We start from the raw sequence: 114410 nt of genomic DNA on the forward strand, positions 1-114410 counted from the left end.
GAGGGGGGTAAGCCAAGCCCACTGTCGCCTACCAACTACCGGGCACCCACATGATCGCCCTCATCTCCAAACGCATCCTAACCCTTATCCTTACCCTGCTCGCCGTATCCTTCCTCATCTACACAGTTATGGGCCTACTCCCAGGCGACCCCGCCGCCATCATGCTCGGCACCTCGGCCAGTCCCGACACACTCGCAGCTTTGCAAAAACAAATGGGCCTCGATCAGCCTCTTTTGCTTCGCTACCTGCACTGGCTCGCGGCTATCGCACGGGGCGACCTTGGGCAATCCTACACCTACGGCGTTCCGGTGGCCGGGCTCATCCTCGAAAGGCTCACCGTCACCCTTCCGCTCGCCCTCATCGCCGTCGGCCTGTCCATCCTCATCGCCCTCCCGCTCGGTGTTCTCGCGGCGCGCTACAGAGGTGGCGTCATTGATTTTCTCTGCGGACTGTTTTCCCATGCGGGCATAGCCGTTCCCGGTTTCTGGGTCGCGCTGCTGCTGATCCTTCTCTTCTCCACCACGCTCGGCTGGATGCCCGCGGGCGGCTTTCCGGGCTGGCAGGCAGGTGTTGGCGCGGCATTGAAGGCGCTCGTGCTTCCGGCTGTGGCGCTAGCTTTTTCTCAAGCGGGTGTGCTGGTGCGAGTATGCCGCTCGGCCATGCTGGAGGTGATGGGCGAGGATTTCGTGCGGACTGTTCGTGCTAAGGGCATCGGTGAGACTGCCACCCTGTGGAAACACGTCCTGCCCAATGCGCTGATCCCCGTCATCACCATGATTGGCCTGCAATTCACATTCCTGATCGCAGGCACAGTGTTGGTGGAAAACGTCTTCAATCTGCCCGGGCTTGGGCGTCTCGCCTATCAGGCGCTGACCCAGCGCGATATCGTCGTCATGCAGTCGGTCGTGCTGTTTTTCTGCGCGCTGGTCATCACCATGAACTTCCTTGTCGATATGGCCTATCTGCTGATCGATCCGCGCTTGCGGGCGCGTGCCGCATGAGACGTTTCAATCGCCGCAGTGCCAACCTCCTGACGGGTGCCACCATCACCGGCGCTCTGCTGGCCATTGCGCTGCTGTCCCTCGTCTGGACGCCGCAGTTGCCGACGAAAATGAACATCGTCGCCAAGCTGAAACCGCCGCTAACCCAGGGCTTGCTGGGCACGGATCACTTTGGCCGTGATGTCATGTCCATGCTGATGGTAGGGGCATGGAATTCGCTGTCAACCGCCGTAGTTGCGGTCGCCATCGGGGCTACCGCCGGCACGCTGGTCGGCATATTTGCAGCGGCGCAACGGGGCGTCGTAGAGGCCTTGCTGATGCGTCTCTGCGACATCATTTTCGCGCTGCCACCCATCCTCTCGGCCATGATGCTCGGTGCTTTCATCGGCTCCGGCCGCTTTACCGCCATTGTCGCCATCGCCACCTTCATGGTGCCGGTGTTTGCCCGGTTGACCTGTGCTGCTGCATTACAATTATGGGCGCGGGATTTCGTGCTGGCGGCGGAAAGTCTGGGGCGGGGCAGGGGTGGCATAACCTTCAGCCACATTCTGCCGAACCTCACCAACCTCATCATCGTGCAGGTCAGCATCCAGCTGGGGCTCGCCATTCTGACCGAAGCGGGCCTCAGCTTCCTTGGTCTCGGCATGCCACCACCCGCACCCACATGGGGGCGGATGTTGTGGGAATCGCAGACCTATCTTGCCGCCGCACCCTGGCTTGCGATCCTCCCCGGGCTTGCCATTGCACTGGCGGTTCTCGGCTTCAATCTTCTAGGCGATGGTCTGCGCGATCTGCTTGACCCGAAGCTGCGGCGATAGGGGAGGATCGAGAATATAAGCATCCTGTCGTATTGCTGCCGCCATTCATCTGTTACAGCGGGACCACAATCCTGGAGTTGAAACCCTATGCTGCGCCTGTCGGATAATCCTGCTCTCTCCGGTCCGGTTGAAGAGACCGACCTGACATTGACGGAACCCGACGCTCCAAAAGTCGGTCTTGTCGATATTCTACAAGCGTTGGCCGGTGATGAAAGCCGCGCGCGCATCTCCGTCGGCGATCTTCTGTCTGCGATGGGAGACCGCGCCTTCGGGGCGTTGATGCTGGTCTTTGCGCTGCCCAACATCGTGCCCACACCGCCAGGCACATCGGCCATAACAGGCACCCCCCTGGTCTTTCTCGCTGCCCAACTTTTTGCGGGCAAAAGCCCGTGGCTTCCGCGCGTCATTGCAGATCGGTCGCTGGCGCGCGAAGATTTTGCCAAAGTCGTGCTAAAGATCGTCCCTGTCCTGCTGTGGGTTCAGAAACTACTACGCCCGCGCATGGAAGGTCTGCTGTCGCCGGTCTTCGAGCGACTGATCGGTCTCATCTGCCTGCTGCTCGCTGTCATTCTTGCCTTGCCGATTCCGCTCGGCAATATCCTGCCCGCCATCGCAATCTGTTGTTTTTCCTTCGCTCTTCTGGAACGCGATGGCCTGTTTGCTCTGCTAGGCGGTGTCCTTTCAGTCATCTCGGTGGCCATCGTCAGCGGCGTCATTTACGGCATCGCTAAAGCCGCGCTTTATTTCGTTATCGGGCCATTGTTGGGCTGAGCATGCCTTGCCGCGTTTGACACGGGCTCTAGAAAAATGTCAGCACAGTGGAAATGACGTAGGGGCAGGCATATGGCCAGACGATCCGAAACAGGTGGACGGCTAGACGACGCGGCGCGGGCTGGGTGGCTCTATTACGTCGCGGGCCGCACGCAGGATGAGATCGCCAGTGCCATGGGCATCTCCCGCCAGTCGGCGCAACGTCTCGTGTCACTGGCCGTTGCCGAACGTCTGATCAAGGTCCGGCTCGATCACCCTATTGCCGCTTGTCTGGAGAAAAGCGAGGCCTTGCGCGAGCGGTTTGCGCTGAACTATGTCGAGGTCGTGCCAAGCGACCCGGCGGGCGTGTCCTCCACCGTCGGCATTGCCGAGGCGGGCGCGGCGGAAATCGAACGCTGGCTGCGCAAGACGGACCCGATCGTGCTTGCCATCGGTACGGGCCGAACGTTGAAAGCCGCTGTCGATCAGTTACCGCCGATGGAATGCCCGCAACATCGCATCGTCTCGCTCACCGGGAATATCGGGCCGGATGGGTCTGCCGCCTATTACAACGTCATCTTCTCGATGGCCGATGCCATCAAGGCGCGGCACTTTCCCATGCCCTTGCCGGTTCTCTGTTCGTCTGCGGAAGAGCGGGAATTGCTGCATGAGCAGTCCATGGTGCGCTCCACGCTGGCGCTGGGTGCTGCCGCCAGTGTCACCTTCGTCGGCGTCGGTCAATTGGCAGAGGATGCACCACTCTGCGTCGATGGCTTCCTTGAGGTTCAGGAGATGCGCGACCTGATTGCCAAGGGCGGTGCGGGCGAGATCTGTGGCTGGTCTTTCGATCGCGACGGACAGTTTCTCGACACGCCGATCAATGATCGGGTCGCCTCCGTTCCCCTGCCGCCACGCGAGACAAGTACGGTCATCGGCATTGCCCAAGGCAAGCAAAAATCACCCGCAATTCTCGCTGCTCTGCGCGGTGGGCTCTTGAACGGTGTCATCACAGACGAGGCTTCAGCCGAATATTTGCTCAGAAACTGAGCAGAAATATCACTTTAAAACCAGCATGTTAGCTATTCCTTGTGCATCGCAGCGCAGGTAGGTGCTTGACTTTCATCTCCCATAAGTGAGTAATTGCCCTAGAGCAAAGCGAATGCTCACAAACTTCTTCTGGGAGGAAGATCATGACTTTGAAGACACTTCTGCTGGGCGCGTGCTCGGCTCTCGCCTTTTCGGGCCTCGCTTCCGCAGAAACGCTGACCATCGCCACCGTCAACAACGGCGATATGATCCGCATGCAGGGACTGACATCCGAATTCACCGCCAAAAACCCCGATATCAAGGTTGAGTGGGTCACGCTGGAAGAAAATGTCCTGCGCGAACGCGTCACCACCGATATCGCCACCAATGGCGGCCAATACGACATCATGACCATCGGCAACTATGAAGTTCCGATCTGGGCCAAGCAGGGCTGGCTTCTGCCGCTCGAAAAGCTCGGCGATAACTACGATGTTGCCGACATGCTGCCATCGATCAAGGGTGGTTTGACCGTCGACTCCAAGCTCTACGCTGCACCGTTCTACGGTGAATCCGCCATGATCATGTATCGCAAGGACCTGTTTGAAAAAGCAGGCCTGAAGATGCCGGAAAACCCGACATGGGAATTCATTGGCGATGCAGCCCGCAAGATCACCGACCGCAAGGCCGATATCAACGGCATGTGCCTTCGCGGCAAGGCCGGTTGGGGCGAAAACATGGCCTTCATCACGGCTCTCACCAATTCATTCGGTGGCCGCTGGTTCGATGAAAACTGGAAGCCACAGTTCGATCAGCCTGAGTGGAAGAACGCGCTTCAGTTCTACGTTGACCTCATGAAGGATGCCGGTCCGTCCGGCGCGTCCTCCAACGGTTTCAACGAAAACCTGACGCTGTTCCAGCAGGGCAAATGCGGCATGTGGATCGATGCCACGGTTGCGGCCTCCTTCGTATCGAACCCGAAGGACAGCAAGGTTGCCGATCAGGTCGGCTACGCGCTGTTCCCGACCCATGGCGAATTGAAGAACCACGGCAATTGGCTCTGGTCCTGGAATCTCGCCATTCCGAAGAGCTCGCAGAAGGCAGACGCTGCTGAAAAGTTCATCGCCTGGGCAACCAGCAAGGAATACACGCAGCTCGTCGCTTCCAAGGAAGGCTGGGCCAACGTTCCTCCGGGCACTCGTACGTCGCTCTACAAGAACGCGGATTACGAAAAGGCGGCTGGCTTTGCAGCGCCGACGCTCGCTGCCATGAACGCGGCAGATATCACCAAGCCAACGGTGAAGCCGGTGCCTTACACAGGCGGCCAGTTCGTGGCCATTCCTGAGTTCCAGTCGCTCGGCACCACGGTCGGTCAGCTGTTCTCGGCAGTCGTTGCTGGTCAGTCCAGCGTCGATGATGCGCTTGCCGGTGCTCAGTCCACAGCCACGCGTGAAATGACGCGCTCGGGATACATCAAGTAATCCTCCCGAAGAACCGCCGTCCGGCCCTGATGGCCGGGCGGCATCTTTGCCAAACAATTTGTTTCTTTAAGCGTCGTTACCCAATCAGAATAAGAAAATGCCAAGCGTTTCCGTGCCCTTGAGAGGCATGGTCCGGAATTGGGAGGGAGCCTCATGGCTACGCAAAATACCAAGAACCTGGCGCGGATCATGATGGCGCCATCGGTCATCCTGCTTCTGGTCTGGATGATCGTGCCACTGTCGATGACGCTGTGGTATTCGTTTCAGAATTACAATCTGCTGAACCCGGCCAATGTCAGCTTTGCTGGCCTGTTCAATTATCAGTATTTCTACACCGACCCGGCATTCTTCCAGTCCATCTGGAATACGCTCGTCATCGTCGGCGGTGTGCTGATGATTACGGTTATCGGCGGCATCGGCATTGCGCTGTTGCTGGACCAGCCCATTTTCGGGCAGGGCATCGTGCGCATTCTCGTCATCTCGCCCTTCTTCGTCATGCCGCCGGTCGCGGCCCTCGTCTGGAAGAACATGATCATGCATCCCGGCTATGGGGTGCTGGCGGACCTATCAAGGTTCTTCGGATTTCAACCGATCGACTGGTTCTCACAGTTCCCGCTGCTGTCCATCGTCATCATCGTCGCATGGCAGTGGTTGCCGTTTGCAACGCTCATCCTGCTGACAGCGCTTCAGTCGCTTGACGGAGAGCAGAAGGAAGCAGCCGAAATGGATGGCGCAAGCTTCTTCAGCCGCTTCATTTACCTCACGCTGCCGCACCTGGCGCGTGCCATTACCGTCGTCATCCTCATCCAGACGATCTTCCTGCTCGGCGTCTACGCGGAAATTCTGGTCACCACCAATGGTGGCCCGGGTTACGCCTCGACCAATCTCGCCTTCCTCATCTACCGCACGGCGTTGCTGGGCTATGATGTGGGTGGAGCGTCTGCCGGTGGCATCATCGCCGTCATCCTTGCAAACGTCGTCGCCATCTTCCTGATGCGCGCCGTCGGCAAGAACCTCGATCGATAGGAGACAGGATCATGGCTCGTAAAGTCTCGACACGCTCCAAAATCGGCTTCACCATTGCCGCCTGGGTCATTGCCCTCCTGCTGTTCTTCCCGATCCTCTATGCGTTTCTGACGTCGTTGAAAACGGAGCCGGAAGCCATTGCGGGCTTCAGCCTTTGGCCATCGGGCACGTTTGAAAACTACATCACTGTGAACACGCAGCGCGATTACTTCAAGCCGTTCATGAACTCGGTGATCCTCTCGGTCGGCTCCACCATCGTCGCCCTCATCATCGCAATCCCTGCGGCCTGGGCCATGGCGTTTTCGCCCACCAAGCGCACCAAGGATATTCTGATGTGGATGCTCTCCACCAAGATGATGCCTGCTGTGGCGGTGCTGGTGCCGATCTATCTCATCTTCCGCAATGCCGGCCTGCTCGATACGCGCATCGGTCTCACCATCATGCTCACCTTCATCAATCTGCCGATCGTGGTGTGGATGCTGTACACATACTTCCGGGAAATTCCGGGTGAAATTCTCGAAGCATCCCGCATGGATGGTGCGTCTCTCTGGAACGAGATCGTTTACGTGCTGACGCCGATGGCGATCCCCGGCATTGCCTCGACGCTTCTCCTCAACATCATTCTGGCGTGGAACGAATCCTTCTGGACCATTCGTCTCACCACCACCAATGCCGCACCGCTGACGGCCTTCATCGCCTCCTTCTCCAGTCCGCAAGGTCTGTTCTGGGCGAAGCTGTCTGCCGCTTCGATGATGGCAATTGCGCCGATCCTCGTGCTTGGCTGGTTCTCCCAGAAACAACTCGTTCGTGGCCTGACCTTCGGCGCGGTGAAATAAGGAATAAGAAAATGGGCAGCATTTCCCTTAGAAAAGTTTCCAAGGTCTTTGGTGAAGCCAAGGTCATTCCGTCCATCGATCTCGATATCGAAGACGGCGAGTTCGTGGTCTTCGTCGGTCCATCCGGCTGCGGCAAGTCCACGCTTCTGCGCCTTATCGCAGGTCTCGAGGACGTAACCGGGGGCCAGATCATCATCGATGGCAAGGATGTGAGCGAAAAGGCTCCGGCAGAACGCGGCCTTGCCATGGTGTTTCAGTCCTACGCGCTTTATCCGCATATGAGCGTGCGCAACAATATTGGCTTCCCGCTGAAAATGGCCAAGCTCGACAAGGCCGTCATCGACAAGAAGGTCAATGATGCCGCAAGCGTGCTGAACCTCACCGATTATCTCGACCGTCGTCCCTCGCAGCTTTCGGGCGGCCAGCGCCAGCGTGTTGCCATCGGTCGCGCCATCGTGCGTGAGCCCTCGGCGTTCCTGTTCGATGAGCCCTTGTCCAACCTCGATGCCTCCTTGCGCGGAACCATGCGGCTGGAAATTTCCGAGCTACACAACACGCTGAAAACGACGATGATCTATGTCACCCATGACCAGGTGGAAGCCATGACCATGGCCGACAAGATCGTCGTGCTCAATCGCGGCAATATCGAGCAGGTCGGCTCGCCAATGGAGCTTTACAAGACGCCGCGCAATCTCTTTGTCGCAGGCTTCATCGGCTCGCCGCGCATGAACTTCGTCAAGGGTGCTTACGCTCAAGGTAAGGGCGCCGACACGGTCGGCGTTCGCCCGGAACATCTTCTGCTGTCGAAGGACAGCGGTGTGTGGAAGGGGACGGTCGCGGTTGCCGAACATCTGGGCTCGGACACTTTCATCCACATCAATGTCGATGAAATCGGCATGATCACCGCCCGCGCTGGTGGCGAGTTTGCGTGTCAGCATGGCGATACCGTTTTTATCACGCCGGATGACAGCAAAATCCACAAGTTCGATAGCAAGGGTCTCGCCATCTAACGGCCAGACCGCCTCGCCGGATGGCTGGCCGTATCAGCGGCCAGAACCGGCGACTGCTCCATGACAGGAAATTCGAGGATCGTCTCATGACATCAAAACTCTCGCTCGCAACGCTCGATCAGGTCAAGGCAACGGCGTCCGTTCCGTCCTATTCGCGTGACGACCTTGTCCCCGGTATCGTGCATTTCGGCGTGGGAAATTTCCACCGCGCCCATCAGGCCATTTATCTGGACGATCTGTTCAACACCGGTGCCGACCATGATTGGGCGATTATCGGCGCGGGCGTTCTGCCATCGGACACCGTCATGCGCGAGAAGCTTGCGGCGCAGGATTTCCTGACAACGGTGGTGGAGCAGGACAACAATCGCACCGGCGCGCGCGTCACCGCCCCAATGATCGATATTCTGAAAATCGGTGATACCGCAGCCACCATCGAAACACTCGCCGATCCGAAAATCCGCATCGTCTCGATGACGATCACCGAAGGCGGCTATTTCATCGATGCGTCGGGCACGTTCAATCCGCAGCACCCGGCCATTGCCGAAGACGGAGAGAACCCTGCAGCTCCCAAGACGGTCTTCGGCCTCATCGTCGCTGGCCTGAAAGCCCGCAAGGACAAGGGCCTCCAGCCCTTCACTGTCATGTCCTGCGATAATATTCCGCACAACGGCAAGGTCACGAAAAACGCGGTCGTTGGGCTCGCAGCACTCTCCGATCCGGCCTTTGCCAACTGGATCAGCGATACCGTTTCGTTTCCCAATTCCATGGTGGACCGCATCACCCCTGCGACGGGTGATCGCGAACGCGATATCGCCCGCGACGATTTCGGCATCGATGACAATTGGCCGGTCTTCTGCGAAGAGTTCAAGCAGTGGGTGATGGAAGACAATTTCCCGGCGGGGCGTCCGGCGCTGGAAAAGGTCGGCGTGCAGTTCGTGCCGGAAGTTGCGCCCTATGAGCATATGAAAATCCGCATCCTCAACGGCGGCCATGCGGCGATTGCCTATCCGGCAGCCCTTCTCGACATCCACTTCGTTCATGAAGCGATGGAGCATCCGCTCATCCGCGCCTTCCTGGCCAAGCTGGAAAAGGAAGAGATCATCCCGATCATTCCGCCGGTGCCGAATACGGACCTCAACGAATATTTCGACCTGATCGAGCGGCGTTTCCTCAACCCCAAGATCGGCGACACCATTCCGCGTTTGGCGCAGGATGGCTCCAACCGCCAGCCGAAATTCATCCTGCCATCGACGGCAGATCGTCTTGAAAAGGGCGATGACATCGTCGGTCTCTCGCTGGTGTCCGCGCTCTGGTGCCGTTACTTCCATGGCACGTCCGATAGCGGCGTAAAAATCGTCTTCAACGATGCCAGCGCCGAGCGCCTTCAGGCCGCAGCCATCAAGGCCAAGGACGATCCGATGGCGTTTCTGGCGCTGGACGATATCTTTGGTGAGGTCGCCAAGTCGGACCTGTTCCGCAAACGCTTCGCCCATGCCTTGAAGACGTTGTGGGAGAAGGGTACGGCTGAGACGCTTGAACTTTATCTGCAAAACAAACTCGTCAGCTGACGAAAAGAGATGTGCCATGCAAACCGGGAACGCGCCTCTGCTGATCTTTGATTGCGACGGCGTTCTCGTGGATAGCGAGCCGGTCTCGATCGCGGTTCTGATTGACATGGTCGCCCATCAGGGCGTCCAGATCACCGAAGAGGAAGCCTATCAGCGCTTCCTCGGCCGCAGCGTTGCCAGCATGACGGCGACGCTCTGGGACGAATACGGCGTCGAAACCGACATCGATTTTCTCGAACATATGCGCAGCGAACTCTTCCAGCGTTTTCGCGATGAGCTGAAAGCCATAGACGGCATGGCCGAGACGCTGGATCGCCTGTCGTTGCCGCGCTGCGTCGCCTCCTCCAGCCAGCCGGAGCGAATCCGCTATTCGCTGGGCCTCACTGGCCTGCTCGACAAGCTCGAACCCCACATTTTCAGCGCAACGATGGTGAAAAACGGCAAACCTGCACCCGATCTCTTCCTGCATGCGGCAGGCCAGATGCAGGTTGATCCGAGAGACTGCATCGTCATCGAAGACAGTCCCGCCGGAATTGCCGCTGCCAAGGCGGCAGGCATGCGCGTATTTGCCTTTACCGGCGGCTCGCACGCCCGGTTCCCGGCATTTCGTGACCACATTGCCAGCCTGAAACCCGATCTGGTGTTTGACGCCATGCCGGATTTGGTCCAACTTGTGGCTGATCAAACTGCGCGGATTTAACGCTGCCGATGCTGTCGGCAGCCATGCGCAAGGGTCGCGATTGAGGGATGGGAATTTAGTTTGATGCGTCAACATCTTGTTGCTGTCGATGTCGGCACGGGCAGCGCCCGCGCTGGCGTTTTCGATGCGGGCGGCAAGTTGATGGCACGCGCTACCCACCCCATCCTCATGCAAAGGCCGAAGGAAAACCACGCCGAGCATGATTCCGCCGATATCTGGAACGCCGTCTGCGTCGCCGTGCGCAAGGCCATGGCGGATGCTGGCACAGCAGCATCTTCCGTTGCTGCCATCGGTTTCGATGCCACCTGTTCCCTCGTCTTGCGCGGTTCGCAGGGTGAGCAGGTCACGGTGTCCACCACAGGCGAAGAGCGTTTCGACACCATCGTCTGGCTCGATCATCGTGCCATTGCTGAAGCAGACTTTCTCAGTGCCTCCGGCCACCCCGTGCTGGATTTTGCAGGCGGCTCGATTTCGCCTGAGATGCAGATGCCCAAGCTGATGTGGCTGAAAAAACATCTACCGGAGAGCTGGGCCAAGGCCGGATATTTTTTTGATCTGGCAGACTTTCTCACATGGAAAGCCAGCGGCAGCGCGCAGCGCTCCAACTGCACCCTTACGGCCAAATGGAATTTTCTAGCCCATGAAGGGCAGGGCTGGCGCAAGGACTATCTTGAGTTCGCAGGCCTCGGCGATCTTCTCCAACGTGGCAACCTCCCTACGAAAACAGTCGCCCCTGGGCAAAGCGTTGGCAAGCTCTCAGCGCAAGCCGCCGAAGAGCTTGGCCTCGATATCGGCTGCGACGTTGCGGCGGGCATGATCGATGCTTACGCAGGCGCGCTGGGCGCTCTCGGCGGCAGTCTGCAATCGGATGTCGGCAGCAATGTCGCGCTGATTGCCGGGACATCCAGCTGCCTCGTGACGCTGACGCCAATGCGTATGCCCGGCCACAGCCTGTGGGGACCATATTGGCAGGCAGTCCTTCCCGGCCACTGGCTGGTGGAAGGTGGACAGTCGGCCACCGGCGCGCTTCTGGACCACGTCGTTCGCATGCATGCCGCAGGTGGAGAGCCAACCTCAGTGCTCCATGCCCGCATCGTGGAGCGCGTGCTGGAGCTGCGCCGCACGGAAGGCGAGGGCTTTGCCGATCACCTGCACGTCCTGCCGGATTTCCACGGCAACCGTTCGCCGCTCGCCGATCCGCATGCCCGTGGCGTCGTCAGCGGTCTCACTCTCGATACCTCCTTCGACAGCCTCTGCCGCCTCTATTGGCGCACGGCGGTGGCGATTGCGCTGGGTGCGCGGCATGTGCTGGATGCGATGGAAGGCTTCGGCTACTGCGTGGAAACGCTGCACGTCACCGGCGGCCATGTGCACAATCCGCTTCTCATGGAGCTTTACGCGGATGTGACGGGCAAAGGCATTGTCGTTCCGGCCACAGCAGACGCCGTTCTTCTCGGCACGGCAATGAATGCGGCTTCTGCGGGCGGTGTTCACCAGGGATTGGCGGCTGCCGGTGCGGCCATGTATTCTGGTGGGGAAAAGCAAATCTCAAGCTCGGCACGAAAGCAGCGCTATGAACGCGATTACCAGCGTTTTCTGGCAATGTACCGCCACCGCGCCGAGCTTGAGGCAATGTAGGACGATTGAGAGTGTTCTTCCTCCCTCCGTCACCCCGGACCAGATCCGGGGCCTAGCCAACCCAAGGACTTAGGTTGGAAGTTTCTTCTAAGCTGATATACAGCCTGTTTCGTTACCCGTGCAAAACGCGCTGCATATCACCGATGCGACGATAACGGTCCTTGCGGCCGGTGTCTGTCTTCTGCGGCAGGGAATGCAGCATGAATTCGGTAATGGCGACCAGTTGCAACATGCTGTGTCCGCCGCTTTGGCTCAGCGGGATGGTCAGGCAGATGTCGGCGCTGTCAGGGCCCCACTCGTAAAAGCGGGTGGTGATCAGCACGGTGCGGTAGCCGGCCTTCATGGCCATTTTTGCCAGACGCTGCAATCCGGCCAGATCGCCACCGCAATCCATCAGGATCAGCAGCGTGCCGTCGGCAGGCTCATCCATCAGCGCGATATAGGTGGCACCATCGCGTTGCAGGTAATGCACGTGTTCGCGACTTTCCAAGAGCTTGGTGTAGAAGTAGCGGCAGATGCCGAAGCTTTCGGCAGAGGACGCCACGAAAACCTGTCGGCTTTCGGCAATGTTGCTCAAAGCCGTCTTCCAAACGGGCTGTCCGGCCAGATCATACACGGCCTGAACCGCCTGAATCTGTTGCAACATGAGCGACGAGAGAGGTGTCTGCGGCGTTTCCTGCTTGGCTGCGGGTGCAGGCTCCTGAGCGCGTGGCTCTTCGCGCAGATGTTCGCGAATGTCGCTCAGTTGGCGGTAACCGAGCGAGCGTAAAAACCGACCGACAGTCATGGGACTGAGGTTGAGTTTTTCTGCCAGCGTTGCGGCTGTTTCAAACGGCAATTCTGCCAGATGTTCGATGAGATACTTCGCAATCCGTCGTTCCGACGGCGTTCCGGTTTTCAGCGAACGGGTAAGGTCAATCAGCAATTTTTCCAACGACGCCTCGTTTTTCTTGTCTTTAGCGGACGATGGTGATCTAGCGAGACATCTCGCTGCCAATCGTTTCGACTAGGTTGTACAAAAGGCCAATCGTTATCCCGCCGATCCCCACCCCTGCAAGAATATACGACTTTTTGCCTGTTTGTTTTTATAGTTTAGTGGTTGCTTTTCTTCAAGCGCAAAATAGTCGGTTGTGTTTTTTTCTTGTATTTAAGGGGGAGCGTTTCTTGTTAAGGTCGCAGAACGCCCTATTTGCCACGCGTTGGCGGATGATCTTTCGATCTACGGTAAATCCGCCTAAATGGAGGCAATATAATGATTTTTAGCGCTGCGCGGCATGCTTTCAGCAACCTTTTCGCCCCCGAAACACGTTCGGTGTTCTGGAAGTCGCTCGGACTGACGATTTTGGTGCTTGTGGGCCTCTGGTTTGCGATTCGCGGCGTTTTTATCTGGCTTGCGCTCCCGTGGATTGATTCGCTCCTTCCCGGCGTGCCGGAATGGGCCGGCTGGATGAGCTTCGTTTTTGCCATTCTTGCGGGTATCGGCTTGGCGCTTGCGCTGGCCCTTTTGATCTCGCCGGTCACCGCCATCATCGCCAGCCTGTTTCTTGATGATGTGGCCGAGGTGATCGAGAAGAAGGATTATCCGGCTGATCCGGCTGGCACGGCCATGCCGCTCACCGAGGCTATCCCATCGTCGCTCAAATTCTTCGGTGTGGTCATTTTCGGCAACCTCATCGCGCTGTTGTTGCTTCTCGTTCCCGGCGTCAACCTCATCGCGTTTTTTCTGGTCAACGGCTATCTGCTGGGCCGGGAATTCTTCGAGTTCGCCGCCATGCGCTTCCGCACGCCGGCCGATGCCCGCGCCTTCCGCTCGAAGCACAGCACGAAAGTCTTTATGGCCGGTCTGGTGATTGCCGCGTTTCTGGCCATCCCCTTCCTCAACCTGCTGACGCCGCTGTTTGCAGCCTCGATGATGGTGCATCTGCACAAGGCGATCAGCCGTCGCGACCCGTCATTCACCAACCAGCTGGGCCGGTAGCTCCACCAGAGGTGCGGGAATATCGCAGGTCTTTTCCGGCGCTTTGCAGATATCGGCAATCACGCAGCGCTCGCATTCCGGCTTGCGCGCCTTGCAGCAATAGCGCCCGTGCAGAATGAGCCAATGATGCGCGTGGAACAGATATTCGTCGGGAATGATCTTCACCAGCCGCTCTTCCACCTCGTCCGGGGTCTTGCCCGGCGCCAGACAGAGCCGGTTGGCGATGCGAAACACATGCGTATCGACGGCCAGCGTTGGCACCCCGAAAGCCATCGACATCACCACATTGGCGGTCTTGCGCCCCACGCCTGGCAGCATCACCAGCTCTTCGCGGGTGCGTGGAACCTCGCCACCAAACTGGTCGATCAGCATCTGCGACAGCGCAATGACGTTTTTGGCCTTGTTGCGGTAGAGCCCGATTGTCTTGATGTAGCCGATCAGCCGCTCCTCGCCCAATTCCAGCATCTTCTGGGGTGTATCGGCCACCGCAAACAGACCGCGCGTGGCCCGGTTGACGCCCACATCGGTCGCCTGCGCCGAAAGCGCCACGGCCACCACCAGCGTGAACGGGTTGGAGTGCTCCAGTTCGCCCTTGGGCTCGGGCCGCTGAATGGAAAAGCGGCGGAAAATCTCGACCAGTTCGTCATGCGAATAGAGCGTCTTGACCTTCGTGGGCTTGCGGCGTGCCGTGGAATTTGACTTTTTCGGCGTTTGGGTGCTGGATCGTTTCTTGGCTATTGTCATGTTGCGACTACAATTCGGGATCAGGCTTCGTTCAAACATCGGGTGAGGGCGGCAAGGTGGACGGCGTAAACGAGCAGCCGGTTTTTACAGCGGAACTTGTTCCTTATCGCTCCCTGGCACGCAAGGGTTTTCGCGTCCTTCTTTGCCTCACGGGTGCCGTCAGCCTCATCTACGGCGTCTTCTTCCTCGTCACCGGCGCGTGGCCCATCGGCCTTTTTCTGGGGCTGGATTTCCTGCTGCTCTATTTTGCCTTTCGGGCCAACTACCGGGCAGCCAAGGCGCGGGAGGAGGTCACGGTCTCGCGCACCAGCCTTTCCATCCGCAAGTTTTCACCCGCTGGCCGCATGGTCGAATACCGCTTCAATCCCTTCTGGGCACGTTTCCGGGTCAACCGCCACGAGGAAATCGGCATTCTCTCCATGCATGTCTCGGGCGAGGGGCGCACGACGGATATCGGCTCCTTTCTCAATCCCGATGATCGAGAGAGCTTTGCCAAGGCGTTTCGCGGCGCGTTGGCTACGGTGCGGCTCAGAATTTAGCGCGTGATCGCAAGAAACGGGTGGAGATACGCCCCGCTACGTGGTTTTGTCTGATGCCAAGGAGACACGCCATGAACGCTAATATCACCCTGAAGGATGACATTACCCCGGTCGGTTCGGATTACGAGACCGTGCGGCGGGTCATCGAAATCCTGACGGTGGAATACCGCGATCAGCCCTCACTCGAAACCATTGCCACGCAACTCGGACAATCGCCCACCCAGCTGCAAAAAACCTTCACGCGCTGGGCCGGGCTGTCCCCGAAGGCTTTTCTCCAAGCCGTGACGCTCGATCACGCCAAGCGTCTGCTGCGCGATGAAAGCCTGCCGCTTCTGGATGCCGCACTCGAAGTCGGCATGTCCGGCCCAAGCCGTCTGCACGATCTGTTCGTCACCCACGAGGCCATGTCGCCCGGCGAGTGGAAGGCCAAGGGTGGCGGCCTGCTCATCCGCTACGGCTTCCACCCATCGCCCTTCGGCCTGGCGCTGATCATGATCACCGACCGAGGGCTGGCCGGTTGCGCCTTTGCCGATCCGGGCGAGGAAAAAGCCTGCTTCGAAGACATGTCGCGCCGCTGGCCCAATGCCGACTATCTCGAAGACAGCGCCGCCACCGCGCCCTATGCCTCACGCATCTTCGATGCGGACAATTGGAAAAGCGAACAGCCTCTGCGCGTCGTCCTGCTCGGCACGGATTTTCAGGTCCGCGTCTGGCAGAGCCTGCTCAAAATCCCGCTCGGCAAAGCCGTCACCTATTCCCACGTCGCGCAAGACATCGGCCAACCCACCGCATCCCGCGCCGTTGGCGCCGCCATCGGCGCCAACCCCATCTCCTTCGTCGTCCCCTGCCACCGGGCCGTGGGCAAAAGCGGTGCGCTGACTGGGTATCACTGGGGGCTGACCCGCAAACGCGCGATGCTGGGCTGGGAAACGGGGAAGATTTGATCTCAAGACCGGGCATGTAGCCTGTGGTTATTTTGTGCGGGAGCGTTCCTCTACTCTCCGCCGGGGAGAAGAAACTAAACAGCAAAGTGGCGCCACATGAAATGTAAAACGGTGGAACGGACGAATGAAAAGCAAGATTGATCTGCCTGAGAATTCAAGACGGCGCTGTGATAGCCGGTCTGTCGCTTGGCGGAAGCAATGGACTGCGGGCATAAAAGCTGGAATCGAGGATGCCAACAGAGGTGATTTCGTCAGCGAAGAGGAGATCACGGGGGTGCTGATGCGTTATGATCAGGCGTAGACAGTCTTTTCCGTCATCCACACAAGTGCGGGGTGACGGAAGGTGCGGGGCCAAATCAGTCGCCAACTTCTTGATCAACTGTCTGATGCGGTGTGAATCTCCAGCAACGCCCGCGCTGCCGCCTCGTCCGTAATCAGCGTATTGCACCCAATGCGTTTTATCGTGGCACAAATGGCCGTGGCGCGGTGGGCGCCGCCGGAGGCGAGGACGATGTGTTTGGCCTTTTTCAGGGTATCAAGGCCAATGGCCATGGCGCGCTGGTTGATGGGATGATCGACGGAGCGGCCCTCTGCATCGATGAAGTTGAACATGGTGTCGCAGACGCAGCCTGCCGCCACCAGCTCGTCATGGGTCTGTTTGGAAATGAAGCCTTCCGACAGCGAAGTCGAATGCGGGCCGATATCGCCGCAGCTGACGATGGCGAGGTCGAGATTTTCGGCCAGTTCGAACAGGGTGTTCAACCCGCATTTTTCGATCAGCGCGCGGCGGGTTTCCTCTGAATCCACCAGCAGCGGTGCAAGGAACATGTAGCATTCCGCGCCCAGTGCGCTGGCCAGCCGCCACGTATAATCCAGCGGGTTGGTCTGGTGCACGGCGACGATGCCACCCAGAAGCGAAACGACCTTGCAGTTTTCCCGGCGCGGCGGGCGAAAGCTGGAGAGCGACGCCGTCATGGTGCGGCCCCAGCCGACGCCGATGGTGGCATTGTCGGGCACGGCCTCCGACAGAAACTGGCCGAGTGCAAGGCCGACGGCCTTGGCGATATCTTCCGCCTTCGATGATGCGGAGGGAATGATGATCGCCTCATCCAGCCCGTAAGCCGCTTCCAGCTTTATTGCCAATTCGACGTAGTCCTCGATGCCTTCATTGATCCAGATCTGCACCTCGGATCGCTTCATGGCCTCGTCCAGAAGGCGGATGACAGTGGAGCGGCTGATGCCCAGTTTTTCCGCCACATCCTTCTGCGTCATGCCCTGATTGTAATAGAGCCACGCGGCCCGCAGCCGCAGGGATGCAGCTTCGGAATAGGCCGTGTGGGTGTCTCTTCGCAGTTTTGCCACTGTTTTCGCCATGCTCTCGTTGAGAGGCGAGTATCGCTCTTGTGAAACTTATGTCAATTGCATTGCGCAAATGTCTTGACTTTGCGGTTTGTGCGGCGCGATACTCGAAACATAGAAAACAACCGGTTTCGGCATCGCGCCCCCGAGTGGAACGGAACCCGGCTGAAGCAGTTTTCCAGAGATCACGAGGATCAAACGGCATGACGTCCAAACTTGACCAGCTCCGCAAAATCACAACGGTTGTTGCCGATACCGGCGATATCGAGGCGGTCGCACGCCTGAAGCCGGTGGATTGCACCACCAACCCCTCTATCATTCTCAAAGCATTGGGCACGCCGATGTTTGCCGATACGGTGACGGAAGCCGTCGCCTGGGGTAAAAAACAGGGTGGTGATTCCGATGCCGTCGTTGGCGCCATTGCGGACCGTCTGGCAATTTCTGTCGGTGCCAAGCTGGTTGAACTCGTTCCCGGTCGCGTATCGACCGAAGTTGATGCCGACCTTTCCTTCGATACCAAGGCATCCGTTGCCAAGGCGCACCAGATCATCGCCGGTTACAAGGACCGCGGCATCGAGCGTGATCGCATCCTCATCAAGCTTGCCTCCACTTGGGAAGGCATCAAGGCTGCTGAAGTGCTTCAGGCAGAAGGCATCGATTGCAATCTGACGCTGCTCTTCTCGCAGGCGCAGGCCATTGCCTGTGCGGAAGCCAAAGCCTTCCTCATCTCGCCCTTTGTCGGTCGTATTCTCGATTGGTACAAGAAGTCCACGGGCGAAGACTACACGGCTGAGACCGATCCGGGTGTCGTGTCCGTTCGCAAAATCTACAATTACTACAAGGCCAACGGCATCTCCACCGTCGTCATGGGCGCGTCGTTCCGCAATGTCGGCGAAATCGAAGCGCTGGCCGGTTGCGATCGTCTCACCATCAGCCCAGCGCTGCTGGAAGAGCTGGACAAGGACACCGGCACGCTGGAGCGCAAGCTGTCGGCTGACGATGCCAAGGCCGAGCCTTTGCAGTCTCTCGATGAAAAGGCCTTCCGCTGGCACCTCAACGAAGACGCCATGGCAACGGAAAAGCTGTCGGAAGGTATTCGCCAGTTTGCCAAGGATTTGGAATCCCTGCGCGGTATCATTCGCAAGCAACTGGCCGCTTAAAGAATTCTGGAACCTTCGCGATAGTTGCTCGTTATTAAACTATAATACCTCCAGTCAAGAAGACGCGATCGGTCCCCTGCCGGTCGCGTTTTTTATTGTCCGGCGGCCACTTCCGAAATGGTGCGCGCCGCATCGCGAATGAGACCCACGCAGTCGTCCGCGCTCGGTGCATCGCTGTTCAAAGGTGTGATGTAAGGGCAGGTGATCGCAGCCAAGGCTGTGCCATCCAGCGTCAGAACCGGCGCGGAAATGTTTCTTATGCCAGCTGTCTGCAAACTGTTCATGCTCTCGAAACCGCTGGCCCTGATTTGCTCCAGGCGCTCCATCAGCCCGTCCGGCAGGGATAGCTCATCCCCACGAAGCTGCTCGGCAATCATGATCTCGCGCTGCGCGTTCGTCTGGAACGCCAGCAGCACGTGACCGGAGCCAGTGTTGAACAAGCTCATCTGCGCCCCGACGCGGATTGATAAGGCCCAGTAGGTGGAGGAATCCTGCTGGGCGATGACCACCACGGAGCCACGATCATAGACCGCCAGATGGCAGGCCTGTGCCGCCTTGTTGGAAAAGTCGCGCATGACGGGAGCCGCAAAGGAAACCAGCCTGCGCAGCGGCGCGTGAAAATGCGCAAGACCGAAGAGTTTGAGCGTCAGGAAAAACCGGTCGCCATCCTGCCGTTGCACGTAACCGCGCCGTACCAGCCGGTCCAGCATGCGATAGAACTCGTTTGGGCTTTTGCCGATGGCCTTGGCGATTTCCACCTGCGTCAGGCCGCCATCGGTGCTGGCCAGAAGCTCGATAATATCCAGCCCCTTGTCCAGCGCAGGCGCGCGGTAACGTTCACTGTCGTCTTCGATCATCCGTCCTCGGGTTGCTTGCGGCCTGCGGCATAGCCCCCGCATCGCCATGTTCACTTGACGTTATATGAATACACTGTTTACATATGAATTGTCGATCCATATTCGATTTAGGTTGCGGCCCTCATGGGGCGGGAGGAGCATAATATGGCGCAGGATTTCAGCGGCCAGACAGTCGTCATCACCGCCGCAGGGCAGGGCATTGGCCGCGCCACGGCGGAGCGTTTCATCAGCCTCGGCGCGCGTGTCATCGCCACGGATATCAATGAGGCAGCACTTTCGACGCTGACACAAGCCGAAACGCGGGTGCTGAACGTTCTGGATGGCGATGCCGTAAAAGCGCTGGCGGCAGATATCGGTCGCGCCGATATTCTCTTTAATTGCGCCGGCTTTGTCCATGCCGGCACCATTCTCGATTGCGAAGAGAAAGATTGGGACTTCTCCTTCGATCTCAACGCCAAAGCCATGTACCGCACCTGCCGCGCCTTCCTTCCCGCCATGTTGGAAAACGGCAAGGGCGCCATCGTCAATATGTCGTCGGTTGCTTCAAGCGTGAAGGGCGTGCCGAACCGCTTTGCCTATACGGCATCCAAGGCCGCCGTTATCGGCCTGACGAAATCCATCGCATCCGATTTCGTGACCAAGGGCATCCGCTGCAACGCCATCTGCCCTGGCACGGTCGACAGCCCATCCCTGCACGAGCGCCTGCGCGCCACCGGCGATTACGATCAGGCCCTGAAAGACTTCATCGCCCGCCAACCCATGGGCCGCATTGCCAAGCCTGAAGAGGTTGCAGCACTTGTGACCTATCTGGCGTCCGAAGAGGCGGGTTTCACCACAGGGCAGATCCATGTGATTGATGGTGGGTGGACGGCTTGATAACCTCCGTCATACCGGCCTTGAGCCGGTATCCAGTCAGCCCAAGTCCTTGGCCTGAAAAGAGTCTTTCGACCTTACCGACGTAAGGTCGCTAGACCCCGCATCAGGTGCGGGGTGACGGAAGAGCAAGCACAACAAAAAACGGCGGGCCTTGCGACCCGCCGTTCTCCTTAACAGTCGTTCTATCAGAGGATCGCCTGACCGGCCATCAGTGCAAGCACCAGGAAGATCAGGAACACGACCACGGCGATGAAGAACAGAATACGGGCAATGCCCGCCGTCGCCGCCGAGATTCCCGTAAAGCCGAAAACACCGGCAATCAGTGAGATAACGAAGAATATAAGAGCCCACTTCAACATGGTCGTACCTCTTTGCGTCAATTGATGCGGTCGAGCGCCCACGCTTCAACCTGTAGATATGACGCGAATCTACGGCAGGTAGTTCCGCAGATTCTGAAATAATCTTTTCAATTGCGGACAATTGTCTGTCACGCTGCCTTTTCAACCCGGTTGGTGGCACGCGCTTTCACGGTGGTGCGGATGAAGGCGAGGATAAAGAGACCGCTCATGATGAGCACGATGGTCGGGGCGGGGGCGCTGTCGATGAGGAAACTGGCCCATATTCCGGCCAGCGAAGAGCTGACGGCAACGCTGACGGCGACGATCAGCATGCTGGAGAAGCGCCGCGTCAGTAGAAAGGCGATGGCGCCGGGTGCCACCAGCATGGCAACGGAGAGAATAATGCCGATGGCCTGCAATGCGCCAACGACCGTCAGAGACAGCACCGCCAGCAATCCATAGTGCAGCAGGCGCACCGGCAGGCCGATGGCCTTGGCATGCTGCGCATCGAAGGCGTGGACCAGCAGGTCCTTGCGCAGCAGCACCAGAAACAGCGTGGCAGCCAGCGCAATCAGACCTGTCTCGATGATGTCGCTCACCGCAACGCCCAGCATGTCGCCGAAGAGGATATGGTCCAGATGCACATCGCTCTGCACTTTCACGTAGAGAACGAGCCCCAGCCCGAACATGCCGGAAAAGACGATGCCCAGCACCGTGTCTTCCTTGATGCGGCTGTTTTCCTTGAGGAACCCGGTGCCCAGCGCGCAGATCATACCCGCAACGAAAGCGCCAATCGAGAAGGGAATGCCGATGATATAGGCGATGACGACGCCCGGCAGCACGGCATGGGAGACGGCATCTCCCATTAGCGACCAGCCCTTCAGCACCAGAATGCAGGACAGCATCGCCATCGGCACGGCAATCATCAGCGTGATGACGAAGGCATATTGCATGAAGGGCAGTTGGAACGGCAGGATTGCCAGTTGCAGGTTTTCGCTCATGGCGTGGTTTCCAATGCTGCCTTGGCCTTGGCGCGGGAGGCGAGATAGCCGTGTTTGGGCGCAAAGACGAAGGCCGTCAGGAAGATCAGCGTCTGCAACACCACGATGATGCCGCCGGTGGCACCATCGAGGAAATAGCTGAGATAGGCGCCGACGAAACTGGTGCCAGCGCCGATGCCGAAGCTCATGCCGATCAGCCGCTCGAAACGGTCGGTCAGAAGATAGGCCGTGGCACCCGGCGTCACCACCATGGCAACCACCAGAAATGCGCCAACGGTCTGCAAGGCGGCAACGGTGGAGGCGGCCAGCAGGGTGAAGAAGATGATTTTCAGCAGGTCGGGGTTGAGGCCCACGGTGCGGGCGTGGTTCTCATCGAAAAACACCACCATGAAATCGCGCCACTTCACCGCCAGCACCAAAAGGCTGATACCGCCGATCAGCGCCAGTTGAAGCGTGTCTTCCGGGGTGATCGCCAGGATATTGCCGAGCACGATGGTCTGGATGTTGATGGACGTCGGCGACAGCGACACCATGAAGAGGCCAAGGCCGAAAAAGGAGGTGAAGATCAGGCCGATGATGGCATCTTCCTTCAGCCGGGTCTTCTGGTTGAGAAACAGCATCGACCCCGCCGCTAGCCCGCCGGAGATGAAGGCACCGAGAGAGAAAGGCATGCCCAGCATATAGGCACCCGCCACACCCGGCACGATGGCGTGGGACAGCGCGTCGCCAATCAGCGACCAGCCCTTCAGCATCAGATAGGACGACAGAAAACCGCAGACGCCGCCCACGAGAGCACTGACCCAGATGGCGTTCAGCATGTAGGAATAGGTGAATGGCTCGAGAAGAGTTTCAATCATGGCTCTTCGCTTTCGGTGTCGCGGTGGCCGTTCCATCCTTGCTATAGATCACGAAGGGACGCTCATCATCCGTGATGACCTTGAGGCGGCGCGTGTCGGCATCGTCATGCAGATCGGCACCGCCGAGAATGAAGTGGCGCAGGCTGCCGCCAAAGGCCTTTTGCAGGTTTTCTTCGGTAAACGTGTCTTCGGTCTTGCCGGAGGCAATCACAGTGCCCTTGACGAAAACCGCCCGGTCGCAAAAATCAGGCACGCTGCCAAGATTGTGGGTGGAGACCAGCATGATGCGGCCTTCGTCGCGCAGTGCCTTCAACAGCGTTATGATCTGTTCTTCGGTGTTGACATCGACGCCGGTAAAGGGCTCGTCCAGCAGAATGACCTGACCTTCCTGCGCCAGCGCACGGGCCAGAAACACCCGCTTCTTCTGCCCGCCGGAGAGTTCGCCGATCTGGCGTTTGCGGTAATCCACCATGTTGACGCGGGCGAGCGCCTCATCGACCATCTGGTGGTCGCGCTTGGAGGGAATGCGCAGAAAATTCATGTGGCCGTAACGGCCCATCATCACCACGTCTTCCACCAGAACCGGAAAGCTCCAGTCCACCTCTTCCGCCTGCGGCACGTAGGCAACGAGGTTCTTTTTCAGCGCATCGCGGGCTGGCACATCGAAGATGGAAACGGAGCCTGCGGCCAGCGGAACGAACCCCATGATGGCCTTGAAAATGGTGGATTTTCCCGCCCCGTTGACGCCGACAAGGGCGGTGATGGTGCCGCGGGGGATGGAAAAGCTGGCGCTGCGCAGTGCCGTGTGGCCATTGCGGTAGGTCACGGTCACATCATCGACAGAAAGTCCGGTTTCTGCGCCCTTGCGCTTTCCCATCATCATTTGGAGAGACCTTTCACAACAGTTTCCGTCGTTACCCGCAGCAGGTCGAGATAGGTCGGCACCGGGCCATCGGCTTCGCTCAGCGAATCCACATAGAGAACGCCGCCATAGGCAGCGCCGGTTTCCTTGGCCACCTGCTTGGCCGGGTCGGGAGACACTGTGCTTTCGCTGAAAATGACCTGAATATTATGTTCGCGCATGGCATCGATGACGCCGCGCACCTGCTGCGGTGTGCCCTGGCTGTCGGCATTGACCGGCCAGAGAAACAGTTCCTTCAGCCCGAAATCACGGGCGAGATAGGAGAATGCGCCTTCGCTCGTCACCAGCCAGCGCTTGTTCTCGGGCAGCGCTGCGATGGCATCGCGCATCGGCTGTATCTCGCGGCTGATCTTGTCGGAATAGGCTTTGGCATTGGCGGCATAAACGTCCGCATGGGCAGGGTCGATCTGCGTCAAAGCCTTGCGGATGTTCTCGACATAGATGAGCGCATTGTCCGGCGACATCCAGGCATGCGGGTTGGGCTTGCCCTGATAGGCGCCGCCGCTGATCGACATCGGCGTGATGCCGTCGCTCACCGTCACATTTGGCACATCGGCAAGGTTGGCCAGAAACTTCTGGAACCACAGTTCCAGATTGAGCCCGTTCCAAAGAACGAGATTGGCATTGCGGGCTTTGAGAATGTCGCGCGGCGTCGGCTGATAGTTGTGAATCTCCGCACCCGGCTTGGTGATGCTCTCCACCTCTGCCGCGTCACCCGCCACATTGCGCGCCATGTCGGCAATAATGGTGAAGGTGGTGACGACCTTCGGCTTGTCGGCGGCACCCGCCGCAAAGGGCAGGAAAAGCGTTGCTAGACAGAGAAAGAGACGAAGCGCGGACGATGTCATGAGCCTATAGAACTCCTAATGCGATTAATTCGCAATCTCAATCTTAGCCTTCAGACGAGGTTTGTCAACGCTATTGCAAATCATTCGCAATAATTCGATGCCGATGGGTTAGGTCGCATTTTTTCGCGGAGTCCAAAAATGGGTCAGCTTGCTGCCTGGATTCGCCGCCGAGTTAAGCCTTCTTCAACGAGAACACGTCAGAATTGATCCATGCACGGTCATTGGCGGACGCCGCCGTGCCTCTATCGTTTTGGCAGTGACACTGCTTGTGCATTCTGCGGACGATCAGCTTTGACGGGGTAATGCATGTCGGGACGCTCGACGTGAAGGCAGTGTTCAAGAGAATACGGTTTTCTCGCAAGTTCGTATTGTTGAGCGGCATCGTCCTCCTTCTCGGGGGTGCGTCCGGCCTTGCCGCCGTTTTTGTCGGCAAAGATGCCCTGTTTGGTCCCTCCAATGCCTCGGTCAACGGTCTCGATTGCGAGATGGTGCAGACCGTCAACATCAAGAAGGCTGGCAGCCTGTGGGTTCGCAAGTTTATCCGCACAGAAGGTGGCGATGGCACGGAGCGGGTGAAGACGGCATTGCGCGTGGCCAAATCCGTCTATGACAAGCAGAAGCCGGACCTCGTCCAGGTCTCCATTCTGGACCAGAACGGCCCAACCATGCGCTCGGACATGCGCGGGCGCGCCATCGCAGCCCAGGTGGTCTACATTCCAGATCTCACAAAAATACCGGCCGATGCAGACGCCAAACCCTATTCCGCTTTCTATTATGATGGCAGCCCGAGCGGCGACGGCGTGTTTTATGGCCTGCGGATTGATCTACCCCTGGAAGACACCGAGCATCTGGCCGCTGGTCTGAAAGAATTCACCGATTGCACCGACCCGACGGCCCAGGCGGCGGCGGGCGAAGGGCACGGCGAAGCCTCAACCGGTCACGACGCACCGGCTGAAGGTCACGGTGATCCCGGCGGCCACGGCGAAGCCGCACCTGCCGAGGGCCATGATGCGCCAGCACCGGAAGCCGCCCATGACGGCGCACCGGCTGCCGCTGCTGCTGACGATCCCGGACTCCTCACATCCACGCCGGAGCATGAGAGTGTCAGCATGTTCAGTCTGGCCTATCTGAAATCCCTGATTTTCGGTAAGGGTCCAACGGAAGCGGTCGCTGCCGAGCCTGCCCATGGCGCAACGCCCGTTCCCGAAGAGCCCGCCGCACATGGCGAGGCTGCACCTGCGGAAGAGCCGGTCAAACCGGAGCATTGATGATGATCATTTGGAGGGCGTAAATCTCGCCTTCCATCATCCTCGCCCGTGTCGCGAGAATCCCATAACCCACAACATTCGACGTAGCCATTCTCTGGCTTCACACGGGAACCCACCATCCGCACCGGCCAACAAAAAACCGAAGGCATTGCTGCCTCCGGCTTCTGAATTTCGGCGATAACTGCCCGCTATCAATCCGCCTTCTGGCGACGCGCCGGGAACAGAATAACGTCGCGGATCGACGGGGCGTTGGTCAGCAGCATGACCAGACGGTCGACACCGATGCCGAGGCCACCGGCGGGTGGCATGCCCTGGTCGATGGCGTCGAGGAACTCGTCGTCCAGCTGCTTGTCCTTTTCGCCACGCGCATGCGCCTGCTCCAGCTGTTCCACCATGCGGCGGCGCTGTTCTTCCGGGTCGTTGAGTTCGGAGAATGCATTGCCCACTTCCCATGCGTTGCAATAGCTCTCGAAACGCTCGACCAGACGCGGCTCGCCCGGCACTTCCTTGGCAAAGGGCGAGATGTCCTTGGGGAAATGCGTGACGTGGCTTGGCTGGATCAGCGTTCCTTCGACCTTTTCTTCAAAGATAAAGGCCAGGCATTCGCCCCAGGTCCAGTCCTTCTCGACTTCGAAACCGGCTGCCTCGGCGGCAGCGCGTGCTTCTTCATCGGTTTTGATGGCCAGGAAGTCGATGCCCGTGGCTTCCTTTACCGCATCGGGCATCGGCACGCGCTTGAACGGGCCCTTGAAGGAAATCGTCTTGCCCTGGAAGTCCAGTTCCGTCGTGCCGTGAATGGCAATGGCCAGCGTTTCGAACATGCGCTCGACCAGACCCATGATGTCTTCGTAGTCGGCATAGGCCCAATAGCATTCCAGCATGGTGAATTCCGGATTGTGCCGGGTGGAAACACCTTCATTGCGGAAGTTGCGGTTGATTTCGAACACCTTGTCGGACAGGCCAGACACCAGCGTACGCTTCAGGAACAGTTCCGGCGCAATGCGCAGATACATGTCCTGCTTCAGCGTGTTGTGGAAGGTCTTGAACGGATCAGCCGTGGCGCCGCCATAGACGGTCTGCAACATCGGTGTTTCCACTTCGAGGAAAGCTTCCTCTTCCATGAAGCGGCGAATGCCGGAAATGATCTTGGAACGCTGCTGGAAGCGGAGCTTGGATTCCTCGTTCGAGAGAATATCCAGATGGCGCTTGCGATACCGGATTTCGATGTCGGAAATCCCGCTCCACTTCTCCGGCATCGGCAGCAGAGACTTGGTCAGCATGGTGATCTCTTCGGCATTGATCGTCAGCTCGCCACGCTTGGTGCGACGCACCTTGCCGGTCACGCCGATGATGTCGCCAATATCGATCATCGGCAGAAGATCACGCGCTTCTTGCGGCGTCGTGTCCTTGTGCGAGAAGATTTGCACCTTGCCCGAGGCGTCATGGATATCCATGAACATACCGGAATTGCGGTTGGAATAGACGCGGCCTGCAACGGTGACGGTGTCGCCGGTCTCAACGTCGGGCTCGATGTCTGCGTATTTCTCGGCCAGCTCGGCATTGGTCAGCGTGCGGTGAAAATGGGCGGGATAGACGTCGCCAACCTTCTCGCGCAGCATCGCCAGCTTCTGGCGGCGCACTTCTGTCACGTCGGAGGAAAGGGCGGTGGTTTCGGTTGTCTTGTCGGTCATTTGCTATGCCTTTTTCGGGCTGTGTTCGTTGGGGTTACCCCCCTCTGTCCTGCCGGACATCTCCCCCTCAAGGGGGGAGATCGGATGGAGCCTGCTCATCGCCTTCCCTTTACCGTCCCATGCTGGGCACGCGACGCTCGTTGGGGCGCAAGGCAGAGCCTCTTGCTGATCTCCCCCCTTGAGGGGGAGATGCCCGGCAGGGCAGAGGGGGGTATCTCAAGTACCGACCTTCATGGGTGAAGGCCTTTTATTCTTAACTTCCAGCGCCAACCATCGTCGCCGCAACCGCAATCGCCACCTTCAACCGCTGGCGAACGACCGAGCGACCCAGCACGGCCATGCTATCAAACAGTGGCAGCGAGCGCGACGAGCCGGACATAGCCACAAACAGCGGCGGCGTCACCACGCGCAGCTTCTTGCCGGTACGTTCCGCCACATCGCGCAGTTCCTGTTCGATGGATTCCAGCGTCCAGTCCGGCATTTTCTCCAGATCGGCAGCAACCGTGGTCAGGATTTCGTGGATCTCCTCCGGCTTGCTCTTCAGGCCAGCGAAGGACGCTGGCGTCAGGCCCACATCGCTCGACAGCAGGAAACCTGCAAGATCAGGCAGATCGCCCAGCTTGGAAATGCGGCTCTGCGAAAGCTTCAGGCCTTCCGTCAGACGTGCATTCTCCATCGCCCATTCGAGCGTGCGGGCGATGAACTCGTCCTGGGTCAGCTTCTCACGCAGCCAGCGGCCGTTCAGCCAGTCCAGCTTCTGAATATCGAAGATGGCGCCAGCCTTGGACAGCGCTTCGGGATCGAACTTTTCAGCCAGCTCGTCCATGGTCAAAAGCTCTTCGCCTTCGCCAATCTGGATGAAAAACAGGCCGAGGAAGTTCATCAAGGCTTCCGGCAGATAGCCGAGTGCCGAGTAGTAGGAGATGGACGTCGGGTTCTTGCGTTTCGACAGTTTGGATTTGTCGGCATTGCGCATCAAGGACAGATGCATGAATGTCGGCTGGTCCCAACCGAAGTAGCGATAGAGCAGAATGTGCTTTGGCACCGACGCCAGCCATTCCTCGCCACGCGCGACATGGGTGATCTTCATCAGATGGTCGTCGATGACATTGGCCATGTGATAGGTCGGCATGCCATCGGCCTTCATCAGAACCTGCATGTCGACGCTGTCCCAAGGGATCGAAACATCGCCGTAAACGCCGTCGGTAAAGTCGCAGGACCCTTCTGTCGGAATTTTCATGCGCACGACGGAGGCTTCGCCCGCTTCCATTTTGGCAGTGACTTCTTCCGCCTTCAGATGCAGGCACAGACCATCGTACTTCGGCGGCTTGCCAGCGGCGCGCTGCGCCTCGCGCATCTCCGTCAGGCGCTCCGGCGTGCAGAAGCAGCGGAAGGCATGGCCCTTTTCCAAAAGCTCATCGGCAAACGGCTGGTACATGTCCTTGCGGTCGGACTGGCGGTAGGGGCCGTAGGGGCCGCCAACATCAGGACCTTCGGACCATGTCAGGCCGGTCCATTTCAGCGCCTCCAGCACCTTGTCTTCATATTCGCGCGTGGAGCGCGTGGCATCGGTATCTTCGATGCGCAGGATGAATTCACCACCATGTTTCTTGGCAAAGAGGTAGTTGAAAAGCGCGATATAGGCTGTGCCAACATGTGGCTCGCCGGTGGGGGAAGGTGCGATACGGACGCGGACGCCGGAACTGGTCATTGAAATTCACTCGTGCTGACGCAGGGTGATACGGGGCAAGCCACGTGTCACTGATGTGTTGTTGAATGCATGGAAAAAGCGGAAATACGGCTGAAGACGCTGCCATCCCACAGTTTCCTGTTGTCATGGCTTAGGCCACATTCAGCCGCATGCGTCAAGAAAATTAGGTTGTTTTGACCCGCCCTGGACTGATCCTTAGACGGGCCAGACATAGAGCAGCATGGGAATGGAAACCAGCACGATCATGATGGACAGCGGAGCCCCGAGGCGCGGATAGTCGCTGAACTTGTAACCGCCCGGGCCCATGACCAGCGTGTTGCACTGGTGGCCGATGGGGGTGAGAAAGTCGCAACCGGCGCCGATGGCAACCGCCATCAAGAAGGCCTCGGGGCGAAAACCCAGCGTCGTCGCAAAGCCCGCCGCAATCGGCCCCATCACCAGCACGGTCGCGGCATTGTTGAGGAACGGCGTCACAGCCATGGCCGTCAGCAGGATCATGCCGAGCGCGGCAAACGGCGGCAAGCCTTGGGCGGCATGGCCCAGCCACCCGGCAATCAGGTCGCTGGCGCCCGTCGATCGCAGCGAGTCGCTGACGGGAATGAGCGCCGCCAGCATGACGAGAATCGGCCCGTCGATGGATTTGTAGACTTCGGTCAGCGGGATCGCGCCGACAAGGATCATCGCGAAGGCGGCAGCGAAGAAGGCAACCGCCACCGGCGCAACGCCCGTCGCTGCAGCAAGCATGGCCGCCGCCAGAATGATGACAGGAATGAAGGCGCGTCGCTGCACGCCCAGCAGGATTTCGCGCTGCGCCAGCGGTAGCAGCGAAAACTCCCGCAGCACCACCGGCAGGTTCTTGCGCGATCCCTGCAACACGATCACATCGCCCGCCTTCAACGTCAGGTCGCTCAGCCGCTCATTGACCCGGTGGCCACGTCGGCTGACCGCGATGAGGTTGACGCCACGCGTGTAGGACAGCGCCAATTCCTTGGCAGAAAGGCCGCTCAGCAGGGATTCGTTGCTGATCACCGCCTCCATGGCGATGAGATCGACCGTTTTCTGGCCGTTTTCGGTAATCGGCTTGCCCGATAGTGTCAGCTTGGCGTTGGAAACGATCCGGTCCAGCCCCTCGGACGTCCCCTCCAGAAGAATGGTGTCGCCTGCCTTCAATTTTACATCAGGGAACGGCGAAACACGGCGGTGGCCGCGAATGATGGTGTTGGCGATAACGTCTCCATCAGCCTGCTTCAAAAGGTCGCTCAGCGGCTTGCCGATCATCAGGCTGTCGGCAGGCAGCGTGGCCTCGGCGGCGTAGCTTGCCTCTTCCATGATATCCTCGACCGAGGCGCCATCCTTGGCGCGGGCCGGAAGAAGCTTGTAGCCGAAGGTCAGAAAGGCGATGCCGACCACGGCGAGTGTTGCACCCACGGGCGTAAAATCGAACATCGAGAAGCTCTGCCCGGTCATCTCTTCCCGCAGACGGGAGACCACGATATTCGGTGACGTGCCGATCTGCGTCATCAACCCGCCCAGCAAAGCCGCAAATGCCATCGGCATCAGGTAGTAGGAGACCGGGCTGCCGGACTTGCGGGCGAACTGGAAGGCGACCGGGATCATGATCGCCAGCGCGCCGATGTTCTTTATGAAGGCCGACATCACGGCCACCACGATCATCAGGAAGGCCAACTGCAAATGTTTGGAGCGCATCTCCGGGAAGTATTTCTTGATCGTCGTATCGACGATGCCGGACCGCGCAACCGAGGTGCTGACGATCAGCGCGCTGGCGACGATGATGACGATATCGTCGGAAAAACCCGAAAACGCCTTGTCGAACGGCACGACGCCCAGCGCCACCGCAATCAGCAGCGCGCTGCACGCCACTACGTCATATCGAAACTTGTCGATGATGAAAGCGACCATCATTCCGGCGATCACGCTGAAGGCTAAGATCTGCTCGATGGTCATGAGATTGATTTACTTTCGGAATCTGGAAAACGAAGAATACGTTTTGCATGATGTGTGACCAACAACGCAAGCCCGCATCGGCAGTTCCTGCGCGCCTGCCGAAAACTCTGTCCGTTGTTACGTCACGCGACGTGCCCTTCCATAAAACCGGCTGTCGCCTCGGACGCAAAAAGGCCCGCATGACACGGGCCTTTCGTTTTTTTCAGATGGGCTCAGAGCAGTTAATGCAGAGTACCCTTTTTCTTCCGGCGCGCATTGCGCGACACCATGTTGAGCACTTCCACCAGCGCCGAAAACGCCATGGCGGCGTAGACGTAGCCCTTTGGAACGTGGAAGCCCATGCCCTCGGCAATCAGCGTCGTGCCGATCATCAGCAGGAACGCCAAGGCCAGCATGACGACGGTCGGGTTCTTTTCGATGAAGTTGGCCAGCGGGTTGGCGGCCAGCAGCATGACGGTGACGGCGAAGACGACGGCAACAACCATGATCGGCACATGCGGTGTCATGCCGACGGCGGTGATGATGCTGTCGAGCGAAAAGACGAGGTCGAGCAGCAGGATCTGCGCGATGGCAGATGAGAAGCTGGCAACGGCTGTGCCGACCATATCTTCCTTGTGGTCTTCCGGGTCAACATTGTGGTGAATTTCCTTGGTGGCTTTCCACACGAGGAAAAGACCACCACCGATCAGGATCATGTCTTTCCAAGAGAAGCCGTGACCGAAGAGTTCAAAGACGGGTTCGGTCAGCTGGACTATCCACGCGACGGTGCCGAGCAAGCCCAGACGCATGATGAGCGCTAAGCCGATACCGATCTTTCTGGCCTTTTCACGCTGATGTTCGGGCAGCTTGTTGGTCAGGATGGAAATGAAAATCAGGTTGTCGATGCCAAGCACGACCTCCATGACGATCAGAGTGACAAGGGCCACCCATGCGGCGGGGTCTGACAATAGCGGGACAATGGAGTCCATCGGGCCTGTTTTCCTTTCAGCTATCCGGCTTCGACAATTCGAATGACGCAGTTTTATATTCGAATGCGCGAGAAACAAGCGTATGACAGCTGTTCAGTGCCATATTTTTCCCGATTTTCACGCATTGCGAGAAACGCGGATGCTGAATGGGCCTAGACCTGCTTGGTTCCGTAGGCCGCCATAAAAACCTCTATAGCGCTGGAAAGGACACGGTTGGCGTCATCGGGTGGCGTATCGCCACGCAATTCGCCAAACAGCCGCATCTTGAAGAATGTGCCGGTGGCAAGCTCTATGAACTGGCGTGCGGCAAGGTCCACATCATCAGCCACCAGCGTTCCCTGATCGACATGATGCTGGAGGAAATCGCGCAGCACCACGCGCACATTGTTCGGGGCCGCCACGAAAAAACGCTGCGAGAGCTTGGGCATGCGATCGATCACGCCAAGCACTGAGCGCATGGCAGGTATCATGTCAGTGCATGTCACTTTATGAATAAACGCGTCGCCGAACTGCCAGAGACCATCACGCACCTCTTCGGTGCCCGCCAGAATATTGCGCATGGAATGGGCGAATTCCGCGCGGTGCCGGTCGATTAGGGCCGCGAAAAGCTCGTCCTTGTTCTCAAAGTAAACATAGATTGTTCCTTTGGAAACAGCAGCTTCGCGGGTGATGTCGTTCATGCTGGCGGCATCGAAGCCCTTTTGCTTGAACACGCGCCATGCACCGTCGAGAATTTGCTCGCGCTTTGCCGGGTCTTCGCCCGCTGCAAACCGGCCTGCAGGCGATGCGGTGGAGAGGTCCTCCATGGGTATCTCGTTGGTCACGCTGCGATCCGCCACTTGTTTTAGATTCCGTTCAATATATCGAACCAATCGGTTCGATACGACTTGATATGTGTCAGGAAAGAGATTAAGTCAATCGAACCGAACGGTTCAGTTCGAAATTCTTATCTCGTCTATAGTGAATGGTGTTTCCATGTCGGCCCAGAAGAATGGTGCAGTTCGCGCAGTCAATCCGTCAGATGAACCCGAGGCTCGGGTCGAAGAGGCAAAGCCTGCTGACGCTCAGGAGGCGCCAGCGCCTGCGCAAGCTGCGGAACCTGCGGAACCTGAAAAGAAGAAGCGCAAGTCCTTCGTCCTGCCCATCGTCGCGGTCGCCCTTCTGGCCGCTGGTGGCTGGTACGGCTATCAATACTGGACAGACGGTCGCTTCCTCATTTCCACCGACGATGCCTATGTGCAGGGCGATATCGCCGTCATCGCGCCAAAGGTTTCGGGCTATGTCGCCAAGGTCGATGTTGTCGATAACCAGACGGTGAAGGCTGGCGATACGCTGGTGACACTTGACGATGGCGATTACCGCAATGCTTTGGAGCAGGCTGAAGCCCAGCTTCAAACCCAGCAGCTGTCGCTCAACCGCATCGATGCGCAGATTGCCGGTGCGCAGGCCTCGCTTGCCCAGGCCATTGCCCAGAAGGGTTCTCTGGACGCCGCATTGCGGGGAGCCGATATCAACCTGAAGCGCGCCAGCGAACTTCAGGCCAAGGATGTCGGCACGGCTGCATCGTCGGATAACGCACAGATCGCCATGGAACAGGCCAAGGCCAATCTGGTTGCCGGTGAGGCAGGCGTCGTGTCCGCCCAGGCCAATATCGATCTCCTGAAGGCGCAACGCAAGGAAGCCGAGGGATCGGTCAAGTCGCTGGAGATTTCCCGCGACAAGGCTGCCCGTGATCTGTCCTTCACTGTTCTGCGCGCCCCTTATGATGGCGTTATCGGCAATCTTTCGGTCCAGACGGGTGATCTTCTGTCGGTCGGCAAGCGCTTGGCGTCTCTGGTGCCGATGGACAATCTCTATATCGACGCCAATTTCAAGGAAACGCAGCTCGCCGATATCGAGCCCGGCTCCAAGGTTCGCGTGCATGTGGATGCCTTCGGCAAACACGATATCGAAGCCACGGTTCAGTCGATTTCGCCCGCCTCCGGCTCGGTGTTCTCCATGCTGCCGCCGGAAAATGCCACAGGCAACTTCACCAAGGTCATCCAGCGCGTGCCGGTTCGTATCGTCTTTTCCAAGGAAGATCTGGCCAAGCACAAGCTGCGCGCCGGTTTGAGCGTGGTGGTAGATGTCGATACCCGCACGGCACCCGACAACACCCGCACCGCAGAAAATCAGTCGAAGTAATCTTCGATAAGGACCAAGATCATGGCGGCAACAGCCAGCATGGCGGTGGGTACGGCCCCCGCCGCCGATCCTCCGATGGATCGCAGACGACTCATCGCCTTCTTCGCGATGGTGTTCGGCATGTTCATGTCGATCCTCGACATTCAGATCGTGTCGGCGTCGCTGGCGGAAATTCAGGCTGGTCTCGGTGCCGGTTCCGATGAAATCGCCTGGGTGCAGACCTCCTATCTGATCGCGGAAGTCATCATGATTCCGCTGTCGGGAACGCTTGCGCGCATTCTCTCTACGCGCGTGCTGTTTGCCACCTGCGCCGCCGGCTTCACCATTTCCAGCGCCCTGTGCGCGACCGCAACGAACATCGACCAGATGATCGTCTATCGCTGCATTCAGGGCTTCATAGGCGGCGGCATGATCCCCTCCGTCTTTGCCGCCGCCTTCACCATTTTCCCTGCCTCAAAACGCTCGGTGGTGTCACCCATCATCGGGCTTGTGGCAACGCTGGCACCCACCATCGGCCCAACGGTCGGTGGCTATCTGTCCAATGCCTTTTCCTGGCACTGGCTGTTCCTCGTCAACATCATCCCCGGCATCATCGTCACTCTGGTCACGTGGAATTTCATCGATTTCGACAAGCCGGAACTGTCGCTGTGGAAGAGGTTCGATTGGTGGGGTCTGCTGTCCATGGGCGTCTTTCTGGGCTCCATGGAATATGTGCTGGAAGAGGGCAACAACAACGACTGGTTCAACGACACTCACATCGTCATCGGTGCCATCGCCATGACCATTGGCGGCGTCGTGTTCTTCTGGCGCGCTTTCAATGTGGATTTCCCGGTCGTTGACCTCAAAGCCTTTGCGGACCGAAATTTCTCCATCGGCTCGCTGTTTTCCTTCGTCATGGGCATCGGCCTGTACGGGCTGACCTATATGTATCCGCTTTATCTGGGGCGCGTGCGCGGCTACGATGCGCTGATGATCGGCGAGACGATGTTCGTCTCGGGCATGGCCATGTTCTTTACAGCACCTGTGGCAGGCAAGCTCTCCACCAAGCTCGATCCGCGCGTCATGATGGCGATCGGCTTCATCAGCTTTGGGTCCGGCACATGGATCATGACCCATGTCACCGCCGACTGGGATTTCTACGAGCTGCTGATCCCGCAGATCCTGCGCGGTTTCGGGCTGATGATGTGCATGGTGCCGATCAACAACATCGCGCTCGGAACGCTGCCGCCTGCGCGCATGAAGAACGCTTCCGGCCTCTTCAACCTCACCCGTAACCTTGGCGGCGCAGTCGGTCTTGCCATCATCAACACCCTGCTCAGCCAGCGCACCGACGATCACTATTTCCGCATCGCCGAACACGTGAACTACGGCAATCCGGCAGCCCTTGAATGGTTGAACAATGTCGGCGCCAACTACGATTCCTACGGCCTCGACGGCTCATCCGTCGCCATCAAGAAACTCGTCGGCGTCGTCTCGCAACAGGCCTGGCTTCAGGCTTTCGCCGATGTGTTTCTGGCACTGACGGTGCTCTTCAGCGGCCTGATCTTCCTGACGCTGCTCATCAAAAAACCCAAAGCCGCACCCCCACCCGGTGCCGGGCACTGATTTACCCCATCCACCGCAGCGCATGAGGGTCGCCAGAAATGGCGGCCCTTTTCGTTTGTTGGGTGGATTTCGAGGATTGGAGTGTGTGGCATACCCCCCTCTGCCTTGCCAGGCATCTCCCCTAAAGGGGGGAGATCGGCGAGACGCGCTCATCAACCATCCGCACCGCTAAAGGTGGCCAACAGATTGCCACGAGTCGATCTCCCCACCTGTGGGGGAGATGCCCGGCAGGGCAGAGGGGGGTAAGCCGCACACTCGACCTTCAAAGCGATACACCGACCCCATTTCTGAGGTACGTACATCATTTTCTGATTTACGTGTCTCAAAATCTCCTCTATGGAATCCAGCCGGGAGAAAACATGAAGCCGACAGTTCACGATATTGCCTCGAAAGCGGGCGTTAGCCTTGCGACCGTTGACCGGGTGATCAACCTGCGCCGGGGGGTGCATGCGGTGACGCGTGCCAAGGTCGAGACGGCGATTTTGGAGCTGGGTTATGTGCGCGATATGGCCGCTGCCAATCTGGCCAAGGGCCGCAGCTATGCGCTGGTCTTCATCCTGCCCAACAACGACAATTCCTTCATGGCCGGTCTTCGCGCCGAGGTGAGGGCGGCCGCCTCTCGGTCTTATGTCGAGCGCACCTCCATCCGCATCATCGAGGTGCCACCCTTCGATCCCGCAGCGCTCGCCCAGGCGCTGGATGTGGCGCGGCTGGAAAAGCCGTCCGGCGTCGCTTTCGTCGCTATCGATGCGCAGGATGTGGTGGAGGCGGTGGATCGGCTGACCGATAGCGGCGTTGCGGCGGTGACGCTCGTCTCCGATATCACCGGCTCCCGACGCGACCATTTCGCAGGCGTGGATAATGTTGCCGCAGGCCGCACCGCTGCCAGCCTGATGGGGCGTTTTCTGCCGAGAGACGGTGGCGATGTCGCCGTGCTGGCAGGCTCGATGCTGGTCAAGGACCACCGCGAACGCTTGGCCGGATTCCAGTCGGTGATCGCAGAAGAGTTCCCCGATCTCCACCTCCTGCCGGTTCTGGAGGGGCGCGATGACCCCGAAACTGTGGAGCAGTTGGTGGCGGAATGCCTTAATGCCAATCCTGACCTGCTCGGTCTTTACAGCCTGGGCGCGGGCAATCGCGGTCTCATCAAGGCACTGAAATCATCGCACCAGCCATCGTCCCCTTGCGTCATCGCCCACGAACTGACCGAAAACACCGCCAACGCCCTGCGCGAGGGCGTGCTGGATGCGGTGCTGAACCAGGATGCGGGCCACGAGGTGCGCAGCGCTATCAGGGTGCTGAAAGCCCGCGCCGATGGCCTCGCCGTCATCGAGGCGCAGGAGCGCATTCGTATCGACATATTCTTGCGGGATAATCTCCCCTGACACTGACATAGCACTGGAGGAAACATGTATCTCGGTCTCGATTTGGGAACATCCGGCGTCAAGGCGCTGCTGATCAATGGTGATCAAAACGTCATCGGTTCGGCCAATGGCGCGCTGGACGTTTCACGCCTCCACCATGGCTGGTCCGAACAGAGCCCGGCAGATTGGATCACCGCCACGCAAACGGCGATTGGCGGTCTGAAGGCGAAACACCCCAAGGAATTGGCCGCCGTCAAAGGCATCGGCCTATCAGGCCATATGCATGGCGCAACGCTGGTGGATGCGGCGGGTGATGTGCTGCGCCCCTGCATTCTGTGGAACGACACCCGCTCCTATGCCGAAGCGGCGAAACTGGATGCCGATCCGCGCTTCCGCAAGATCACCGGCAATATCGTGTTTCCCGGCTTTACCGCGCCGAAGCTGGTGTGGGTCGCCAACAACGAGCCGGAGATTTTTGCCAAGGTCGCCAAGGTTTTGCTGCCGAAGGATTATCTGCGGCTGTGGCTGACGGGTGAATACATGTCCGAAATGTCCGACTCCGCTGGCACTTCGTGGCTCGATACCGGCGCACGCAAATGGTCGCCGGAATTGCTGGAGGCCACCGGCCTCACCGAACAGCAGATGCCGTCGCTGGTGGAAGGCACGGACGAGGCCGGAACGCTGCGCTCCGAACTTGCCTCATCCTGGGGCATTTCCGGCAAGGTTGTCGTTGCCGGTGGCGCTGGCGATAATGCCGCGTCCGCCTGCGGCATGGGCACAGTCTCGGAAGGCCATGCCTTCGTATCGCTGGGCACCTCCGGCGTGCTGTTCGCCGCCAACGCCTCCTATCTGCCCAAGCCCGAAAGCGCCGTTCACGCCTTCTGCCACGCGCTGCCCAACACATGGCACCAGATGGGCGTCATTCTCTCTGCCACCGATGCGCTGAACTGGTATTCCGGCATAACCGGCAAATCCGCTGGCGATCTTTCCACGGAACTGGGCAACGAGCTGAAGGCCCCGACCGGCGTTACCTTCGCCCCCTATCTTTCAGGTGAACGCACGCCCCACAATGACGCGGCCATCCGTGGTTCCTTCGTCGGCCTGTCCCACGAAAGCAACCGCAAGGCGCTGACGCAGGCCGTGATGGAAGGCGTCACCTTCGCCATCAGAGACAATCTCGAAGCGCTGAAATCAGCCGGCACCTCGATTTCCCGCGTCACCGCCATCGGCGGCGGCTCGCGTTCCCGCTACTGGCTGGCCTCCATCGCCACATCGCTCGGTGTGTCAGTGGATATTCCGGCAGAGGGTGACTTCGGTGCGGCCTTTGGCGCGGCAAGGCTTGGGTTGATTGCGGCGACGGGGGCAGACCCGGTTGCCGTTTGCTCGCAGCCGGAAACGGAGGAGACGATCGAGCCGGTAGCTGCGCTTCGGGACGCCTATGAGGAGGCTTATGGGCGGTATCGGGCGCTCTATCCGGCGATCAGGACGCTTTCGCATTGATGGTCGGTGGTTGGTGTTTACCCCCCTCTGTCCTGCCAGACATCTCCCCCACAAGGAGGGAGATCGGCTAGACGCTAACTCCTCGCTTTATCCGCAGCCTTTGAGATGGGCGGGAGGTCTCCACGAGTCGATCTCCCCACCTGTGGGGGAGATGCCCGGCAGGGCAGAGGGGGGTGAACCCCAGCCACCAACACAAGCGAATATACCCAGGAACACTTTCACCATTTTACCACTATGCAAACTAGGGAGAGAACCATGACCACAGGCTTTTTCGGCGACATCCAGAAAATCAAATATGAAGGTCCAGACAGCACCAACCCGCTGGCCTTCCGCCATTACAATCCCGATGAAATCGTCGGTGGCAAGCGCATGGAAGATCACCTGCGCTTTGCGGTGGCCTACTGGCACACCTTCACATGGCCAGGCGGCGACCCCTTCGGTGGCCAGACCTTCGAGCGCCCGTGGTTCGAAGACACCATGCAGGCGGCCAAGCTGAAGGCCGATGTTGCCTTCGAATTCTTTTCGCTGCTGGGCTCGCCGTTTTATTGCTTCCACGATGCCGACGTGCGCCCAGAAGGCAAGACATTCGCGGAAAACACGAAGAACCTCAACGAGATCGTCGATTATTTTGGCCAGAAACAGGCAGACACAGGCGTCAAGCTTCTCTGGGGGACCGCCAACCTCTTCTCCAACCGCCGCTTCATGTCGGGTGCCGCCACCAACCCTGACCCTGACGTGTTTGCCTATTCGGCAGCGACGGTAAAGACCTGCCTCGATGCCACCAAGACACTAGGCGGCGCGAACTATGTTCTCTGGGGCGGTCGTGAGGGCTATGAAACCCTCCTCAACACCGATGTGAAGCGCGAACTCGATCAGCTTGGCCGCTTCCTCAATCTGGTGGTGGAATACAAGTACAAGATCGGCTTCGAAGGCACGATCCTGATCGAGCCGAAGCCGCAGGAACCCACCAAACACCAGTATGATTACGACGTCGCCACCGTCTATGCCTTCCTGCAAAAGCATGGGCTGGACAAGGAAGTGAAGGTCAATATCGAGCAGGGCCACGCCATTCTGGCCGGTCACTCCTTCGAACACGAATTGGCCATGGCCAACGCCTTCGGCATTTTCGGCTCCATCGATATGAACCGCAACGACTACCAGTCCGGCTGGGATACCGACCAGTTCCCCAACAACGTGCCGGAAATGGCGCTGGCCTATTACCACGTGCTGGAAGCCGGCGGCTTCAAGAACGGCGGCACCAACTTCGATTCGAAGCTGCGCCGTCAGTCGCTCGACCCGGCAGATCTGCTCATCGGTCACATCGGCGGCATGGATTGCTGCGCCCGTGGCCTAAAGGCTGCGGCCAAGATGGTCGAAGACAAGGCGCTGTCGCAGCCGCTGGCAGACCGTTACGCCAAGTGGGATTCGGCAGATGCGCAGAAGCTGCTGCGTGGTGAGCTGAAACTGGATGAGATCGCTGCGATGGTGGAGCGGGACAACATCAACCCCGAGCCGAAGTCCGGTCGTCAGGAATATCTGGAGAACGTTGTTAATCGCTACGTTTAAGGGTGTCGCCGGTCTTAATGGCGCTAAAATGCCGTCACCCCGGCCTTGAGCCGGGGTCCAGTGCGATCAAGTCTTTGATCGCGAAATACTTTTTCGCACCGCAGACGCGGTGCGGCTGGATGCCGGGTCAAGCCCGGCATGACGGAAAAAGCGGAGGCCTCTGCTCCAAGAGGCCTCCAATCCGGCCCCCACAAAAAATAAAAAAATTTCTCAATTTTTTTTCTCCATGGTCTCCAACCCTCCCGCATAATCCCCGTGCTTTCGAAACAAAGGGGTGCAACGCGCGGCATCCCGGCGGTTCGAAGGCCGGTATCGACAAGCGGTTGCTTAACAAAAGAGCCGTTTCCGTGGACCCACCTCTTGCCACTGGCCAGGCAAGGGACCGGGCGTTCCGATAGGTACCGTGACGTGCAGTTGTAATGGGTCCGGCAAATGCCAAGACCTAGACCATAATCCGCCAATGCTTCCCGCATTTGCCGGACATGCCTGATCCCCCGGCCCGCTGTCTTGAATGGAGCGGGCCGGTGAGGATTTTGCTTGGTTACTCGCCTGTGCCTTCTTGTGTGCACCGCAACATCACCTATGTGTGTTGGGTTTTACGGATAGCCCCGCCTGCACATGCGTGCCTGACCGGAGGCCGACCCCAAGGAGATTTTATGCTGATCGAGAAATTGAACTGGCGTTATGCCACCAAGAAGATGGACCCCTCCAAGTCGGTTTCGCAGGACAAGGTCGACCGCATCATCGAGGCCGCCCGTCTGGCGCCGACATCGAGCGGCTTGCAGCCTTTCGAAATCATCGTCGTCACCAACCCGGAGACACGCGCCAAGATTCAGGAGATATCCTGGAACCAGGCGCAGGTCACCGAAGGCTCGCACCTGCTGGTGTTTGCCGCCTGGGACAACTACACAGCAGACCGCATCAACCACATGTTCGATCTGACCAATGACGAGCGCGGTTTCAAGAACGAAGGCTGGGAAAATTACCGCCAGTCGCTGCTGTCGTCCTACCCGCAGCGTGATGCCGAGGTGAATTTCCAGCACGCCGCCCGTCAGGCCTATATCGCCTTCGGCATGGCCGTTGCGCAGGCTGCTTTCGAAGGCGTGGATTCCACCCCGATGGAAGGTTTTGATCCGGCCAAGCTGGACGAAATCCTTGGCCTTCGTGAAAAGGGCCTGCGCTCGGCAGTCATCCTGCCCTTGGGTTATCGTCAGGAAGAGGGCGACTGGCTGGTCAACCTCAAGAAGGTTCGCCGCCCGCTGGAAGAGTTCGTCTCCACCGTCGAGTGATCGTCCAGCCGCATATCGCGGTCGATTTTTCCGCTACCGGCGGATAATTGAAAAACCATACCTATAATTCTGTATCGCAGACAGGCATGTTTGCGATACAGAGATGCCGATCCCGGCTTCCATAAGGAAAGTTGAACGTAATGCTCCGGAGCGTCATGCGTTGTCGAATGTGCCAGATGGCAGCATGAGCGAAGCGGCTTTCCCTGCCGCCGGGTTTCGACCTTGGAAATACAGTCCGAAGAGCATTTTATGATATCTGACATTTCAGCGGCCAGTGCCGTGCCATCAGGTCAAGCGGCCAGCGATCCCATGGTCGCCTTTCAAGCCGTGACCAAGACCTTCGGTGACCCCGCCAGAAAAACCTCGTTTACGGCCCTTGCCGGTGTGGACTATGTGGTGCCACGCGGCTCGATCTCCGGCATTATAGGTCGTTCCGGCGCCGGCAAATCCACGCTCATCAGGCTCGTCAACGGGTTGGAACGGCCAAGCTCCGGCAAGGTCATCGTTGATGGTGTGGATGTCGGTGCGCTGGATGAGGCAGGGCTTCGGACCCTGCGCCGTTCCGTTGGCATGATCTTCCAGCACTTCAACCTTCTGTCGTCGCGCACTGCCTACGACAACGTCGCTCTGCCGCTTGAAATTGCAGGTGTTTCGAGCGCGGAGATCAAGAAGAAGGTCGGGCCGCTGCTCGATCTCGTCGGTCTGGGAGACAAGGCCAATCGCTATCCGGCAGAGCTATCCGGCGGACAGAAGCAGCGCGTCGGTATCGCCCGTGCGCTCGCGACCGAGCCGAAGCTGCTGCTGTCCGACGAAGCGACATCCGCGCTGGACCCCGAGACCACGCAATCGATCTTGGAACTGCTGAAGAAAATCAATGCCGAACTTGGCCTGACCGTGCTTCTCATCACGCATGAGATGGAAGTGGTGAAGACCATCGCCAGCCAAGTGTCGGTCATCGACAAGGGGCTGATCGTCGAGCAGGGCAGCACCTTCGACATCTTCACCAACTCGCGCCATGAAACGACCCGCAGCCTGCTGTCCTCTGCCGTCGGCGTGAAGCTGCCGCATTGGGTCACATCAGGTTTGAAAACCGATGCAGCGCCGGGCGACCGCGTGCTGGTGCGCCTCGTCTTCTTCGGCGACACCGCCTTCCAGCCGCTCACCGCACGTCTGGTCGCGGAAATCGGCCCGGATGTGAACATCCTCGCTGGCACCATCGAAGAAATCTCCGGCCAGCCCTTCGGCTCGCTGGTGGTCTCCTATCCGTCAACGCCTGACGTCACTGCCCGTGCCAACCAGTTCTATGCCGAAACCGGCCTGACAACGGAGGTCCTCGGTTATGTCGCCTGATATGATTTTTGCTGTTCTCTGGAAGGGTTTGATCCAGACGCTGCATATGGTGGCGGTCTCGGGGCTGGTCGGTTCACTGCTCGGTCTGCCTATCGGCATCTTCCTCGCCACCAGCGGCAAGGGTGAGCTGTTCGAGGCACCGATGATCAACCGTGTCATCGGCCTCATCGTCAACGCCGCCCGCTCCACGCCCTTCATCATTCTGGTCGTGGCCATCATTCCGTTCACGCGGCTTGTTGCCGGCACCTCCATCGGCACATCGGCTGCCATCGTGCCGCTCACGGTGGCGACCGTGCCTTTCGTTGCTCGTCTGGTGGAAGCCGCCATTCGCGAAGTCGACAAGGGTCTCATCGAAGCCGCGCGTGCCATGGGCGCAACGCCGCTCCAGATCGTCACCAAGGTTCTGCTGGCCGAAGCCAAGCCCGGCATTACGCTGGCGCTGACGCTGACGCTCGTCAGCCTCATCGGCTACTCGGCCATGGTCGGTGCCGTCGGTGGTGGCGGTCTGGGTGACCTTGGCATTCGCTACGGCTATCAGCGCTTCATGCCGGATGTGATGCTGGCCGTCGTCGTCGTTCTTATCGTGCTGGTCCAGATCGTGCAGAGCGCGGGCGACGCCCTTGCCCGCAGCTTCGACAAGCGCAACCGCAAAAACTAAAAACACAAAACAAAGGAGACACCCATGAAAAAACTCATCATCGCCGCCTCGCTGGCAGCCCTGTTTGCAGGCAGTGCATTGGCTGAAACCATCAAGATCGGCGTGACCCCTGCCGAACACGCGCAGATCATGGAGCAGGTCAAGAAGATTGCCGCCACCAAGGGTCTCGACCTCGAAATCCTCGAATTCTCCGACTATGTCGTGCCCAACCAGGCGCTGGCCGATGGCGAGTTGCAGGCCAATTCCTTCCAGCACCAGCCTTACCTCGACAATCAGGTCGCAGACCGCAAGTTCGATCTCGTCAGCGTCGGCACCACCATCACCACACCGATGGGCGTTTACTCCAAGAAGGTGAAGAGCCTGGACGAGCTGAAGGACGGCGCAACTGTCGGCATTCCGAACGACCCGACCAATGGCGGTCGCGCCATTCTGGTTCTGGCCTCCAAGGGTCTCATCAAGGTCAACCCGGACGCTGGCCTGAAGGTCACGCCTGCCGACATCACCGAGAACCCGAAGAACATCCAGATCGTCGAACTCGACGCTGCCCAGCTTCCGCGCTCGCTGGATGATACCGACGCCTCGGTCATCAACACCAACTATGCGACTGCCGGTGGCCTGAACCCGAAGAAGGACGCCATCGCCATCGAAAGCGAAAAGTCGCCTTACGCCAACGTCATTGCCGTGCGTTCGCAGGACAAGGACAAGCCATGGGTCAAGACGCTGGTCGAATCCTACCAGAGCCCGGAAGTGAAGAGCTTCATTCTCGAAAAGTACAACGGCACGGTCATCCCGTCCTGGTAAGCAGCTCTTTTTCTAAGCCTTTTTACAACCTCTCCCATTGTTACGGGGGAGGTTTTTTACGTATGGTTATCCCTAACAACAAACGTTCCGGCGTTTGTCTTCAGCATGTTGCGATTGGCAAGACGGCGGGGCGGTATTTTAATACCTTTTGAAGACTTGATGCGGAATATGCAGCCTTCAGGGGAAAAAAAGATGCTGTCAGATGCCGCATAAGCATGTCAGAACACTGTCGATCGGTCGGAGCACCGCCGTGGCAGGTGTTTTGTCTGCGCTTGCCGTCGTCGTGGTCATCGTTACCGTCCTCATTTTATCGGCGCTGGGCGATGTCGCCAAGAATACCAATGCGCTGGATGAACAGCGTTCGCTCGAAACCACATCCGGTGCTCTCTCCACTTTCCTCAACCAGCTGACCGCAACGCTCAACGACTACGCCGCCTGGGACGATGCCGCGCGGTTCGCCTATGCGCCCGATGGTCTGGAATGGCTGATCAGCAATTACGGCGACATGACTGTCAACAGCGAGCTGTTCGACACGGCTGTCCTCATCGATATGGACGGTCAGATTTTGATGTCCTATCGCCAGGGTGTACCAACGGACTGGTCGCTGTCGGATTATTTCGGCGATGGTCTGGCAGGGCTGATCCAGACGGTACGCTCTACTCCAATCGGGCAGGCCCCCGAAATTTCCGGCTTTCTGCGCACGAAGGACGGCATCGCCGCCGTGGGTGTCGCCCTGGTGCGCAACAAATCCGGCCTGCTGGACGTGGCCGAATCCAAAAGACGCTACCTGATCTTTGCGCGTCATCTGACAGCCCAGAAGGTCGAGCAGCTTGCCCATACCTATGTCGTCAACGGGCTGTCCTTGCAGCCTGCCGATGCGCGCCCGGATTATTTCGTCAGCATCGTCGATCCACGCGGGCAGGTGCTGGGCAATCTGGCCTGGCAGTCGCAAATGCCGGGTGACATCAGCATGCGCGAGGTCAGGCCACGCATCTTTGCGGCCAGCGCTGTCATGCTTCTGTTCTTTCTGGCGTTGATCGCCATTGGCAGTGCAGCACTGAAAAAGCTGAAAAGCGACGAGGCGTCTGCCCGTCGTGAATTGTTGAGCGATCGCCTGACGGGGCTTTACAACCGCACGGGCCTGTTTCAGGGATTGAAAAACCGGCTGTCGCGATCCGTCAACGACAATTCCTACGTCAATCTCATCTATCTCGATCTGGATGGGTTCAAGGAGATCAACGATTCCTTCGGCCACGGCGCTGGCGACCTGTTGATCAAGGGTGTCGCGGCGGCGTTGAAGGTGCTCGTGGCAGAGGGCACGCTGCTGGCACGGCTGGGTGGAGATGAGTTTGCCATCGTCCTGCAAGGGCCGTATGCCCCGCTTGAAGGCCGCAAACTGTGCGACGACATTCTCGTCCTGTTTTCGGAACCCTTCATGATCGGCGATCGCGTTGCCTCCATCGGTTGCAGCATCGGCACAGCGCTCACGAAGGGTGGCGAGATCGATGGTGAGGAATTGCTGCGCCGCGCCGATATGGCGATGTATGAGGCGAAAGAAAGCGGGCGTGGCCGTTACATGGCTTATGAACCGCATATGGACACGCGCCGCGAGGAGAAGAACCAGCTCGAGGCCGATCTGAAATATGCCATCGAGCAGGACGAGATCAAGGTCGTCTTCCAGCCGGTGATCAACACGCTCACCCGCCGCATCACCGGTGTTGAGGCGCTGGCGCGCTGGAACCGCGCCGGTCATGGCCCGGTGTCGCCGGACATTTTCATTGCAGCTGCCGAAAGCAGCGGGCTGATCGACCAGCTCGGCCTTGCCGTGCTGCGCAAGGCCTGCCAGGAGGCGGTCGCGTGGCCGGATGTGAAGCTTGCCGTCAACGTCTCGCCTGTTCAGTTCAGAAATCCGCTCTTTGCCGCCCAGGTGCTCTCCATTCTCGATGAACACCGCATAGCGCCGACGCGGGTGATGCTGGAAATGACGGAAGGGTATTTCATCCACCAGCCGGAGCGGGCCGGGACAGCCATCGACAAGCTCAAGCAGATCGGCGTCAGCATCGCGCTGGATGATTTCGGCTCCGGCTTTGCCAGCATCGGTTATCTGCGCCACTTCGGCTTCGACCGCATGAAGATCGACAAGTCGCTGGTGGTGGCGCTGGACGAAGGCGGCCGCTCGCTCGAAATGCTGACCGCCACGGTGGCGCTTGCCCGGTCGTTGGGCATTCCGGTCACCGCCGAAGGCATCGAAACGGAAGACCAGGCAGCGATCTTGCAGCTGTGTGGCTGTGACGAATTGCAGGGCTATCTGTTCTCACGGCCGGTTCCGGCCGAACAGATTTTGCCACTGCTGGAAGCGCAGAATGCGAAGTTGGAGCAGCGAAAGGTGTCGTGATGTGTGAGGCTGCGCGGCTGGTTACCTCTCCCACAAAGTGAGATACCCACCGCCGCCATCTCACCGTCCGATATGCTTCTCACCGCGCTGCTTCGCCAGATCGATCTGTCTCTGGCGGTTGCGGAAGCGGGTGCGGTCTTCTTCGGTGCGATCGTCGTAGCAGCTGGGGCAGGAGACGCCTTCCTCGAACTTCGGAGACAGGCGAACTTCCGGCGTAATCGGGTTGCGGCAGGCGTGGCAGAGTTTGTGGTCGCCTTCGGCCAGACCATGAACCACGGATACGCGCTCGTCGAACACGAAGCACGCGCCTTCCCACAGGCTGTCTTCTTCCGGCACCTCTTCCAGATATTTTAAAATGCCGCCCTTGAGGTGGTAGACCTCGTCAAAGCCCTGATCCTTCATGAAGGCGGTGGCCTTTTCGCAGCGAATGCCGCCGGTGCAGTACATGGCGATCTTCGGCTTGTTGTGCAGGCCGGGATTGTTTTTCACCCAGTCTGGAAACTCGCGGAACGTCTTGGTCTGCGGATCGACCGCGCCCTGAAAGATGCCGATGGCGGTTTCGTAATCGTTGCGGGTGTCGATGAGGATCGTGTCGGGATCGGAAATCAGCGCGTTCCAGTCCTTCGGGTCCACATAGGTGCCGACGATCTGGTTCGGATCAATATCCGGTACGCCCATGGTGACGATTTCCTGCTTCAGCTTCACCTTCATGCGCACGAAGGGCATCTTGGACGCGCGGCTTTCCTTGTGCTCGAGATTGGCGAATTCCGGCTGCGCACGCAGATAGGCCAGCACGTTGCCGACGCCCTCATCCGTTCCGGCGATGGTGCCGTTGATGCCTTCGGCGGCCAAAAGCAGCGTGCCTTTGACGCCATTTTGCTGGCACAGCGTAAACAGCGGTTCGCGCACGCTTTCGAACCGCGGGAAGCGGGCGAAATGATAAAGCGCTGCCACGAGAAATTCTCCGGCGGCTTCCGGGCGGGGTCGGGTAGAGGTGTCGGTCATGGCGGCTGAAATACAGCCAGATCGGCTTTTGCGCAATCATATTTCGCGTGTGGAACGCTTGGCCGCGACGTTTTGAGCGGCGTCAGAACCAACCGACATCGCTTAACTGGCAGCGTCTTCCCACAGGAGACCGACGATGCGGCTTTCGGCTTTCGCAGATTCGGCGAACACTTGCTCGGCAAGCTCCAGACACTCCTGACGCAGCGCCTGCTGGCGGTGGGTGATAGCCTCCACGAGAAAGGCGAGCGTGTCGCCATCCGCGAAACGTTCCGGTTCCTGATCGGCAAAGGTTTTCAGCATGGACAGGTCGTGCTCGTGCCCCAGCAGATCGACCAGCCGCTTGGCGTCGACCTTCTTGGCGCGCATGGCCGATGGCCAGAGCCTGCGCATCAGCGCCAGATGCATCCAGTAGATTTGTCCGCTCTTGCGCAGATCGTGGAAGTCCTCGTCGTGGCCCTGTTCGTGACATTGGCTGAGGGCATCGAGCGCCTTCTGGCGCTGCTTGCGCCATGTCTTGCTGATCAGCTTTGCAGCGGTCTTTTTGCCGGATGGCAAGGAGAGGTGCAGCAGGGCATGTTTGCCCTTTTCGCATTCCATTAGCGCATCGGTTATGCGGGCAGGCAAGTCGCCGTCATCGCCGGTCATCGCATCACGCCGTTCGACCAGCGCGTCATGGGCGGACGCCAGCGCCTTGCTCTCAGCTTTTGAGCGGCTGAATGGCTGGAGGTAAAGGATCGTTTCCACCAGGGCTGCGGCCTCGCGGGCCTGCGATAGGGAGCGGGCGATATCGCGGAAGCGGATATTTTCAGCCTTGCGGAATTTTGGCTCTTCAGATGCCGCGAAGCTGTAAAGGGCACGCAGGCGCTTGAACTTCTTGCGGGCATTGTGCACGGCGGCATGCGGGCCGTCGGGTTGTTGTGACAGGGCCGCGATGGCGTCGTCGATCAGCTCGACACCGGCCCGTTGCAACTCGTCGGCGAAGGGTTTTTTCGGATCAATCCTGAATGACATGGCATAGCTCGGTGCTGAGATCCTCTGTCGCCAGATGCTGGTTGGAATAACGGTGGTCGCCGGTCACTTCGTCGCCGATCCAGGCGGGCAGGGCGGGTTGGTCTGTCTCGGCATTCAGCTCCACCTCGGCAACGGTCAAGCCTCTGTAGAGGCCGTCGAATACATCGACCTCCCATACGAAGCCTTCATGCTCGACGGTATAGCGGATTTTTTCGATGATGACGCCGGGGGCGGAGCTTAGCAACTCCTCGGCGTCGGCAACCGGAATGTCATATTCATATTCGTCACGCACCAAAACACCGACGCCGACCTTGATGGTAAGCGTTGCGGCGTCCTCGCCCTTGATCCGCACCCGAACCGAGCGGTCTTCCAGCGATACGATATAGCCCTGACGAAACCGTGTGCGTGTCACGATTTCCTCGCGCCAGCTCTCGTCTGCCACCAGAAACTTGCGTTCGATTTCTTTTGCCATTCAACGCCCTGCCTGATTTTCAGGCACCCTAGCGCAAGCCACTGTCATGAAAAAGCAATGAAACTGAAATATTTCGTTTTGCCTCGACAGGTCAGGCTTTGCGCGGTAATTGAATGCGCAATTCAATCGATTCAAAAGAGGAGACACCGTCATGGCCCAGGATTCCGAAAAGCTGCTTTCCATCCTGAAACTCCAGCCGGTCGTGCCTGTTCTCATCGTCGAAGATGCAGCATCCGCTGTGCCTTTGGCCCGCGCGCTGGTTGAAGGTGGTCTGAAGGCCATCGAGATCACCATGCGCACACCCGCAGCACTCGATGCGATCCGCGCCGTGGCCGATGAGGTCGAAGGTGCGCATGTGGGTGCGGGCACCATTCTCAATGCCAAGGATTTCGACGCTGCCGTCAAGGCCGGCTCGACCTTCATCGTCAGCCCCGGCGTCAACAAGAGCGTCATGGAAGCGGCCAAGGGGTCCAAGGTTCCGCTGCTGCCCGGTGCGGCGACGGCCAGCGAAGTCATGCATCTGCGCGACAAGGGCTACAAGGTTCTGAAGTTCTTCCCCGCCGAACAGGCCGGTGGTGCGCCCTATCTCAAGGCCCTCTCGTCCCCGCTGGCCGATATCATGTTTTGCCCAACGGGCAGCGTGTCGCTGAAGAATGCCAAGGATTACCTCGCGTTGCCGAACGTCATCTGCATTGGCGGTTCCTGGGTTGCGCCGAAGGACCTCATCGCCGCTGGTGATTGGGCTGGCATCACCAAGCTGGCAGCAGAAGCGGCAGCACTTGCTGTCTAAGCTTGCCGCGTTCACGATGGCGTGAACGTCACGGCCATTTGTATTCCGGTCCCAACTTCCTATCTCCTGTTTATATTCAACAAACAGGAGATTTGAATGTTCGACGCGAAAAAGCTTCTAGACCAGTTTTTGGGCTCCAACGTGCCGGGCCTGTCGGGAAGCGTGCGGGACAGGGCCGGGCAGGCCACCCAGATCGCGAAGAACAACCCGATGAAGGCAGGCGCCATCGCCGCCGCCATCTTAGGCACCAAGACCGGCCGAAAGTTGGCGGGCAATGCCGCGGCTGTGGGCGGTATCGCCGCCATCGCAGGTCTCGGCTATCTCGCCTACAAGAACTACCAGTCCGGCCAGAAGCCGCAGGCGGTGCCGCAACCGCAGCCGACACAGGAACTCTTGCCACCACCGGTCGATTCGCCGTTTCACCCGCAGTCGCCGACGCTCTCCAACAATTTCGCGCTGACGCTGGTGCAGGCGATGATTGCCGCTGCCAAGGCCGATGGCCATATCGACGCTGCCGAACGCGCCCGCATCATGGAAAAGCTTCAGGTCTCCGAGCTGGATCGCGAGGCGGAAGCCTTCATCGAAAAGGAACTGGCCGACCCGCTGGATATCGACGCGCTGGTGGCGGCTGCTCAGACGGAAGAGCAGCGAGTCGAGATTTACACGGCATCGCGCCTCACCATCGAGCCGGACAGCCGAGCGGAGCGTGGATATCTGGACTTGTTGGCGGGCCGTCTTGGTTTGCCGGACGCTCTGGTGGAGCATATCGAGGCGACGGTTTCTGCTGCCAAGGTCTGATGGAGTAGGGGCGCGGCTGCTGTGGCGTATGCCGCTAGCCCCCCTCTGCCCTGCCGGGCATCTCCCCCACAGGTGCGGAGATCGGCTCGCTGAGATGCCTTATCCACATTGAACGTTTCGAATGCGGCAGCAACTACTCCGCAAACGGTTTTCACCTGACGCTATTGGTAAACCGATGAGCGCACGCCCAGCTGATCTCCCCACCTGTGGGGGAGATGCCCGGCAGGGTAGAGGGGGGCTAGCCCCGAATTCCGCCCCTCACTTCCAACGACGTAACCTGTCTCAGGACAGCTTGCGACCGCTCGCCACCAGCATACCGGCAGCGCCGTCAAGCCAGCCCTTTTTCAATTCCAGCGCCAGAAAGCGCGCGCGCTCGAAGGGGCCGGGCATGACGAGGTGTTGGGTGTGGCTGGCGAAGAAGCCGAAGCGTTCGTAGTAGGGGGCGTCGCCCACCAGCAGGATCGCGCCGTGCTCGCGCTTGGCAGCTTCGGTGATGGCCGTACGCATGAGCGCGGAGCCGATGCCCTTGCCTTCATGGGCGCAATCGACAGCCAGCGGTCCCAACAGAAGGGCTGATACGGGGCTACCTTCGCGCGTCACGCCCGCCTGCACATTCCACAGACGAACGGTGCCGATGACGTGGCCGTCGGCATCGCGTGCCACCAGCGCCAGACCGTCAGCCGGAACGCGACCGGCGCGCAGCTTTTCGGACGATTTGCGACGACGGCCAGAGCCCATGACGCGGTCCAGCAGGTTTTCGCGAGCAACGGTATCGCCCGGATTTTCAGCGTCGATATGAAACGTCTGTGGCGTGAAGAATGCACGAACAGAATTGAGAACAGCGGCCATCCCGGCCTCCCGTCACCAAGCCGCCCACATAGCGGCACCTGAATGAAAGCATGTCGCGCAAAAGCTCTGGGCTGTCTGCGATAACGCTATGCGATGAAAAGAAGAATTGAACCGTTCCGACCCGTTAAGCGCTTTTCCTCGGCTGGACAGAGGTGCGGCAAGCAGGGTTTGCGCCTAGGCGCGGTGGCAAAGCCGGAACGGGAGGACCCGAAAGAATGCTGCCTGCCCCCAGACGGGCAGCACCCACTCAGATCACATAGGACTTCAGCGGCTCGAAACCGTTGAAGGCGACCGCCGAATAGGTGGTCGTGTAGGCGCCCGTGCCTTCGATCAGAACGTCGTCGCCGATGGTCAGAGAGACCGGCAGCGGGTACATGTTCTTTTCATACATCACGTCGGCGCTGTCGCAGGTCGGGCCGGCCAGAACGCAAAGCTCCATCGCATCTTCGTCCCGCTCGGTGCGGATCGGATAGCGAATGGCCTCGTCCATGGTTTCGGCCAGACCACCGAACTTGCCGATGTCGAGGAACACCCAGCGGTGGTTGTCGTTGTCGGACTTGCGCGAAACAAGCACGACTTCCGCCTTGATGACACCCGCATTGCCGACCATGCCGCGACCCGGCTCGATGATGGTCTTCGGAATCTGATTGCCAAAGTGCTTGCGCAGCGCCGTGTCGATGGCTTGGCCGTATTCTTCGGCAGCAGGTACGTCGCGCAGGTACTTGGTCGGGAAACCACCGCCCATGTTGACCATCTGCAGGTGGATGCCCTGCTTGGCCAACGACGCGAAGACGCGCTTTGCATCGCCCAGCGCCGCATCCCATGCGTCGAGGTTCATCATCTGCGAACCGACGTGGAAGGATACGCCGTAGGATTCCAGACCCAGCTGATGGGCATAGACCAGAACGTCGACGGCCATCTGCGGCACGCAACCGAACTTGCGCGACAGTGGCCATTCGGCACCTTCGCCATCGGTCAGAACGCGGCAGAATACGCGCGCACCAGGTGCTGCACGGGCAACCTTTTCCACTTCTTCGTGGCTGTCCACGGCGAAGAGGTCGATGCCCAGAGCAAAGGCGCGCGCAATATCGCGTTCCTTCTTGATGGTGTTGCCGTAGGAAATACGGTCGGATGTCGCACCCGAATCGAGCGCCATCTGGATTTCAGCCACGGAGGCGCAATCGAAGTTGGAGCCCATGCCGGCCAGAACTTTGAGAATTTCTGGAGCTGGGTTTGCCTTCACGGCATAATAGATCGCACTGTTTGGCAGAGCATGCCGGAACGCGTGAAAATTATCGCGCACGACGTCAAGGTCGACCACAAGGCATGGGCCTTCTGGGCGGCGGGTCTTGATGAAGTCGAGGATGCGTGCAGTCGTCATTGTTGTATTCCCTCGAATGTTCCGGCTCTGGATGAAATCCAGAGGACAAAGGGCGCTCAAGATATGCGGAACGAAGCAGCCGGTGGAGACGCTGAATCCGTCGCATACGCTCAAGGCGCAATTGTGAACAACGCCCTGCCAAGAGCATTATTCGGCTTTGTCTGCCATGGGATTGGCGGGAATCATCCCCAACCGCACTTACGGCAATGATGGTGTGCCTCTTTAGTACCCCGGCTGATGGAAAGCCGGCAGAGAACCAGAAAGGCCCGCACCGTCGTTGCTTCGTATGTCCTCGCATTTCCCGGTTGGCCGGAATAGCGACTGGAGGGGTTAATTCCAGGTACCTTACCAAACTCCTCACCACATCGAGGGTCCGGCGGACACACATGGGCACGTGCGACTTTGGGCAACCGGGAGATAGGAATATTCGCAGTCATAATCAAGGGAATTTTTCATCATAATGCGGATTTTTTCAGCATCCCATTTTATTCTTGAACGCTGAGGCTCTCGCGTTCAATTATATGGAACAAACAGGAGCCTCCGATGGACACTCTCACCCGTATCAGGGCCTTTATCGATGTTGTCGAAGCGGAAGGCTTTTCCGCTGCCGCCCGCAAGACCGGGCGCTCTAAGGCGCTGTTATCGAAATATGTGCGCGAACTGGAGGACGATCTCGGCGCGCTGCTTTTGAACCGCACCACGCGGCAGTTTTCCATGACGGAAGCGGGCCATACCTATTACCGCACGGCTGCCGACATTTTGAAGGAAATCGACAATCTTGCCGACCTCGTGCGCGAGAACAATGCCCACCTGAAAGGCAAGTTGCGGATGTCGGTGCCGCGCAGTTTCATCGATGCCGATATTGGCCAGAGCCTTATCGATTTTGCCAAGGAGAACCCGGAACTATCGCTGGAAATCGTGGCGGAAGACCGGTTCGTCGACCTCATCGAGGAAAACTTCGATGTGGCCATCCGCATCACAAAGCTCGAAGATTCCGGCATGATTGCCAAGAAACTCTCGGAGTTTCGCGTCTACGCCGTCGCCACGCCCGCCTTCATTACCCAGCATGGCCCGCTCAATTCGCCGCAGGATCTGGGCAAGGTCCCTTGCATCGTGGACAGCAATTCCCGTTTTCACAATCACATCCGCTATTTCGAGCCCGGCGGCGGCACCAACTCCGTGGCGATCAACGGTCCCATCGAAGTCAACAGCCCGCAGGCCACGCTGCGCGCTGCCCGGTCGGGTCTTGGCGTGGCCATCGTGCCGGATTTCATCGCCGGGCCGCATATCCAGTCGGGCGAACTCGTGACCCTGTTCGATGACCATATATCGCGTGACCGCGGCATCTACGCCGTCTACCCGCACCGGCGATACCTGCCCGCCAAGGTGCGCAGTCTGGTGGACTATCTGACCATGTGGTTCAAAAAGAACGGGTGAGCCATTGCGACGGCTTCGGCGCGGGGGTCGAAATTCGGTCCCAATTTGCGCTAGAGTCAGGCAAGAGATTCTTTCATCCAGACAGACGGACATTTATGAAAAACGCGATTTTGCCACTGGCTGCATGCCTGGCCGCCTGTCTTGCCCCCATGACGGCCATGGCCCACCCGCATGTGTTTGCCGAAGCAAGGCTCGAAGTGATCGAGGGCACCGATGGGAAGGTGCAGGAAGTGCGCAACATCTGGCGCTTCGACGAGATGTTCTCGGCCAGCGTGGTGCTGGACTACGACAAGAACAGCGACGCCAAACTCGACAAGGAAGAGCTGGCCGAAATCGGCACGACGGTGGTCGAATCGCTGGCGGAGTTTTCCTATTACACCTTCATTTCCGCCGATGGAAAAACGGTCGATGTCGCCAAGCCCGATACCATCCATGTCGATTACAAGGACAATCAAATCCTGATGTTCTTTTCCGTGAAGCCGAAGACGCCCTTGCCGATCAAGGGCAAGCTGTCCTTCGGTGCCTGGGACCCGACCATGTACACGGCCATCGATTTTGCCAAGGACACCGATCTGGTGGTGAAGGGCACACATCTGGCCGCGTGCAAACATACGGTGGTGCGCCCCAACCCGGATGAAATCATCGCCCAGAACCAGAACAATCTGACGGATGCCTTTTTCAACGATCCCACGGGCACGGACATGACCAAACTCTTTGCAACCCGGCTGGAGCTGACATGCTGAACAGGCGCGACGGTTTCCTGATCGCATTCGGGCTTCTGGCTGTTACCGTCACCATGGCCCATGCGCAATCGCCATTGGGTATCGGTTCGGCCGAGCCCTCCATCTCGGTGGGTGGTCCGCTTGGCCCCTTCTTCCAGTGGATCAATGTCCACCAGCAATCCTTCTACCGGGCGCTGACAGGCGCGTTGAAAGCCATGCGGGAAGACCCCTGGGCGCTGACATCGCTGATCGGGCTGTCCTTTGCCTATGGCGTGTTTCATGCGGCAGGCCCCGGTCACGGCAAGGCGGTGATCTCGTCCTACATGATCGCCAACGAAATCCAGCTGAAGCGCGGCATCCTCATCTCCTTCATCTCGGCGCTGCTGCAAGGTGCCGTCGCGATCGCACTGGTGGGCGCGGCTTACCTCGTGTTGCGCGGCACCTCCATCACCATGACCAAGGCGACGCAGGCCATGGAGATCGCCAGCTTCGCCATGGTCGCGCTGTTTGGCGCTTGGCTGTTGTTTCGCAAGCTGCGCAGCTTCATGACACAGCGCGAGCCGGCGCCGACGCTTGCCGTTGAACCGGCCGGTCCAGCATCCGCGATGGCTTTCAACACCAGCCGTTTTTCTTCCATCGAGGAAGAAACCGGCTCGGTCAGAACCGGCCCTGTCAGAACCGGAATGGGCACGGGCCTGCGGTTCCAGGGCCGTCAGGTCTTTGCCGACCATGCCCCAAGCGGCAATGGCGAGGTCTGCACTACCTGCGGCAACGCGCATGCACCAGACCCGTCGCTGCTGCAGTCGCGTGATTTCAGCCTACAGGAAGCATGGTCGGCCATCATCGCTGTGGGTCTGCGCCCCTGTTCCGGCGCCATCATCGTCATGAGCTTTTCGATTTTGAACGGCTTGTTGCTGGGTGGCGTTCTCTCGGTGCTCGCCATGTCGCTGGGCACCGCCATCACCGTCACGCTGCTGGCAAGCCTTGCCGTTAAAGCCAAGGACATCGCCGTCCGCTACGCCGGTTCCGGCAGCACCAGAGCCATGCGTCTGGCCAACGGCATCGAGATTGCTGGCGCGCTGGTCGTTTTGCTGATGGGCTTGGCCCTGCTGGGCGCTTCGCTTCAGGTGTGACGTCTCATCTCTAAAATCAAATTGCGACTAGCGACCACGCCTTTGATACCGCGCCCGTAGCCAAAAAATTAGGAAAAATGCCAGCACTGCCACCGTGTCGAATATGGCGGCGACCCAGACGGAATAGTGTTCGGCCAGCCAGAGCGTGATGGTCGGCATGATGTAGAACAGCAGGCCGAAGCCCAGGATGATGGCGATGGCGGCAAGGGCGGCCGATGTGCTTTTGCCGGTCATGCGGGCAGGCCCGCGCGAATGTCTTCCAGCTTTTGTTTCTGAAGGCCCTCGGGGCCGAAGTTTTCTGGTGCCAGCCAGGTTTCGAAGGCCTGTTTCAGCACCGGCCATTCGCCGTCGATCATCGAAAACCAGGCTGTATCGCGATTGGCACCCTTGGCTACCATGTGCTGGCGAAAGACGCCTTCGAACATGAAGCCATAGCGTTTGGCGGTTGCCTTGGACGCTTCGTTTTCATTGTGGCACTTCCACTCGTAGCGGCGGTAGCCGAGATCATCGAAGACGTGGCGGGCCATCAGATAATGCGCCTCGGTCGCCAAAGCCGTGCGCTTCATCGCTGCGCCATGGGCCACGGAGCCGACTTCAACCACGCCGTTTTTCGGATCGGGCCGCATATAGCTTGCCATGCCCACGACATCGCCGGTGGCGTTTTCGATGAAGACAAGCGTCACCCAGCCGAAAGCGGTCTGTGCGCCCTCGATCCAGTCGCCGAAGGCCTGCGAGTTCAAAAAGCCGTCCTGCGGGAAATATTTCAGCAGATCGTTGATGCCAAGGCCACCCAGCGCCGTCCAGAGCTTGTCGAGATAGAGCGCCCGCTCAAACGGCGCAGCCGTGACGAGGCGCCCCTCCAGCGTGACGGGTTGCGGGGCCGGACATCCCTTGAACTGGCTGAGATCGCGCATTCTTTTCCTCATAAAATGAAGGAAAAGACTTACGGTAGGTGGGTGGTAAAGACAACAGGGGATTGGGTTTGGGGTGTCCCCTGTCGTCTGCGTGAACGGCATCAGGCGGCGCGGCGCGTGGCGTTGGCAGGCTCCAGCCTGAACTGGCCGACCATGGTCGAAAGCGAGGTTGTGGCGTCGGCGATCGTCTGGCTGACCGCGGTGGTTTCCTCCACCATTGCCGCGTTCTGCTGGGTCATCTGATCGAGCGAATTGACACTGCTGCTGATTTCCTGAAGGCCGACGGATTGCTCGCGGGCGGCCGTTGCGACACTGTCGATGTTGGTGTCGATGCGGGAGACGAAATCCTCGATCTGGGTCAGCGCGCTGCCGGTGGACTGGACGAGGGTGACGCCGCTTGCGACCTGTTCGCCCGACTTGCCGATGAGATCACGAATTTCCTTCGACGCCTTGGCCGACCGTTGCGCCAGTTCGCGCACTTCCTGGGCCACGACCGCAAAGCCCTTGCCGGCTTCACCGGCACGCGCGGCTTCCACACCGGCATTCAGCGCCAGAAGGTTGGTCTGGAACGCGATCTCATCGATGACGCTGATGATGGACTTGATTTCGCCCGACGCGCTTTCGATGCGCTGCATGGCGGAAATTGCCTCGGTCACGACGCTGGAGGACTGGGTGGCGGAGACGCGTGCCTGCTTGACCAGATCGCGCGTTTCGTTGACCCGTGCTGTCGACGTTTTGACGGTGGAGGCGACCTGCTCGAGTGCCGCGGCGGTTTCTTCCAGAGCTGATGCCTGCTGTTCGGTGCGCCGTGACAGATCACCGGCTGCGCCATTCATCTGATGGCCTTGGCTGCGCAGATGATCGGCTTCGGCGAGGATCTTTCCAAGCGTGGACTGAAGGGTGTGAACCGAGGCATTGAAGTCCTGACGCAGCGTTTCGAACTTGGCGTCGAAGCGGCGATCAAGCGTTTTACTCAGGTCGCAATTGGACAGGTTGTTGAGGCCGCTTCCCAGCTCTTCGATGGCAAAGCGAAGGGCGTTTGCTTCCGCCACGCGTTCTTTTTCGCGGTTCTCGCGTTCTTCGTTGGTGGCCAGCCGCGATTGCTCGGCTTCGCTCTCCAGCTGTCGTTTGGCAAGACCCGCATCCCGGAAGATCGCCAAGGCACGCGCCATGGCGCCGATTTCATCATGACGCTTGAGGTGCGGCGGCGCTTCGTCCAGATGGCCCTGTGCCATGTGGGTCATGGTTTCGGTGATCTGGCGGATCGGCGCGATGGCCCGGCGGCGCAGGAAGATGGTGGTGGCGATGGACAGGAAGATCAACAGGCCGCCGAGGACATAATTGGTGTTTTGCAGGAAGGCGGTTTGCGCAGCGGCCTCGGTTTCCTTTTCCTTGCCATAGACCGTGCCCATCTCCACCAGCTGGTTGACGGCATCTTCATGCGCGTGGAATGTCGCGCTCAACGCGTTGAGAGACGTGGTGATCTTTGCCGGGTCGGCGGCGGCGAGTGTGGGAAGGGTGTCGGTCTCCAGAAGGCTCCAGAACGCATCGCCCTTGATAAGCACGTCGTTTTGCAGCTTCTGTTTCAAGGTGTCTGGAAGGGTGGTCGTCTTCCAATATTCGCGCCGTTCCTGATACTGGCCTTTCAGCACCTTGATCCGCTCGACATTCTTCGCCATCCGGTCTGTATGAAGCGCTGCCTCGTTGGTGAGCGCATAGGTCTCGATCAGATAGAGCGGTGGCGGCAGGATATCGGCGATCAGATCCTTGCTGTCGACGATTTCCTGATAGATCGGGCCGTTGACCTTCAGCTTATCGAGCGCATATCCGCCGGTGAGAAGGGTGAGAATGACACCGGTGGCCAAGGCGACGCCGGTTGCAGTGACGAGAGCAGAAATCGACAGCTTCATTGCGAAAATTCCGGAGACGGGATGGGAAAATGGCTTGTCTTGCCGGAAACCGGCGGCATGAAATGATCTGGAGCAAAGCCGACGGCAAATAAGGCTGCGATGTTTCTCGATCATCAAAAGTTCAAAATGCGACAAAGCCTGAAAAGCATGTTCCACAAGCTTTGTTCGGTCATATTTTACAATGAGTCTTTTTATTTTCTCTTAAGAGAATCGGGTCTCTAAACACTTGTTTATGATCAATAATTCTAAAATATAAGTTTCTATTTTAGGTAACTTGCAGGCGATGTCCGATGGATGTCCGTCAGAAACTGCCACTGTAGCGGGAAGAGATGGCACTGCCGTGATAGGCGGCTGCCTCGTCATATTCGTCATGCAACAGGCGGGAAAATTCCAGCTCCAGCTTGCGGTCCTCGCCGGTATCGAGCGAAAGCGTTGCGACGAGACGTCGTTCGCTGCTGTCGTAATCGTAAAAAATCCAGTCCTTGTGGGTCCTTTCTACGGCAAGGTCGAAGCCAAGGGACTTCGTCAGCTTGGTTTTCATTACCGCTTTCCAGCGGCGTTGGAATTCGCCCAGCGGATCGTCCAGATCGTAAAGCGCATAATCCTGCGAGAAGCCCGCGCCGAGCGACAGGCGGTCGGTGAGCGCCAGTTCGGCTTCTGCGCGCAGATACGGCCTGACACGCCTGACCTTGTCGCTGACCTCATCCCCGGCGATTGTCGTGACGCCTGCTTCCATGAGGATGGCGAGTTTGTCACCGAATTTGCGGCCATAGGCCAGCGAACCGCGCAGGTTGGTGGCGGGAAAACGGTCATAGCGTTGTTGCTGACTGTCAGGAATCAGGCTGGTGTTATAGGCCATCGTCATACCGGCTTCGCCGCCGGCCAGCGCCCTGATGTGATCGGCTTTCAGGCCCAGCAGAGCCTCATTGGCTTCCAGCCGCGCTGGCAGGAAGTAGCCGGGGCGGAAGCGTGCCGTGCCCTTCATGAGGTTGGTGTAGCTGGCTGTGACCGTGTTCTTGCCACCGAAGGCGTCCAGCGTGGCTGTGGTGGACAGGTCGAGCTTATGGTCCAGACGACGATAGCCGACGACTTGACCCGGCAGCTTGAGAAAGATGTCGCCCGCATCGCTACGGGTGCCGCGCATCTGCGCGCTCCATTCCAGCCTGTCGGAAATTTTGCGCGAGAGGGAGACATTCACCCAGCTATTGTGCTCCTTTGCAAAGCCATAGCGCGGGACGCTGACTTCCTGATGATTAAGGGAATAGCCGAATTTCGTGCCGTCTCGTTCGACCTCGCCCTCCACACCGATGCTTGACCGCAGGCTGAGGATCGCGACCCTGTTGATGTCGCTGAAATAGTTGGTGTCGTAACTCGTTTCCGCCGTGTAGGTGACACGTGGCTCGGCGCTGGCGCCATGTGCGCAAGCACCTGATATGAGCAACGCGATCACGGCGCGAAAGACCATCAACATCTCCAATATCTAATTGAGTAATATCTTATTGATAGATGGTTAATAAGATATAGTGTCCCTTGTCATTCTGGTCGGCTCAGGCCGGGTTGGTCGGGCGAGGGGTGTTTGTGTGTATTTTAGTCAACTTGCACATGTTAATATTAACGGTTTATTATAACATTAGCATATGCTTGCATTAGTTTATCCTAATTGTACTGTTTGACCACGCCAAGCGGCGTTGTTTTACAGATCAGAGGAGAGAGAAATGCTTATGAAAATCGCATGTGCCACGATCGCTCTTACCGTTGCTTCCATGGCGCCTGCCCATGCGGGTGGACTGCTGGGCGGCCTTCTTTCCGGCAATAGCAACAAGGGCGGTCTCGTCACCGTATCGCCCAATGTCGACCTCGGTGTTGGCAACATCCTGTCCGGCAACGGTGTTTTGAACGGCAACAAGACCGGCCTGCTGAGCGGTATTCTCAACGGCAACAAGACATCGGTCGATGCCATCGGCAGCGATAATGACCGTGGCTATAACAAGAAGAAGCGTCGCCACTAGCGCACACCCCACGTGCGCTTGACCTTGCGCACGGCGCAAAGAGGCCAATTTGTTCTGCGCAACGCGTCGCGGAAGGGGAGCCGAAAAGCTCCCCTTTTTTCGTGGTCATTGGCAGGGACGCGATTATGCCGTGTTCGACAGCCTTAGATAATAGCCTTCCGGATCGATGATCCGAAAATCGGTCACACCCCAGGGATGCGTGGCAAGATCGCTCGAAATCGGCCATCCGCTTGCCTTCACCCTGTCGTAGAGGGATGGAAGATCATCGACCTCGATAACGATTTCCACGCCCCGACCGGCGCGTTCACCAGCGACCACTTTGGTTGGATGATCCGGTGGCAGGGCATCGTTCCTGTTCAGAGCCAGGCGAATGTCGCCCCTGAAAAGGGGCGTGTAGCCGCCATGGCCCTCTGGCCCGGCGGTGAAATCCAGCACGCTGGTGTAAAAGCTTTTGGAGCGGGCAATATCTGCCACGAAAAGCTCAACGCACAATCCCGGTTTCTTCATCTCCATCGACGTCCTCCAACATCGCAATGAGGCAACTGTGCCTATAGCGCTGAGACTATCGCCGATTTCAGCGACATTGCGATGGGATTTTACGCCGTGATGTCGATAATGCCGCAATCGCCTGCTTCGGACGCGAAAGCCAGGAGGTTGCCGGTGTTGCTCCAGTCCATGGAGGTGATGGCACCCTTGCCGGGGCGGCGCAGCAGCGCTTCTTTCTGATCGGCAAGGCGCACGCCAAGGATCATGCCGTCGGCAAAGCCGATGGCCAGCACTTCGTCCAGCGGGTGGAACGCGACATGGGTGACCATGATGTTGGCGCGGGTGCCGAGCTCCAGCGGTGCCTTGCCCATCGGGCCGTCCTTGCCGGCGAAAGGCCAGACGATGGCCGCCGGTGCGCCGGATGAGGCAAGCCATTTGCCCTTGTGCGACCAGGAGATGGATTTGACCTTGGCGGGATAACCGGTCATGCGCATATGGCGCGTTTCCATGCCGCCCTTGGTGGCTTCCATCTTCCAGCCGTGCAGGGCGTTTTCCTGCATGGTGGTGACGAGGAATTTGCCGTCTGCGGAGAAGGTGACGCCGGTATGGGCACCCTTCCAGTCGAGATCGATCGGATCACCAGCACTTGCCACCCAATGCAGGGTGACGCCATTGTAGCGGGCGGCGGCGATGCGCAGACCCTTGGGCGCAAAGGCGATGGCTTCGACCGTGCGCTCTTCCTTGAATTCCTTGACCGTACCATCCCCCAGACGCACGAAGCTGGACTTGCCGACGCCGTAAGCGATGGCGTTTTGCGGACCGCCTGCGACAACGCTGATCCATTTGCGCGGCACATGGGCAAGCTCGGTCACCGTGCCATCATGGCGGATGCGCAGCACCTTGCCATCCTCACCGCCGGTCAGCAGCGTGGCGCTGTGGGGATCGCGGATGCAGGTGAGCAGGCCCTGATGCGCCTCAATGACCTTCTCGCCGCCATCCAGCCGGTGAATGCTGCCAGCGGCTGTCGCAAACATGGGAATTTCGCCCAGAAAATGCGTCGCGACGACGTGGCCTTCAAGGTCAAGAGGGGCAACGGTGGGCATGGGTAAAGGGTCTTTCTGTCGTGAGGCAGGCGCGTTGGCCTTTGGTTTTTATCAGGTCTGGGTACGTCGTTCACTCTTCCGTCACCCCGGCCTTGAGCCGTGGTCCAGTTGCCGCGCGTCTGCGCGGCATAAAGAGTCTTTCGCGATCAAAGACTTGATCGCAATGGATACCGGATCAAGTCCGGTATGACGGAGAAAGGGAGCAATTAAGCAGCCGCGGCGGCACACGCGTTAAAGCTATTCTCCAGCTTTTCGCGATCCAGGTTGCGGCCGATGAAGACGAGGCGGGACTCGTGCTTCTCGCCGTCCTTCCAAGGGCGCTGGTGATCGCCTTCGATGATCATGTGGACACCCTGAACGACGTAGCGTTCCGCATCGTCCTTGAAGGCGATGATGCCCTTGAGGCGCAGAATGTTGGGGCCGTCGGTCTGCGTTACCTTCTGAATCCAAGGGAAGAAACGCTCCGGGTTCATCTCGCCGCCGCGCAACGAAACCGACTGTACCGTCACATCATGGATAGGCGAGGGGGCGTGGTGGTGTCCATGATCGTGATGATCGTGGCCATGGTGATCATGATCATGCCCGTGGCTATGGTCGTGATGGTGGTGATCGTGCCCGTGGTCATGGCTATGGTCGTGTCCGCAATCGGGGCCGCAGACGTGGTCGTCATGTTCCTGTTCGAGGAAGTGCGGATCGTTTTCCAGCGCCCGTTCCAGATTGAACGCGCCCTGATTGAGCACATGGGCGAGATCGACGCCGGAGCGGCTGGTCTTGTGAATGCGGGCGGATGGGTTGATGGCGCGCACCACATCTTCGATCACGGCCAGTTCCTGCGGCGTGACAAGATCGGTCTTGTTGATGATGACGACATCGGCAAAAGCGATCTGGTCTTCGGCTTCGCGGCTATCCTTCAGGCGAAGCGGCAGGTGCTTGGCATCCACCAGCGCGATGACGGCATCGAGCTCGGTCTTGGCACGCACATCGTCATCCATGAAAAAGGTCTGAGCGACAGGCACGGGATCGGCAAGGCCGGTGGTCTCGACGATGATGCCATCGAAACGGCCCGGACGGCGCATCAGGCCTTCGACCACGCGAATGAGATCGCCGCGCACGGTGCAGCAGACGCAGCCATTGTTCATTTCGTAGATTTCTTCGTCCGATTCGACGATCAGATCGTTATCGATGCCGATTTCGCCGAATTCATTGACGATGACGGCGTATTTCTTGCCGTGATTTTCCGACAGGATGCGGTTGAGAAGCGTGGTTTTGCCCGCGCCCAGATAGCCCGTCAACACGGTAACAGGGATCGGCTTGATGATTGCTGCTGCTTCGGTCATGAGAAACCTCTGAAGATGATGGGCCGCGACGCGGCTTTGAAAGCGTTGTCGTTCATATAGGCGTGTGGCAGAACGAGTTCAAAGAGAATCTGCCGAAGTTTTTTGAACCGAGCTTTCAAGCAAATTCATGTCGAAGGCAGACACGTCCTCCAAAAGCTCCAGCAATCCCGCCACCGCATGGGCGATGATCGCCTCGCCCTTTTCGGCAGTAGCAGCGGCGGCGTTGCCTGCTGCACCCTGTGTGTTCAGGTCCGACATGCGCCAGCCGAAAGCGTGCTGGCCATAGGCGCGCAGATGTTTGAAGCGTTGGGCGAACGCGGACTGTTTCGACGGAAAGTTTTCGGCCTTCTCCATCCTCACGAGCTGCGGGTGCAGCGCCAGCATGACGGAGGTTTCGATATCGCCGCCGTGAATATCGATGGCCTTATCTTCCGGGGTGATAACGCCTTGCGGCATGCCGAAACGGGTCCAGCTGGTGGCGACAGCCAGCATATCGAACCGCACCCGTGCTTCGGTGGCGACGATCGTCATCAGCGGGGAATTGCCGCCATGGGCATTCAGCATCACGAATTTGCGGATGCCCTTGTTGTGTTGTGCTTCTGCGATGCCCAGCCAGCGGTGCACGGCCTCATCGAAGGCAAGCGTCTTCGTGCCTGATACATCCATGTGCTCGATGGAATAGCCGACCGGTTCTGTGGGCAGGAAATGGATGGGCGCGGTGGGGGCGAGCGCCTGTTTCAACTGCTCCACGATGCCTTGTACGATCAGCGTATCGGTCTCGAACGGCAGGTGCGGGCCATGCTGCTCATGCGCCCCCAAGGGCAGCACGGCGATGATCTCGTTTGGCGCGTAAGGTGCGGCTGTTACGTTATTGTCGTGAATATGCGTATATGTGTCAGACATCTGGCGATCTGCGCCTGCATTCGTTAAGTGTTACAAGAACATATCGTCGTCCGGGGCTTCAGGAAAGGCATTTGCTGATGAGCAAGGATAAGCTGGCCAAAAAGAACAAATCCGAGAAGAAAGCCAAGTCCGGCAAAAAGAAGGACGTGACGTTCAACCCGGAAGAGCTGGCCCAGTCCATCACGCAGGCCGCCCGCTCCATGCGCACGGCGCTCAGCCACAACCTTGCGGCCAGCGGTCTTTATGCGGGCCAGGATGGTGTGATCCTGGCACTGGCGCAGGAAGGCAGCATGACGCCGGGGCAGATTGCTCAGAAGCTGGGCGTCAAGGCGCCGACCATGACCCGCACCATTGGACGCATGGAAGCGCAGGGCTTTGTCGAGCGCAGCGCTGGCGATGGCGACGGACGCCTGACCATGGTGAAGCTGACGGAAGCCGGTTTGAAAAGCGTCGAACACATCAACGCCTCGCTGGCCGATTGCAATGCGCGCGCCATCGAGGGCCTGTCTGCCAAGGACGTCAAAACGGTCGTCAAACTGCTGCGCAGCATCGACGCGAATTTGCAGCCTTTTGAATCAATCGATTAAAATTTTGAATTTCTATCCGTCGCTGCTTTGAATCCCTTAAAATCGTTGCGCGTTTTGTTTAAATTGTTTAGTCACAATTTAAAGGCTGCGGAGGCGGCTTGCGTGACTGTGGGAGGATGCTGTGGCGCAAAAAATTAAACTATCGACCATTGCCGAAAGCCTTGGGCTTTCAACGGCGACCATATCACTGGCGCTGCGCGACAGCCCGCTGGTGGCAGGCGATACGCGCGAAAAAATCAAGTTACAGGCCCGCGCGCTGGGTTACATCTATAACCGCCGGGCCGCCAGTCTGCGCACCTCGCGCTCCGGCATTATCGGTGTTGTCTTTCACGATGTGATGAACCCGTTCTACGGCGAAATTCTCAAGGCCATAGAAAGCGAGCTGGACCGCAGCCGCCAAACCTTCATTCTGTCCAACCACTACGATTCTGTCGAAAAACAGCGCACCTTTATCGAGACGCTGCTGCAGTTGGGCAGTGACGGTATCATCATGTCGCCCGCCATCGGCACCCCGCTGGAAGACATGACGCTGGCCGAGGAGAACGGCATGCCGGCCATTCTTGTAGCGCGTTCCATGGACGGCGTGGATATGCCGACGTTTCGGGGCGATGACAGCTATGGCATTTCACTCGTCACCAACCACTTGATCAGCCTTGGCCACCGCACCATTGCCATGGTGGGCGGAACGGACCAGACCTCGACCGGCCGCGACCGCTATCAGGGTTACGTCAACGCGCTGCGCAAGGCGGGTATAGAGGTGGATCCGAACCTGCGCATTCCCGGTGCGCGCTCCAAGCAAGGCGGCTTCGAGGCTGCGGTGAACTTTTTGTCGCTGCCGCAAAAGCCGACCGCTGCCGTGTGCTGGAACGACCTTGTCGCCATCGGTCTGATGAACGGCATTTCGCGTGCGGGCTTCGTGCCGGGCAAGGATATTTCGGTGACCGGCTATGACGATCTGGAAGAGGCCGCGATTGCCACGCCTGCGCTGACGACGGTGTCCAATGGTCAGGCGGAAGTGGGACGGCTCGCGGCGCGGGCGCTGCTGGACAGATTGGCGGGAAGCCATGAGCCTGACGGTATCCACCTGATCAAGCCGGAAATGCGCATTCGCCAATCCACCAGCCCGTGCGTTCCGCGCAAGTAGATATTTGACCCCATTGTCGTTTCGAATGCGGGTTCCGCTTTTGGAAATGATGGTCTAGCTTGGCCTCATGCATAGCAGGAGGCTACACAAGCATGTCAGATAGCAAGGCCGTCGTTCTCGTTTCGGGCAAAATCCATCCACGCGTTCTCGAGCGCTTCGAAGGCAAGGTGGAGGTCATCAAAGCGCCCGTGGGGCCTGAGCTATCGCTCTCTGCCGAGGATGCGCAGCGGATTACCGCCGTGGCGGTTGCCGGCGGCTTCAACGCCAAATGGATGGATGCGCTGCCCAATCTGGATGTCATCGCCAATTTCGGTGTTGGCTATGACGGTGTGGATGTGAAGCATGCCGCATCCCGCGGCATCATCGTCACCAACACGCCCGACGTTTTGAACGACGAGGTGGCCGACACGACCGTTGCGCTTCTCATCAACACCATCAGGCGCTTTTACGAGGCGGAAAAGCATCTCCGCGAAGGCAAATGGGTGTCGCAAGGGCCGTTCGCTCTCTCGCCCTTTTCGCTGCGCGGCCGCAAGGTCGGCCTGTTCGGCATGGGCCGCATCGGCCAGGAAATCGCCAAGCGGCTCGAGCCGTTCAAGGTGGAGATCGGCTACCATACGCGCAGCGCCAAGTCGGAGCTTTCCTACACCTATTACGGCTCGCTGAAGGACATGGCTGAGGCTGTCGACGTGCTGATCTGCATCGTGCCTGGCACGCCGGAAACGCACAAGGCGATCGATGCAGATATCCTCACGGCGCTCGGTTCCAACGGCGTGTTCATCAATGTCGGGCGTGGCTCCAGCGTGGATGAAGATGCGCTGCTGAAGGCGCTTCAGGATGGCACTTTGGGGGCGGCTGGTCTGGATGTGTTCTATGAAGAGCCGAAGGTGCCGGAAGGGTTTTTGTCGCTGCCGAACGTGACTCTATTGCCGCATGTGGCATCAGCTTCGGTGCCCACGCGCAATGCCATGGCCGATCTGGTGGCGGATAATGTGCTGGGGTGGTTGAGCGAGCGGAAGGTGGTGACGCCTGTGCCGGAGACGCCGGTTAAGGGGTGAGGGTTGGTTACCTCTCCCCAATCATCCTGAGCCTGTCGAAGGGGTGGGAGAGGAAGAAAAATCATGATCTTAGCTGAAAGCTAAGTCATAGATTTTTCAGGTGAGGGGTTGGCAGCTTGCGCCGAGAGAAGACCCCTCACTTGCGATTTCTAACACTTAGCCTTTGGCTAAGATGTTGAAATCGCTTTCTCTCCCACAAGGGGAGAGATAAGGCTGGCAGCCTTCAATCAAACCTTCCCATCCCGATACGCCCGCACCGCTCTCCCAAACGCCTCAAACAGCGCCCGTGATGGCGCATCGGTCTGCGCCCAATATTCCGGGTGCCATTGCACGCCAACGGCGAAGCCCTTGGCGTCGATGACCGACACCGCCTCGATGGTGTCATCTTCCGCCGTTGCTTCAACCTGAAGCAGCGGGGCGGTTTTTGCGATGGCCTGGCGGTGGAGGGAGTTGATCTGCACTTCGCCTGCAAGACCCAGGTGCTGAGCAATGCAGGAGCCTTCGCGGATGAAGACGGGCTGGCGGATGCCGAAGGCAGTGTCGCGGTCGACGTCTTCGGGTTTGCGGTGATCCCAATTACCGGGCTGTTCCTGGATTTCGCTGGCGAGCGTGCCGCCCAGAGCCACGTTGAGTTCCTGAATGCCACGGCAGATGGCAAGCATGGGAATGCCGCGCGCGATCGCCCGGCGGATGAGCGGCAGGCTGGTGGCATCGCGGGCGTGATCGAAGGGGCCGTCGCTGTCTTTGGCTTCGACGCCATAGAGCGAGGGATGAACGTTGGTGGCGGAGCCGGACACGAGGAGGCCATCGACGCGGTCCAGAATGGCATCGGTATCGTTGCCCTGCTCGAAGGCAGGCACGATGAAGGACATCACACCAGCGACATTCAAGGCCGCAGACAGATACTGCGTCTGGGCTGCGTGCCACTCTGCGCCAGCGAGAAATCTGATGTCGGCGGGAATGGCGATGATGGGTTTGGACATGATGGCTCCGAAGTCGATCTCATTTCTTGTGACGCTGGACAGGGGGATTCGTCAAGCTTTGCATTCGCCCTCAACGCGCATCTCTTTATTCTAAAGTATAAGGCGCAACGTATTCTTGGCCGACATGCTTGTCAGCGCCAAAGACCCGTGCTTTGCTTAGCCTATGCCTGATAGCGGAGGGGAATTCGGCTGAGGCACAAGGTTCGTATCTGGGAGGATATTTATGGATCGTCGTTCATTCATCAAAAAAGGTGCCGTTTCCGGTGCCGGGGCTGCCGCTGCAACCGTTCTGGCGGCACCCGCCATTGCGCAGCAAAATAGCAAGATCACTTGGCGGCTGACCTCTTCGTTTCCAAAATCGCTGGATACGATTTTCGGTGGTGCGCAGGATGTTGCCAACCACGTTTCGGCGGCAACCGACGGCAATTTCAACATCCAGATTTTTGCCGCCGGTGAAATCGTGCCGGGCTTGCAGGCCGCAGATGCGGTGTCGTCAGGCACGGTCGAAATGTGTCATACCTGCTCCTACTATTATGTCGGCAAGGACCCGACATTCGCGATCGGCACTGCCATTCCGTTCGGTCTCAATGCGCGCCTGACGAATTCGTGGTTCTATGAGGGCAATGGCAACACGTTGCTCAACGAATTCTACGCCAAGCACAATCTCTACGGCATGATTTCAGGCAACACGGGCGTGCAGATGGGTGGCTGGTTCCGCAAGGAGATCAACACCGTCGAAGACTTCAAGGGCGTGAAAATGCGCATCGCTGGCTTGGCTGGCAAGGTGGTCGAAAAGCTCGGCGTCGTGCCGCAGCAGATTGCCGGTGGCGACATCTATCCGGCGCTGGAAAAGGGCACCATCGACGCTGCGGAATGGGTGGGGCCCTATGACGACCACAAGCTGGGCTTCCAGAAGGTCGCAAAATACTACTATTACCCGGCCTTCTGGGAAGGTGGTCCCGTCATCCACTCCTTCGTCAATCTGGACAAGTGGAACAGCCTGCCGAAACAATATCAGGCCGTCTTGCAAGATGCCTGCTCCTTCGCCAACACCAATATGATGGCGAAATACGATGCCAAGAACCCGACGGCCATCAAGCAGATCGTCGCCGAAGGCGCAACGTTGCGGCCGTTCAGCCAGGATATTCTGGATGCCTGCTACAAGGCGGCGCTCGAAGTTTACGCTGAAATCTCCGCCGTCAATCCGGACTTCAAGAAGGTCTATGAAGATCAGGTGGCTTTCAAGCGCGAGGGGTATCTGTGGATGCAGCTTGCGGAATACACATTCGATACCTTCATGATGATCCAGCAGCGCAACGGCAAGCTCTGAGCGAAATCGATTGCAGATGAGATGCGAACCCGGATCGAAAGGTCCGGGTTTTTGCGCTTTATAGTTGAAATTCGCTCGACAAAGTCAGTGGGCAATTTATGATAACAGCGTTCAGAGCAAAAGCAGCTCACGTCCTACCAGCAGGACGTATCGGCGGAGACGGGCCCCGCCGACCGTGGTAACGGCCTTGCTCTCGAATCGTGGAGGTGATGCGATGTGGAAACCACTGAGCATTACGTTTTTGATTAGGAAAAACCGGACAGGCTGGTCATTGACTGTCCGGCTCAATTTCTAGCAAGAACAAACGGAAGGCGGGGGTGCAACCCTGCCTTCCACTTCACCAATATAATACATCAGTCCACACGCATCAAGTGTTTCCCTTAAGGACCGATCTTCGGCGGCTCGTTCAGGTTCGGCATGCCGGGCAGCCCGTTTCCACCCGGTTGGGCTGGTGCTCCATCCATCGAAGGCAGGCCGAAATTCGGCATCGTGTTGCCACCCCCGTTGCCGAAGGCAGGGACTTCGATCTTGATGGTGTTGAGGTCGACCTGTGGTGCCTTGTCCAGCCAGTAGGTAACGGATTCGGGCCAAAAGATGACGATGGCGACGAGGATAAGCTGCATGCCCAGCCACGGGATTGCGCCCATGTAGATGTCCGATGTCTTGACGCTACGCGGCGCAATCGAACGCAGGTAAAAGAGGGCGAAACCGAAGGGCGGGTGCATGAAGCTGGTCTGCATGTTGATGCAGATGAGCACGCCGAACCAGATGAGATCGATACCGAGCGATTGCGCAATCGGGGCCAGCATGGGCACGACGATGAAGGCGATCTCGAAGAAATCGAGGAAGAAGGCCAGGAAGAAGATGAAGATGTTGACGAAGATCAGAAAGCCGACGGGGCCGCCTGGAATGCCCGACAGCATATGCTCGATCCAGAGCGAGCCATCCATGCCCTGAAAGACGAGGCTGAAGCATGTGGCGCCGACCAGAATGAACACCACCATGGAGGTGATGTGCATGGTGGAATGCATGCCCTGCTTGACGAGATCCCAAGTGAGGCGGCGGTGGGCCGCGGCGAGCGCCATGGCACCGACGACGCCGAGCGCGCCTGCTTCCGTTGGCGTTGCAAGGCCCATGAAGATGGTGCCGAGCACGAGGAAGATCAGCACGATGGACGGCACCATGCCCGCCAGCACCCGGAAGACCAGGGCGCGGTTGAGCTCTCCACGCGCTTCCGGCGGCAGAGCGGGCAAATCCTTCGGGCGCAGCTTCGACATGACGAAGATGAACAGCAGGAAGATGGTCACCTGCAGGATTGATGGGCCGATGGCGCCGAGATACATATCGCCGACGGACTTGCCGAGCTGGTCTGCGAGAACGATGAGGACAAGCGAAGGCGGGATGACCTGCGTGATGGTGCCGGATGCGGCGATGACGCCGGTGGCGAGACGCGGATTGTAGCCATATTTCAGCATGATGGGCAGCGAGATGACGCCCATGGTGATGACGGAGGCCGCCACCGTGCCGGTGATGGCACCAAGGATGGCACCGACGAGAATGACGGCATAAGCGAGGCCGCCTGGAATGGCGCCGAACAGCTTGCCGGTGCCTTCCAGCAAATCTTCCGCAAGCCCGCATCGTTCCAGAATAGCACCCATGAAGGTGAAGAAGGGGATGGCCAGCAGCAGATCGTTGGAGATGATGCCGAAGATGCGCAGCGGCAGTGCTTGCAGGAAGGCGGGCGAAAAATGCTCTGTGAAAATGCCGATGACGCCGAACAGCAGACCGACGGAGGCCAGGGAAAACGCCACGGGAAAACCGTAGAGCATGAAGATGATCATGCCCAGGAACATCAGCGGCGGCAAAATACCGTATTCGAACATGGAAATATCCTTAGCGATCAGCGCCTGATTTACTGGAGCGGTTTTTCGTATTTGGTGTCGAGCTGATAGAGCCCGTTCAGCGCGCCGATGCGCTTCACCAGTTCGGATATTCCCTGAAGGACGAGCAGGGCAAAGCCTGCGAAGATGATGAGCTTCACCGGCCAGCGAATGAGGCCGCCCGCGTTGGAAGAGGTCTCGTTCTGCGCCCATGACAGAGCAAATTCCGGCCAGCTCAGCCACGCCAGATAGGCGCATGCAGGAAGCAGGAACAGCGCCAGCCCGATGATATCCACCCACAGCCGGGCGCGCGGCGAGATCGCGCCGTAGATGATGTCCACACGCACATGCTCATTCATGCGCAACGTATAGGATGCGCCGATGAGGACGATGAAGCCGAACATGTACCACTGGATTTCCAGCCAGCCATTCGAGCTGTAATTGAAGAGATAGCGCACAATGGCATTGCCGGCGCTGACAAGGCAGCAGATCAAAACCAGATAGCCTGCAAACTTGCCCAAGGCTTCACTGACCCAGTCAATCAGCGCGCTCAAATTCAAAAGAGCCTTCATTCGTTCCCCCTCTTCACCCCTTTGCGGGTTGGTGCGCAGGCGTGATCCCTCGTGTCTGCCGCAACCGCCAGCCGACACCTTGCCCCTCAGCAAGATCAGGACCTCCTCCACCCATTTTGTGTAGGAGGTGGTTTTGCGAAATGCAACGGCGATAGCGCTTTGTGCGGTATAAACAGCCGCGCACCAAGCATTACGACCAAAGCTGTTGCCTGCCTGCACAGTTTGGCGCCGATTATGCAGATGAGAGCTGCGGTCGGCTATTTTGTACTTGGGCGGTCCGACAGTCAGCCGGACGGATTGCGTTTTTCAACGAACCCATGTTAGGTCTTGGTATGGAGCTTTCTGCAATGACTTGCCACGTATAAGGGGTGCTGCCATCGGCGCACGGAGCAACGGGCAAGGACGTTGGGATTTACAGGGGAAATGGTATGAGCGAACACCACAATGGTCCACTCGAAGTCGGCGCGCCGATGAATTATTCCGAGCACGAAAAGACCTATAACGGTTTTCTGGCTGCCTCGAAATACGGCACGATGATGGTGTGCGTTCTCATGCTCGCCATGGCCGTCGGCTTCTTCACGACTGGCGGTTTTTTTGGCGGATTGCTGGTGTTTGTCATCCTTACCGTTGCCGGTTTCGTCCTGCTCCGCTAACCGATTTGTCGACTTTGCTTATCTGGCTGGTGAAAGAGATCGTTCTTTCGCCAGTTTTCGTGCGCGCTCATCGCTGAAGCATCGTATTAATTCTGCAATCTGCGATAAAATTTTGTGCGATGAGGCAATCCATGGTTAAATATTGGCGATTCTCGAAGATGTCGCCTTTTCTTTTCAGTCTTTCTGTTGAGTGCCATGGCTTTTTCAGACTTCGTCTACCGCCCATTCGAAGGGTTGATCCGCCCGCTTGAGATTCCCTACAAGCCTCTGCCTTCGCAGGGGCCGTTTCATCTGCTGATGCATTTCGTGCGGATGTTTCGCTGGCCTTTGATTATGGTCACTGTTGTCGTCGTTTGTTCGGAGCTCATCAACCTTGCCACGGTGTGGGGGCTTTCCGTCATCGTTGACGGGGTAAATGCGCAGGGCGCTGCTGCTTTCCTTCAGGATCGCTGGCCGCTTTTGACAGTTCTAGGTCTGCTGATTTTCCCTGTGCTACCGATCCTGATTTTCTGTGCAAATACGCTGTCGTCGCAAGTCGTGGCGGTTTGTCTGCCGGTCGCCATCCAGTGGCAGGGGCATAAGGCGGTCGAGAGGCAGGATCTGGCGTTCTTTCAGGACCTGTTTGCCGGTCAGGTCGCGTCGCGTCTGTCTCAGGTCGCATCTGCGGTGCAGCAGCAGGGTGCGGTCGCCTTTCGGGCCATACCCTATTATCTGGTCCAGTTCACCGGCACGCTCATTCTGTTAAGCGCCATTGCCTGGCCACTTGCCATTCCTGCGTTCGTCTGGATGGTTGCGGTCGTGACGATGTCCATCTTGGTCTCGCCGCGCTTCGCGAAGCTTTCCGCGAAATCAGCGCGCCGACGCAGTTTGCTGGTCGGAACGATGGCCGATCTGTACAGCAACATGCAGATGGTTAAGCAGTTCGCCGCTGAAGATAGCGAGGCGGGCGCTCTGCGGCGCACGTTCGCAGATGCGGTCAAGGCGCAGCATAGGGAGCGCCGCGTTTATCTGAGCGTGGACACCGCTGTCGTGACTCTGAATGTTGTGTTGCTCCTATCCATGATGGCCATCGGCTTCCGAGGTATGATAGGCAGCTTTGTTACGACGGGCGAGTTTTTTGCTGCTGTGTATCTGGCGCAACGCCTCGCGGCCAATGGTCGGGCCTTTGTGGAAATGGGCCAGCAAATCTTCCAAGCGGTCGGCACCATTCGCGATGCCATGCCGGTGATGACCACTCCACCCACCATCGTGGATGCGCCAAGTGCCGGGGAACTGATTGTCGAGCGCGGTGAGATCAATTTCGACGGTATTTCCTTCGGCTATCGCATGGATAAAAACGTTATCGAAATGCTGAGGTTGCGGGTCGCTGCCGGAGAAAAGGTCGGGCTGGTGGGTCTGTCGGGGGCGGGCAAGACGACGCTTGTGAATCTGCTGCTGCGGTTTTACGAATTGAACGAGGGCGATATTCTGATCGACGGTCAGAGCATCCGTTCTGTGACTCAAGCCAGCCTTCGCGAGAATATCGGCGTCATCTCGCAGGATGTGTCGCTGCTGCACCGGTCTGTCGGTGATAATATTCGCTATGGCAAGCCTGGCGCTTCTGACGATGCCATCGTGGCGGCTGCGCGGGCAGCGCAAGCGGATCAATTCATTGCAGATTTGACCGATGGCGAAGGCCGGTGCGGTTACAAGGCCTTTGTAGGTGACAGAGGCGTCAAGCTTTCAGGCGGACAGCGCCAGCGTGTGGCCATTGCGCGCGTGCTCTTGAAAGACGCCCCGATCCTCATTCTGGACGAGGCGACGTCGGCGCTCGACAGTGAATCTGAGGCGGCCATTCAGGAAAAGCTCGATGTGCTGATGGCCGGCAAAACCGTCATCGCCATCGCCCACCGCCTGTCCACCATCGCCCAGATGGACCGGATCATCGTGCTGGACAAAGGGCGGATCGTGGAGGAGGGCACGCCGACGGCTTTGCTGGAGCAGGGTGGGCTTTACGCACAGCTGTGGCACAGACAGACCGGTGGATATATTGCCGATAAAACCGAGTAAGAGGGTTCTTGATGAAGACGCTGATATGTTCACTGCTCCTGCTGGTCTTGGCCGGTTCTGCGATGGCACGGGATTTGAGCGAGGCGGAGCGCACGTCACTGCATGGTCAAATCGAGCGCTTCGACGCGGCGTTCAAGGCCAGTGATTTCGCCACCATAACCGGCACCGTTCCCCCAAAGATTTTTGAAGCTATTGCGACCAAATCCGGGGTCACGGCGGACCAGCTGCGCGGCGCTCTGGCGACGCAAATGCAGATGATTTTGGCGTCGGTGAAGTTTCTGAAGTTCGAAATGGATCAGAAGAATATTGACTATGAACAGACGGCAAGCGGCGAACCCTATGTGCTGATTCCCACCCTCACACTCATGGAAACCGAGGGAAAAAAGATCGAGGCGCGGTCTTATACCCTCGGGCTAATCGATGGCGGGCAATGGTATCTGTTGCGTGTCGATGACGGCAAGCAGATCGGCATTTTGCGAGAGGTCTATCCCGATTTCGCTGATGAGAAGCTTCCGGCCGGGTCTATGAAAGAGGTCGAGTGATCGATGATAGGAGCGGGATGGAAAGCATATGATCTAAGGCGCGGGGATCGGTTTGAAGGCTGCGACTGTTGTTAATCCTCGTCCAGCATGAGCGCCATGTTCACGGTGTCGATGGAGGCGCCGTCGATCAGGACGCTGCGTCGTTGAATGCCTTCCTTGATAAACCCGACCTTTTCGTAAAGGGCAATCGCAGGTGCATTATTCGCATGCACGGACAATTCGATGCGGATAAATCCGGCATCTCGTGCCTGCTTTAACGCCGCATCCATCAGCCGCATACCCAGCCCGCGGCCTCGGTAGCCAGAGATGATGCCCATGCCAAGGGTGCCGCGATGGGCATGTGTGGGAAAGACATGGCGTGAGATATCGCACCAGCCGACGACAGTATTTTCGCTGGTGGCAACGACGTGTGGATTGCCGCGCTCCATCATGCCGAGAACGAATTTTCGGGTCTCTGGAAGCGGAAAGGCTTCCAGAAGCGTCAGGTATTTTCTTTCTTTCGCCACCGTGTCGAGCGCCTGGTGAAAGCTCTCGATGTGGTCAGCCGTCGTTGCCGTTACGGTGATCTGCGGCATTTCTGTGAGCTTGGTGTCAGGCATCTGGCGTCTTATGGCTGGGAGGGCCGGGGTGTTGGCAGGGGCACCTCGTTTTTGGTTTCAGTCTGCCACGTTGTGATTGTGCGGACTTGTCCCGGAATTTGGTCTGTCAGGAAGGATTCATGGCCCGGAAGGCCCATGGGGTAGAGCGCCTCGCGTTCGGCTTCGTATGGGACGCTCTTGTCGGTACACAGCCGGATGCGCATGTCCTGCGGGGTGACATCCGTGCGGTTTTGAATGGCGTCGACTGGGCCGGACGGGGGCAATTGACCGGCGAAGGCCTGCGTCAGATATTGGGCGGCGCGTTCGTCGCGTTCGCGCTCGGTCGTTGCGCCCATCATCACCACCATGATGCGTTTGCCGTTGCGGGTGGCAAGGCCGACATAGTTGCGGCCTGAGGCGCACAGAAAGCCGGTTTTCATGCCAACCGTGCCGCTGAAGTGGGTCAGCAATGCATTGTTGGATTTGACCTCCTTGCCATCGATGATGACGGCGGAGCCTTGAAAGAAGCGGCTATATTCGGGATAGGTCCGATCGATTTCCATTCCAAGGATCGCGAGATCACGCGCGGTCGTATAATTGGCTTTGTCGAACAGGCCGTTGGGGCTGGCAAAATGCGTGCCCGTCATGCCGAGGCGCGCGGCCTGCGCATTCATGCGCTCGACGAATGCGGGTTCATTTGGCGCGACGGCTTCGGCCAGCGCAACCGCAACATCGTTGGCCGAGGCGGTGAGGGCTGCGAAAAGCGCGTCCTCCAGGGTCATCGTTCGACCCAAGGTCAGGCCCGACTCCAGAAACTTTTGTTTGGTGGCATTGCTGGTCATCACGACCGGCGTGGTCAGCGTTACCGCGCCGGAGCGAAGAGCTTCGAAAACGACCAGAGCGGTCATGAGCTTGGTGGTGGAGGCGGGATACCAGGGCACGCCAGCATCTTCCTGGTAGAGAACCTGGCGGTTTGCGGTATCGACAACCAGCACAGGCGTTGCATTGGCCACGCTGCTTGCCAACAGGGATGCCACCAATACCAAACGTCCCCAAAGCCGTCCGGCCACTATCGTCTTTATCATCGAGCACTCTCCACGGAATGGTATTCTCATGGCATGAGTGGGCTTGCGGGTACAAGGGTTTGATCGGGGCAAGGTGAACAGATGGGTGCGCGAAGGCAGGGCCACCACTGCAACACCGAAGTAGATCCGTTCTGCTCGGTTGGAGCAAAACGGATCCGTAGCAAAGTGCGGGCGTTATTTGGTGACGGTCAGCGCGGCGTGCATTCCGGCCTGGTAATGGCCCTTGATGTTGCACAGAAGCACATAGGAGCCGGGGGAAAGTTTGGCTTTCAGCTGACCATTGGCGCCGGGTTTCAGGTCGGAGACCTCGCCCATGCTTTTCAGCTTCTTCTCGTCGATTCGGTTCTTGCCCGCGACGACATCGATTGTCTGGTCTGGTGATTTCAGCTTCACCAGCACCATTTCGTGCTCTTCCGACATCGCGTCATTGTGAACGAGGAAGGTCGTTTCGCCCGCCTTGATCGTCGGCTTGTCGAGCGTCAACGTCATCGGGCCGCCACCTTCACCGCCTTCCGTGACCTTGACGATGGTCGCGGCAAAGCTTTGCGAGGCCATCATCAGAACGGCAGCGATGGCAACTGTATAGCGTGTGTGTCTCATGGTCTTGATCTCTCCCTATGGATGCAGGCAGAGGTAGGGTGCTATTCTGACACGAAGCTGAACGACATCGATGCTGTTGGTTGCTTGCCTTGGCCATAGGCAAAACAAAAAAGCCGGACTGGGTCCGGCTTTGATATCAGATGGCGGCAATGGTTCTTACGACGCGCTGGCGCCGCGGGTACGGGCAAGGCCATCCACGGCTGGCTTGTATTTCGGGTCGAGGCGGGCGGCATGACCGTAGGATTTGGCGGCCTTGTCTTTTTCGCCGCGACGCTCATAGACCAAGGCCTGATTGGCCCAGGATTCAGCGAGGTTGCCGTCGAGCGCGATCGCGTGGTTGAAGTCGGCGAAGGCGTTTTCGTCGTCGTTCAGCGCGACATAGGAAATGCCACGGCCATTATAGGGCTCAGGCGAATTCGGCGACAGCGAGATGGCTTTCGAGAAGTCTTCGATGGCCTGGGTGTGCTGATTGCGCAGCTGGTAGATCAGACCGCGATTGTGCCAGGCGCGACCATCGGTGGTGTCGAGATTGATGGCGGCGGAGAAGTCGTTGAAGGCTTCGTTGACGCGGCCTGTCTGGCGGTAAAGATTACCACGCCCGATCAGCGCTACGTCATAGCTTGGATTGATCTGCAGCGCGCTGTTGTAATCCTGCAAAGCCTGCTGCTGCTGGCCGCTGTTTCTGTAAACGAGGGCGCGGTTGGCATAGGCCTGATAGAAGCGCGGATTGAGCTGAAGGGCACGCTCGAAATCGGCAATGGCGCGCTTTGAATCGCCAGCGCGGCCATAGGCCGAGCCACGTACGTTGTAACCTTCGGGGTCCTGCGGATTGGCGTTGATGACCGAGGTAAGCGATGTGATGTTTTCCGTCGAGCCCTGGGCGCGGTCGAGCTGGAAAACGTCATTCGTCTGTGTGGTGGTGGCACAGCCAGACAAGGCGGCGAGCACACCACAGACGATGAGGGAAGAACGAAACCGCATTTTGTCTCTCTGGGATACACCGCTTGAAAACGGATTTCTGGAATCACGGGTATCAACAGCGTTCATGCGATTTGGGTTCCCTCTACCAAGCCCGTTCAACGGTCATAAACTCAAAGAGCGGCGGCGAAAAATTCGCCCCCGCCCCATAAGCATTCAAAAACGTCGAAAAGACGGCCTATCAGCGTGCCGGAGCGCGCGGGCCAGCAATAAGACCTTCGCGCTGCATGCGCTTGCGTGCCAGCTTGCGAACGCGGCGAACGGCTTCAGCCTTTTCGCGAGCGCGCTTCTGGGAAGGCTTCTCGTAATAATCACGCATCTTCATTTCACGGAAAATGCCTTCGCGCTGCATCTTCTTCTTGAGAGCGCGAAGCGCCTGATCAACGTTATTGTCGCGGACTAGTACCTGCACGTGAATCCCGTTCCTTTGGTTGGTTATTTTGCCGTGTGAATAATGGCATTCGCAAGCAAACAAAAAATCGTTCGGTTGGCCGTGTGGCCGCGCGATTGGTGACGTGCAATATCAGATGGTTTTTACGAAGTCCAGTCGTTAACTGCCCAGAAGCCCCAAAAAGCGGTGTAAACGCCATTCTTCTTGAATATGTCAAAACAATCATGCCGCCGCGTCGCAAAAGAGACATTGCCGTCGTTATTGATTTGCGATGTGTATGGTTCTGCCGGAAGACTATGAGCCGGGTTTCCCAACCGGTTTTGAAGGAGTGGTTCGCGAATGCGCAAATTTTCGGTTTTTGCCGTGGCTCGCGAGGCCTTGCGGGCGCATAAGGGATGGGAGGCGCAGTGGGCTTCTCCCGAACCGCGCAAGGAATACGACGTCATCATCATCGGCGGTGGCGGGCATGGGCTGGGTGCGGCTTATTATCTGGCCAAGGAACACGGCATTACCAATATCGCGGTGCTGGAAAAAGGCTGGATCGGTGGCGGCAATACCGGGCGCAACACCACCATCATCCGCTCCAACTATCTCTATGAAGAGAGCATGGATATTTACGAGCATTCCCTGAAACTGTGGGAAGGCTTGAGCCAGGATCTGAATTACAACGTCATGTATTCGGCGCGCGGCGTGATGATGCTGTCACACAATGTGCACGACCAACAGAGTTTCAAGCGCCATATCAATGCCAACCGGCTCTATGGCATCGACAATGAATGGCTGACGCCGGAGCAGGCGAAGGCATACTGTCCGCCGCTCGATATTTCCGCCAATGCGCGTTACGCCATCAATGGCGCTGCCCTTCAGCGCCGTGGTGGCACGGCGCGGCATGATGCGGTGGCCTGGGGTTATGCCCGTGGGGCCTCGGATCGCGGTGTTCACATCATCCAGAACTGTGAGGTGACGGCTATTCGTCGCGGGCCGGATGGTGCGGTGACGGGTGTCGAAACCAATCGCGGCTTTATCGGTGCCAAGAAGATCGGTGTTTCCGCAGCAGGGCATTCCTCCGTCATCATGAACATGGCCGATGTGCGGGTGCCGCTGGCCTCCAACCCGTTGCAGGCGCTGGTATCTGAACCGTTGAAGCCGATTTTCCCCTGCGTGGTCATGTCCAACACGGTGCATGCCTATATCTCGCAATCCGACAAGGGCGAGCTGGTGATTGGCGCGGGGACGGACCAGTATAACTCCTATTCCCAGACGGGCGGTTTGCAGATCATCACCCATACGCTGGATGCGATCTGCGAGCTGTTTCCGATTTTCCGCCGCGTGAAAATGATGCGCCAATGGGGTGGCATTACCGACAACACGCCCGATCGCTCGGCAATCCAGAGTGTGACGCCGGTGCCGAACCTGTTCGTCAATTGTGGTTGGGGCACAGGCGGCTTCAAGGCGACGCCGGGGTCAGCGCATCTGTTTGCGCATCTGATCGCGCGTGGCGAGCCGCACAAGCTGGCCGAAGGGCTTAACCTGGAGCGGTTCCGCTCGGGACGGCTGATCGATGAGGCGGCGGCTGCGGCGGTGGCGCATTGAGGGCGGCTGCGGCAATTCTTGTGGCTGCATTTGTAGCCTCGCCATCGCAGGCCAACAAGCTTGTGCTGGAAGAGAAGGATTTCCGCATGCAGACGATCCGCAAGGCACAGGGCGAGACGAACTGGCCGTTTGAGGCAAGCGAAGGAAGGCTGCTTTGCGCGCCCATCATAGGTGACAGGGCTGTCTATTTCGTCGGAACGAAGGAGGATGGCGTGCAGGAGGAGCCTGTCGCACTCACCGTCAACCCCATGTTGATGTCGATCGTCAATATGGGCAAAGCCAAGATTTTCCGCGACTTCACGACGATCGATGAACTGATGAGCAGGCTTTACCCGTATATCACCATGGGAAAGCGCCTGTGTGACCAACCCGCCGGAACCGTCGTTCCGGAAAGCTCTCTTTGAGGCGAAAACATGCTGCTGATCCGTTGTCCCTATTGTGAAGAAGAGCGTTCCGAGCTGGAATTCCGCTGGGCGGGAGAGGCGCATATTGCGCGGCCCGAAAACATCTCGGCCATTTCAGACGAGGAATTCTCCGAATATTTCTTCATGCGCGACAATGACAAGGGCATGGTGTTCGAGCGGTGGCGGCACATTCATGGCTGCGGGCGGTTCTTCAACGCCGCGCGCCATTCCGTCAGCGACAAGATCCACCTGACCTACAAGGCAGGCGAGCCGAAGCCGGACGACGCCACCGTTGCGGCCGGACATGAAGGAGCAGCCCGATGAGCGGCGCCTATCGCATCAAAGGCGCTGGCCGCCTGACGCCTGCGCGCACCGCGCGCTTTACCTTCGATGGCAAGATTCACACGGCGCTTCAGGGCGATACGGTTGCGTCCGCACTTCTGGCCGATGGCGTGCATCTGATTGGCCGCTCGTTCAAATATCACCGTCCGCGCGGATTTCTCTCCGCCGGGCCGGAAGAGCCGAATGCGCTTATCGATGTATCGCGTGATGCGTCTCGTCGTCAGCCGAATGTGCGGGCCACGGTGCAGGAAGTGTTCGATGGGGTGATCGTCTCTTCGCAGAACCGCTTTCCGTCGCTCTCGTTTGATATCGGTGCGGTGAATGATTTCCTCTCACCGATGTTCGTGGCGGGGTTTTATTACAAGACCTTCATGTGGCCGAAGGCTGCTTGGGACAAGCTCTACGAGCCGATCATTCGTCGTGCAGCGGGCTTGGGCAATGCGCCGAAGGAAGGCGACACGGATCACTATGCCAGCCGCTATGCCCATTGCGATGTGCTGGTGGCCGGTGGTGGTGTTGCGGGTCTGACGGCGGCGCTGGCTGCGGCAAAGACGGGCGCGAAGGTCATTCTGGCGGATGAGAACCCGGAGGCTGGTGGCGCGCTGCGTTTCGATACCGGCACAACCATCGACGGTATCAATGGCTACCACTGGGCGCAGAAGACCTTCGCCGAGCTGAAGGCCATGCCGAATGTTGAGGTGCTGACGCGCACCACCGTGTTCGGCTACTACAATCACAATTTCATCGGCCTTGCCGAGCGCGTGACCGACCATCTGGCGACACCGGGGCATGCGCCGCGCGAGCGGCTGTGGCAGGTGCGGGCGAAGAAGGTGGTGCTGGCGACAGGTGCTATCGAGCGGCACATGGTGTTTGCCAATAATGACCGCCCCGGTATCATGCTGGCCTCTGCGGCGCGCACCTATCTCAACCATTACGGCGTGACGGTGGGCCACAATGTGGGTGTCTATACCGCGCATGATTCCGCTTACGAAACAGCCTTCGACCTGAAGCGGTCGGGGGTAGCGATTGCCGCCATCGTGGATTGCCGCGCCAACCCGGATGTAAAGCTTCTGGATGAGGCGCGGGCGCTGGGCATCGAGGTGCTGGCGGGCCATAGTGTTTACAACACGTCGGGCCGTCTGCGGGTGTCCTCCATGACGGTGGGTCGCAATGGCGGGTCTTCCAAGCGCAAGATCAAGGTGGATGCGCTCATCGTTTCCGCAGGCTGGACGCCGTCGGTGCATCTGTTCTCGCAATCGCGCGGCAAGCTGAAGTATGACACCGAAAATCAGCGTTTTCTGCCCGATGTGCATGTGCAGGATTGTGTTTCCATCGGCGCCTGCAACGGTACCGATGATCTTGGTGATTTGATTGCCGAGGCGGCGGCCGCTGGCGGTGGTACTGCAGAGTTTTCCGGTGCCAATGCGCATCCGTGGACTGGTGGTATGATCGGGGCTGCGGACGGGGCGGGCGAAGGCGACAACGTCAAGGCCTTCATCGATTTCCAGCACGATGTCTGTGCCAAGGATATCCGCCTTGCGGTGCGCGAGGGCATGCATTCCATCGAGCATATCAAACGATTCACGACCAATGGCATGGCGTCGGATCAGGGCAAGATGTCCAACATGCATGGTCTGGCCATAGCGTCCGAGGCCCTGGGCCGCCCGCTGCCTACGGTGGGACTGACGACGTTCCGTGCGCCCTATACGCCTGTCACTTTCGGCACGCTGGTGGGCCATTCACGCGGCAAGCTGTTCGATCCTGCCCGCAAGACGCCGATGCATGCGCTGGAAGAGGCCGCCGGTGCAGCCTTTGAAGATGTGGGCAACTGGAAGCGTGCATGGTTCTATCCGCGCGCCGGTGAAGACATGCACCAGGCCGTGAACCGCGAATGCAAGACGGTGCGTGAAACCGTGGGCGTGTTCGATGCCTCGACGCTCGGCAAGATCGAGGTTGTCGGGCCTGACGCGGCAAAATTCCTCAACCTGCTCTATACCAATGCCTGGGATACGCTGAAGCCCGGTCGCTGCCGCTATGGCATCATGACCCGCGAAGACGGCTTCGTTTACGATGACGGTGTTGTCGGGCGTCTGGCGGAAGACCGGTTCCATGTGACGACAACGACCGGTGGTGCGCCACGCGTGCTGCACCATATGGAAGACTATCTCCAGACGGAATTCCCTGACCTCAATGTATGGTTGACATCCGCCACCGAACAATGGGCGGTTATTGCCGTGCAGGGGCCTAAGGCGCGTGAGGTGATTGCGCCGCTGGTGGAGGGCATCGATCTTTCGCCCGACGCCTTCCCGCATATGGCCATTGCCGAGGGCAAGATTTGCGGCGTGCCGACGCGGTTGTTCCGTGTGTCCTTTACCGGCGAACTCGGTTTCGAAATCAACGTTCCCGCGGATTTTGGCCCTGCCGTTTGGAAAGAGATTGCTGAGCGCGCCGAGGCTGTGGGCGGTTGCCTCTATGGCACCGAGACCATGCATATTCTGCGCGCCGAAAAGGGCTACATCATCGTCGGGCAGGATACCGATGGCACTGTCACGCCTGACGATGCCGGGCTTGGTTGGGCGGTTTCCAAGAAGAAAACGGATTTCGTCGGTATTCGTGGTTTGCAACGCCCCGACCTCAAGCGTGAGGGCCGCAAGCAACTCGTCGGTCTGTTGCCGAAGAACCCCCATGATGTGCCGGAGGAGGGTGGGCAGATCGTTGTCGATCCGAACCAGCCAAAGCCGATGACCATGCTGGGCCACGTCACATCATCTTACTGGTCCGAAAACCTTGGCCGCTCCATCGCCTTCGGTCTGGTGGCTGGTGGCCGTGCGCGGATGGGTGAGACGCTCTACATTCCCTTGGCCGACAAGACGATTGCGGTTGAGGTCACGGACATGGTGTTCTTCGACAAGGAAGGAGGCCGCATCAATGGCTGATCTGGCAAAGCGCACATTGGTTCTGGAAGGCGCCCGCGCCGGTTCCGCGACAGTCTCCATCAAGATGGCAGCGCCTGCATACCGGCTGTCGCTGCGCGCAAAGGCGGATGCTGTCAGCGAGCTTTCGCAGGCACTCGACATCAGCCTTCCGCAGTCGCCCAAGACGTCCACCACCTCCGGCCTGCGCGCAGCACTCTGGCTCGGGCCAGACGAATGGCTGGTGATCGACCAAGGCGAAAGCAACCTGATGGATGCCTGCGCAAGCGTTTTAGCTCCCCACTCCGCCACCGACGTTTCCCACCGCAACGTGGCCATGACGGTTTCAGGCGAAGGTGCGGAAGCCACGCTGAACGCTGGCTGCCCGCAAGCTCTTTCGCTCAATGCCTTCCCCGTCGGCGCATGTTCGCGCACGCTGTTTGGCAAGGCAGAAGTGGTGATTTTGCGCGTGGCGGAGGATACGTTCCGGGTGGAGTGCTGGCGCTCTTTTGCGGATTATGTGTTCGGCTTGCTGGAAGAGGGCGCTCGGGATGTGGGAGCTTAGCGCGCATCTTCTTTCTGACGTTTAGTTGGTTGGGTTCGCGGGCGCGTGTAATGCGGCGCCCGCTTTTTGAGCCGCCGCTGCGAGGCGTTTGTCTCTGGTCCACAGGACTGCTCGCTTAGCAAGCAGGGTGGACGCAAGCAGATGTGCGTCGCTGTAGCCGATTCCCATGCTGAAGATTGAATGCCGGTCAATCATGACCATGACTTCGTCATGTGAAGCGACGGATATTTCCCGTTGAGCGGCCAAGAAATCTATCACATCATTGCGATCCCGAAGACTGCCGAGTGCCAGCTCACCAATAATGACAGGGTGGCAGAGAAGGCGGTCGTCTTCGATGATGTTCTGCAACTCGGCATCACCGTGACGGAAGTGATCGATCCAGATCGACGTGTCAACCAAGATCACTTTGCAGAGTCTCCTCGGAGACGGGGTGCTGCTTCTGCATCGGGCATGGAGCTGCCGAGCGCGATGAGCCGCTTTCCTGACTCAACCCTGATAAGCGTTTCCAATGCCTGCCGAACCAGCGCAGCCGTTTCGTTCGTCCCGGTCAGGGACTTCGCCCGCTGCAAAAGGGTGTCATCGAGATTTATCGTGGATCGCATGTCAGGTTCCTGCCAAGGATGCGGCGTGTGGTTGGACCCTAGAAATAGCACCAGATGGTGCGAAAATCCACTCGTCCTTAGAGGCCCATTGCGCCGTAATTTTAAGCCGCCTTCTCCTGCATCCGCATAAATCCAACCGTCGCCAGCCACAACAACACTCCGATAAACAGCAACACGCCAGCGATGGAATATTGCACCGGGTCGCGGCCCGTCCAGGGGCCGACGAGGAAGAAGCAGCTGGTGGCGCCGATGATGGGCAGGATGGTGGGGGTGCGGAAGTGTTTATGGGCGACCTTGTCCTTGCGCAGCACCAGTACCGCGACGTTGACGATGGTGAAGACGCCGAGCAGCAGCAGCGCCGTTGTACCGCCGAGTGCTGGCACGCCGCCTGCAAAGGCGATGAGGCCGATGGCGATGAGCGAGGTGAAGATGATGGCGATGTAGGGTGTCTGGCGGCCCTTGTGGACCTTGCCGAGTGCGGGCGGCAGCACGCCTTCGCGGCTCATGCCGTAGATCAGGCGGCTGGCCATCATCATGTTGATGAGCGCGGAGTTGGCGACCGCAAACATGGTGATAACGCCGAAAATGCCGATAGGGAAATTGGGTGCGCCTGCGGCAACGACTTTCAGCAGGGGCGTTTCGCCCTCTCCAAGATCTGCTGCAGGAACCAGTGTGATGGCGGAGATGGCGACGAGAACATAGATGACGCCGGTGATGGCGAGGCCGCCCAGCAGGACCTTGGGGAAGATGCGCGCTGGCTGCTTGCATTCTTCGGCCATGTTGACCGAATCCTCGAAGCCCACCATTGCGAAGAAGGCAAGCGTCGTGGCCGCGACCACGGACCAGATGACGCCATGTTCGCCCCCAGGCTCGAATGTCCAGACGCGCGATACATCGCCCTGGCCGTTGCCGATGGCCCAGAAGCCGATGCCGATGATGATGAGCAGGCCGGTGAGTTCAACGACCGTCAGCACCACATTCATCTTCACGCTTTCGCCCACGCCCCGGAAATTGATGAGCGCGATGGCTGCAATGAAGGTCATGGCCACACCTGTGACGCCGAAGGCCCCGAAATCAAACCCGGTGACTGTGGTGAAATTCGCGGCAAATGCGCGAGACGCCGTGGAGGCGGATGTGACGCCCGACGCCATGACGGTGAAGGCGACGAGGAAGGTAATGAAATGCACGCCGAAGGCTTTGTGCGTATAAAGCGCTGCACCGGCTGCTTTGGGGTATTTCGTGACCAGTTCCAGATAGGAGCAGGCGGTTAGCAGCGCGACGCCGAAGGCGATGAGGAAGGGTAGCCAGACGACGCCACCGACTTCTGCGGCGACCTGGCCGGTCAGCGCATAGATGCCCGTTCCGAGAATATCACCCACGATGAACAGCAGCAGAAGCCCCGGCCCGATCACGCGTTTGAGTTCGGTTGTCGGCTCTGCCGAACCGTCGGGTTTTGTTACTGATTCTGCCACTGAAATTCCCCCTCAATGCGTGTGGAATTCAACGCGGATTGGGAGAACATGTTCCCGTGGGTTAGAGAAAACATTGCGCGCAATGTTTGCTTGTGATGTTTGTCCGATAAGCGAAGCGCGGTTCAGCGGGAATGATATCGACGTGAGGATACTGGTCCTAATCCTCCTCCGGCCTATCCTCCGGATCGAACTGGCTAATCGTAATCCACCGTGCTGTGAGCGCCGGTTTCTTTTCGTCTTCGATTTCCACTGTCACATCATAGGTGTTCATCAGCATCGCGCCGCCGCGGAAGCGGGCTTCGGCCAGGGTGAAGTGGCCGCGGATGCGGGCGCCGCTTTTGACGGGGGCGACGAAGTGGAGTTTGTCGAAGCCGTAATTGATGCCCATGGTCTGCTCTCGGATTTTCGGCAGGGCGCTGTAGTTCATGGCAGACAGCAGGGACAGCGTCAGAAAGCCGTGGGCGATGGTGCCGCCGAAGGGGCTTTCTGCGGCGCGCTCGGGGTCTGTGTGGATGAACTGGTCGTCCAGCGTGGCCTTGGCGAAGGCGTCGATCATGGCTTGATCGACGGTAATCCAGTCGGATGTTCCGACCTCCGAGCCGACAAGGTCTTTTACCTCAGACAGAGAGATTTCCTTGGGCATGGTTCCTCGCGATGCATGTTTTTTATCACAGGGCAGTGACCGGGAAGCTTACAGCGGTGGGCCTAAAGAACAATCGTCTTTTTGCGATGCAGCAAATCAGCCTTGCCGGTAAAATACCACGGAACGAGCAGGCAGATAGGCCGGATTGCCGAAATTCGTGCCAACAGGTTGCCACTTGCCCGGCAGGGTAAAGGGGACGATGTCACGGGTGCGGTTGAAAAGGATAGCGAGGCGCACGGTCTCGTCGGTTTCTAGGTCGCGCGTTTTCAGCAGCATGGCAAGCGGCGTGCCTCCAGGGTTTTCCCAATCGGCAACCGTCATCGGTTCGCCTGTGGGTGAAAGCCACTGCACATCATCCGTGTGGGCTGAGAAGAAACCGGCCTCGCTGAAGACCTCGAAGCGTTTGCGTAAGGTCGCGAGATAGGCGGTGTGCGCGATCAGCTCCGGCGAGAGCTTTGCCCAGTTCACCCAGGTGATATCGTTGTCCTGGCAATAGGCATTGTTGTTTCCCTTCTGGCTGCGGCCGCCCTCATCACCTGCCGTCAGCATGATGGTGCCGCGGGTGACGAAGAGGGTGGAGAGCAGCGATTTTACGTCATTGAGACGGGCGTTCTTGATGGCCGGATCGTCCGTCAGGCCCTCGAAGCCATTGTTCCAGGAATGGTTTTCATCGTGGCCGTCGCGGTTGTCTTCGCCATTGGCCTCGTTGTGCTTGTGGCTGTGGGCCAAGAGGTCGAAAAGCGTGAAGCCGTCATGGGCGGCAAGGAAGTTGACGCTGCGGGTTTCCGTTCGGTTGTGGCGGGAGAAGATGGGCGAGGAGCCTGCGAGCGCATCGGCCAGCGCGCCTGTTGTGCCCGCATCGCCGCGCCAGTAGCGGCGCAGATCATCACGGGCGCGGTCGTTCCATTCGAGGAAGCTTTCGGGGAAATTGCCGAGTTGGTAGCCGCCGGGACCGATATCCCAGGGTTCGGCAATCAACACCCGGTCATGCAACAGCGGATCGGCATGGATGGCGGCCAGCGTTTCGCTTGCCGTCTCGAAGCCGGTTGCGGTGCGACCGAGGATGGGGGCGAGATCGAAGCGGAAGCCGTCGATGCCCGCATGGGCCACAAAGTGCCGTAGTGTGTCGACGACAAGCTGGCGGACTTGGGGGTGGTCACAGGCGACCGTGTTACCGGTGCCGGTATCGTTGACCAAAGTGCCGGGATCATCGGGCAGATGGCGGTAATAGGTGAGATTATCCAGACCGCGCAGCGATAGCGTCGAGCCGAAGCGGTCGCTTTCGCCGGTGTGGTTGAAGACGAGATCGAGGATGACGCCAATGCCCGCTTCGTGCAGCGCTGCGACCGTATCGCGCAACTCGTCCACACCGCCGGGGCAAAGGCGCGGGTCGAGTGCCATGAAACCGACGGGGTTGTAACCCCAGCCATTGGTGAGACCGAGCGGCGGCAGATGACGCTCATCGATCCAGGCGGTGATCGGCATCAACTCGATGGTATCGACGCCGATGGTTTTAAGGTGCGTGATGATGGCGGGGTGGGCGAGTGCTGCGACGGTGCCTCGGATTGCTTCAGGCACATCCGGGTGCAGCATGGTGAAGGGCTTGACCGCGACTTCATAGATCAGGCCGCCGGGGGTGAACAAAGGCGGTTGGCGCTTGACGGACGGGTGCTGCGAAACGATGGACTTCGGCATGATGTTTGCCGTGTCGGTGCCGAAGGTGAACAGCGCCGGGTCGTGCACGAAGGGTCGGTCGATCTGCGTGGCGTAGGGGTCGAGCAGGAGTTTCGAGGGGTCGAACCACAGGCCGTGATCGGGCGCGTAGATACCATCGGCGCGGAAGCCGTAGCGGGTGCCAATCGGGGCATCCGTGGTGATGCGGTGGATGTCGTTGTCGCCGCGTTGCATCGGCAGCAGGGCGGTTTGCATGTTGCCGGTGGCGTCGAACAGGCAGAGGTCGATCTGTGAGGCGTGGCGGGAGTAGACGGAGAATGCCGTGCCGTTTGCCGTGGGGATGGCGCCTTGGGGGGAAACGGTGGGGGACATGGGGTTTCCGTTCGTTGGGTTGCGTCCGCGTTTAAGGCTTGTGGGTGGGGCTCACCCCCCTCTGTCCTGTCGGACATCTCCCCCTCAACGGGGGAGATCGACTCGTGGCGGCTGCTCGGTAATCTCTGACGTCAAGATTGGGGCAATATTGGTGCGCCCAGCTGATCTCCCCACCTGTGGGGGAGATGCCCGGCAGGCAGAGGGGGGTAAACCCCACCCGCTGCCCTAGCGAACCATCACGTAATAACCGTCGGAGCATCACGCCCCGTATGCTTCTTGATCCCCGCAATCGCGTCCGCTGCCGAAATCAGATCGGCCAAAGCCGCCTGCGTTTCGATGGTGTGGCGCGATGCATCGGCTTCATAGCGTTCGACGTAGAGGCGCAACGTGGCGCCCGCCGTGCCTGTGCCGGACAAGCGGATGACGATGCGGGAGCCGCCTTCGAAGAGGATGCGGATGCCCTGGTTCTTGCTGACGGACTGATCGACCGGGTCGTTATAGGCAAAGTCGTCGGCGGACTTGACCTTCAGCGCGCCATAGCTGGTGCCGGGCAGGGTGGCCAGCTTTTCGCGCAGGATGGAGACCAGCGTATTAGCCGCGTCGCTGTCGACCTCTTCATAGTCGTGGCGTGAATAGTAGTTGCGGCCATATTCGGCCCAGTGCTTGGTGACGATGTCCTTGACGCTTTCCTTGCGGCTAGCCACGATATTCAGCCAGAAGAGTACGGCCCAGAGACCGTCTTTTTCGCGCACATGGTTAGAGCCGGTGCCGAAGCTTTCTTCGCCGCAGACGGTGACTTTGCCCGCGTCCAGAAGATTGCCGAAGAATTTCCAGCCGGTCGGCGTTTCATACATGCCAATACCGAGCTTTTCGGCCACGCGGTCTGCGGCAGCACTCGTGGGCATGGAGCGGGCAATGCCGGAAATGCCTGCGGCGTAACCGGGCGCCAGTGTTGCATTGGCGGCGATGACGGCAAGGCTGTCGGACGGTGTGACGAACATGCCCTTGCCGACGACCATGTTGCGGTCGCCGTCGCCATCGGAAGCAGCACCGAAATCGGGACCGTCGGCGCTCATCACGTCGTCATACATGTCCTTGGCGTGAACGAGGTTCGGGTCGGGGTGGTGGCCGCCGAAATCGGGGAGCGGAATGGAGTTGCGGACCGAACCTGCGGGCGCGCCGAGACGCTTTTCGATGATTTCGACCGCGTAGGGGCCGGTGACGGCGCTCATGCTGTCGACCACGACCTTGAAGCCACCGGCGATCAGGTTGCGGATGGCCGGGAAGTCGAACAGCTCTTCCATCAGCGTGGCATAATCGGCGACGGGGTCGATGACCTCAACCGTCATGCCGTCGACATCCGCCGTTCCGATCGTGTCGAGATCGACATTGGCAGCGTCCGAGATGCGATAGGTCTCGATCGCCTTGGTGCGGGTGAAAATGGCGTCGGTGATTTTTTCAGGGGCAGGGCCGCCGTTGCCGATGTTGTATTTGATGCCGAAATCTTCGTTGGGGCCGCCGGGATTGTGGCTGGCCGAGAGAACGATGCCGCCGAAGGCCTTGTATTTGCGGATGATGTGGGATGCCGCGGGCGTCGACAGAATGCCGCCCTGGCCGACCAGCACCTTGCCGAAACCAGCCGCTGCCGCCATCTTGATGGTCTTCTGGATGACATCGCGGTTGTAATACCGGCCGTCGCCGCCGATCACCAGCGTCTGTCCGGCAAAGCCCTCCAGGCTGTCGAAAATCGACTGAATGAAGTTTTCCGCGTAATTTTCCTGCGCGAAAACCGGTACCTTCTTGCGAAGGCCCGATGTGCCCGGCTTCTGATCCTGAAATGGTTTGGTCTGGACAGTGGTGATCGTCATTTATTGGCCTTTCGAAATAAGTTGGGCGTAAAGCTCGGCGTAAAGGCCTGCGCTTTTTTCCCAGGAAACGTCCGATTTCATGCCCTGCTTCTGCATCTGCGTCCACAATTTTGGTTCGCGATAAAAGCGCACGGTGCGGCGAATGGCGTGCCGCAGACCGTCGGCGGTGATGGAGGAGAACTGCACGCCGGTTGCCACCTTGGCAGCGATGGCTGCGTGGTTGGCGTCGATGACGGTGTCGTTCAGCCCGCCATTGCGGGCAACGACCGGGAGACAGCCGTAGCGCAGCGCGTAAAGCTGGGTCAGGCCGCAGGGCTCGAAACGCGAAGGGATGATGATGGCATCGCAGCCTGCCTGCATGAGGTGCGACAGCGGCTCGTTATAGCCAATGGCAACGCCGACGCGGCCGGGATGGCGCGAAGCTGCGGCCAGAAGCGCGCCTTCCAGCGAGATTTCGCCCGCACCGAGAACCACGAGACGACCGCCCATGGCAACGATGTCGTCCACGACCTCGCTGACGAGATCGATGCCCTTTTGCCATGTCAGGCGCGAAATGACGCAAAACAGCGGCCCGCTATCCTGATCGATGCGGAAATGGCTGGCGACAGCCATCTTGTTCAGCGTGCGTAGCTTGAGATTGGCGACGGAATAATTGTGGTTGATCAGATGGTCGCTGGCCGGGTCCCAGACTTCGGCATCGATGCCGTTGACGATGCCATGCATGACATGGGCACGGCTTCTGATAACGCCTTCCAGCCCCATGCCGAATTCCGGCGTGAGGATTTCTTCTGCGTAGGACGGGCTAACGGTGGTAATCGCCGTTGCCGTCTGCACACCACCCTTCAGGAAGCTGATGTCGTTGTAATATTCGATGCTTTCGGTGTTGAAGGCATGCGCTGGAAGACCAAGCTGGCTAAAAATGTTTGCGCCGAACTGGCCTTGAAAGGCAATGTTGTGGATGGTGAGAATGCTGGGAATTTCAGGTGTTTCGGCATAGCGCATATAGACAGGCGCCATGGCAGCCTGCCAGTCATGGGCATGCATCAGGTCCGGCTTCCAGCCCGGCAGTTTGCCAGCGGCGATTTCGGCCGCCGCCAGTGACAGTGCTGCAAAGCGCTTCCAGTTGTCGGCGAAATCCTTGCCGGTGGAATCAAGATAGGGGCCGGCGGGGCGATCGTAATAGGCGGGCGCGTCGAGGATCAGAAGATCGAGACCTTCATGATGCGCCTCCAGAATATCGGCATGCTCACCGAGCAGGTCCATCTCGGCGATCTGGACCGCGTCGGTCACGGTAGCCTTGACGGCCGGGTAGCCGGGGATGAGCGTGCGGGTGGTGACGCCGAACTTGTTGAGTGTGATGGGAAGCGCGCCAGCAACATCGGCGAGCCCCCCGGTCTTGATGAGTGGATAGACTTCGGACGCAACCGAAAGAACATTCATGAGGTCTACAAATCCAGCTTGTCGATCATCGATTGGGTTATCAGGCAGATCCCGCTTTCCGTGCGGCGGAAGCGTTTGCCATCCAGTTCCGGGTCTTCGCCAACGATCAGTCCTTCCGGAATGACGACGCCATGGTCGATCACCACATTGCTGAGTTGCGCGTGACGACCGATCTTTACACTCGGCAGCACTACGGCATTCTCAAGGCGTGAGTAGGAATTTGCCCTGACACCGGTAAACAGCAGGCTTCGGTTTAGCGACGAACCGGAGATGATGCAGTCACCCGCAACGACAGATGAGGTGGCAGAGCCGCGGCGCTTGTCATCGTCATGCACGAATTTGGCAGGCGGCAGAATTTCCGCATAGGTCCAGATCGGCCAGGACTTGTCGTAGATATCGAGATCGGGAACGATGTCGGTGAGGTCGATATTGGCCTGCCAATATGCATCGATGGTACCGACATCGCGCCAGTAGGGGCCGTTTTCGAAATCGGAGCGGACGCAGGATGCCGCAAAGCGATGCGCAACCGCTTTGCCGTGGCGCACGATGTGGGGAATGATATCCTTGCCGAAATCGCGGCTGGAATTGGGATCGGCAGCATCGCGGCGCAGGCAGTCCATCAGGAATTTTGTATGGAAGACGTAGATGCCCATGGAGGCGAGCGCCATGTCTTCATTGCCGGGAATGCCTGGCGGATCGGCGGGCTTTTCGATGAAATCGATGATTTCATCTTTTTCGTTGACGTGCATGACGCCGAAGCCAACGGCTTCCATGCGCGGCACCTCAAGGCAGCCGATGGTGACATCCGCGCCCGAATCCACATGCTGCTGCAGCATGTATTCGTAGTCCATCTTGTAGATATGGTCGCCCGCCAGAATGACCATATATTCCGGGCCGTAAGGCTCGATGATATCGATGTTCTGATAGACCGCGTCGGCGGTGCCTTCATACCATTGCGTTTCAGACACGCGCTGGGAGGCGGGCAGAATGTCGAAGCTTTCGTTACGTTCCGGGCGGAAGAAGTCCCAACCGCGCTGGAGGTGGCGGATGAGCGAGTGTGCCTTGTATTGCGTGGCAACGCCGATGCGGCGAATGCCGGAGTTGAGCGCATTCGACAGCGCAAAATCGATAATGCGGGCCTTGCCGCCGAAATAGACGGCGGGCTTTGCGCGTCGGTCCGTCAGTTCCTTCAAACGGCTGCCACGGCCGCCCGCAAGAACGTAGGCCATCGCATCACGCGCCAGCGGCTGAACTCTTTTCTCACTCATAGCAATCCTCCCGAAAAATTCCCGTATGTTCCCATAATATCAAAGCGCCGATTGTGTGTTCGGTGTCCTTTTAGTTTTCCAACTCCAGCATGATGACGGCAAGCGGTGGCAATGTCAGTGTCGCGCCGATGCTGCCGCCTGCATCCACAGCCTGCACGCGTCCTCCATTGCCCTTGCCGGTGCCGCCATAAATCTCGGCATCGGTGTTGAGCACTTCGCGCCAGCGCCCGGCTGTCGGCAGCGGCACGTAAAAATTTTCCCGGTAGACAGGCGTCAGGTTGGAGATGACGGCCACCGGCTTTTCACCCGGTGCCAAGCGCAGCCATGCCAGAACCGAATTTTCGTGGTCATCGGCAATCAGCCACTGGAAACCTTCCGGTTCGCAATCGCGTGCATGCAGCGCGCCCTTGGAGCGGTACATGAAATTCAGATCGCGCACGAGCCGGCGCATGCCTTCATGCATATGATATTGCAGCAGGTTCCAGTCCAGCGACGACTTCTCGCTCCACTCGCTCCACTGCGCAAATTCCTGCCCCATGAACAGCAGCTTCTTGCCGGGATAACCCCACATGAAGGCGTAGTAAGCGCGCAGATTGGCAAATTTCTGCCAGTCGTCACCGGGCATCTTGGCGATCATCGAGCCTTTGCCGTGTACCACTTCGTCATGGGAAATCGGCAGGACGAAGTTTTCTGAGAAGGCATAGAGCAGGCCGAAGCTGAGTTCCTGATGGTGGAACTTGCGGTGCACCGGCTCGCGCTGGAAATAGCTCAGCGTGTCGTGCATGAAGCCCATATTCCACTTGAAGCCGAAGCCGAGACCGCCTTCATGCACGGGCTGGGAGACCTTGGGCCATGAGGTGGATTCCTCGGCAATGGTCATGACGCCGGGGTGGTTGCCATAGATCAGCGTGTTCATCTGCTGAAGGAACCGCACGGATTCCAGGTTCTCGCGCCCGCCATATTCGTTGGGCACCCACTCGCCTTCCTTGCGGGAATAATCGAGGTAGAGCATGGACGCCACGGCATCGACGCGCAGGCCATCGAGATGGAATTTCTCGGCCCAATAGAGCGCGTTATTGATGAGGTACGACATGACCTCGACGCGGCCGAAATTGTAGATTGCCGTGTTCCAGTCCGGGTGGAAACCCTGGCGTGGATCGGCATGTTCATACAAAGCCGTTCCGTCGAACCATTTCAGGCCGTGCTCATCGACGGGGAAGTGGGCAGGAACCCAATCCAGCAACACGCCGATGCCAACCTTGTGCGCGCCGTTGACGAAACGGGCAAAGCCTTCCGGCTCGCCGAAACGCGCAGTGGGGGCGTAGAGGCCGGTGGTCTGATAGCCCCAGGACGGATCATAGGGGTGCTCGGTTACAGGCATGAACTCGATATGGGTAAAGCCCATATCGGCGCAGTAGGGAATGAGCCGTGCGGCCAGTTCATCCCATGTCAGGAAATCGCCATTGTCGCCATATTGCCAGGAGGAGGCGTGGACCTCGTAAATGGTGATCGGCTGGCGGCGCTGGTCGATACTGGCCCAATGCTTACGGTGCGCCTCGTCATCCCAGTCCTGAACGAGTTCCGGCGTGGTGACGGAGGCATTCTTGGGGCGCAATTCGGCGCGGCGGGCGTATGGGTCGGCTTTCAGTGGCAGCAACTCGCCATGTGGACCGATGATTTCGAACTTGTAGCTGCATCCGGCATAAACATCCGGCGCGAAGATTTCCCAGATGCCGGTGTCCTTGCGGAAACGCATGACGTGGCGGCGGCCATCCCAATTGTTGAAATCGCCGACGACAGACACGCGCCGGGCGTTGGGTGCCCAGACGGCAAAATGAAAGCCTTCGACGCCTTCAAGCTTCAGCGGATGCGCGCCCATCTTGTCGAACAGGCGCAGGTGCGAGCCTTCCCGCACGAGATAATCGTCCATGGGGCCGAGAACCGGGCCGAAGCTGTAAGGGTCGGTGACGGCCCATTCCGCATCGTCGCGCAGCGCGCGGTAGCGGATCGGCTGACGTTTGGAAAGCGTGATGGGGCCTTCGAAGAAGCCGTCGGCATCGGTACGGGTCAACTCACCCGCAACATTGCCGTCCAGTGTCATCACCGTCACCTCTTCCGCACCGGGAATGAAGCAGCGGGCCACAAAGCCGTCCGGCGTCTGGTGGACGCCCAGGACGGCAAAGGGGTTGGAATGCAAACCGCTCTTGATTGCCTCGATCTCAGCCTTAGCGATGGTGCCAGTCTTTTTCTCTTCGGCAGAATTGAGCGGTTTTTTCATCAGGCTCTCCAGATTTCGGACGCATATTGCCGGATCGTCCTATCAGACGAGAACCAGCCCATGCGTGCCGTATTGCGCACAGTTTTTTCGTACCAGCTTGCCGGTTCGCTCCAGATGGCATCGACGTCACGCTGTGCTAGTGCGTAGGCGTCGAAATCTGCGGCGACCATAAACCAGTCGTTGTTGTAGATGCCGTCCATCAGGCCTGCAAAGCGCGAGGGGTCATCGGGCGAAAACACGCCTGACGCAATGGAAGACAGGGCCTGAGACAGTTCGGCCGAATTTTCGATGATCGCGCGCGGATTGTGTCCATCGGCGCGTGCCTGCGACACTTCTTCTGCGGTCTTGCCGAAAATCATGATGTTTTCTGCACCGACATGCTCGAGCATTTCGACATTTGCGCCGTCCAGCGTGCCGATGGTGAGCGCGCCGTTCAGACCGAATTTCATGTTGCCAGTGCCGGATGCTTCCATGCCGGCCGTGGAAATCTGTTCGGACAGATCAGCCGCCGGAACCATAATTTCCGCAAGAGACACGTTATAATTTGGAATGAAAACCACTTTCAGAAGACCGCGTACTGCCGGATCGTTATTGATGACACGCGCGATATCATTTGCGAGCTTTATGATCAGCTTGGCGTTGTGATAACTCGGCGCTGCTTTGCCAGCAAAGAACTTAACGCGTGGCACCCAATCCAGTTCCGGGCGCGAGCGAATTTGATCATAAAGAGCAACGGCTTCCACCAGATTCAGAAGCTGGCGTTTGTATTCGTGGATGCGTTTGATCTGGATGTCGAACATGGCGGATGGATCGACGCGAATGCCCATGCGCTGCGCGACCAGATTGGCAAGGCGGGCCTTGTTCTGGCGCTTGATTTCGGCAAATTTCTCGCGGAAACCGGCATCGTCTGCAAAGCGATCCAGCGCCACCAGCTTTTCCGCGTCATCCAGAAAATCATCGCCGATGGATTCGCGAATGAGGCCTGTGAGGCCGGGGTTGCACTGCATCAGCCAGCGGCGCGGCGTGATGCCGTTGGTCTTGTTGTTGATGCGGTCGGGGTAGAGCATGTGAAGGTCGGAAAACACCGTTTCCTTCATCAGCTCCGTGTGAAGCGCCGACACGCCGTTGATGGAATGCGAACCGATGAAGGCGAGGTTGCCCATGCGCACGCGGCGTTCACCGCCTTCCTCGATCAGCGAGATGGAGCGGATCTGCTGGTCGACCAGCTTTTTTTCCTTGCGGGCAAAGACGAGCGTCTGCGCATTGATCGCGTAGATGATCTGCATGTGGCGCGGCAATAGCCGCTCCAGCAACGGCACAGGCCAGCTTTCCAGCGCTTCGGGCAGAAGCGTGTGGTTGGTGTAGGAGAAGGTGCCGCGCGTCAGCGTCCAGGCTTCGTCGAATTCCAGGCCGTGCATATCGCACAGAAGACGCATCATTTCAGCGATGGAAATGGCCGGATGCGTATCGTTGAGCTGGATGGAGACCTTGTCCGGCAGGTTCGAAAAATCAGGATATTGCTGCAAATGGCGTCGCAAAATGTCCTGAAGCGAGGCCGATGAGAAGAAATACTCCTGGCGCAGGCGCAATTCCTGTCCGGCCGGGTTGGCATCCGCGGGGTAAAGCACGCGCGTCAGCGCTTCGGCCTTGTTGCTTTCTCTGAGAGCACCGATGTGGTCGCCCGCATTGAAGGCATCGAGCAGGATCGGGTCGATCGGTTGGGCCGACCACAGACGCAGCGTGTTGACGCGGGTGCCGCGCCAGCCGACCACGGGTGTGTCGAAGGCCGTGGCAATCATGCGCTCGGACGGTTTCCAGACGAAACGCTCGGGGTCTTCATATCCACCGACGGTCTCGACGCCACCGCCAAAACCGATTTCATAGGAGCTTTCGCGGCGCTCGAACTCCCAGGGGTTGCCGTGGGCAAGCCATGTCTCGGGCAGTTCCACCTGCCAGCCATCGGCCATCTGCTGGCGGAAGAGGCCGTGGACGTAACGAATGCCATAGCCGTAAGCGGGAATATCGACGGTTGCCATGGATTCCATGAAGCAGGCGGCGAGGCGGCCAAGACCGCCATTGCCCAGCGCCGCATCCGGCTCCAGCCCGGCGATTACATCGAACTCGACACCCAGCGATGTCAGCGCTTCCTTGATTTCGCCCATCAGGCCGAGATTGGAAATGGCATCGCGCATCAACCGGCCGATCAGAAACTCCAGCGACAGATAATAAACCCGCTTGGAATCGTGCTGATACGCCTTGCGGGTCGATTCCATCCACTTGTCGATGACACGGTCGCGGATGACCAGAATGGTGGCGGTCAGCCAGTCATGCGGCTTTGCAACCTTTACGTCCTTACCGATGCGATAGGTCAGTCGTTCGATGATTTCGGAGGCGAGAACATCTGGCTCCGAGCTGCGCGGCGCAGGGCGAGGAAGATCGTTGGTTTCGAGTTTATTGATCATTGGTCGGTCAGCACCTTGGTGGGAGGAGAGTGTCTGATTCTGTCGATCGGCGTGGTTGTCATGTTGGCAATTTATGCACCGATACGAGGTTGTGGCAACAGCCGTTTTATCGGAAACGTGAATGACTTAGAGTGTTACAACATGCTTATGGTCGCTATGTGAAAGCAATAAAAAACCACGGAAACCCCTGTGGTTTCCGTGGTCTATCAAATGGCGGTTAAGGATTTCAGTTCGTCAGACGGCTGACATTGCCGGATGCTTTTCTGGCGATGTCACCGAAGGCCTCGACGATTTCTTCCATATTCTCCGGCGCGTAATAGTTGTCCGCGCTAGTGGCGCAGGCCTGGAGAAGCGATTTGCCCTTGGCGGGTGCCATGAAGGCGACGGTGAAGATTTTGATATCGTCGGCTTTGGCTTTGACGCAGGTGTTGCGAACGGCAGCATCGACTGAGGAATTCCAGTTTGCGCTGTCACCGGTCATTTCGCCGTCTGTCATCAGAACGATGAACCGTTGGAACGATTTGTTTTCGCCATCTTTTTGCGCTTTTGCCTCAGCCGGATTTGAGGATTTGAGAGCATCATAGGCAGCTGTCAATGCCGCATTCGCATCCGTCCCACCCGTGGCCGACAGGGCCTGAATATAGGTGTTCGATTTTTTCGTACCCCAGTTCAGTGCCTGTGGCAGTGAACTCTTGTCATTGTATGCGATTGCTCCAGTCCGCACGAGACTGGATTCGGGCGAGCCGCTCGATTTGTATGTCGGGTCTGATTTGTTGAGCGTATCCACCAGATAGCTGACAGCGGTTTTCAGAGACGTCATTTTGTTGACGTAGCACGGTCTGGTGCTGTCCATCGGATTGGGCCAGCTATTCTCATCATAGTTGGCACACGAATACTTGCTTCTATCGACCGTGTTGGTCTTGAACGACATTGACCCGGAGCGGTCCAGTACCAGATACATGGACAAGGGCGCGCCATTGTTGAAGCTGCTTTCCGCGGTGCTGGTGGCGCTGATCGTTATCGAGGTTGCCCCGACAAGACCGAGCAGCGGATTGAGCGGCATCTGGTAGCGGACTGTCGTGGAAATTTTAAAATTGGTGCCTTTGGTGGTGTTGCTTCTGACAGGCACGACGTCGGTATTGTCCCCAAAGGTTTTCTGGGCGGCTGGCGTCATATCCTGTGCGAATTCCTGGCCGCTCAGAAACTGTTTGACGACTGTCTTCAGCTCTTCATCGCTCTTGTCGCCTGCGGATTCGCGGAACATGGTGGCTGCGGCCAAAGTCGCGCCATCGGCAGCGTTCTGCAAATCGGATTTGACCTGAAGTGCCTTGTTGAACTCGATCCCAGCACCGGCAAAGCCCATCAAGAGCGGCAGCGTGATGGCCGTTATCATGGCAAAATTGCCCTGTCTGTCGCGCAACAGCGCCCGCATCCGTGTCTTCATTCCGGCCCCGTTGAACATCATGTTCACCTGTTGGATTGTTGTATGGAATCAGCACTACTGCGTGGCGATGTAGATTTTCCTAACGTAACCTGCGCAAATTGAGCGAGTGCTCAAAACGGGACGGAATTTCGTCGTGAAACGAGGCGCTGCGTCATCCCGACACGCCGGTGGTCGCGTTGTGGGACAGTCAGGCTTTGACCGGAATGACATCCACGGCCTGCGTGGTCTGCTGGTTGCCGTAGCTTTTCAGCACGCCGATCACAGGGGCGATGTCGGCGTAATCTCGACCGTAACCGACGACGATGTGGTCGCTGCCCGCGACGATGTCGTTGGTGGGGTCGAGTTCGATGTAACCCGTCGCCTCGCCGCACCAGACGCGCACCCAGGCATGCATGGCATCCGCCCCTTCCAGCCGTTCCTTGCCGGCTGGCGGAATGGTGCGCAGGAAGCCGCTGACATAGCCTGCGGGAATACCGAGGCTGCGCAGCGCACAAATCATGATGTGGGAGAAATCCTGGCAGACGCCGCGTTTCAGTTTGAAGGCTTGCGCCGGTGTCGTATCCACCGTGGTCGCCTCGCCATCATATTTGAAGTCCTTGTAAATGCGTTTGCACAGCGCCATCGCGATTTCGCGGATTGTCATGCCGGGCGTGATGGTCTCGCGGGCATAGGCTGCAATCGCGGCGTTTTCCCCGATGCGCGGGCTGATGCCCGCGAAATGGTGCGGCGATTGCGGATCGAGCGACCAGACATTGGCCAGTTCCCGCGGCAGCTTGACGAGTTCCGGTGAGAAATCTGCGGTCAGCGATGTGCTTTCCACCGAGACGCGGGCCTGCATGCGGATATCCAGCTTGTCATGCGAGGCGCGCAGATAGACGGATGTCGCGGTCTGCTGGAAAAAGTCGTCGAAGACGGTGCGCTCTTCCGGCGAGGGTGAAACACTGAGTGTGCCCGCAATGAGCCTTTGCCTGCCGGGGATGGACAGCGGCATGATACGAATGATGTGGCGCGCACCGGACGCCAGCGTGTCGTAGATATAGCCCATGTGCAGCGTCAGATCGTAGAGCATGGGCTATCCGAGATATGTCTGTGCAAGAACGTCCGAGAGATGTTCCAGATCCTGTTCCAGCTGCCGGAAGACGGCAGGCGACAGGTTTTCCGGCGTCATCACCGCAAGGCCGGAATGGACGCGCATGGCCTCGCGGTAGAAGGATGACATCTGACCATTGACGAAGGCATTGGGCAGTTGCTCCACCTCGGTGCGGATTTCGTTGAGCTGGAAGAGAATGGACCGCGGGTTGAGCGGATCGAGGCCCAGAAGGTCCATTACGGTTAGACCTGCCGTGTTCACATTGTAACGGCGGCGGTGGGTCATGACGCTGTCGCCGATTTCCAGCAGCATGTCGTAGGACCCGTCAGGTGCATCCGGGCCGCTCATATGGCCGAGAAGGCGGGTCAAATGCAGCCCGCGTTCCAGATAACGACCGATGGAGAGGAACCGCCAGCCGGTGAAACGATACATGTTTTCATGCACCAGACCGGCAAAGCCCGCCAGTTTGCGCAAGAGCACCGTCATGGCATGGGTCGCGTCATCACCGGCGGCAACCTTGCTCTGGAAGCGGCGTGCGGTTTTTGACAGATCGTTCAGCGCCAGCCAGCCATCGGGCGAGAAACGGTCTCTGATATTGCTGGCGGAATAGATCGCGCTGTTGATATTGGCGATGAGGCTTGCGGGAACGGCTTCCTCGACGTCGATATCGACAGTTTCGAGGTAGGCGGTGACGTGGGCCAGAAGCGGCTGTTTCGGATCGGCGGATTCAGCATAGCGAGCGTGCCATGCGCGCAGAATGCGCAGCGCCCCTTCGGCGCGCTCGATATAGCGGCCCAGCCAGAACAGATTGTCGGCGGCACGGCTCGGCAGGCTGCCGGGCATATTGCGGATGAAGTTTTCTTCCGCTGGTAAAAGCGTGGTGCGCTCCACCGGCTTGTCGGAGACGATCCAGACATCGGCGGCGCTGCCGCCAGCCTGCATGGCAATCGCGGCCGTATCGTTGCTGCGGCCAATGCGGGCAAAGCCGCCGGGCATGACCTGCCATCCATCCTGCGTGCGGGCCGCGAACACGCGAAGGCTCATGGGGCGCGGCACCAGCTTGCCATCGATATAGGCTGGAGTCGTGGAGAGTGTGACGACTTCCTGACCCACCAGCTTGTTGCCGTCGCTTTCCAGCCAGTCGCCGATGGAATCCTTGGCCGTTTCGCGCAGTGTGGAGCCGAGAACGGATTGGCCGTTATCATCGAAGAAGGGCAGGCGCGAATAGGCGGGGCCGATGACCATGCGCTCGATGTTGTGTGCCACATGTTCGCGCTCGGACGGCTGGCCGCACCACCATGTTGCGATGGACGGCATGGCCAGGTCTTCGCCCAGCAGATGGCGGCAGATGGCGGGCATGAAGGCGAGCAGCGCACGGGTTTCCAGAATGCCGGTGCCCAGCGCATTGACGAAGCTGAGCGAGCCGGAGCGCAGCGCCTGCACCATGCCCGGCGTGCCGATATGGGAGTTCTGGTCCAGCTCCAGCGGGTCGGTATAGGATGCATCTAAACGCCGCCACAACACGCCTACAGGCTTCAGGCCCGCCACGGTGCGCACCATGACGCGGTTGTTGACGACGGTGAGGTCTTCGCCTTCCAGCAGCATGAAGCCGAGATAGCGGGCGATATAGGCATGTTCGAAATAGGTTTCGCTGGCGGGGCCGGGTGTCAGAACCGCGATCCGCTCATCGGGATGCTGACGGTGCGACTGCAACGTATCGCGAAACGCGCCGAAGAATGAGGCGAGACGATGGACATGGGATTCGGCATAGATATCGGAAAAGGCACGGGTGGTGGCCACGCGGTTTTCCAGCGCAAACCCCGCACCCGACGGGGCCTGGGTGCGGTCCGCCAGCACCCACCAGTTGCCATCGGGCCCGCGCCCGATTTCAAACGAACAGAAGTGCAGATAGTGGCCATTGGCCGGTTTCACGCCCGCCAGAGCGCGCAGATATTCCGGGTTGGAGGCGACCAGCGACGGCGGCACGTAGCCCTGCTGTACCAGTCGGTTTTCGCCATAAAAATCCGCCACAATGCTTTCCAGCAGATTGGCGCGCTGGACGAGACCGCGCGAGACGGCTTCCCATTCCTTCTCGTCGATGAGAACGGGAATGTGTGAGATTGGCCAGTTGCGTTCGCTGTTTCCTTGCGCGCTGTAATCGCGATAAAACACGCCGGCATCGCGCAAATAACGGTCGGTGCGGGCAAAACGCTCATGCAGTTCCCGTTCGCCCATGCGCTCCAGCGCATTGACGAAAGGTTGCCAGACCGGGCGGATGCGGCCGTTGATATCCAGCATCTCATCGGCAATACCGGGTAGGGCACGGTAGCCCAGCATGGATGCCATGCCGGGTTTCGCGTCTATCCGTTTCCGTGCCGGTGCCTTTGCCAACGAAGTCACACTCCCTGCGGGCGTCTTAGATCGAGCGTCAGCGGGAATTCCGGTGACGCTGCTTCCGGCCACAGCGGATAGTGACCGGCGGTATGCCCCCAGGGCTCGAAGCGTGCAAGGCGTCTTGCTTCTGCTTCGTTTCCGTTGATGGGGAACGTCTCATAGGTTCGCCCGCCCGGATGCGCAACATGATAGATGCAGCCGCCGATCGATCGGTTCGACCATGTATCATAAATGTCGAAGGTCAACGGAGTGTTGACCGGCAAGGCCGGGTGCAGACCCTGTGACGGCTGCCACGCCTTGAAGCGCACACCGGCAACGGAAACACCTGAATCATCCGTCTGCTTCATCGGCACGGCGCGGCCATTGCAGGCCACGGTGTAGCGGGACGGGTTGGAGGTTTCCAGCCGCACCTGTAAACGCTCAACCGAACTGTCCACATAACGCACGGTGCCGCCGATGGCACCCTGTTCGCCCATGACATGCCATGGCTCCAGCGCTTGGCGTAGCTCCAGTTTGGAGCCCTCATATTCGACCTCGCCGAAGAAGGGGAAGCGGAACTCCAGCTGGGCTACGAACCATTCCGGTTTCACGTCGAAGCCGTTGTCTTTCAGGTCTGCAAGAACATCGAGGAAATCGGCCCAGATGTAATGCGGCAGCATGAAACGGTCTGCGAGCGCCGTGCCCCAGCGCACGAATTTGCCACCAGACGGGTTTTTCCAGAAGCGGGCGATGATGGCGCGGACCAGCAATTGCTGGGCAAGCGACATGCGGGCATTCGGCGGCATTTCGAAACCGCGGAACTCCACCAGACCAAGACGACCGGTCGGGCCATCCGGCGAAAACAGTTTGTCGATGCAAATCTCGGAGCGGTGGGTGTTGCCGGTAACATCGGTCAGCAGATTGCGGAACAGGCGGTCCACCAGCCACGGCAGCGGTGCTGCGCCTTCGCCCGGCATCGGCACCTGCGCCATGGCGATTTCCAGCTCGTACATGCTGTCATGGCGGGCTTCATCGATGCGCGGTGCCTGGCTGGTCGGGCCGATGAACAGGCCAGAGAACAGATAGGACAGCGATGGATGGCGCTGCCAGTGCAGCACGAGGCTTTTCAACAGATCGGGACGGCGCAGGAACGGGCTGTTGTTGGGGTTGGCACCGCCCACCACCACATGGTTGCCGCCGCCGGTGCCTGTGTGGCGACCGTCGATCATGAATTTATCCGCACCCAGCCGGGTCTGGCGGGCGTCCTCATAGACCGCGGTGGTGATATCGACGCAATCCTTCCAGCTTTCAGCCGGGTGGATATTGACCTCGATGACACCGGGATCGGGCGCGACGCGGATGACGTTCATCCGCTCATCATGCGGCGGGGTGTAGCCTTCGATATGCACGGGCAGGCCGAGATCGGTCGCTGCGGCTTCTGCGGCGGCGACGAGATCGAGATAATCCTCGATGCGTTCCACCGGCGGCATGAAGACGCAGAGCCGCCCGTCGCGGGCTTCGACGGACATGGCAGTGCGGACTTCGCCATTGATATCGCTGATCGATTGCTCGATGCGCTCCTGCGTTGTCCCTTCCGAAGCCTGAAACGAGGCTTCGGGCAAAGCACGGGCGGACGGGGCCTGGGTATCCGGTAGCGGTCCACGGGGAACCGAGGGGTCAGCCGGGTGGATATAGGGGAATTTGGATTCCGGAACGTGGGGCAGGGTGCCAAGCGGAATGCGGTACCCGACCGGGCTGTCGCCCGGCACCAAAAAGATGCGACCGCGCCGGGTCTTCCACTTTTCGCTCATCCAGCGTTTCTCGGAGGTCGCCTTGGCGTTCCACGCCTGCACCGGCAAAATGTAACCGGTCGGTGTCGTAAGGCCACGCTCGAACACGCGGGCGATGCGGTTGCGCTCTTCCGGGTCTTTCAGCTTGGAATTGGACGGATCGACATTGTCGGGAAGGTTGCCTTCCTTGATCAGCCATTCCGCCGGGTCTTCGTAAGCTGGCAGTACCAGTTCCGGCGCGATACCGATATTGGTGGCGATGTTGGTCAGCAGCTTTTCTGCGTCTTCCGATGTGACGCCGGTATCGGCCCCTTCGCGAGCGACCAGATCGGGATTGTGCCAGACCGGCTTGCCGTCCTTGCGCCAATAGAGCGAAAACGTCCATCGCGGCAGGCTCTCGCCCGGATACCACTTGCCCTGACCGTAATGCAGGAAACCATTGGGGGCGAAGCGTTCGCGCAGTTTGCGGATCAGCACATCGGCCTTTTCCCGCTTTGTCGGGCCGACGGCATCGGTGTTCCATTCGCCGGATTCGAAATCATCGATGGAGACGAAAGTCGGTTCGCCACCCATGGTCAGCCGCACGTCCTGCTCGGCCAGCACCTTGTCTACCTGTTCGCCCAAGGCGTTCAGGCGGTCCCAGCTTTCGTCCGAAAACGGCTTGGTGATGCGCGGATGTTCGGCCACACGGGTGACCTTCATATCGAAGGCGAATTCGGTGTTGGCCTGGCCATAATAGCCGCCGGAAATGGGCGCAGCATTGCTGAAATGCGGGGTTGCAGCCAGGGGCACATGGCTTTCGCCGGTCAGGAGGCCAGATGTCGGATCGAGGCCCACCCAGCCTGCACCGGGAAGATATACTTCCGCCCAGGCGTGCAGATCGGTGAAGTCCACCTCGGTTCCCGAGGGGCCGTCCAGCGCCTTCAAATCCGGCGTCAGCTGAATGAGATAGCCGGAGACGAAACGCGCGGCAAAGCCGAGATGGCGCAGGATCTGCACCAGCAGCCAGCTTGTGTCGCGGCACGAGCCCTTGGCAGAGGAAAGCGTTTCTTCCGGCGTCTGCACACCGGTTTCCATGCGGATGACATAGCCGATTTCGCTTTGCAGCCGGGCATTGAGACCGACGACCATATCCACAGTCGGCTGGCCCGCCGTCCAGTCGAGGGTTTTCAGGTAGTTTTCCAGAAGTGGGCCGGTCGGTTCCGGCGTCTGGTAGATCGACAGGTCGGCCTTCAACGTTTCGGGATATTCGAAAGGCCAGTAGGTGGCGCTTTCTTCCACGAAAAAGTCGAAGGGATTGTAGACCGTCATATCGGCGACAAGATCGACCTCGATCCTGAACTCCGTGACCGGATCAGGAAAAACGTAACGGGCCAGAAAATTGCCGTAAGGATCCTGTTGAAGGTTGACGAAGTGATTGGCGGGCGTGACCTTCAACGAATGGCTGATGACATGGGTACGAGAATGCGGCGCAGGCTTCAATCTGATGATCTGAGGTCCGAGGCGAATTGGACTGTCATATTTATAATGCGTCAGATGATAGATGCTTGCTTTGATTGACATACTTGCCCTTGCCCGGTTGTTCCGGTTTGCGCGCGGATGGTGCCGCCCCTCTTTAATTCACGCGACTTTGTGCAATGCACGCAAAGAAAGCAAGGAACATTTCAAGCGGCTCGCGCATTGCTGCGCAACGTGCTTCGCTGGGTTTCGTGTCGGAAGTGGACAAGCTTTCGCGTCATGCTATTGCTGTCACGACACGCATGTAGGGTTGATGCCTGCAGGAGCCTTAGAATTCAAAATATCATGGAAATGGCAAGGTACTGATGGCGCAAGGTAATCTGTCCGCGGAAACGGCCGGCCATCCGTCCTTCGATCTGACCTTCAAGGCGCAGTTGGCCATGATGGGCAGCGCCTTCTGGACCTCCAAGGTCCGTGGCAAGCTCATTCTTCTGATGTGTGCGCTTTTGACCATCATTCTCGTCACGGCTTACGGTCAGGTCAAACTGAACGAGTGGAACGCGCCGTTCTACAACGCGCTGGAACGGCGTGATCTCAACGCATTCCTGCACCAGCTCGAAGTCTTTGCGATGATTGCGGGAACGCTTCTGCTGCTCAACGTTTTCCAGACATGGCTGAACCAGATGACGGCGCTGAACATGCGCGAGGGGCTGGCCAAGGATATGGTCGATCAGTGGTTCAGGCCCGGCCGCGCTGCCCGTCTTGCGGGTTTCGGTGCCATTGCCATCAATCCCGATCAGCGCCTGCACGACGATGTTCGCAACCTGGCCGAAAGCAGCACGGCGCTGGCCATCGGTCTCGTCAACGCCACCATTCTGCTGGTCAGCTTCATCGGTGTTCTCTGGGGCCTGTCAGCAGGTTTCGCCATCGAAATCAGCGGCAAGATGGTGGAAATACCGGGCTATATGGTCTGGGCGGCGCTCATCTATGCGGGCTCGGCTTCGCTGCTCAGCAACATCGTCGGCTACCGGCTGGTGCCGCTGAACGCCGAGCGCTACTCCAAGGAAGCGGAACTGCGGTTTTCTCTCATGCGGGCCAGTGAGAACGTGACAGCCATCACGCTGGCGCGGGGCGAGAAGAACGAACGTCACCGCATCGGTGAAGACATCAACGCCGTGCTGGGCGTCATCAAGGGGCTGGCCATGGCGCTGACCCATCTGACATGGGTTTCGTCCGGTTACGGATGGCTGGCCATTGTTGCACCTATTCTGATCGCCGCTCCCGTGTACTTTTCCGGAAACTTGAGCTTTGGTGGCTTGATGATGGCGGTGGGTGCCTTCAACCAGGTCAACGTCGCCTTGCGTTGGTACATCGATAATTTCGGCCCTATCGCAGCCTGGAAGGCGACGTTGCAGCGTGTCTCGGTGTTTCGCAATGCGCTGATCCAGATGGACAGCATCGAGCGCCATGGCAACACTATCGAGATCGAACAAACCACCTCGGGAACGATCGTCTGGGCGTCGGTGGAAATCAGCCCGGATGCGGGCGGGCAGGATCTGTCGCGGATTTTTCGGCTGCGGGAAGCGCCGGTCGAGATCAAAGCCGGCGACCGCCTGATGGTGAACGGCGATCAGGGCGTGAACCGGCGACTGTTTTTTGCAGCCGTTGCAGGCCTGTGGCCCTGGGGTCGCGGCAAGATGACGATGCCACCGCGCGAGGAAATGCTGTTCATCGCCCAGCATGGCTATTTACCCGCAGCGCCGTTGCGTGAAATCCTGTGCTATCCGCGCAGCCCGCAGAAATTTCAGGAGCAGGATTTTCTGGATGCTCTGGAAAAGTGCGGCCTTGGCCACATCATTCCCCGCATCGATGACAATGTTCGCTGGGACAAGAAATTCGATTCCGACGAGCAGGCCTGCGTGCGCGTGGCCAATGCGCTGGTGCTCAAGCCCCGCTGGCTGTTCATCGACGATCTTCTCGAAGGTCTTGAGACGGACACCGTCGACAGGCTGGCGGGCGTTCTGGCCGGTATGAAGGACACGACCATCGTCTATATCGGCCGTTCGGAAACCATCTTGCAGGTGCTATCACCGCGCGTGGTGCATCTGGATTTGGTGAAGACGTAACGCCTACATTTTGGCAAGCGACGGACCGATGGAAATGGCTGTCGTATCGATGACATGCGGCGATGGCTGTACCACCCGCATGAGGCGGATCGGTGCGATGGTCATGAACAGGACGAGCGCCACAACGGCCATGACAACCATCCGGTCATCGCGTTTTTGCTTAACGGTATTGCCACTCCAGTCATATGCCATAGCGACCTCGCGTATATTAGCGTAAAAGAATTCAACGCAAGAGTGCCGGAGTATGGTTAACAGACAGTTACTGCCTGATCGAATTCCTTGCTAAGGCAGGACATGATCGGATGCCACGCAAAACATCGCGCTGCGAAATGGACAACTGCTGCGCGCAGGCGCGTCGCAGACCATTCGACATCAGTTGTTGATCGGTGCGTTCTCAGAGGCCGGAGAGAATGGCCAGCGCCTGTTCATGAACCGCTTTGCTGCCAGCGGCAATGATGCGGCCTGCGGCTTCCGGTCTGCCGCCATCCCAGTTGGTGATGATGCCACCGGCCTGCTCGATGATGGGAATGAGCGCGCCGACATCATAGGGCTTCAGGCCGGATTCGATGACCAGATCGGCATGCCCACCGGCCAACAGGGCGTAGGCGTAGCAATCCACACCGTAGCGGAACAGGCGAACCTTTTCTTCCACCGCACCATAACGCGCGGCTTCGTCAGGGGTGAAAATATGCGGGGAGGTGGTGAAGAGGATTGCGTCCGATAGCATTTCGCAGGTGCGGGTCTTGACCTGCCTGTCGCCGCCCGGACCGAAGTACCAGGCCTTCTGGCCATCGGCGAAATAACGCTCGCCGGTAAAAGGCTGGTCCATGATGCCCATGACGGCGCGACCGGAGGATTGAAAGCCGATCAGCGTTCCCCAGACGGGCAGGCCGGAAATAAAAGCGCGGGTGCCATCGATGGGGTCGATGACCCAGACATGCTCGCGGTCGGTTCCGACGTTGCCGTGTTCCTCGCCCAGAATGCCGTGGTCGGGGAAGTGTTCGGTAATGAGCGCTCGGATGGCAGTTTCAGCCGCCTGATCGCCTTCCGTTACCGGATCGTAGCCGCCATCCAGCTTGTTGGCGACGGCGATGCCGGTGCGAAAGCGTGGCAGGGTCTCAGCCTTGGCGGCATCGGCAAGACGGAAAAAGAAATCGCGATCTGGCAGCATCAGAACCTCACTATGCGGATTTCGAAACGTCATAGCGCGCTTCGATGTGCCGCGTCTACTCAGGCGCCGATGTTCAAAATGCGAGCATGTTTTTTGCTTGTCGGTGCGAATTGTGAGCAATCTGTATTAATTTGAATAATATATGGGCAAAAATAAATATGATTGACAATTAAGCACATTGGGCATAATTTTTGAGTCACAGTCTTTGACTGTAAATACCCTCCTTGGGTGTTTCCTCCCTAGACTTGACCGCGCCGAGGCGCGGTTTTTTTTGCCCGCTTGTTGGCGGACTGAAAATCTGTCGTCATTGGGGGGCGTTATTCGGCCGCGAAGGCCATGTCGATGGCGTATTCGGATACGAACATCGAGAGCTGGCGCATGAAGGCCTCGAGCGCCGCTTGCACAGCTGCAAACTCCCGCGTTTTCAGCAGCGTCTTTTCATCCACATACAGCGCCCTGCTGACCTCGATCTGCAAGGCATGCAGCGAGCGGATGGGGCGGCCGTAATGTTCGGTGATGAAGCCACCGGCATAGGGCTTGTTGCAGACGGCGGTAAAGCCGAGTTCTTCGAGAAAATGCAGGGCGGCGCGAGAGATTTCCGCCGAGGCGCTGGTGCCGAATCGGTCTCCTATAATCACGTCGGGGCGTATATTGGAGCCCGCGAGGCGAATATTGCCGGGCATGGAATGACAGTCGACCAGAACCGCCATACCGAAATTGGCGTGGGTGCGCGATACCAGCTTGCGAAGGCAGGCATGGTAGGGCTTGTAGATTTGTTCGATCCGCGACAGGCCTTCATCCACCGGCAGCCGGTGGGTGTAGATATCCATGTTCTCGGCCACGATGCGCGGCACGGTTCCCAGCCCACCCGCGACCCGCATCGAGCCGATATTGGCGTAAGACGGCAAAGGCCCCTCGAACATGCGCGGATCGAGTTCGTAGGGCTCGCGGTTCACATCCAGATAGGCGCGCGGGAAGTTGGCCTTGAGCAGGGGCGCGCCCATATCGACGGCGCCGGAAAACAGCTCATCGACATAATGATCTTCCGAACGGCGAATCTCGTAAGAGTCCAGCCTGGATGATTCGAGGAAGGAAACCGGGTAGCAGCGACCGCTATGGGGGGAGTTGAAAACGAACGGAATGCTGTGAACGGCCGGTTCGTGCACCTCGAAGAGTTCGTACTCGCCCGTAACCCAGTCCATTCCGCCCCGTTTACCATGTCATAATTCTGCCAGAAGCTTCATGTTGCCAGTTAAGGCAGAGCAAGTCCATACTGTGCAACAGTCGCCCGAGTCATGATTCTACCGTTCACGTGATATTTACTGAAGATGCGGTATGATCGGGATAAGGTAATTCCAATAATCCAGAAGCTACGGTCATTTAAATGGTACAGAAAATTCTTCTCGCGGAAGATGACAATGATATGCGCCGCTTTCTCGTGAAGGCGTTGGAGAAAGCCGGGTACAAGGTTTCCTCATTCGACAATGGCGCCAGCGCCTATGACCGGCTTCGTGAAGAGCCTTTCTCGCTTCTCCTGACCGACATCGTCATGCCGGAAATGGACGGCATCGAGCTTGCCCGCCGCGCGACCGAACTCGACCCTGATCTCAAGGTCATGTTCATCACCGGCTTTGCGGCTGTTGCGCTCAACGCTGATTCGAAGGCGCCGAAGGATGCCAAGGTGCTTTCCAAGCCTTTCCACCTTCGCGATCTCGTCGATGAAGTGAACAAACTCCTTGTAGCGTAAGGCCTCGCATAAACCTTTCACAAAACTGAAAAAAAGCAGTTGACGCTTCATCCGGTTTCGTGATTTATGCGCCGCAACGGATGGGCGTATAGCTCAGCGGGAGAGCACTACGTTGACATCGTAGGGGTCACAGGTTCAATCCCTGTTACGCCCACCATCCTCATTCAAAAGTATCAAGGCCTTGCGAGCAATCGCGAGGCCTTTGCTTTTTGGAGTCTTGTTGGTCTTCAGCCAGTATAATTTCCATTGTCTCTTTCGATGCCCGACTTTTCACCACCGTATATGTGACCTATGCACCAAACGCATGGCGGGCGTGAGAGCTTGTGTCTTATCGTGGAGGGTGCATGGGGCTATATTCCAATCATCGAAACGACGTTGGAACCCAAGCAAGGTTGCTGGCGTCAGGAAGCCTCACGAAAGGGGATTATCATGAACGTAGCACGCTCTTTCAACAACTGGCGCAAGTATCGTCAGACCGTTACCGAACTTGGCCGTATGAGCTCGCGTGAGCTTCAGGACCTCGGTATTTCCAGGTCTGAAATCCACAGCGTTGCCCGCGCATCCGTCGGTCGCTAAGACAGCCTGAATTTCAGATTTGATGATTGTCAACGCCCGTGCACGTCGCGGGCGTTTTTGCGTTTGTCCTATCCCGCTTTCTTCGATGCCATCAGCCACAGCAGATACGGGCCTCCGATGAGGGACGCAAACAGGCCGACCGGGGTTTGATAGGGGTAGATGACGACCCGCGACAGCCAGTCGGCGGCCATCAGGATGCCGGCACCGATGAGGATGGCGGCGGTGAGCTGGTGGTGCGGTTTTTGGAAGCCGATGAGGCGGGCGAGGTGAGGGGCGATGAGGCCGGTGAGGCTCAAGGGTCCCACCAGGAAGGACGCAATCGCCGTCATCAGCGCCGCGAACATTGCCAGTACGAGCCGGGCGGAGACGGTCTGCACACCAAGGCTGCGGGACACGGCATTGCCGAGCGGCAGGATGGTGAGCCAGCGGGTCATGAACAGCACGGGCACGGTCAGGACGACGAGTGAGACGATGGCTGTCCAGGCCTCGAAGGCACCGGCGCGGCTGGTCGATCCCGAAAGCCATGTCAGGAGAATGAAGCCACGCATATCGCCTTGCGCCAGCACCATGCTGATGATGGCCATGGAAAAGGCGCTGATGGCGATGCCAGCGAGCAGCAGCCGTTCGGCAGACAAGCCGGAGCGACCGGCGACCGCGATCATGACGAGAAAGGCTGTGAGCGCGCCTGTGGCCATGCCCGCGATCATCACGAAAGGCGAGGGGAGGCTGAACAGGAAGAGCGTGGCGGTGAGGCCTGCGCCGCCGCCGGTGGAAACGCCCAGCACTTCCGGGCTGGCGATGGGGTTGCCGGTCACGCGCTGCATGATAAACCCGGCAGCGCCCAGCATGGCCCCGGCACCGCCCGCCGCCGCGATGCGCGGCAACCGGAAGGGAAGAAGATCGGCAAAGGACTGTCCGAACGCCGCACCCCATCCGTGGGCGGATGGGCCGAAGGTAATGACGAGAGCAAACAGGATAGTGATGGCAGCCGCGAGAATGGCAAGCGCCATTGCCGGTTTGCGGAGCTGTTTCAGCGCGGTTGCGGCACTCGCCGTCGCCATCGAGAAACCCTGGACGCGGGGCAGGAGCACCAGCAGAAGCGGGCCGCCGAGCAGGGCGGTTGCCGCACCTGTCGGCGCGAGATCGGAAAAGCCGGAACCCAGCAACTGCGTCAGGCAATCGGTCAGAAACAGGATGGCAGCGCCGGTGAGCGGTGCCACCGTCATGACCTGCGTGGTGGTGCGCGCGCCGCACAGCCTTGCGACGCTGGGGGCAGCGAGGCCTAAAAAGCCGATGATGCCGACGAGCGCCGTGACCGATGCCGAGAGCCAGACGGCCAGGAGAAGAACGGCAAAGCGCGTGGCGTGAAGTGCAACCCCTAGGCTTCTGGCGCTGGTATCATCGAGTGCGAGAAGATTGAGCGGTCGCATTAGCGCGAAGGCTGCAAGCATGCCGGCTACGAGT

Annotated in this window: 102 protein-coding genes and 1 tRNA gene (1 of these 103 running past the window's edge); 50 read left to right on the forward strand and 53 right to left on the reverse strand. The window is 58.8% G+C overall.

Annotation, left to right across the window (positions count from 1 at the left end):
• The first annotated feature begins 50 nt into the window (after nucleotides 1–50).
• The 11 genes from RRU01S_RS00495 (at nucleotide 51) to RRU01S_RS00545 (ending at nucleotide 11851) form a co-directional block, all read left to right on the forward strand.
• A complete protein-coding gene (locus RRU01S_RS00495; RefSeq protein WP_045228292.1) occupies nucleotides 51–1001 on the forward strand; it encodes an ABC transporter permease in 951 nt (316 codons plus the stop codon).
• A complete protein-coding gene (locus RRU01S_RS00500) occupies nucleotides 998–1819 on the forward strand; it encodes an ABC transporter permease (RefSeq protein WP_045228293.1) in 822 nt (273 codons plus the stop codon). Before RRU01S_RS00495 ends, RRU01S_RS00500 begins: the two co-directional genes overlap by 4 nt.
• Nucleotides 1820–1906: 87 nt before the next feature.
• On the forward strand, nucleotides 1907–2590 hold the full coding sequence (locus RRU01S_RS00505; RefSeq protein ID WP_081879958.1) for an exopolysaccharide biosynthesis protein: 684 nt from the start codon (nucleotides 1907–1909) through the stop codon (nucleotides 2588–2590).
• Between the two features lie 72 nt (nucleotides 2591–2662).
• Entirely contained in the window at nucleotides 2663–3616 is a 954-nt protein-coding gene (locus RRU01S_RS00510) for a sugar-binding transcriptional regulator (RefSeq protein WP_045228294.1), read from the forward strand.
• A gap of 143 nt (nucleotides 3617–3759) precedes the next feature.
• Nucleotides 3760–5073 (forward strand): ABC transporter substrate-binding protein, encoded by a 1314-nt coding sequence (locus RRU01S_RS00515; RefSeq protein WP_045228295.1) that lies wholly within the window; start codon nucleotides 3760–3762, stop codon nucleotides 5071–5073.
• A gap of 153 nt (nucleotides 5074–5226) precedes the next feature.
• Nucleotides 5227–6099 carry a carbohydrate ABC transporter permease gene (locus RRU01S_RS00520; protein ID WP_045228296.1) on the forward strand — a complete coding sequence of 291 codons (873 nt, stop codon included), beginning with the start codon at nucleotides 5227–5229 and terminating at the stop codon, nucleotides 6097–6099.
• A gap of 11 nt (nucleotides 6100–6110) precedes the next feature.
• Nucleotides 6111–6935: a carbohydrate ABC transporter permease gene (locus RRU01S_RS00525; RefSeq protein WP_045228297.1), complete on the forward strand. Its 825-nt coding sequence runs from the start codon at nucleotides 6111–6113 to the stop codon at nucleotides 6933–6935.
• Nucleotides 6936–6946: 11 nt separating this feature from the next.
• Nucleotides 6947–7945 carry an ABC transporter ATP-binding protein gene (locus tag RRU01S_RS00530; RefSeq protein ID WP_045228298.1) on the forward strand — a complete coding sequence of 333 codons (999 nt, stop codon included), beginning with the start codon at nucleotides 6947–6949 and terminating at the stop codon, nucleotides 7943–7945.
• 86 nt (nucleotides 7946–8031) lie between these two features.
• Entirely contained in the window at nucleotides 8032–9513 is a 1482-nt protein-coding gene (locus tag RRU01S_RS00535; protein ID WP_045228423.1) for a mannitol dehydrogenase family protein, read from the forward strand.
• A 16-nt stretch (nucleotides 9514–9529) separates the two neighbouring features.
• Nucleotides 9530–10213, forward strand: coding sequence for an HAD family hydrolase (locus RRU01S_RS00540; protein ID WP_045228299.1), 684 nt, complete (start codon nucleotides 9530–9532; stop codon nucleotides 10211–10213).
• Nucleotides 10214–10276: 63 nt separating this feature from the next.
• Nucleotides 10277–11851, forward strand: a complete 1575-nt coding sequence (locus RRU01S_RS00545; RefSeq protein WP_045228300.1) for an FGGY-family carbohydrate kinase — start codon at nucleotides 10277–10279, stop codon at nucleotides 11849–11851.
• A 112-nt stretch (nucleotides 11852–11963) separates the two neighbouring features.
• On the opposite strand, the gene RRU01S_RS00550 is transcribed toward RRU01S_RS00545, so the two are convergent.
• Nucleotides 11964–12785, reverse strand: a complete 822-nt coding sequence (locus tag RRU01S_RS00550; RefSeq protein WP_178119223.1) for a MurR/RpiR family transcriptional regulator — start codon at nucleotides 12783–12785, stop codon at nucleotides 11964–11966.
• A 318-nt stretch (nucleotides 12786–13103) separates the two neighbouring features.
• On the opposite strand from RRU01S_RS00550, the gene RRU01S_RS00555 reads away from it, so the two are divergent.
• The gene (locus RRU01S_RS00555) at nucleotides 13104–13829 is read left to right on the forward strand and encodes a sulfate transporter family protein (protein ID WP_045228301.1); all 726 of its coding nucleotides are present in this window, start codon (nucleotides 13104–13106) and stop codon (nucleotides 13827–13829) included.
• On the opposite strand, the gene nth is transcribed toward RRU01S_RS00555, so the two are convergent.
• The gene (gene nth, locus RRU01S_RS00560) at nucleotides 13803–14573 is read right to left on the reverse strand and encodes an endonuclease III (protein WP_045228302.1); all 771 of its coding nucleotides are present in this window, start codon (nucleotides 14571–14573) and stop codon (nucleotides 13803–13805) included. The two genes, RRU01S_RS00555 and nth, sit on opposite strands and share 27 nt — an antisense overlap.
• A gap of 56 nt (nucleotides 14574–14629) precedes the next feature.
• Here nth and RRU01S_RS00565 point away from each other — a divergent pair, with 56 nt between their 5' ends.
• The 3 genes from RRU01S_RS00565 (at nucleotide 14630) to RRU01S_RS26125 (ending at nucleotide 16357) form a co-directional block, all read left to right on the forward strand.
• Nucleotides 14630–15112: a DUF2244 domain-containing protein gene (locus RRU01S_RS00565; protein ID WP_045228303.1), complete on the forward strand. Its 483-nt coding sequence runs from the start codon at nucleotides 14630–14632 to the stop codon at nucleotides 15110–15112.
• Between the two features lie 71 nt (nucleotides 15113–15183).
• Entirely contained in the window at nucleotides 15184–16056 is an 873-nt protein-coding gene (locus RRU01S_RS00570) for a methylated-DNA--[protein]-cysteine S-methyltransferase (protein ID WP_045228304.1), read from the forward strand.
• A gap of 124 nt (nucleotides 16057–16180) precedes the next feature.
• On the forward strand, nucleotides 16181–16357 hold the full coding sequence (locus RRU01S_RS26125; protein WP_165572193.1) for a hypothetical protein: 177 nt from the start codon (nucleotides 16181–16183) through the stop codon (nucleotides 16355–16357).
• 74 nt (nucleotides 16358–16431) lie between these two features.
• Here the strand turns inward: RRU01S_RS26125 and RRU01S_RS00575 are convergent, their stop codons facing one another.
• Nucleotides 16432–17418, reverse strand: coding sequence for a sugar-binding transcriptional regulator (locus RRU01S_RS00575; RefSeq protein WP_045228425.1), 987 nt, complete (start codon nucleotides 17416–17418; stop codon nucleotides 16432–16434).
• 200 nt (nucleotides 17419–17618) lie between these two features.
• On the opposite strand from RRU01S_RS00575, the gene tal reads away from it, so the two are divergent.
• Nucleotides 17619–18575: a transaldolase gene (gene tal / locus RRU01S_RS00580; protein WP_045228305.1), complete on the forward strand. Its 957-nt coding sequence runs from the start codon at nucleotides 17619–17621 to the stop codon at nucleotides 18573–18575.
• A 92-nt stretch (nucleotides 18576–18667) separates the two neighbouring features.
• On the opposite strand, the gene RRU01S_RS00585 is transcribed toward tal, so the two are convergent.
• Nucleotides 18668–19432, reverse strand: a complete 765-nt coding sequence (locus tag RRU01S_RS00585; protein WP_045228306.1) for an IclR family transcriptional regulator — start codon at nucleotides 19430–19432, stop codon at nucleotides 18668–18670.
• 144 nt (nucleotides 19433–19576) lie between these two features.
• On the opposite strand from RRU01S_RS00585, the gene RRU01S_RS00590 reads away from it, so the two are divergent.
• The gene (locus tag RRU01S_RS00590) at nucleotides 19577–20308 is read left to right on the forward strand and encodes an SDR family oxidoreductase (RefSeq protein ID WP_045228426.1); all 732 of its coding nucleotides are present in this window, start codon (nucleotides 19577–19579) and stop codon (nucleotides 20306–20308) included.
• Between the two features lie 185 nt (nucleotides 20309–20493).
• Here RRU01S_RS00590 and RRU01S_RS25150 read toward each other — a convergent pair whose 3' ends face one another.
• The 5 genes from RRU01S_RS25150 to RRU01S_RS00615 form a co-directional block, all read right to left on the reverse strand.
• A complete protein-coding gene (locus RRU01S_RS25150) occupies nucleotides 20494–20667 on the reverse strand; it encodes a DUF1328 domain-containing protein (RefSeq protein WP_045228307.1) in 174 nt (57 codons plus the stop codon).
• 128 nt (nucleotides 20668–20795) lie between these two features.
• On the reverse strand, nucleotides 20796–21647 hold the full coding sequence (locus RRU01S_RS00600) for a metal ABC transporter permease (RefSeq protein WP_045228308.1): 852 nt from the start codon (nucleotides 21645–21647) through the stop codon (nucleotides 20796–20798).
• On the reverse strand, nucleotides 21644–22504 hold the full coding sequence (locus RRU01S_RS00605) for a metal ABC transporter permease (RefSeq protein WP_045228309.1): 861 nt from the start codon (nucleotides 22502–22504) through the stop codon (nucleotides 21644–21646). Before RRU01S_RS00605 ends, RRU01S_RS00600 begins: the two co-directional genes overlap by 4 nt.
• Nucleotides 22497–23384 (reverse strand): manganese/iron ABC transporter ATP-binding protein, encoded by an 888-nt coding sequence (locus RRU01S_RS00610; RefSeq protein ID WP_412674266.1) that lies wholly within the window; start codon nucleotides 23382–23384, stop codon nucleotides 22497–22499. Before RRU01S_RS00610 ends, RRU01S_RS00605 begins: the two co-directional genes overlap by 8 nt.
• A complete protein-coding gene (locus tag RRU01S_RS00615) occupies nucleotides 23384–24274 on the reverse strand; it encodes a metal ABC transporter substrate-binding protein (protein WP_045228311.1) in 891 nt (296 codons plus the stop codon). Before RRU01S_RS00615 ends, RRU01S_RS00610 begins: the two co-directional genes overlap by 1 nt.
• 344 nt (nucleotides 24275–24618) lie before the next feature.
• Between RRU01S_RS00615 and RRU01S_RS00620 the strand changes: the two genes are divergently transcribed.
• Entirely contained in the window at nucleotides 24619–25542 is a 924-nt protein-coding gene (locus RRU01S_RS00620) for a hypothetical protein (protein WP_045228427.1), read from the forward strand.
• Nucleotides 25543–25733: 191 nt separating this feature from the next.
• On the opposite strand, the gene lysS is transcribed toward RRU01S_RS00620, so the two are convergent.
• The 5 genes from lysS to RRU01S_RS00645 all read right to left on the reverse strand — a co-directional run bounded on the left by lysS (nucleotide 25734) and on the right by RRU01S_RS00645 (nucleotide 32683).
• Nucleotides 25734–27233 (reverse strand): lysine--tRNA ligase, encoded by a 1500-nt coding sequence (gene lysS, locus RRU01S_RS00625; protein WP_045228312.1) that lies wholly within the window; start codon nucleotides 27231–27233, stop codon nucleotides 25734–25736.
• Between the two features lie 253 nt (nucleotides 27234–27486).
• The gene (gene gltX / locus RRU01S_RS00630; protein WP_045228313.1) at nucleotides 27487–28944 is read right to left on the reverse strand and encodes a glutamate--tRNA ligase; all 1458 of its coding nucleotides are present in this window, start codon (nucleotides 28942–28944) and stop codon (nucleotides 27487–27489) included.
• Between the two features lie 195 nt (nucleotides 28945–29139).
• Nucleotides 29140–30909: an SLC13 family permease gene (locus tag RRU01S_RS00635; protein ID WP_045228314.1), complete on the reverse strand. Its 1770-nt coding sequence runs from the start codon at nucleotides 30907–30909 to the stop codon at nucleotides 29140–29142.
• A gap of 221 nt (nucleotides 30910–31130) precedes the next feature.
• Nucleotides 31131–31877, reverse strand: coding sequence for a TerC family protein (locus RRU01S_RS00640; RefSeq protein WP_045228315.1), 747 nt, complete (start codon nucleotides 31875–31877; stop codon nucleotides 31131–31133).
• Between the two features lie 152 nt (nucleotides 31878–32029).
• Nucleotides 32030–32683 (reverse strand): TetR/AcrR family transcriptional regulator, encoded by a 654-nt coding sequence (locus RRU01S_RS00645; RefSeq protein WP_045228428.1) that lies wholly within the window; start codon nucleotides 32681–32683, stop codon nucleotides 32030–32032.
• Between the two features lie 169 nt (nucleotides 32684–32852).
• On the opposite strand from RRU01S_RS00645, the gene RRU01S_RS00650 reads away from it, so the two are divergent.
• The 10 genes from RRU01S_RS00650 to RRU01S_RS00695 all read left to right on the forward strand — a co-directional run bounded on the left by RRU01S_RS00650 (nucleotide 32853) and on the right by RRU01S_RS00695 (nucleotide 46589).
• A complete protein-coding gene (locus RRU01S_RS00650; protein WP_045228316.1) occupies nucleotides 32853–34061 on the forward strand; it encodes an HlyD family secretion protein in 1209 nt (402 codons plus the stop codon).
• Between the two features lie 21 nt (nucleotides 34062–34082).
• Nucleotides 34083–35666, forward strand: coding sequence for a DHA2 family efflux MFS transporter permease subunit (locus RRU01S_RS00655; protein ID WP_045228317.1), 1584 nt, complete (start codon nucleotides 34083–34085; stop codon nucleotides 35664–35666).
• A gap of 359 nt (nucleotides 35667–36025) precedes the next feature.
• Nucleotides 36026–37051, forward strand: a complete 1026-nt coding sequence (locus RRU01S_RS00660; protein WP_045228318.1) for a LacI family DNA-binding transcriptional regulator — start codon at nucleotides 36026–36028, stop codon at nucleotides 37049–37051.
• A 24-nt stretch (nucleotides 37052–37075) separates the two neighbouring features.
• Nucleotides 37076–38530, forward strand: a complete 1455-nt coding sequence (gene xylB / locus RRU01S_RS00665; RefSeq protein ID WP_045228319.1) for a xylulokinase — start codon at nucleotides 37076–37078, stop codon at nucleotides 38528–38530.
• A 255-nt stretch (nucleotides 38531–38785) separates the two neighbouring features.
• On the forward strand, nucleotides 38786–40096 hold the full coding sequence (gene xylA / locus RRU01S_RS00670; RefSeq protein ID WP_045228320.1) for a xylose isomerase: 1311 nt from the start codon (nucleotides 38786–38788) through the stop codon (nucleotides 40094–40096).
• Between the two features lie 656 nt (nucleotides 40097–40752).
• The gene (locus tag RRU01S_RS00675) at nucleotides 40753–41385 is read left to right on the forward strand and encodes an NAD(P)H-dependent oxidoreductase (protein ID WP_045228321.1); all 633 of its coding nucleotides are present in this window, start codon (nucleotides 40753–40755) and stop codon (nucleotides 41383–41385) included.
• A 309-nt stretch (nucleotides 41386–41694) separates the two neighbouring features.
• Complete coding sequence (locus RRU01S_RS00680) at nucleotides 41695–42735, forward strand: methionine ABC transporter ATP-binding protein (RefSeq protein ID WP_081879962.1); 1041 nt, start codon at nucleotides 41695–41697, stop codon at nucleotides 42733–42735.
• Nucleotides 42725–43393 carry a methionine ABC transporter permease gene (locus RRU01S_RS00685; RefSeq protein ID WP_045228323.1) on the forward strand — a complete coding sequence of 223 codons (669 nt, stop codon included), beginning with the start codon at nucleotides 42725–42727 and terminating at the stop codon, nucleotides 43391–43393. Before RRU01S_RS00680 ends, RRU01S_RS00685 begins: the two co-directional genes overlap by 11 nt.
• 24 nt (nucleotides 43394–43417) lie before the next feature.
• Nucleotides 43418–44194, forward strand: a complete 777-nt coding sequence (locus tag RRU01S_RS00690) for a MetQ/NlpA family ABC transporter substrate-binding protein (RefSeq protein ID WP_045228324.1) — start codon at nucleotides 43418–43420, stop codon at nucleotides 44192–44194.
• Nucleotides 44195–44396: 202 nt separating this feature from the next.
• Entirely contained in the window at nucleotides 44397–46589 is a 2193-nt protein-coding gene (locus tag RRU01S_RS00695; protein ID WP_045228325.1) for a putative bifunctional diguanylate cyclase/phosphodiesterase, read from the forward strand.
• A 60-nt stretch (nucleotides 46590–46649) separates the two neighbouring features.
• On the opposite strand, the gene trhO is transcribed toward RRU01S_RS00695, so the two are convergent.
• The 3 genes from trhO to RRU01S_RS00710 all read right to left on the reverse strand — a co-directional run bounded on the left by trhO (nucleotide 46650) and on the right by RRU01S_RS00710 (nucleotide 49077).
• Nucleotides 46650–47594: an oxygen-dependent tRNA uridine(34) hydroxylase TrhO gene (gene trhO, locus RRU01S_RS00700; protein ID WP_045228326.1), complete on the reverse strand. Its 945-nt coding sequence runs from the start codon at nucleotides 47592–47594 to the stop codon at nucleotides 46650–46652.
• A gap of 102 nt (nucleotides 47595–47696) precedes the next feature.
• Entirely contained in the window at nucleotides 47697–48605 is a 909-nt protein-coding gene (locus tag RRU01S_RS00705) for a CHAD domain-containing protein (RefSeq protein WP_045228327.1), read from the reverse strand.
• Nucleotides 48589–49077: a CYTH domain-containing protein gene (locus tag RRU01S_RS00710; RefSeq protein ID WP_045228328.1), complete on the reverse strand. Its 489-nt coding sequence runs from the start codon at nucleotides 49075–49077 to the stop codon at nucleotides 48589–48591. Before RRU01S_RS00710 ends, RRU01S_RS00705 begins: the two co-directional genes overlap by 17 nt.
• A gap of 151 nt (nucleotides 49078–49228) precedes the next feature.
• Here RRU01S_RS00710 and RRU01S_RS00715 point away from each other — a divergent pair, with 151 nt between their 5' ends.
• Entirely contained in the window at nucleotides 49229–49867 is a 639-nt protein-coding gene (locus tag RRU01S_RS00715; RefSeq protein WP_045228329.1) for a 2-dehydro-3-deoxy-phosphogluconate aldolase, read from the forward strand.
• Between the two features lie 96 nt (nucleotides 49868–49963).
• Nucleotides 49964–50665, forward strand: a complete 702-nt coding sequence (locus tag RRU01S_RS00720) for a tellurite resistance TerB family protein (protein WP_045228330.1) — start codon at nucleotides 49964–49966, stop codon at nucleotides 50663–50665.
• A 282-nt stretch (nucleotides 50666–50947) separates the two neighbouring features.
• Here the strand turns inward: RRU01S_RS00720 and RRU01S_RS00725 are convergent, their stop codons facing one another.
• Both RRU01S_RS00725 and odc2 read right to left on the reverse strand, forming a co-directional pair.
• Complete coding sequence (locus RRU01S_RS00725) at nucleotides 50948–51514, reverse strand: GNAT family N-acetyltransferase (protein WP_045228331.1); 567 nt, start codon at nucleotides 51512–51514, stop codon at nucleotides 50948–50950.
• 247 nt (nucleotides 51515–51761) lie between these two features.
• Nucleotides 51762–52895, reverse strand: a complete 1134-nt coding sequence (gene odc2, locus RRU01S_RS00730) for an ornithine/lysine decarboxylase (protein ID WP_045228332.1) — start codon at nucleotides 52893–52895, stop codon at nucleotides 51762–51764.
• A 543-nt stretch (nucleotides 52896–53438) separates the two neighbouring features.
• Here odc2 and RRU01S_RS00735 point away from each other — a divergent pair.
• The 3 genes from RRU01S_RS00735 (at nucleotide 53439) to RRU01S_RS00745 (ending at nucleotide 56187) form a co-directional block, all read left to right on the forward strand.
• Nucleotides 53439–54332: a LysR family transcriptional regulator gene (locus tag RRU01S_RS00735; RefSeq protein ID WP_045228333.1), complete on the forward strand. Its 894-nt coding sequence runs from the start codon at nucleotides 53439–53441 to the stop codon at nucleotides 54330–54332.
• Nucleotides 54333–54427: 95 nt separating this feature from the next.
• Entirely contained in the window at nucleotides 54428–55075 is a 648-nt protein-coding gene (locus RRU01S_RS00740; protein WP_045228334.1) for a DUF1007 family protein, read from the forward strand.
• Nucleotides 55069–56187, forward strand: a complete 1119-nt coding sequence (locus tag RRU01S_RS00745; protein ID WP_045228335.1) for a nickel/cobalt transporter — start codon at nucleotides 55069–55071, stop codon at nucleotides 56185–56187. The genes RRU01S_RS00740 and RRU01S_RS00745 overlap by 7 nt, the downstream gene beginning before the upstream one ends.
• 27 nt (nucleotides 56188–56214) lie before the next feature.
• Here the strand turns inward: RRU01S_RS00745 and RRU01S_RS00750 are convergent, their stop codons facing one another.
• The 4 genes from RRU01S_RS00750 to RRU01S_RS00765 form a co-directional block, all read right to left on the reverse strand.
• Nucleotides 56215–56421, reverse strand: coding sequence for a hypothetical protein (locus RRU01S_RS00750; RefSeq protein WP_045228336.1), 207 nt, complete (start codon nucleotides 56419–56421; stop codon nucleotides 56215–56217).
• Nucleotides 56418–57101 carry a GNAT family N-acetyltransferase gene (locus RRU01S_RS00755; protein ID WP_045228337.1) on the reverse strand — a complete coding sequence of 228 codons (684 nt, stop codon included), beginning with the start codon at nucleotides 57099–57101 and terminating at the stop codon, nucleotides 56418–56420. The genes RRU01S_RS00750 and RRU01S_RS00755 overlap by 4 nt, the downstream gene beginning before the upstream one ends.
• A 101-nt stretch (nucleotides 57102–57202) precedes the next feature.
• Entirely contained in the window at nucleotides 57203–59011 is a 1809-nt protein-coding gene (locus tag RRU01S_RS00760) for a methyl-accepting chemotaxis protein (protein WP_045228429.1), read from the reverse strand.
• Between the two features lie 301 nt (nucleotides 59012–59312).
• A complete protein-coding gene (locus tag RRU01S_RS00765; RefSeq protein WP_045228430.1) occupies nucleotides 59313–60476 on the reverse strand; it encodes a hypothetical protein in 1164 nt (387 codons plus the stop codon).
• Between the two features lie 250 nt (nucleotides 60477–60726).
• On the opposite strand from RRU01S_RS00765, the gene RRU01S_RS00770 reads away from it, so the two are divergent.
• The gene (locus tag RRU01S_RS00770) at nucleotides 60727–61020 is read left to right on the forward strand and encodes a hypothetical protein (protein WP_045228338.1); all 294 of its coding nucleotides are present in this window, start codon (nucleotides 60727–60729) and stop codon (nucleotides 61018–61020) included.
• A gap of 123 nt (nucleotides 61021–61143) precedes the next feature.
• Here RRU01S_RS00770 and RRU01S_RS00775 read toward each other — a convergent pair whose 3' ends face one another.
• The 4 genes from RRU01S_RS00775 to RRU01S_RS00790 form a co-directional block, all read right to left on the reverse strand.
• Complete coding sequence (locus RRU01S_RS00775; RefSeq protein WP_052815888.1) at nucleotides 61144–61533, reverse strand: VOC family protein; 390 nt, start codon at nucleotides 61531–61533, stop codon at nucleotides 61144–61146.
• Between the two features lie 83 nt (nucleotides 61534–61616).
• Entirely contained in the window at nucleotides 61617–62609 is a 993-nt protein-coding gene (locus RRU01S_RS00780; protein WP_045228339.1) for a WD40 repeat domain-containing protein, read from the reverse strand.
• A gap of 206 nt (nucleotides 62610–62815) precedes the next feature.
• Nucleotides 62816–63946, reverse strand: a complete 1131-nt coding sequence (locus tag RRU01S_RS00785) for a CobW family GTP-binding protein (protein ID WP_045228340.1) — start codon at nucleotides 63944–63946, stop codon at nucleotides 62816–62818.
• A 78-nt stretch (nucleotides 63947–64024) separates the two neighbouring features.
• The gene (locus RRU01S_RS00790) at nucleotides 64025–64849 is read right to left on the reverse strand and encodes a creatininase family protein (protein ID WP_045228341.1); all 825 of its coding nucleotides are present in this window, start codon (nucleotides 64847–64849) and stop codon (nucleotides 64025–64027) included.
• A 77-nt stretch (nucleotides 64850–64926) separates the two neighbouring features.
• Here RRU01S_RS00790 and RRU01S_RS00795 point away from each other — a divergent pair, with 77 nt between their 5' ends.
• The 3 genes from RRU01S_RS00795 (at nucleotide 64927) to RRU01S_RS00805 (ending at nucleotide 67635) form a co-directional block, all read left to right on the forward strand.
• Nucleotides 64927–65436 carry a MarR family winged helix-turn-helix transcriptional regulator gene (locus RRU01S_RS00795; RefSeq protein ID WP_045228342.1) on the forward strand — a complete coding sequence of 170 codons (510 nt, stop codon included), beginning with the start codon at nucleotides 64927–64929 and terminating at the stop codon, nucleotides 65434–65436.
• A gap of 121 nt (nucleotides 65437–65557) precedes the next feature.
• Nucleotides 65558–66580, forward strand: coding sequence for a LacI family DNA-binding transcriptional regulator (locus RRU01S_RS00800; RefSeq protein ID WP_045228343.1), 1023 nt, complete (start codon nucleotides 65558–65560; stop codon nucleotides 66578–66580).
• 92 nt (nucleotides 66581–66672) lie between these two features.
• A complete protein-coding gene (locus RRU01S_RS00805) occupies nucleotides 66673–67635 on the forward strand; it encodes a 2-hydroxyacid dehydrogenase (protein WP_045228344.1) in 963 nt (320 codons plus the stop codon).
• 227 nt (nucleotides 67636–67862) lie between these two features.
• On the opposite strand, the gene RRU01S_RS00810 is transcribed toward RRU01S_RS00805, so the two are convergent.
• Nucleotides 67863–68618: a gamma-glutamyl-gamma-aminobutyrate hydrolase family protein gene (locus RRU01S_RS00810; protein WP_045228345.1), complete on the reverse strand. Its 756-nt coding sequence runs from the start codon at nucleotides 68616–68618 to the stop codon at nucleotides 67863–67865.
• Between the two features lie 223 nt (nucleotides 68619–68841).
• On the opposite strand from RRU01S_RS00810, the gene RRU01S_RS00815 reads away from it, so the two are divergent.
• Entirely contained in the window at nucleotides 68842–69948 is a 1107-nt protein-coding gene (locus RRU01S_RS00815; protein ID WP_045228346.1) for a TRAP transporter substrate-binding protein, read from the forward strand.
• A gap of 380 nt (nucleotides 69949–70328) precedes the next feature.
• Here the strand turns inward: RRU01S_RS00815 and RRU01S_RS00820 are convergent, their stop codons facing one another.
• Together RRU01S_RS00820 and RRU01S_RS00825 are read right to left on the reverse strand one after the other, a co-directional pair.
• Nucleotides 70329–71831 carry a TRAP transporter large permease gene (locus RRU01S_RS00820; protein ID WP_045228347.1) on the reverse strand — a complete coding sequence of 501 codons (1503 nt, stop codon included), beginning with the start codon at nucleotides 71829–71831 and terminating at the stop codon, nucleotides 70329–70331.
• A 29-nt stretch (nucleotides 71832–71860) separates the two neighbouring features.
• Entirely contained in the window at nucleotides 71861–72400 is a 540-nt protein-coding gene (locus RRU01S_RS00825; RefSeq protein ID WP_045228432.1) for a TRAP transporter small permease subunit, read from the reverse strand.
• 428 nt (nucleotides 72401–72828) lie between these two features.
• On the opposite strand from RRU01S_RS00825, the gene RRU01S_RS00830 reads away from it, so the two are divergent.
• The 3 genes from RRU01S_RS00830 to RRU01S_RS00840 all read left to right on the forward strand — a co-directional run bounded on the left by RRU01S_RS00830 (nucleotide 72829) and on the right by RRU01S_RS00840 (nucleotide 75644).
• Entirely contained in the window at nucleotides 72829–73053 is a 225-nt protein-coding gene (locus RRU01S_RS00830; protein ID WP_045228348.1) for an aa3-type cytochrome c oxidase subunit IV, read from the forward strand.
• 195 nt (nucleotides 73054–73248) lie between these two features.
• Nucleotides 73249–75102: an ABC transporter ATP-binding protein gene (locus RRU01S_RS00835; protein ID WP_045228349.1), complete on the forward strand. Its 1854-nt coding sequence runs from the start codon at nucleotides 73249–73251 to the stop codon at nucleotides 75100–75102.
• Between the two features lie 11 nt (nucleotides 75103–75113).
• Nucleotides 75114–75644, forward strand: coding sequence for a hypothetical protein (locus RRU01S_RS00840; protein WP_045228350.1), 531 nt, complete (start codon nucleotides 75114–75116; stop codon nucleotides 75642–75644).
• A gap of 71 nt (nucleotides 75645–75715) precedes the next feature.
• Here the strand turns inward: RRU01S_RS00840 and RRU01S_RS00845 are convergent, their stop codons facing one another.
• The 5 genes from RRU01S_RS00845 to rpsU all read right to left on the reverse strand — a co-directional run bounded on the left by RRU01S_RS00845 (nucleotide 75716) and on the right by rpsU (nucleotide 79297).
• Complete coding sequence (locus tag RRU01S_RS00845) at nucleotides 75716–76243, reverse strand: GNAT family N-acetyltransferase (protein WP_045228351.1); 528 nt, start codon at nucleotides 76241–76243, stop codon at nucleotides 75716–75718.
• An 8-nt stretch (nucleotides 76244–76251) separates the two neighbouring features.
• Nucleotides 76252–77307, reverse strand: a complete 1056-nt coding sequence (locus RRU01S_RS00850) for a D-alanyl-D-alanine carboxypeptidase family protein (RefSeq protein WP_045228352.1) — start codon at nucleotides 77305–77307, stop codon at nucleotides 76252–76254.
• A gap of 174 nt (nucleotides 77308–77481) precedes the next feature.
• A complete protein-coding gene (locus tag RRU01S_RS00855; protein WP_045228353.1) occupies nucleotides 77482–77907 on the reverse strand; it encodes a plastocyanin/azurin family copper-binding protein in 426 nt (141 codons plus the stop codon).
• Between the two features lie 156 nt (nucleotides 77908–78063).
• The gene (locus RRU01S_RS00860; protein WP_234791296.1) at nucleotides 78064–78888 is read right to left on the reverse strand and encodes a tetratricopeptide repeat protein; all 825 of its coding nucleotides are present in this window, start codon (nucleotides 78886–78888) and stop codon (nucleotides 78064–78066) included.
• Nucleotides 78889–79066: 178 nt separating this feature from the next.
• Complete coding sequence (gene rpsU / locus RRU01S_RS00865) at nucleotides 79067–79297, reverse strand: 30S ribosomal protein S21 (RefSeq protein ID WP_045228355.1); 231 nt, start codon at nucleotides 79295–79297, stop codon at nucleotides 79067–79069.
• Between the two features lie 318 nt (nucleotides 79298–79615).
• Between rpsU and RRU01S_RS00870 the strand changes: the two genes are divergently transcribed.
• The 5 genes from RRU01S_RS00870 to RRU01S_RS00890 are packed head-to-tail and all read left to right on the forward strand — an operon-like array spanning nucleotide 79616 to nucleotide 85092.
• A complete protein-coding gene (locus RRU01S_RS00870) occupies nucleotides 79616–80869 on the forward strand; it encodes a sarcosine oxidase subunit beta family protein (RefSeq protein WP_045228356.1) in 1254 nt (417 codons plus the stop codon).
• A 20-nt stretch (nucleotides 80870–80889) separates the two neighbouring features.
• Nucleotides 80890–81273 (forward strand): hypothetical protein, encoded by a 384-nt coding sequence (locus tag RRU01S_RS00875; protein ID WP_045228357.1) that lies wholly within the window; start codon nucleotides 80890–80892, stop codon nucleotides 81271–81273.
• A 9-nt stretch (nucleotides 81274–81282) separates the two neighbouring features.
• Nucleotides 81283–81597, forward strand: coding sequence for a sarcosine oxidase subunit delta (locus RRU01S_RS00880; protein ID WP_045228358.1), 315 nt, complete (start codon nucleotides 81283–81285; stop codon nucleotides 81595–81597).
• On the forward strand, nucleotides 81594–84551 hold the full coding sequence (locus RRU01S_RS00885; RefSeq protein WP_045228359.1) for a sarcosine oxidase subunit alpha: 2958 nt from the start codon (nucleotides 81594–81596) through the stop codon (nucleotides 84549–84551). Before RRU01S_RS00880 ends, RRU01S_RS00885 begins: the two co-directional genes overlap by 4 nt.
• Complete coding sequence (locus tag RRU01S_RS00890; RefSeq protein WP_045228360.1) at nucleotides 84544–85092, forward strand: sarcosine oxidase subunit gamma; 549 nt, start codon at nucleotides 84544–84546, stop codon at nucleotides 85090–85092. The genes RRU01S_RS00885 and RRU01S_RS00890 overlap by 8 nt, the downstream gene beginning before the upstream one ends.
• Before the next feature lie 21 nt (nucleotides 85093–85113).
• Here the strand turns inward: RRU01S_RS00890 and RRU01S_RS00895 are convergent, their stop codons facing one another.
• The 14 genes from RRU01S_RS00895 to RRU01S_RS00960 all read right to left on the reverse strand — a co-directional run bounded on the left by RRU01S_RS00895 (nucleotide 85114) and on the right by RRU01S_RS00960 (nucleotide 107431).
• Nucleotides 85114–85497: a type II toxin-antitoxin system VapC family toxin gene (locus tag RRU01S_RS00895; RefSeq protein ID WP_045228361.1), complete on the reverse strand. Its 384-nt coding sequence runs from the start codon at nucleotides 85495–85497 to the stop codon at nucleotides 85114–85116.
• A complete protein-coding gene (locus RRU01S_RS00900; RefSeq protein WP_045228362.1) occupies nucleotides 85494–85694 on the reverse strand; it encodes a type II toxin-antitoxin system VapB family antitoxin in 201 nt (66 codons plus the stop codon). Before RRU01S_RS00900 ends, RRU01S_RS00895 begins: the two co-directional genes overlap by 4 nt.
• Before the next feature lie 101 nt (nucleotides 85695–85795).
• Nucleotides 85796–87166, reverse strand: coding sequence for an APC family permease (locus tag RRU01S_RS00905; protein WP_045228363.1), 1371 nt, complete (start codon nucleotides 87164–87166; stop codon nucleotides 85796–85798).
• Between the two features lie 157 nt (nucleotides 87167–87323).
• A complete protein-coding gene (locus RRU01S_RS00910) occupies nucleotides 87324–87809 on the reverse strand; it encodes a MaoC family dehydratase (RefSeq protein ID WP_045228364.1) in 486 nt (161 codons plus the stop codon).
• 96 nt (nucleotides 87810–87905) lie between these two features.
• On the reverse strand, nucleotides 87906–89855 hold the full coding sequence (gene glgX / locus RRU01S_RS00915) for a glycogen debranching protein GlgX (RefSeq protein WP_045228365.1): 1950 nt from the start codon (nucleotides 89853–89855) through the stop codon (nucleotides 87906–87908).
• 236 nt (nucleotides 89856–90091) lie between these two features.
• Nucleotides 90092–91723 (reverse strand): alpha-D-glucose phosphate-specific phosphoglucomutase, encoded by a 1632-nt coding sequence (locus tag RRU01S_RS00920; RefSeq protein ID WP_045228366.1) that lies wholly within the window; start codon nucleotides 91721–91723, stop codon nucleotides 90092–90094.
• Nucleotides 91724–93163, reverse strand: coding sequence for a glycogen synthase GlgA (gene glgA, locus RRU01S_RS00925; protein ID WP_045228367.1), 1440 nt, complete (start codon nucleotides 93161–93163; stop codon nucleotides 91724–91726).
• Between the two features lie 5 nt (nucleotides 93164–93168).
• Entirely contained in the window at nucleotides 93169–94431 is a 1263-nt protein-coding gene (gene glgC / locus RRU01S_RS00930; protein ID WP_045228368.1) for a glucose-1-phosphate adenylyltransferase, read from the reverse strand.
• A 70-nt stretch (nucleotides 94432–94501) separates the two neighbouring features.
• Nucleotides 94502–96709, reverse strand: a complete 2208-nt coding sequence (gene glgB / locus RRU01S_RS00935) for a 1,4-alpha-glucan branching protein GlgB (protein ID WP_045228369.1) — start codon at nucleotides 96707–96709, stop codon at nucleotides 94502–94504.
• Nucleotides 96709–99171, reverse strand: a complete 2463-nt coding sequence (locus RRU01S_RS00940; RefSeq protein WP_045228370.1) for a glycogen/starch/alpha-glucan phosphorylase — start codon at nucleotides 99169–99171, stop codon at nucleotides 96709–96711. The genes glgB and RRU01S_RS00940 overlap by 1 nt, the downstream gene beginning before the upstream one ends.
• Before the next feature lie 226 nt (nucleotides 99172–99397).
• Nucleotides 99398–100615 carry a vWA domain-containing protein gene (locus RRU01S_RS00945; RefSeq protein WP_108722531.1) on the reverse strand — a complete coding sequence of 406 codons (1218 nt, stop codon included), beginning with the start codon at nucleotides 100613–100615 and terminating at the stop codon, nucleotides 99398–99400.
• A 187-nt stretch (nucleotides 100616–100802) separates the two neighbouring features.
• On the reverse strand, nucleotides 100803–101684 hold the full coding sequence (locus tag RRU01S_RS00950; protein WP_045228371.1) for a transglutaminase family protein: 882 nt from the start codon (nucleotides 101682–101684) through the stop codon (nucleotides 100803–100805).
• Between the two features lie 3 nt (nucleotides 101685–101687).
• Nucleotides 101688–104096 (reverse strand): circularly permuted type 2 ATP-grasp protein, encoded by a 2409-nt coding sequence (locus tag RRU01S_RS00955; protein ID WP_412674263.1) that lies wholly within the window; start codon nucleotides 104094–104096, stop codon nucleotides 101688–101690.
• A gap of 5 nt (nucleotides 104097–104101) precedes the next feature.
• Nucleotides 104102–107431: a transglutaminase family protein gene (locus tag RRU01S_RS00960; protein WP_045228372.1), complete on the reverse strand. Its 3330-nt coding sequence runs from the start codon at nucleotides 107429–107431 to the stop codon at nucleotides 104102–104104.
• Between the two features lie 260 nt (nucleotides 107432–107691).
• Here RRU01S_RS00960 and RRU01S_RS00965 point away from each other — a divergent pair, with 260 nt between their 5' ends.
• Complete coding sequence (locus RRU01S_RS00965; RefSeq protein ID WP_045228373.1) at nucleotides 107692–109452, forward strand: ABC transporter ATP-binding protein/permease; 1761 nt, start codon at nucleotides 107692–107694, stop codon at nucleotides 109450–109452.
• A gap of 3 nt (nucleotides 109453–109455) precedes the next feature.
• On the opposite strand, the gene RRU01S_RS00970 is transcribed toward RRU01S_RS00965, so the two are convergent.
• The 3 genes from RRU01S_RS00970 to RRU01S_RS00980 form a co-directional block, all read right to left on the reverse strand.
• Nucleotides 109456–109644: a hypothetical protein gene (locus RRU01S_RS00970; RefSeq protein ID WP_045228374.1), complete on the reverse strand. Its 189-nt coding sequence runs from the start codon at nucleotides 109642–109644 to the stop codon at nucleotides 109456–109458.
• Between the two features lie 202 nt (nucleotides 109645–109846).
• Nucleotides 109847–110623, reverse strand: a complete 777-nt coding sequence (gene hisN, locus RRU01S_RS00975) for a histidinol-phosphatase (RefSeq protein WP_045228375.1) — start codon at nucleotides 110621–110623, stop codon at nucleotides 109847–109849.
• A gap of 317 nt (nucleotides 110624–110940) precedes the next feature.
• The gene (locus RRU01S_RS00980; RefSeq protein ID WP_045228376.1) at nucleotides 110941–111825 is read right to left on the reverse strand and encodes an N-formylglutamate amidohydrolase; all 885 of its coding nucleotides are present in this window, start codon (nucleotides 111823–111825) and stop codon (nucleotides 110941–110943) included.
• 182 nt (nucleotides 111826–112007) lie between these two features.
• Between RRU01S_RS00980 and cpdR the strand changes: the two genes are divergently transcribed.
• The 3 genes from cpdR to RRU01S_RS25170 all read left to right on the forward strand — a co-directional run bounded on the left by cpdR (nucleotide 112008) and on the right by RRU01S_RS25170 (nucleotide 112946).
• The gene (gene cpdR, locus RRU01S_RS00985; RefSeq protein WP_027675545.1) at nucleotides 112008–112370 is read left to right on the forward strand and encodes a cell cycle two-component system response regulator CpdR; all 363 of its coding nucleotides are present in this window, start codon (nucleotides 112008–112010) and stop codon (nucleotides 112368–112370) included.
• Nucleotides 112371–112452: 82 nt separating this feature from the next.
• Nucleotides 112453–112527, forward strand: a tRNA-Val gene (locus tag RRU01S_RS00990).
• Nucleotides 112528–112799: 272 nt separating this feature from the next.
• On the forward strand, nucleotides 112800–112946 hold the full coding sequence (locus RRU01S_RS25170) for a DUF1127 domain-containing protein (protein WP_065701618.1): 147 nt from the start codon (nucleotides 112800–112802) through the stop codon (nucleotides 112944–112946).
• Nucleotides 112947–113014: 68 nt separating this feature from the next.
• Here RRU01S_RS25170 and fhuB read toward each other — a convergent pair whose 3' ends face one another.
• On the reverse strand, nucleotides 113015–114410 hold the 3' portion of the coding sequence (fhuB, locus tag RRU01S_RS01000) for a Fe(3+)-hydroxamate ABC transporter permease FhuB (protein WP_052815893.1). The gene runs 602 nt beyond the window's last position; only the last 1396 of its 1998 coding nucleotides appear in the window; its start codon lies off the right edge, out of view; the stop codon is at nucleotides 113015–113017.

Source organism: Agrobacterium rubi TR3 = NBRC 13261, from assembly GCF_000739935.1.
In the GTDB taxonomy this organism is placed as follows: domain Bacteria; phylum Pseudomonadota; class Alphaproteobacteria; order Rhizobiales; family Rhizobiaceae; genus Agrobacterium; species Agrobacterium rubi.

Excerpts from the sequence above, each read along its gene's own strand:
- RRU01S_RS00770 (WP_045228338.1), top strand. The coding sequence starts at position 60,727 with ATGCTTATGAAAATCGCATGTGCCACGATCGCTCTTACCGTTGCTTCC.
- RRU01S_RS00980 (WP_045228376.1), bottom strand. The coding sequence starts at position 111,825 with ATGGACTGGGTTACGGGCGAGTACGAACTCTTCGAGGTGCACGAACCG.
- RRU01S_RS00635 (WP_045228314.1), bottom strand. The coding sequence starts at position 30,909 with ATGACCATCGAGCAGATCTTAGCCTTCAGCGTGATCGCCGGAATGATG.
- RRU01S_RS00825 (WP_045228432.1), bottom strand. The coding sequence starts at position 72,400 with ATGAAGGCTCTTTTGAATTTGAGCGCGCTGATTGACTGGGTCAGTGAA.
- RRU01S_RS00765 (WP_045228430.1), bottom strand. The coding sequence starts at position 60,476 with ATGGTCTTTCGCGCCGTGATCGCGTTGCTCATATCAGGTGCTTGCGCA.
- RRU01S_RS00555 (WP_045228301.1), top strand. The coding sequence starts at position 13,104 with ATGATTTTTAGCGCTGCGCGGCATGCTTTCAGCAACCTTTTCGCCCCC.
- RRU01S_RS00860 (WP_234791296.1), bottom strand. The coding sequence starts at position 78,888 with ATGCGGTTTCGTTCTTCCCTCATCGTCTGTGGTGTGCTCGCCGCCTTG.
- trhO (WP_045228326.1), bottom strand. The coding sequence starts at position 47,594 with ATGACCGACACCTCTACCCGACCCCGCCCGGAAGCCGCCGGAGAATTT.
- RRU01S_RS00525 (WP_045228297.1), top strand. The coding sequence starts at position 6,111 with ATGGCTCGTAAAGTCTCGACACGCTCCAAAATCGGCTTCACCATTGCC.
- RRU01S_RS00535 (WP_045228423.1), top strand. The coding sequence starts at position 8,032 with ATGACATCAAAACTCTCGCTCGCAACGCTCGATCAGGTCAAGGCAACG.
- RRU01S_RS00745 (WP_045228335.1), top strand. The coding sequence starts at position 55,069 with ATGCTGAACAGGCGCGACGGTTTCCTGATCGCATTCGGGCTTCTGGCT.
- glgX (WP_045228365.1), bottom strand. The coding sequence starts at position 89,855 with ATGTCCCCCACCGTTTCCCCCCAAGGCGCCATCCCCACGGCAAACGGC.
- RRU01S_RS00540 (WP_045228299.1), top strand. The coding sequence starts at position 9,530 with ATGCAAACCGGGAACGCGCCTCTGCTGATCTTTGATTGCGACGGCGTT.
- xylB (WP_045228319.1), top strand. The coding sequence starts at position 37,076 with ATGTATCTCGGTCTCGATTTGGGAACATCCGGCGTCAAGGCGCTGCTG.
- lysS (WP_045228312.1), bottom strand. The coding sequence starts at position 27,233 with ATGACCGACAAGACAACCGAAACCACCGCCCTTTCCTCCGACGTGACA.
- odc2 (WP_045228332.1), bottom strand. The coding sequence starts at position 52,895 with ATGACGACTGCACGCATCCTCGACTTCATCAAGACCCGCCGCCCAGAA.
- RRU01S_RS00785 (WP_045228340.1), bottom strand. The coding sequence starts at position 63,946 with ATGACCGAAGCAGCAGCAATCATCAAGCCGATCCCTGTTACCGTGTTG.
- RRU01S_RS00735 (WP_045228333.1), top strand. The coding sequence starts at position 53,439 with ATGGACACTCTCACCCGTATCAGGGCCTTTATCGATGTTGTCGAAGCG.
- RRU01S_RS00830 (WP_045228348.1), top strand. The coding sequence starts at position 72,829 with ATGAGCGAACACCACAATGGTCCACTCGAAGTCGGCGCGCCGATGAAT.
- RRU01S_RS00570 (WP_045228304.1), top strand. The coding sequence starts at position 15,184 with ATGAACGCTAATATCACCCTGAAGGATGACATTACCCCGGTCGGTTCG.
- RRU01S_RS00720 (WP_045228330.1), top strand. The coding sequence starts at position 49,964 with ATGTTCGACGCGAAAAAGCTTCTAGACCAGTTTTTGGGCTCCAACGTG.
- RRU01S_RS26125 (WP_165572193.1), top strand. The coding sequence starts at position 16,181 with ATGAAAAGCAAGATTGATCTGCCTGAGAATTCAAGACGGCGCTGTGAT.
- RRU01S_RS00960 (WP_045228372.1), bottom strand. The coding sequence starts at position 107,431 with ATGTCAATCAAAGCAAGCATCTATCATCTGACGCATTATAAATATGAC.
- RRU01S_RS00940 (WP_045228370.1), bottom strand. The coding sequence starts at position 99,171 with ATGATCAATAAACTCGAAACCAACGATCTTCCTCGCCCTGCGCCGCGC.
- RRU01S_RS00605 (WP_045228309.1), bottom strand. The coding sequence starts at position 22,504 with ATGATTGAAACTCTTCTCGAGCCATTCACCTATTCCTACATGCTGAAC.
- gltX (WP_045228313.1), bottom strand. The coding sequence starts at position 28,944 with ATGACCAGTTCCGGCGTCCGCGTCCGTATCGCACCTTCCCCCACCGGC.
- RRU01S_RS00870 (WP_045228356.1), top strand. The coding sequence starts at position 79,616 with ATGCGCAAATTTTCGGTTTTTGCCGTGGCTCGCGAGGCCTTGCGGGCG.
- RRU01S_RS00545 (WP_045228300.1), top strand. The coding sequence starts at position 10,277 with ATGCGTCAACATCTTGTTGCTGTCGATGTCGGCACGGGCAGCGCCCGC.
- RRU01S_RS00680 (WP_081879962.1), top strand. The coding sequence starts at position 41,695 with ATGGTCGCCTTTCAAGCCGTGACCAAGACCTTCGGTGACCCCGCCAGA.
- RRU01S_RS00610 (WP_412674266.1), bottom strand. The coding sequence starts at position 23,384 with ATGATGGGAAAGCGCAAGGGCGCAGAAACCGGACTTTCTGTCGATGAT.
- RRU01S_RS00820 (WP_045228347.1), bottom strand. The coding sequence starts at position 71,831 with ATGTTCGAATACGGTATTTTGCCGCCGCTGATGTTCCTGGGCATGATC.
- RRU01S_RS00725 (WP_045228331.1), bottom strand. The coding sequence starts at position 51,514 with ATGGCCGCTGTTCTCAATTCTGTTCGTGCATTCTTCACGCCACAGACG.
- RRU01S_RS00715 (WP_045228329.1), top strand. The coding sequence starts at position 49,229 with ATGGCCCAGGATTCCGAAAAGCTGCTTTCCATCCTGAAACTCCAGCCG.
- RRU01S_RS00685 (WP_045228323.1), top strand. The coding sequence starts at position 42,725 with ATGTCGCCTGATATGATTTTTGCTGTTCTCTGGAAGGGTTTGATCCAG.
- RRU01S_RS00590 (WP_045228426.1), top strand. The coding sequence starts at position 19,577 with ATGGCGCAGGATTTCAGCGGCCAGACAGTCGTCATCACCGCCGCAGGG.
- RRU01S_RS00690 (WP_045228324.1), top strand. The coding sequence starts at position 43,418 with ATGAAAAAACTCATCATCGCCGCCTCGCTGGCAGCCCTGTTTGCAGGC.
- glgA (WP_045228367.1), bottom strand. The coding sequence starts at position 93,163 with ATGAATGTTCTTTCGGTTGCGTCCGAAGTCTATCCACTCATCAAGACC.
- RRU01S_RS00505 (WP_081879958.1), top strand. The coding sequence starts at position 1,907 with ATGCTGCGCCTGTCGGATAATCCTGCTCTCTCCGGTCCGGTTGAAGAG.
- RRU01S_RS00835 (WP_045228349.1), top strand. The coding sequence starts at position 73,249 with ATGGCTTTTTCAGACTTCGTCTACCGCCCATTCGAAGGGTTGATCCGC.
- RRU01S_RS00660 (WP_045228318.1), top strand. The coding sequence starts at position 36,026 with ATGAAGCCGACAGTTCACGATATTGCCTCGAAAGCGGGCGTTAGCCTT.
- RRU01S_RS00775 (WP_052815888.1), bottom strand. The coding sequence starts at position 61,533 with ATGGAGATGAAGAAACCGGGATTGTGCGTTGAGCTTTTCGTGGCAGAT.
- RRU01S_RS00495 (WP_045228292.1), top strand. The coding sequence starts at position 51 with ATGATCGCCCTCATCTCCAAACGCATCCTAACCCTTATCCTTACCCTG.
- RRU01S_RS00520 (WP_045228296.1), top strand. The coding sequence starts at position 5,227 with ATGGCTACGCAAAATACCAAGAACCTGGCGCGGATCATGATGGCGCCA.
- hisN (WP_045228375.1), bottom strand. The coding sequence starts at position 110,623 with ATGCTGCCAGATCGCGATTTCTTTTTCCGTCTTGCCGATGCCGCCAAG.
- RRU01S_RS00950 (WP_045228371.1), bottom strand. The coding sequence starts at position 101,684 with ATGCTCTACGATCTGACGCTGCACATGGGCTATATCTACGACACGCTG.
- RRU01S_RS00920 (WP_045228366.1), bottom strand. The coding sequence starts at position 91,723 with ATGACGATCACCACTGTCCAGACCAAACCATTTCAGGATCAGAAGCCG.
- nth (WP_045228302.1), bottom strand. The coding sequence starts at position 14,573 with ATGACAATAGCCAAGAAACGATCCAGCACCCAAACGCCGAAAAAGTCA.
- glgC (WP_045228368.1), bottom strand. The coding sequence starts at position 94,431 with ATGAGTGAGAAAAGAGTTCAGCCGCTGGCGCGTGATGCGATGGCCTAC.
- RRU01S_RS00755 (WP_045228337.1), bottom strand. The coding sequence starts at position 57,101 with ATGCGCGATCTCAGCCAGTTCAAGGGATGTCCGGCCCCGCAACCCGTC.
- RRU01S_RS00900 (WP_045228362.1), bottom strand. The coding sequence starts at position 85,694 with ATGCGATCCACGATAAATCTCGATGACACCCTTTTGCAGCGGGCGAAG.
- RRU01S_RS00510 (WP_045228294.1), top strand. The coding sequence starts at position 2,663 with ATGGCCAGACGATCCGAAACAGGTGGACGGCTAGACGACGCGGCGCGG.
- RRU01S_RS00650 (WP_045228316.1), top strand. The coding sequence starts at position 32,853 with ATGTCGGCCCAGAAGAATGGTGCAGTTCGCGCAGTCAATCCGTCAGAT.
- RRU01S_RS00910 (WP_045228364.1), bottom strand. The coding sequence starts at position 87,809 with ATGCCCAAGGAAATCTCTCTGTCTGAGGTAAAAGACCTTGTCGGCTCG.
- RRU01S_RS00705 (WP_045228327.1), bottom strand. The coding sequence starts at position 48,605 with ATGTCATTCAGGATTGATCCGAAAAAACCCTTCGCCGACGAGTTGCAA.
- RRU01S_RS00840 (WP_045228350.1), top strand. The coding sequence starts at position 75,114 with ATGAAGACGCTGATATGTTCACTGCTCCTGCTGGTCTTGGCCGGTTCT.
- RRU01S_RS00880 (WP_045228358.1), top strand. The coding sequence starts at position 81,283 with ATGCTGCTGATCCGTTGTCCCTATTGTGAAGAAGAGCGTTCCGAGCTG.
- RRU01S_RS00500 (WP_045228293.1), top strand. The coding sequence starts at position 998 with ATGAGACGTTTCAATCGCCGCAGTGCCAACCTCCTGACGGGTGCCACC.
- RRU01S_RS00890 (WP_045228360.1), top strand. The coding sequence starts at position 84,544 with ATGGCTGATCTGGCAAAGCGCACATTGGTTCTGGAAGGCGCCCGCGCC.
- RRU01S_RS00845 (WP_045228351.1), bottom strand. The coding sequence starts at position 76,243 with ATGCCTGACACCAAGCTCACAGAAATGCCGCAGATCACCGTAACGGCA.
- RRU01S_RS00515 (WP_045228295.1), top strand. The coding sequence starts at position 3,760 with ATGACTTTGAAGACACTTCTGCTGGGCGCGTGCTCGGCTCTCGCCTTT.
- RRU01S_RS00810 (WP_045228345.1), bottom strand. The coding sequence starts at position 68,618 with ATGTCCAAACCCATCATCGCCATTCCCGCCGACATCAGATTTCTCGCT.
- RRU01S_RS00885 (WP_045228359.1), top strand. The coding sequence starts at position 81,594 with ATGAGCGGCGCCTATCGCATCAAAGGCGCTGGCCGCCTGACGCCTGCG.
- RRU01S_RS00965 (WP_045228373.1), top strand. The coding sequence starts at position 107,692 with ATGGCGCAAGGTAATCTGTCCGCGGAAACGGCCGGCCATCCGTCCTTC.
- RRU01S_RS00675 (WP_045228321.1), top strand. The coding sequence starts at position 40,753 with ATGCTGATCGAGAAATTGAACTGGCGTTATGCCACCAAGAAGATGGAC.
- RRU01S_RS00640 (WP_045228315.1), bottom strand. The coding sequence starts at position 31,877 with ATGGACTCCATTGTCCCGCTATTGTCAGACCCCGCCGCATGGGTGGCC.
- RRU01S_RS25170 (WP_065701618.1), top strand. The coding sequence starts at position 112,800 with ATGAACGTAGCACGCTCTTTCAACAACTGGCGCAAGTATCGTCAGACC.
- glgB (WP_045228369.1), bottom strand. The coding sequence starts at position 96,709 with ATGAAAAAACCGCTCAATTCTGCCGAAGAGAAAAAGACTGGCACCATC.
- RRU01S_RS00585 (WP_045228306.1), bottom strand. The coding sequence starts at position 19,432 with ATGATCGAAGACGACAGTGAACGTTACCGCGCGCCTGCGCTGGACAAG.
- RRU01S_RS00970 (WP_045228374.1), bottom strand. The coding sequence starts at position 109,644 with ATGGCATATGACTGGAGTGGCAATACCGTTAAGCAAAAACGCGATGAC.
- RRU01S_RS00530 (WP_045228298.1), top strand. The coding sequence starts at position 6,947 with ATGGGCAGCATTTCCCTTAGAAAAGTTTCCAAGGTCTTTGGTGAAGCC.
- RRU01S_RS00805 (WP_045228344.1), top strand. The coding sequence starts at position 66,673 with ATGTCAGATAGCAAGGCCGTCGTTCTCGTTTCGGGCAAAATCCATCCA.
- RRU01S_RS00655 (WP_045228317.1), top strand. The coding sequence starts at position 34,083 with ATGGCGGCAACAGCCAGCATGGCGGTGGGTACGGCCCCCGCCGCCGAT.
- xylA (WP_045228320.1), top strand. The coding sequence starts at position 38,786 with ATGACCACAGGCTTTTTCGGCGACATCCAGAAAATCAAATATGAAGGT.
- RRU01S_RS00750 (WP_045228336.1), bottom strand. The coding sequence starts at position 56,421 with ATGACCGGCAAAAGCACATCGGCCGCCCTTGCCGCCATCGCCATCATC.
- RRU01S_RS00855 (WP_045228353.1), bottom strand. The coding sequence starts at position 77,907 with ATGAGACACACACGCTATACAGTTGCCATCGCTGCCGTTCTGATGATG.
- RRU01S_RS00780 (WP_045228339.1), bottom strand. The coding sequence starts at position 62,609 with ATGCCCACCGTTGCCCCTCTTGACCTTGAAGGCCACGTCGTCGCGACG.
- RRU01S_RS00600 (WP_045228308.1), bottom strand. The coding sequence starts at position 21,647 with ATGAGCGAAAACCTGCAACTGGCAATCCTGCCGTTCCAACTGCCCTTC.
- RRU01S_RS00710 (WP_045228328.1), bottom strand. The coding sequence starts at position 49,077 with ATGGCAAAAGAAATCGAACGCAAGTTTCTGGTGGCAGACGAGAGCTGG.
- RRU01S_RS00615 (WP_045228311.1), bottom strand. The coding sequence starts at position 24,274 with ATGACATCGTCCGCGCTTCGTCTCTTTCTCTGTCTAGCAACGCTTTTC.
- RRU01S_RS00740 (WP_045228334.1), top strand. The coding sequence starts at position 54,428 with ATGAAAAACGCGATTTTGCCACTGGCTGCATGCCTGGCCGCCTGTCTT.
- RRU01S_RS00790 (WP_045228341.1), bottom strand. The coding sequence starts at position 64,849 with ATGTCTGACACATATACGCATATTCACGACAATAACGTAACAGCCGCA.
- RRU01S_RS00945 (WP_108722531.1), bottom strand. The coding sequence starts at position 100,615 with ATGAAGACACGGATGCGGGCGCTGTTGCGCGACAGACAGGGCAATTTT.
- RRU01S_RS00695 (WP_045228325.1), top strand. The coding sequence starts at position 44,397 with ATGCCGCATAAGCATGTCAGAACACTGTCGATCGGTCGGAGCACCGCC.
- RRU01S_RS00850 (WP_045228352.1), bottom strand. The coding sequence starts at position 77,307 with ATGATAAAGACGATAGTGGCCGGACGGCTTTGGGGACGTTTGGTATTG.
- RRU01S_RS00815 (WP_045228346.1), top strand. The coding sequence starts at position 68,842 with ATGGATCGTCGTTCATTCATCAAAAAAGGTGCCGTTTCCGGTGCCGGG.
- RRU01S_RS00795 (WP_045228342.1), top strand. The coding sequence starts at position 64,927 with ATGAGCAAGGATAAGCTGGCCAAAAAGAACAAATCCGAGAAGAAAGCC.
- RRU01S_RS00645 (WP_045228428.1), bottom strand. The coding sequence starts at position 32,683 with ATGGAGGACCTCTCCACCGCATCGCCTGCAGGCCGGTTTGCAGCGGGC.
- tal (WP_045228305.1), top strand. The coding sequence starts at position 17,619 with ATGACGTCCAAACTTGACCAGCTCCGCAAAATCACAACGGTTGTTGCC.
- RRU01S_RS25150 (WP_045228307.1), bottom strand. The coding sequence starts at position 20,667 with ATGTTGAAGTGGGCTCTTATATTCTTCGTTATCTCACTGATTGCCGGT.
- RRU01S_RS00760 (WP_045228429.1), bottom strand. The coding sequence starts at position 59,011 with ATGAAGCTGTCGATTTCTGCTCTCGTCACTGCAACCGGCGTCGCCTTG.
- cpdR (WP_027675545.1), top strand. The coding sequence starts at position 112,008 with ATGGTACAGAAAATTCTTCTCGCGGAAGATGACAATGATATGCGCCGC.